Source organism: Pseudomonas sp. B6001 (genome assembly GCF_013386015.1).
GTDB lineage: Bacteria > Pseudomonadota > Gammaproteobacteria > Pseudomonadales > Pseudomonadaceae > Aquipseudomonas.
In genome coordinates this window covers 1-114,227 of the sequence record NZ_JACAOX010000018.1, presented here as the reverse complement: position 1 = coordinate 114,227, position 114,227 = coordinate 1, and the positions used below count along the sequence as shown (strand labels likewise).

Here is a 114,227-nt window from a genome sequence, read left to right as displayed (position 1 = left end):
CTTGATCGGCTTTGCTGCAGCGGTGCTGTACACCGATACGCTGAGCATTCCGCAGACCCCCGACGTATTGATCTCCATCGTTTGGCTGACGGTGTTCTCTACCTTCGTGGCTTACCTGAGCCTGTGGATGTTGTTGCGCGTAATGACGGCTACCCATGTGGCGACATTGGTGTACCTGGAGCCTCCCGTGACACTGGTGTGGGCGGCACTGATGTTTGGCGATGAGATTCATGCGTCGACGTATGCAGGGATCTCCGTGGTGGTGGCCGGGCTGATTCTGGTGCGACTGAAACAGCCGGTCGCAGTCTGTGCCTCTTGAAAAGGTCAGTTTTTCTTTACCTGCTGTCTGCCCGTGGGTTCAGCAAGCTGACAGTTGGCACCTGTTAAAAAGTCTTATAGCCAAGCAGGAGCGCGGCTGGAACAAGGGGGCACTTTTTTACCGGTATAAACGCTGGGCGGTCACGCCCGAGGATTCTGTATGTTGTTACGTTATGCGGCATTGGCGGCTCTGGTCGTCGCGGCTTCTGGGTGTGTAGAGGAGCGGGTCGTGCATGATCGACGACCGGTGCAGCGTGAATATGTAGAAGTCGTCGCGCCGCAACCGCCGCCGGTGCAGGTCATCGAGGTCGAGCCCGAAGGGCGGCCAGGTTACCTGTGGTCGCGTGGCTACTGGCGTTGGGAAGGCGGGCGCTATGTGGCGGTTCACGGCCACTGGGAGCCTGTACGGCCAGGTTATCGTTATGTTCACCCGCATTGGGAGCAGCGTAACGACGGCTATCACTGGCAGGGCGGCGGTTGGGTTCGCTGACCGTTTTCCGATGGCTTAAATCGGCTTCTTCGTACCCAGAAGCCGAACCTCCCTGAGCAGCGCCGCGCCCAACTGACCGGTGCCAAGCTCCTTGTAACCTACCGCTTTAACATCGCCATTCTCTTCCGCCTGGATGAGGATCACCGGTGTTTCCTTGCCGGTGCCTTCGTCGACATGCATGGCGTACTGCGGGATATCCAGCTTGATCGGCGTGCCTGCCGCCTTGCCCTTCACATTGATCAGAAACGCCGCACAACCGGTGTCCACATCCTGACTGGTAGCGGAGCGACCGCTGACGAAGCAGGTGTCGGGCAGGTCGGGCCAGGCGATGGCTTCGGCGAGGGTCAATGGGGACGTTAATGCCAGGCCGGCGAGAAAAAGCGTGCGCACGTTGGTCTTGTCTCTGGATAAAGTCAGTAAGGGCATTTTCTACCAAAGCCTTGACGCTTCTGCAACGCGACGCCTCAGGTCAGCCGCCGCATACCTGTAGCCTTGGCCGCGCTGACATCAAATGTCGCCGTATATTCACAGCCTGCTGCGTGGGCGCAGCGTTCAATCAGGCAGTCGGCGAAATCGGCCCTGGTGCTTGTAAATCGCCGGAGTGCCTGCCAGATAACGTCGGCGTGCTCTACGGTCAGTTCGCGGGTACGCAGCAGCGTCTCCAGGACCGCAACCACTTCACTCTTGGCTGACTGGTAACTGGACTGCAGGACCCACACCAATTCCACTACTGAAACCAGGCTGACAAAACCCGGCGAGGCAGTGGTGAGCGACTCGATCAGTCTGGATGCCTTTGGCGATTGGACGGGATCATCCTGGGTGACGTAACGCACCAGCACATTGGTATCCAGTCCAATCATCGTGCTTTGGCTCCCTGTGCAGCGATGGCCAGGTTCATTTCTTCGATGCTGACGGGCTTGGCGGGTTTGCGGATCAGCCCTTTGAGGTCCAACACAGTCTTGCTGGCCGCGATGATCGCAAACTTGCCCTCTTCCATTTCGACGAATTCGACCCGGTCGCCAGTGTTCAGCCCAAGTGCGGCCCTGACTTGAACGGGAATGGTTATTTGGCCTTTTGAAGTGAGTGTGGCGGTAGCCATGTTGAAAGCCTCTCTCGTGATACTCCTTACCTTAGGGTAAGGAATAGTGGAGGGCAAGATCCATTGGTCCATAGGTTACTCATCTGGCGTGGGTGGGTCGGAACAGGTAAAACGATAGTCCGAACGTTTCCCGTCGACACGCCTGAAACCAGCCTTAAGAGATACAACATATGACCGACCGCCACCTCATCATCCCCACCTCCATGCACCCCATCGTCGAGCGCGCCGGCTACGTCCCGGCGGTAAAAGTCGGCAAGACCCTGTACTGCGCAGGACAGGTCGGTCGCACGGAACACCTGGAAGTCATCACCGATCCCGAGGCACAGTTCGTCGCCGCCTGGGAGAGCCTGCGCCTGGTATTGGAGGAGGGGGGCTGTACGTTTGAAGACGTGGTCGACATGACCACCTACCACGTGAACATGAGCGAGCACATGGCGGTTTTCCGTGAAGTGAAAAACCGCCTGTTCCCTCGCGGGTTGTGCGCCTGGACGGTCATTGGCGTATCAGAACTGGCCAACCCGGGCTTGCTGCTGGAGATCAAGTGCGTAGCGGTTCAGCGCTGACTCACTGCACCACGCGGTAGCACGGCACGTAGGCGGCGCCGCCTGGCAGTTTCATCCGGTGCTGCTCTACGAACGCCTTCAGCAACTCATCCAGCGGTTTCATGATCGCCGGGTCGCCATGAATCTCATACGGCCCGTTCTGCTCGATCAGGCGGATGCCCTTGTCCTTGACGTTGCCCGCCACAATCCCCGAGAACGCCCGGCGCAGGTTGGCCGCCAGTTCATGGGGCGGCAGCGCGTGGCTCAGTTGCAGGCTGGCCATGTTGGCGTGGGTCGGGTCGAACGGGCGCTGGAAGCCTTCGTCGATCTTCAGCAGCCAGTTGAAGTGGAACGCGTCGTTGCGCTCGCGGCGGAACTGTTTGACCGCTTTCAAGCCGACGGTCATCTGCCGTGCCACCTCAGCCGGGTCGTCAATGATGATCTGGTAATGAGCCTGGGCCGCTTCGCCCAGGGTCGCGCCGACGAACGCGTGCAACTGTTGCAGGTACGGCGCGGCGTGTTTCGGCCCGGTGAGGATCACCGGGAACGGCACGTCGCGGTTGTCCGGGTGCATCAGGATGCCCAGCAGGTACAGGAACTCTTCGGCGGTGCCGGCGCCGCCCGGGAAGATGATGATGCCGTGGCCGACGCGCACGAAGGCTTCCAGGCGCTTTTCGATGTCCGGCAAAATCACCAGCTCATTGACGATCGGGTTCGGCGCCTCGGCGGCGATGATCCCCGGTTCGGTCAGGCCCAGGTAGCGCCCGCCGGTAATGCGTTGCTTGGCGTGGGAAATGGTTGCGCCCTTCATCGGGCCTTTCATCACGCCGGGGCCGCAGCCGGTGCACACGTCGAGGCTGCGCAGGCCGAGTTCGTGGCCGACTTTCTTGGTGTATTTGTATTCTTCGGTATTGATCGAGTGCCCGCCCCAGCACACCACGATCTTCGGCTCGACGCCCGGGCGCAGGGTGCGGGCGTTGCGCAGCAGGTGGAACACGTAGTCGGTGATGCCCTGGGAGCTGCTCAGGTCGATGCGCTGGCTGTCCAGTTCGTTTTCGGTGTAGACGATGTCACGCAGGGCGCTGAACAGCATCTCCCGGGTACTGGCGATCATTTCACCATCGACGAACGCGTCAGCCGGTGCATTCAACAGTTCCAGGCGCACGCCACGGTCCTGCTGGTGGATGCGCACTTCGAAATCTTTATAGGCGTCGAGGATGGTCTTGGCGTTGTCGATGTGCGCGCCGGTGTTGAGGATGGCCAGGGCGCATTGACGGAAGAGGGTGTAGATGCTGCCGGTACCGGCTTCGCTCAGTTGCTGGACTTCACGTTGCGACAGCGTTTCAAGACTGCCTTTAGGGCTTACGGAGGCATTGATGACTTGTCTTTGGGGCATTCTGATTCCCTGAAAGCACAGCCACCGGACCAGGCATGGCCAGTGGCTTGAGGATAGTGCGCGCCGTTTTCGGTCGCATTGGACTGGCATTTTCCCCGGCACTGGAGCCGAGCGCAAACACCGTCGCGCACCATCATGCCGCAGAAGTTACTGAATCAGCTTCCAGTTTTTGTAGAAAAACCGACGCAGGGTAAAGACTGCTCCGGCAAAGCCCGCGATCAGGCCGTTGAGCACCGACGGCACCAGGGTTGGCCGCACGATGTCGATGAACAGGCAGTAGCGCTTGGCGTCGTTCTTGTTGAAGGAGGCATGCATCAGCGTGTCATCGAAGATAAACAGCGGATCATCGTGCCAGTAGTGTTTGTGCTTGCCGACCTGGATGTAGACGCCATCGTGATGGGGCGCCGGTGCCATGTTGTAGAGCACGCGGAACATCATGCGCAGCGGGCCGAAGTGAAACGAGGTGGAACGGTTTTCGTTGAATACCGACACGCCGATGGTTTTCACGTAGGGCAGTTTTTCCCGCAGTTGCGGGATATCCAGGGTGGTCTCGATCGGGCGGCCGTACCATTGGAAAAACAGCATGCCGCGTTTTTTCTCGGCCATGCGCTCATCCAGGTACTGGATGATCTCGTCTTTGTTGGCCATGGCGTCGTCGATCACCTTTTGCAGGTCTTCGCGCCAGGCGGGCGGCAGGTCGTTCATTTTATAAACGTGGCGATTGCGCTGGCTCAACAGGTCAAACAGCGTGTTGAACGGCGCCAGCAACCAGGTATTGCGGCCGTTGCCGATGAAATACTTCTTGATGGTCGCGCCGTCGTACAGGCCATTGCGCAGGAAATCGTACAGGCCGCAGAACACCACCAGCATCAGAAACACCAGGGTGGTCTTGGGGAAGCAATAAATGAACAGCAAGACGCCAAGGACCCATGCGGCGGACGCCAGGCGTTTGCGGATGACACTCTTACTCATGAAACTGGGCTCCATCAGACGGTTTTCGATTGCTTCAAAACCGTCCGCGGTTGACTGGCAGGCCAGGCAAAGGAGTCAGTCAACCCGTGGGCATCATGCCCGAGCCGAAACATATCGAAATAATATGGTCATGATAGGGTGTTATCGCCCTCACGTGGCGTTTTAAATGCTGGAAATTTGTGAAGTCACTGCACAGATTTTTACCGCTGTCCCCCTAAAATGCCTCGGCGGATGGCCAGGCTGGCGGTGTTGCGGATAGCATTTTGTGAACAGAAGATTTGCGACTATCGTGACGCTTCGGTTTTCCGGGCGTCATAGACCCGTACGATTGACGCTGTAATGGCCACCATTGGCCTTCGGCACCTTGGAAGAGGCAGAAATTTTATGATCATCAAACCGCGGGTTCGTGGCTTTATCTGTGTGACCGCTCACCCGGTTGGCTGTGAAGCGAATGTCAAAGAGCAGATCGACTACGTGACCGAACACGGTGCCATTGAAGGCGGCCCGAAAAAGGTGCTGGTCCTCGGGGCTTCCACCGGCTACGGCCTGGCCGCGCGCATCAGCGCTGCCTTTGGCTGCGGCGCCGACACCCTGGGCGTGTTTTTTGAGAAAGAAGGCGAAGAAGGCAAGCTCAGCTCTGCCGGCTGGTACAACAGCGCCGCCTTCGAGAAGTTTGCGCTGGAAAAAGGCCTGTACGCCAAGAGCATCAACGGCGATGCGTTCTCTGACGAGATCAAGCGCCTGACCATCGAAACCATCAAGAAAGACCTCGGCAAGATCGACCTGGTGGTCTACAGCCTGGCCGCGCCACGCCGTACCGACCCGCAAGGCGTGGTGCACAACTCCACCCTGAAGCCGATCGGCAAGGCTGTGACCCTGCGCGGCATCAACACCGACAAGGGCGTCGTGGTCGACACCACCCTCGAACCGGCCACCCAGGAAGAAATCGACGGCACCGTGAAAGTCATGGGCGGCGAAGACTGGCAGCTGTGGATCGACGCCCTGCGTGACGCCGACGTGTTGGCCGAAGGCGCCAAGACCACTGCGTTCACCTACCTCGGCGAGAAGCTGACCCAGGATATCTACTGGAACGGCTCCATCGGCGAAGCCAAGAAAGACCTGGACAAGAAAGTCCTGACCCTGCGCGAAAACCTCGCGGCGCTGAAAGGCGACGCCCGTGTGTCGGTACTCAAGGCAGTAGTGACCCAGGCCAGCTCGGCGATCCCGATCATGCCGCTGTACCTGTCGTTGCTGTTTAAAGTGATGAAAGAGCAGGGCACCCACGAAGGTTGCATCGAGCAGGTCTACGGCTTGTTCAAGGACAGCCTGTATGGCAAAGAGCCCAAGCTCGACGCCGACGGTCGCCTGCGTGCCGACCTCGCGGAACTTGAGCCTAAGGTTCAGGACGCGGTAGCGGCCCTGTGGGATCAGGTCTCCGATGACAACGTCAACGAGATCAGCGATTTTGCCGGCTACAAGGCGGAATTCCTGCGCCTGTTCGGTTTCGAGATCGACGGCGTGGACTACGACGCTGACGTGAATCCGACCGTGAAGATCAAGGGCCTGATTCAGGCTTAAGCGCTTGCGGTAACGAAGAAGCGGCCTCCAGGGGCCGCTTTTTTGTGCGCGTCATGCCAGACTGCGGCCGTTATCACACCCACGCTAACGGAGGATCTACATGACGATTCGTGCAGTCGTTTTTGATTTCGGCGGTGTCCTGTTCGACTGGAACCCGCACCATCTCTACCGCCAGCTGATTACCGACGACCGGGAGCGCCAACGGTTCCTGGACACCGTCTGCACCCAGGCCTGGAACACCGAGCAGGACGCCGGGCGCAGTCTGGCTGAGGGCACCCGCGCGCTGATCGCCGAACATCCGCAGCATGCACCACTGATCCAGGCGTACTACGACCGCTGGCACGAGATGCTGCGTGGTTCATTGCCGGAGGGCGTGGCGATCCTCGAAGCGTTGCATGAGGCGAAGATGCCGCTGTTCGGCCTGACCAACTGGTCCGCCGAGACCTTTCCCTATGCCCGCGCCCACTATCCCTTCCTGCAGTATTTTCGCGACATCGTGGTGTCCGGCGAAATCAAGCTGATCAAGCCCGATCCTGCGATTTACCACGCCAGCCTGGCGCAGGTGCGCGCCCATTTGCCGGATATCCAGCCGGGTGAAGTGGTGTTTATTGACGATGTAGCCGGCAATATCGAGGCGGCCACTGCGCTGGGTTGGCAGGGGATTCACCACGTGTCTGCCGCGCAGACCCGTGAGCGCTTGATCGAGCTGGGGGTGAGCCTCTAGCGCGCCCATTTCTCCATGACGAAGTCCACGAACGCCCGCAGCTTGGGCAGGCGATAGCGGTCCTGGGCGTACAGCAAATGCATGGGCCGGCTGGGCAGTTGGTAGTCCGTCAGTAATGCCACCAGTTTACCGGCCCGCAGGTCTGGCTCGACCAGGGCGTCAGGCAGCATCACGATGCCCATGCCTTCCAGGGCAGCCTGGCGCAAGGCCTGCGAACTGTTGATGGTCAATGAGCCGGAAACCGGAATTTCCACGTCGCCCTCTGCGCCGCGCATTCGCCACAACTTGTCGGCGTTGCGCCAATCGTCGGTCGCCGGGTAAGCGAACGCCAGGCAGTCATGTTGCTGCAGATCATCGGGGCGTTGAGGTGTGCCACGGCGCGCCAGGTACTCCGCAGAGGCGCAGAGGGTGATGGTGTAATCCTGCATGGGGCGGGCAATCAGGCTTGGCGCGTCCAGGTCGCCCAAGCGGATGGCCACGTCGAACCCGCTGTCGACCATGTCCATCCGCTGGTTGCTCAGCACCACGTACAGCTTGATCTGTGGGTAGCGCTGGGAAAATTCGCTGAGCGCCGGTGCCAGGCGTTCGGTGCCAAAGGCCGGTGGTGCGGTGATCCGCAGCAGGCCCTTGGGCACGTCACTGTTGGCTTGTTCGGCCATCTGCTCGGAGTCGGCCACCAGGCCCAGCACCTCCAGGCAACGCTGGTAATAAATCCCGCCAAACTCGGTCAGGCTTTGCTTGCGCGTGGTGCGCTTGAGCAGGCTGACGCCCAGGCGTTGTTCCAGCGCGCGCAGGTGATTGCCGACCATGGTGGTGGACATGCCGCACGCCTGCGCTGCCGCCGTCATGCTGCCGGCTTCCACCACTTTTACGTACACCGTCATCGCCTGGAACAGATCCATTATCAAGCCCTGGTTTAAAGTGATCGCAGTGTTGTGCAGTTTATCCAGCTCGGGTGGCTAACGATACTGGTGCCATCACTACGATGCACTGGAGCCTGATGCCATGACCGCCGCCTGCCTGATGACCACTTATCAACCGTCGCCCCTGAGCTTTACCCGAGGCCTTGGCACGCGCCTGTGGGACCAGCAGGGCCGTGAATACCTGGATGCGGTGGCAGGTGTGGCGGTGACCAACGTCGGTCATTCCCATCCGCGGCTGGTAGCGGCCATCAGTGAGCAGGCCGGTTTGCTGCTGCACACCTCCAACCTCTACAGCATCGACTGGCAGCAGCGCCTGGCCCAGCGCCTCACCCGGCTCTCCGGGCTGGACCAGGCGTTCTTCAACAACTCCGGTGCCGAAGCCAACGAAACGGCGCTGAAGCTGGCCCGGCTGCATGGCTGGAAAAAGGGTATCGAACAGCCGCTGGTGGTGGTGATGGAGAATGCCTTTCACGGGCGCACCCTGGGCACCCTGTCCGCCAGCGACGGGCCTTCCGTGCGGTTGGGATTTCAAAAACTGCCGGGGGACTTTATCAAGGTCGGCTTCGGTGACTTGAAGGCACTGGAGGCCGTGACCCGGGAGTTTGGCCCGCGCATTGTTGCGGTGCTGCTTGAGCCGATCCAGGGCGAAAGCGGCGTGCAAGTCGCGCCGCCGGGCTATCTGAAAGCCTTGCGCGAGCACTGCACCCGGCAAGGCTGGTTGTTGATGCTCGATGAGATCCAGACCGGGATCGGCCGTACAGGTCGCTGGTTTGCCTTCCAGCATGAAGGCATCGTGCCGGACGTGATGACTTTGGCCAAAGGCCTCGGCAACGGTGTGCCGATTGGCGCGTGCCTGGCCCGGGCCGCTGTTGCGCAACTGTTTACCCCCGGCAGCCACGGCAGCACCTTCGGCGGCAACCCGCTGGCCTGCCGTGTCGGTTGTACGGTGCTGGAGATCATCGAAGAACAAGGCCTGCTGGACAACGCGGCGCAACAGGGTGAGCGGCTGCTGGCGCGCCTGCGGGTGGAATTGAACGAGCATCCCCAGGTGCTGGCGATTCGCGGGCAAGGGCTGATGATCGGCATCGAACTGGCAACGCCTCAGCGCGACCTGGCCCACCGTGCGGCGCAAGAGCATGGCCTGCTGATCAACGTCACGCGGGGCAAGATCATCCGCCTGCTGCCGCCGCTGACCATCGATGCCAAGGAAGTGGAGATGATCGTACGCGCACTTTCCCGGCTTCTGAACTAAACACGGATGAGGCTGACGCGGAGCGTCACTGGCTGCATTCCCACGCAGAGCGTGGGAACGATCAGTCAAACGGGGTAGCCGGAGCCCACCTGCACCCCGTTCAGCCATTCCTGGTTCAGGGTCTCGGTATCCCCCAGGTAATCCAGCAACCAGGCCATGGCCGGCGACAGTTTGTTCTGTGCCCAGGCCACGCACGACGGGCTGGCAGGGAAGGGCCGGGACAGTTGCAGGGCGCTCAGCTCGCCGCGCTCGATCCACGGCTGCACCAGGTGCGCCGGAGCCATGCCGACGCACAAGCCGTCCCGCAGGCAATCAATCGCCGAAGCCCAGTGCGGCACCACCAAACGACGCTGGTTATCCAGGGTCCAGGTGTCGCGCTTGGGCAGGTTGCGCGAGGTGTCGGTCATGCACAGGGAGGCGAAGGGCCGCAATTGGTCATCGCTGAGCAGGCCTTCGACCGCTGCCAGCGGATGCCGGCTGCTGACCACGCACAGCCAGTTCAGCAGGCCCATGTCACGAAATGTGAATTGACTGGCCACCGGCACCGCGCTGGTGGCGCCGATCACGATATCGGTGCGGTCATCGGCCAGGGCATCCCACACCCCGTTGTACACCTCGTAATCCAACAGCAATTCCACCTCCGGGAACTGCCGATAGAAATCCAGTACCAACTGCCGGCAGCGCTGCTGTTTAACGATGGAGTCCACCGCGACTTTCAACTGGCCACTCCAGCCATTTGCCACTTGCTGGCACAGCCGGCGGGTGCCGAGCATTTTTTTCATGACGCCGCGGGCTTCGTCGATGAACAATTTACCCGCGGGTGTCAGCTCCACATCCCGATGCCGTCGGACGAACAGCGGCACCGCCAGCCATTCTTCGAGTTGCCGCACGGTGTAGCTGATGGCTGACGGCACGCGGTGCAGTTCCTGGGCGGCGGCGCTGAAGCTGCCGTGGCGGGCCACTGCATCCACCACATCCAGGGAGTATTCAGACCACATGGAGTTTGCCTTCAAAATTATTGATAAGAGTGTCCAATTATTATCGCTTCACAGGGATTTGCTCAGCTTCATAATAGACGCCAGTCAGCAAATAGTTTGATGGCAGGTTATACAAGGCTTCAATGAAAAATTCTTTTGGATTCACCTGGTACCTGGCGGGGCTGAGCATGCTCGGCTATCTGGCCATGGATATGTACTTGCCGGCGTTTGGCGCCATGGGCGAGCAACTGCAGATTTCCCCCGGCGCGGTGGGCGCGAGCCTGAGCATTTTCCTCGCCGGCTTTGCCGTCGGGCAGTTGCTGTGGGGGCCGCTATCCGACCGGCTCGGGCGCAAGCCGGTGCTGCTTACGGGCCTTTCCCTGTTTGTGCTCGGCTGCCTGGGGATGTTCTGGGTCGAGACCGCACCGCAGCTGTTGGCCTTGCGTTTTGTCCAGGCGATTGGCGTGTGTTCCGCCGCCGTCAGTTGGCAGGCGCTGGTGATCGACCGCTACCCGGCGGACAAGGCCCATCGGGTGTTCGCCGGCATTATGCCGCTGATGTCACTGTCTCCGGCCCTGGCGCCATTGCTGGGAGCGCTGATGCTGAATCACTGGGGCTGGCAGGCGATCTTCGGTGTGTTGTTGGTGGTTTCGCTGCTCCTGCTGCTGCCTACGTTGTTTCTCAGGCCGCTGCCGAAACGCCTGACAACCGACGGCGAACCGTCCCGACTCGGCTATGGGCAATTGCTCAAGTCGCGGGTGTTCACCGGCAACGTGATGATCTTTGCCGCATGCTCGGCCAGTTTCTTCGCCTGGCTTACCGCCTCGCCGTTCATCCTTGGCGGGATGGGCTACAGCCCGAATGACATCGGCTTGAGCTACGTATTGCCAACGCTGTCGTTCCTGATCGGTGGCTACAGTTGCCGCAGTGCGTTGCAGCGGTTCCAGGGCAAGACTTTGTTGCCGTGGCTGCTGCTGGCGTACTGCATCAGCATGGTCGCGCTGTACCTCGTCGCGACCTTGACCGTGCCGACGCTCGCCACCTTGCTGATTCCGTTCTGCCTGATGGCCCTGGTCAATGGCGCCAGCTACCCGATCGTGGTGGCGAATGCACTGATGCCGTTTGCGGAAAATTCCGGCAAGGCGGCGGCATTGCAGAACACCTTGCAGTTGGGGTTGTGCTTCCTGGCGAGCCTGATCGTGTCGTCGATGATCGACCAGCCGCTGTTGATCACTGCGATCGTGATGCTGGCGACCGCGCCATTGGCCGTGTTGGGCTACTGGCTGGCGCGACCGAAGGTCGACGATGGCGATGCCGACCTGGTGCGCGCCCGCTAGAACGTCACTTCCATGTTCACCGTCGGTGTTGACGTGCGGCTACCCCGGCCGCCGTCCACGCCGAACTTGTTATGCCAATACTCATAGCCGACGCCCAGGTAGAGATTGGGCTTGACGCCTTTGCCCGGACGCACCGCCACCATCAGCGCGGTGCGCATCAGGGTTTCCGGCGCGGTGTCGCGGCCATGGAAGTCTTCGCCCTTTTCCCCGACGTGATTGATAAACCCCTGAAACTTCGCCCCGTGGTTGCCGATCTCGAAAGGCCGCATCCAGGTCAGGTTGAGCATGTAGGTATCGTCGAAGGTGTGATCGGGTTCTTTCGCGCCAGGGATGCCGGAATGGTTTCTTTCCTTGTAGTACATCAGGCTCAGGTCCAGCACGCCGACGGTGTTGAACTTCAAGGTCGGGCCAATCACCAGCGCGCGTTTTTTCGCCGACGCCAGGTTGTTGTTGCGGTTAGCATCAAAGCCGAAGGTCAGTGCGTAATCCTTGATCACCCCGGTGCCCAGCGGCACATCGAATACCCGTGAGGCGTACAGCTGGTGCCGGTACACCGCATACACTTCGCTGCCGCCGTGGTCGGTGCCCTTGCGTGGGTCGCGGCTGTCGGACAGGAACACATCGAGGTTCAGGTAGTTGCTGCCGTACTGGTAGCCGCTGGCGTGGGTGAAGCTGTAGATGCGCTTGCTGAATTCATCCGGGTTGTTCGGGTTGGTGAACTGCTGGCCGTAGCGAAATCCCAGGCTGTTGTTCATCCATTCCAGCGCGACAGCCTCCCCGCCGCCGAACAGGGTGAGTAATACGGTTGCGCCGTGCAGTGCCTTTTTCATTGTTTTAATTCCTTTGGCGTTTTGGCTCATGGCGACCGCGCAAGGGTCGCCGGGCGCAGTATCGGCACATCCTTTGTGGGTTCCAAAGAACAGAATCTCGCCTGGGCCGATGCCGAAACGGCAGCACTGAAGCTGGCCTGAGAGTCAGGAAATACGTGGCGCCGAGGGCGTTTCCTGATGTTCGCGCAAACTGATTTCTTCACTGAGCAGATGGGCCATGGCTTGCACCGCCATCGGCAAGTCTCGGTCTTTGCGGGCGTACAAGCCCAGGTCGCTGAAGATCCCGCCCTGGTCGCTGAGCGGAATGTGCAGCAGTTCGCCGCGGGCTAAATCCACCTCCACGCCAATGCGCGTCTGGAACGCGATGCCCAGTTGCTGGCGCGCCAGTTGCCGGGCCAGCTCCATCGAGTTGCTGTGCAGCAGTGGCTTGTTCGTCGCCGCCGAACGCTTGTGCAGCGGTGCGATCAGGTGGTGAACCGAGAGCTCGCTCTTGGCCTGGATCACCCCGTGTTCACAGCAGCGCGCGTAACTCACGCTGGTTTCACCGGCCAACGGATGCCCCGGTGCCATCAACGCCCCCAGGCGGAAATGGCCGACACACACCTGGATGGTTTCGCTGCTGCGCGGTAAAGCAAAGGCCAGCCCCAGGTCAGCCTGGCCGTTGACCACCGCACCGGGAATCGATTGCGAACCTTGTACCGTGACGCCAATGGTCACTTTCGGATAACGCTCACGCATGCGCTTGAGGGCGGCGGGCAGCAGCTCCACAGTGGCGCCTTCCACCGTGGCGATTTCCACGTGGCCGGTCTGCACACCGTTCAAGCCATCCAGTTCACCGCGCACGCGCTCCACGTCCTGCAACAGGAAACTCACGTGGCGGGTCAGGATTTCCCCGGCCGCCGTCAGGCGCAGGCCGCCGGGCAGGCGCTCGAACAGCGCCGCGCCCACCTCGTCTTCCAGCTTGAGGATCTGCCGGTTCACCGCCGAAGACGCCACGTTCAGGCGGCGCGCGGCTTCGCGGATCGAGTGGCAGCGGCGAACCATGTCGAAGTAGTAAATCGCCGGGGCGTGGATGCGCAGCTTGCGGTTGAGCATTTTTTTCAAGTCCTTGTGCGCAGCGCTTCGAGCCACGGGGCAGGGCGGCTGAATGGATTTTTGTAACGGCATTCAGGGTGTTCTTGTGAAAATGATTGTATACAACTCTATGGACATCCAATCTTTCTATTGCATACAGTGAGTGCACAACAAAAACAGAGAACCCCTCACCATGACTATCCCGAAGGCGTCACCGCAGCGGCCAGAAGATGAGAATCTCGGCGTCGCGGCCAACATGGCTTACGGCCTGCAGCATGTGCTCACCATGTACGGCGGCATCGTGGCTGTACCGTTGATCGTCGGCCAGGCGGCCGGGTTGTCGCCGGCCGATATTGGCCTGCTGATCGCTGCCTCGCTGTTTGCCGGAGGCCTGGCTACGCTGTTGCAAACCCTGGGCCTGCCGTTTTTCGGCTGCGAGTTGCCGCTGGTGCAAGGGGTGTCCTTTGCCGGGGTGGCGACTATGGTGGCGATTGTTGGCAGCGACGGTGCGGGTGGCATCCCGGCGATTCTCGGGGCGGTGATGGCCGCCTCCCTGATAGGCCTGCTGATCACCCCGGTGTTCTCGCGAATCACCAAATTCTTCCCGCCGCTAGTCACCGGGATTGTGATCACTACCATCGGCCTGACGTTGATGCCCGTCGCCGCCCGCTGGGCCATGGGCGGCAACAGCCGCGCCGCAGATTTCGGCAGCATGCCGAACATCGGCCTGGCGGCGCTGACCCTGGTGCTGGTATTGCTGCTGAGCAAGATCGGTAGCGCGACCATCTCGCGACTGTCGATCCTGCTGGCGATGGTGATCGGCACGGTTATCGCGGTGTTCCTCGGCATGGCTGACTTCTCCAGCGTGACCCAGGGCCCGATGTTCGGCTTTCCCACACCCTTCCATTTCGGCATGCCAACCTTCCATCTCGCGGCGATCATTTCCATGTGCATCGTGGTGATGGTGACGCTGGTGGAAACCTCGGCGGACATTCTGGCAGTGGGTGAAATCATCGACACCAAGGTCGACTCCAAGCGCCTCGGCAATGGCCTGCGTGCGGATATGCTGTCGAGCATGTTTGCGCCGATCTTCGGCTCGTTCACCCAGAGTGCGTTTGCACAGAACGTCGGGCTGGTGGCGGTTACCGGGGTCAAGAGCCGTTATGTGGTCGCCACCGGTGGGATATTCCTGGTGATCCTCGGCCTGCTGCCGTTCATGGGGCGGGTGATTGCGGCAGTGCCGACTTCGGTGCTGGGCGGGGCCGGGATCGTGCTGTTCGGCACCGTGGCTGCCAGTGGTATTCGGACCTTGTCCAAGGTTGATTACCGCAACAACATGAACCTGATCATCGTCGCCACTTCCATCGGTTTTGGCATGATCCCGATTGCGGCCCCGAGTTTCTACGATCACTTCCCGAGCTGGTTCGCGACCATTTTCCACTCGGGGATCAGTTCGTCGGCGATCATGGCGATCCTGTTGAACCTGGCGTTCAACCACTTCACCGCGGGCAACTCGGACCAGCAGTCGGTATTCGTTGCCGGGACGGAACGCAGCCTGTGCTTCCAGGACGTGGCGGCGTTGCGGGACGGGGATTACTTCAGCGGCGGCAAGCTGTTTGATGCCGAGGGCAAGGAGATTCCGTTGCTGGAGGAAGTGCCGAAGAAAGCGGCGGTGCACGGCAGGGCGCAGACCAGCGAGGTGTAACAGCCACAAAGAGTCCAATGTGGGAGCGGGCTTGCTCGCGAAGGCGGTGTGTCAGTCGCTAAATATGCTGACTGATCCACCGCCTTCGCGAGCAAGCCCGCTCCCACATTTTGATCTCAGCCAGTCTTGAGCGTTCTGTGGGGCACCGAACAAGCCTCATCCAGAAACTGCACCACCGTCCCCATGCACGCCTGTCGCTCTTCAACATGCGGCATGTGGCTGGAGTCTTCGAACAGCGCCCAGCGCACATCGGCGATCTCATCCAGGAACGGCTTGACCACCAGCGGCGTGGCCTCGTCATGGCGACCGGAAATCACCAGGGTCGGCACATTGACCTTCGACAGCCGGCCGATCACGTTCCAGTCTTTCAAGCTGCCAATCACATGGAATTCCGTCGGGCCGCTCATGGCGTGATACACCGTCGGGTCCGAATCCACCTGGGCGAATGTGCGGGCGACTTCTTCCGGCCACGGATTGACCCGGCACACGTGCTGGTCATAGAAAATCCGCGAGGCGGCCAGGTACTCAGGGTCCTGGTAGGTGCCGGCCTGTTCATGCTTGAGCAAGGTCTCGTGCACGCCTTCAGGCAGTAGCTTGCGCAGGCGGTTGGCCTCGGCAACCCAGGTACGCATGCAGGTCGGCGAGTTGGCCGGAATAAATGCACGCAGGCCCTTGGGTTGCAGGATGGCGTGTTCGCTGCCGAGCATGCCGCCCCAGGATTGACCCAGGATCGCGTAGTTGTTGCTGATCTGCAGATGGTCCAGCAGGTTGTCCAGTTCTTCGAGGAACAAGCCGACGGTCCAGAATGAAGGGTCTTTGTCAGGCAGGTGGGTGGAGCGGCCGTTGCCCAGTTGGTCGTAGTGAATGACCGCGTGGCCACTGGCGGCTACGTCCTTGTAGGCATCGACATAATCATGGGTACAACCCGGGCCACCATGGAGGATGACCAGCGGCGTGAGGCCGCTGTCCAGGTCGCCGGTTACCCGATACCAGGTCTGGTAGTCGCGAAAGGCCGCATAGCCTTCGCGGATTGTTTCGATGAATTCCATTTCGTGCCCTGCCCTGAGAAAAAGTGATCAGGTACACGATAGTCGGCACAGAAAGTTTAAGTAACTAGCAAAACAGCTAGGTTTTTCCTTCGGATCAGTCTTCCAGCAGCCGGTAATGAGTGGCCCGTACCACCGCTTGCACCCGGTTCTTGGCCCCCAGTTTGTGCATGGCCGACGCCAGGTGCAGGGTAACCACTGCCAGGGAGCGGCTCAATTGCGTTGCGATTTCGGCGGCGGTCAGGCCGTCGGCGGCCCATTTCAGGCATTCGCGCTCACGCTTGGTCAGGCGGATATGCGGGTAGGAGCGCAGTTCCTTGCTGAAAAGCGGGTAGGCCGCTTCCTGCAAGGCGTGGGTAATCAGGCTGAATTCCGACAGCGTCTGGCGGGCGTCCTGCAACACGGCGCTGGCCTTGCCGGTGCGCAGGCCGGTCAGCGAGGCGAAGCCGCCACGGGGCAAATGGATCGGCACGCTGACGCCGCAGGTCATCTGGCGGTCGTGCAAGTAGCTGGAAACCGGGGCGTGGCAAGGGTCGATGATTTTTTGCAGCGCGGTATCGGCCTTGGCCTCGTAGGACCACACAAACGGTGAAACCGTCGACAGCGCGAGGTGTTGCACCGGATCGATCTGATAAAAACCGGAGCTGCACCACAGGTTGTACCAGTCGGGCGGGGTATTGCGCAGTTGCAGCACAGAAGGGGTGATCAGTGCACCATTATGGTCAATGGGCACGGGGGTGTAGTCGTAGACCAACGCATCAAAACCCAGGTCCTGGGCCAATACGAGGGTGTTGTCCATCTGTTCATCCAGGCTCCTGCCGGGGATGAGACGGTCATTAAACGCAGTTAGCCTGGCCAGCATCCGTTCTGCTCCCGATTTCATTTGAATCTCGTCTTGCTGCAAGTAGAATGCCACGCCCCGGCGAAGGACTGCCAGACCAAACCTATAAGAATTACCAGGTTATGGACACGCGGCATCCTCGGTAGTGTTGGCCTCTAAACGGCCACTCTCCACAGGGCCGACACACAACAAGGAATGTATGCATGTGGCGTGAAATTGCCCCCGACCAGCGGTACAACGTGCAGGTCGATGGCCACAACCTCGTGGCCTATAGCTTTGGCGAAGGCGATGAAGTGTTGCTGTGCCTCAATGGCGGCCCCGGGCTGCCTTGCGACTACTTGCGCGACGCCCATGGCTGGCTCAAGGACAACGGCCTGCGAGTGGTTGCATTCGACCAGCTTGGCACGGGCGCTTCAGCCAGACCGACCGATGTTTCGCTGTGGGAAATCAGCCGTTATGTCGAAGAAGTCGAAACCGTGCGCCAGGCCCTTGGCCTTGGCCGCGTGCACTTGCTGGGGCATTCCTGGGGCGGATGGTTGGGCATCGAGTACGCCATTCACTACCCCGATGCGCTGAAAAGCCTGATTCTGGAAAACACCGTCGGCGACATTCCGCACCTGTCCCTCGAGCTGGAACGCCTGCGCGGCGCACTCGGTAGCGAAACCGTGGCGATGATGCAACGCCATGAAGCCATGGGCACCCTCGATCACCCGCAGTACCAGGCCGCCATCACCTTGCTCAACTACCGCCACGTCTGCCGCCTGGACGAATGGCCGGCGCCGGTCCAGCGTTCCCTCGGCGACTGGAACATGGGCCCCTACGAAACCATGCAGGGCCCCAACGAATTTCTCTACATCGGCAACCTCAAGGACTGGAACCGCATCCCCGAGATGGCCGAGTTCAAGATGCCGATACTGATCACCACCGGGCAGCACGACGAACTGACCCCGGCCTGCGCCATGCGCATGAAAAGCGCCGCCCGGCACGCCGAGCTGCACGTGTTCCCCAACAGCAGCCATATGCCGTTTTACGAAGAGCCCCAGGCATACTTCCCGGTGCTGCTGGACTTCCTCGCTCGTCATCGAGGCTGACGGATGAACCTGGCGCGTTACCGTTTTGTGCTGTCCCGGCCGCTGCAATTGCTGCCGGTGCTGTTTGGCATCAGCCTGATCACCTTTGTGCTGGTGCGCTCGATTCCCGGCGACCCGGCGCGGGCCCTGCTGGGTTCGCGCAGCACCCCGGACGCGTTGCTGAAGATCCGCGCCCAGTACGGCCTCGACCAGCCGCTGTGGCTGCAATATTTCTACTTCCTGAAAAACCTGCTCAAGGGCGACCTCGGCCAGTCACTGCTGTACAAGGTCGACGCGCTGAAACTGATCGTCACCCGCATCGAGCCGACCCTGTTCCTGGTGCTCGGCAGTGTGCTGCTGGCGCTGTTGATCGCCGTGCCGCTGGCTACCGTGGCTGCGCGTAATAAAGGTGGCTGGGCGGATAACCTGATCCGGCTGTTCACTACGGTGGGCCTGGGCATGCCGGCGTTCTGGCTGGGCTTGATGTTGATCCTGTTGCTCAGCGTGCAATGGGGCCTGTTCCCGGTCTCCGGGTATGGGCGCACCTGGCTGGACAAGGCGCACCACATGGTTCTGCCGTGCCTGACCATCGCCCTGGCGCTGTCGGCGGTGCTGGTGCGCAACCTGCGGGCGAGCATGTTGATGGAGTTGCAGGCTGACCACGTTACCGCCGCCCGGGCGCGCGGGTTGTCGGAGGCGGCGGTGTTTCGTCGTCATGTGCTGCCCAATTCCCTGGTGCCGGCGGTGAACCTGCTGGCGGTGAACATTGGCTGGCTGATCAGCGGCACGGTGGTGATCGAAAGCCTGTTTGCGATTCCCGGCATCGGCCAATTGCTGGTGCGCGGCATCTTCACCCGCGACTACATGGTGGTGCAGGGCGTGGCGATGGTGCTGGCCTGTGCCACCGTGCTGGTCAACTTTGTTGCCGATGTGGTGACGGTCACGCTGGACCCGCGAGTGAAGATGCAATGAGCAGCCGCCCATTGATCGCCCCGTGGCGCCTGCGCCTGCGCTTCGGTTTTCGCAATGGCCGGCTGACGGCGGCCTGGGGCCTGTTGATTCTGCTGACATGGCTGGCGCTGGCCGTGTTCGCCCCCTGGATCGCACCCTTTGACCCGATTGCGCAAAACACCGACATCAGTTTGCTGGGTCCCAGCCAGGCCCATCCATTTGGCACGGACAACTACGGGCGAGACATCCTTTCGAGGGTGATCTGGGGCGCACGCATCGACCTGCAACTGGCGGTGGTCGGGGTGATCTTTCCGTTCCTGATCGGCACCTTCGTCGGTGCGGTGTCCGGCTACATCGGCGGGCGTTTCGACAGCTTCTGCATGCGGGTGATCGACGTGATCCTCGCGTTCCCTTTCCTGGTGCTGATGCTGGCGATCATGGCCATTCTCGGCCCGGGTTTGAAAAGCTTTTACATCGCCATGGCGCTGGTGGGCTGGGTGTCCTACGCGCGGCTGATCCGCTCGCAGATCCTGGTGCTCAAGGAAAGCGACTTCGCCCTGGCCGCCAAAAGCCTGGGCTTTGGCCATGGGCGCATTCTGTTCCGGCATTTGTTGCCCAACGCGATGTTCGGCTCGATTGTGTTCTCGATGTCTGACGCAGTGCTGGTGCTGCTCAACGGCGCAGCGGTCAGCTACCTCGGCCTGGGCGTACAACCGCCGACCGCCGAGTGGGGCACCATGGTTGCCGAAGGCCAGGCGTTCATCACCACCGCCTGGTGGATTTGCACCTTCCCGGGCCTGGCCATCGTGACCCTGGCCATGGGCTTCAGCCTGCTGGCCGATGGTGTGGCGCAAGTGCTGGGGGATCGCTCATGAGCCTGTTGCAGGTGCAGGACCTGAGCGTCATCGCCAATAACACCGGGCGCGACGTAACGTTGGTGGACCGGGTGTCGTTCGACCTGGCCGAAGGTGAAATCCTCGGTCTGGTGGGCGAAAGCGGTTCGGGCAAGACCATGGCCTGTCGCGGGCTGATGCGCTTGCTGCCGTCCCCGAGCCTGCGGGTGCAGGGCGGTTCGGTGCGCCTGGCGGGCCAGGACCTTCTGCAGCTGGATGACGTCGGCATGCGCGCGGTACGCGGTGGGCAGTTGGGGATGATCTTCCAGAACCCCAGTAGCCACCTCGACCCGTTGATGCGCATCGGCGAGCAGATCGCCGAAGGCATCCGACTGCACCAGGGCGCGTCGAAAAAGGAGGCGCGCTTGCAGGCTATCGAAGTGCTGCGCCAGGTCGGCATTCCCGATCCCCAGGCGCGGATCGACAATTACCCCCACGAGTTTTCCGGCGGCATGCGCCAGCGGGCAATGATCGCGGTGGCCCTTGGCTGCAATCCCAAGGTGCTGATTGCCGACGAACCGACCACCGCCCTCGACGTGACCGTGCAAGCCCAGATTCTGCGGCTGTTGCTGGACCTGCGGGACCAGCGTGGCCTGTCGATCATCATGATCACTCACGACCTGGGCGTGGTGGCGCAAACCTGCGACTCCATCGCCGTGATGTACGCCGGGCGCCTGTGCGAACACGGCAGCAAATACGAGCTGCTGGCACACCCGCAACACCCTTACACCGCCGGCCTGATCGAGTGCCAGCCCGCCACCAGCAGCGGCCACGCCCTGTTGCGCACCATCGCCGGCCAACCGCCATTGCTCGACGCATTGCCCAAGGGCTGCCGGTTCAACCCGCGCTGCCCGCAAGTCGGCAGCTTGTGCACCGAGCTGCTGCCGGAAGGCGCGCGGGTGGCCTGTCACTATCCCCTGGGAGTTCGCCCATGACGTTGTTGCAGGTGAATGACCTTGAGGTGCGTTTTGCCGCCGCTGGCAGCGGCCTGTTCGGCCTGAATAAACAGTGGGTGAGGGCGGTCAACGGGGTGTCGTTGACCCTGGCCGCCGGTGAAACACTGGGTTTGGTGGGCGAGTCCGGCAGCGGCAAAAGCACATTGGGGAGGGCGATCCTGCACCTCAACCCCATCAGCGCCGGGCAGGTGGTGTTTGACGGCATCGACATGGCCCACGCCGGGCCGGTCGATATCGCCCGTTTGCGGCACGAGACGGCGATGATCTTCCAGGATCCCTACGCGGCCCTGAACCCGCGGCTGACCATCGGCGAAACCATTGCCGAAGTCCTGCGGGTGCAGCGCAAGGTGGCGCCAGAAAACATCCCACGCCGGGTCGACGAATTACTCGACCTCGTAGGCCTGCGCCCCGAACTCGCCAGCCGCAAGCCCGGCTCTCTCAGCGGCGGCCAGTGCCAGCGCGTCGGCATCGCCCGGGCGCTGGCAGTGGAGCCACGGCTGATCATCGCGGACGAATGCGTGGCCGCCCTGGATGTGTCGATTCAGGGCCAGATCATCAACCTGCTGCTGGAGCTGCAACAGCGCATGAACCTGGCGATCCTGTTTATCGCCCACGACCTGGCCATCGTCCGCCGCCTGTGTGATCGGGTGGCGGTGATGTACCTGGGGAAAATCGTCGAGGAAGGCCCGGTGGAGGCCGTGTTCACCACGCCCCGTCACCCCTACACGGCGGCGTTGATCCAGGCGATCCCGGAGATTGATCCGTACCGCCCGCTGCCCAGCGAACCGTTGCCGGGCGAGCCGCCGAGCCCGCTGAAGCTGCCTAATGGTTGCGCCTTTCACCCGCGTTGCCGACATGCACGAGCCGTGTGTGCCGAGGTATTGCCGCCGACTCACGTTGTGCAAACGCATCGGTACAGTTGCGTGCTTGAAGAACCTTTGCTTTGAACCCTTCCTGCCGATCATGAACAACCGCCGTTATAGACAAGGAGTTATGACATGCAATCCCGTCACTTGAAGTTGCTCGCCGCCGCCACACTCACCGCCTGGTCGCTGACCGCCGGTATTGCCCACGCCGCAGGTGTGCTGACCATCGGCTGCCGCGAAGACAGCACCACGTTTGACCCGATCAAAAGCGCGCAGAACCGCGATACCTGGGTGTTCGCCAACGTCTACGACACCCTGGTGCGCGTGGACAACCTGGGCACCAAGATGGAACCGGGGCTGGCCGAAAGCTGGGACATTTCCAAGGACGGCCTGACGTACACCTTCAAACTGCGTGCCGCGAAGTTCTCGGATGGCTCGCCGATCACCGCCGACGACGCTGCCTTCAGCCTGTTGCGCATCCGCGACAACAAGGCCTCGCTGTGGAGCGACCCGTTCAGCCTGATCAACACCGCCAAGGCAGCTGATCCGCAGACGCTGGTCGTGACCTTGAAAACCCCGGCGGTGGCCTTCCTCTCGCAACTGGCTTCGCCGACGGTGTCGATCCTGTCGGAAAAAGCCATGACCAAGATGGGCGAAGACGCCTACTCGGAAAACCCGGTGACCTCCGGCGCGTTTACCGTGGACGAGTGGCGCAAGGGCGATCGGGTGATCCTGAAGAAGAACCCGAACTTCTGGCAAGCCAGTAACGTGAGCCTGGATGGCGTGGAGTGGGTGTCGGTCACCGACGACAACACCCGCATGCGCATGGTGCAGAACAACGAGCTGGACACGGCAATCTTCGTCCCGTTTTCCCGGGTTGAAGAGCTGAAAAAAGACAAGAACGTGGTGGTCCACTCCGACCCGTCCACCCGTGAAGATCACCTGTTGATCAACCACGCCCACGGCCTGCTGGCCAAGCCGGAAGTGCGCCAGGCGCTGGACATGGCCATCGATAAACAATCGCTGGTGAAAACCGCCACCTTCGGCCAGGGCACCGTGGCCTATTCCTACATCCCAAAAGGCTCGCTGTACCACTACGCCAACAACCTGCAACGCCCGTATGACCCGACCGAAGCCAAGAAGCTGCTGGCGGCTGCCGGCGCTCAGGATTTGAAGCTCAACTACGTGGTCAACGCCGGCAACGAAGCCGACGAGCAGATTGCGGTGATGATCAAGGATCAACTGGCCAAGGTCGGTGTGACGGCCAACCTGCAAAAGGTCGACCCGACCCAAAGCTGGCAGATGCTGGTGGACGGCGATTACGATATTTCGGTGATGTACTGGACCAACGACATCCTCGACCCGGACCAGAAGACCACCTTCGTGCTGGGCCACGACACCAACCAGAACTACATGACCCGCTACAAGAACGACAAGGTCAAGGACCTGGTGGCCGCGGCGCGGATCGAGGCGGACCCGGTCAAGCGTGAGCAGATGTACGTCGACCTGCAGAAAATGGCGAAACAGGATGTGAACTGGATCGACTTGTACTACAGCCCGTACATCAACATCTCACGCAAGAACGTGAGCAACTTCCTGCAAAACCCGTTGGGGCGCTTCACGCTTGAGGAAGTGGTGAAGAACTAAGTTCTAGAGATCACCGCAATACAAATGTGGGAGCGGGCTTGCTCGCGAAGGCGGTGGATCAGTCGATATCTCTGTTGACTGACACTCCGCCTTCGCGAGCAAGCCCGCTCCCACATTAGGTTGTACTGTGTTCCAGATAGTTATTGCGCGTCAAACGCCTGCCCATTGATGCCGGTACTGTCCGGCCCCATCAGGTACAGGTACACCGGCATGATTTCCTCCGGTGTCGGGTTATCGGTCGGGTTCTCCCCTGGATACGCCTGGGCCCGCATGCTGGTGCGGGTGGCGCCTGGGTTGATGCTGTTGGCGCGCACCGGTGCGACGTTATCCAGCTCGTCCGCCAGGGTTTGCATCAGGCCTTCGGTGGCAAACTTCGACACCCCGTACGCGCCCCAATAGGCACGGCCCTTGCGGCCCACGCTGCTTGAGGTGAACACCACCGACGCATCCTGGGACAGCTTGAGCAGCGGCAACAGCGTGCTGGTCAGCATGAACATCGCGTTGACGTTCACATGCATCACCCGCATGAAGTTCTCGCCGGACAACTGCTCGATCGGTGTGCGCGGGCCGATGATCGAGGCGTTGTGCAGCAGGCCGTCAAGGTGGCCGAACTCCTTTTCGATCATCGCTGCCAGCTCATCGTATTGATGGGGCAGGGCGGTCTCCAGGTTGAACGGGATCACCACCGGCTGCGGTTGGCCGGCGGCTTCGATTTCGTCGTAGACCTGGGCCAGGTTGGCTTCGGTCTTGCCCAGCAGCAGCACGGTGGCGCCGTGGGCCGCATAGGTTTTGGCCGCCGCTGCGCCAATCCCGCGACCGGCGCCGGTGACCAGGATAACCCGGCCCTTGAGCAGTTCTGGACGTGCGGAGTAATCAAACATAAACAACCTCGACAAAGTTCACAGAAAATCCATGTGATTGATTGCGGCTAAGGCTGGCCAAGGCTTCTGTGGCGAGGGAGCTTGCTCCCGTTGGGTTGCGAAGCAGCCCCAGCTTTTCGCGACTGCTGCGCAGTCGAACGGGAGCAAGCTCCCTCGCCACAAAGTTGCAGCAACCTCAGGCAGTCCCGATCAGCAGCTGCACAGCGCGCTGTCCAGCACTTTGCGCAATTCCAGCGGGTGATCCACCACCACATCGGCACCCCAGTTGCGCGGGTTGTCGTCCGGGTGGATATAGCCGTAGGTGACCGCCGCAGTACGAGTGCCGGCGTCGCGGCCCGACTCGATGTCCCGCAGGTCATCCCCCACGAACAGCACGCTGGCCGGGTCCAGGTCGAGCATCTTGCACGCCAGGATCAACGGTTCCGGGTCCGGCTTGCTGTTCTTCACGTGGTCCGGGCAGATCAGCAGCGCCGAGCGCTCGGCCAGGCCCAGCTGCTGCATGATCGGTTCGGCAAAGCGCAGTGGCTTGTTGGTGACCACGCCCCAGATCAGCCTGGATTTCTCGATATCCACCAGCAGCTCCTCCATGCCCTCGAACAGCTTGCTGTGGATCGCGCAGCCCTTGAGGTAACGCTCGAGGAATTCCTGGCGCAGCTCTTCAAAGCCCGGGGACTCGGGGTCCATGGAAAAGGTCACGGCGACCATCGCCCGGGCGCCGCCGGAGATTTCATCGCGGATGTGCTGGTCGTTGATCGGTGCCAGGCCGCGGTCAGCGCGCATGGCCTGGCAGATGGCGATAAAGTCTGGCGCGGTGTCCAGCAGAGTACCGTCCATGTCGAAAAGAACCGCTCGCAACTTCACAGGCTTACTCCTCGCGCAGGGTCTGGATCATGTAGTTGACGTCAACGTCGCTGGCCAGCTTGTAGTGCTTGGTCAGCGGGTTGTAGGTCAAGCCGATGATGTCCTTGACGGTCAGCCCGGCCTGACGGCTCCAGGCGCCCAGCTCGGAAGGGCGGATGAATTTCTTGAAGTCATGGGTGCCGCGGGGCAGCAGCTTCATGATGTATTCGGCACCGATGATCGCGAACAGGTACGCCTTCGGATTGCGGTTGATGGTGGAGAAGAATACCTGGCCACCGGGCTTGACCATGCGGAAGCAGGCGCGGATCACCGAGGACGGGTCCGGCACGTGTTCGAGCATTTCCAGGCAAGTGACCACGTCGAACTGCCCGGGCATCTCTTCGGACAGCTCTTCGGCGGTGATCTGCCGGTATTCGACGTTCACGCCGGACTCCAGTTGGTGCAACTGGGCCACGGCCAATGGCGCTTCGCCCATGTCGATACCCATCACGGTGGCGCCGCGCTGAGCCATGGATTCACTGAGGATCCCGCCGCCGCAACCCACATCCAGTACCTTCTTGCCGGCCAGGTTGACGCGCTCGTCAATCCAGTTGACCCGCAGCGGGTTGATGTCGTGCAGGGGTTTGAACTCGCTTTCGCGGTCCCACCAGCGATGGGCGAGGGCTTCGAATTTGGCGATTTCAGCGTGGTCGACGTTGCTCATGGGGAATCCTCTAAATCTGATAAAACGTTTTGCCGGCCCTGGCATGCGTTGCCAGGGCGGGTGTTATTCGCTGTGTCCGCTGATGCGCTGGCCCCAGGCGATGGCCGTGGCGCACAACTGTTGTTCATCCAGGCGGGTCAGTTGCCGGTCGTCGAGCAATTGCTTGCCGCCGACCCAAAGGTGTTTCACACAATCGCGTCCGGTGGCATATATAAGCTGTGAGACCGGATCGTAGATCGGTTGTTGCGCCAGGCCCGACAGGTCGAAGGCCACGATGTCAGCGGCCTTGCCGACTTCCAGCGAGCCGATTTGACTTTCCAGGCCCATGGCCCGGGCGCCGTTGAGGGTGGCCATGCGCAGTGCGCGGTGGGCATCCAGGGCGGTGGCCGAGCCGGCAACGGCCTTGGCCAGCAGCGCGGCGGTGCGGGTTTCGCCCAGCAGGTCGAGGTCATTGTTGCTGGCCGCGCCGTCGGTGCCTACTGCCACATTGACGCCGGCTTGCCACAGGCGTTCCACCGGGCAGAAGCCGCTGGCCAGTTTCAGGTTGGATTCCGGGCAATGGATCACGCTGGTGTTGCTTTCTACCAGCAAAGTCAGGTCGTCATCGCTGATTTGGGTCATGTGAACGGCCTGGAAGCGCGGCCCCAGCAAACCCAGGCGGCCAAGCCGTGCCAGCGGGCGTTCACCACGCTGTTCAACGGACTGCTGCACTTCGAAGGCGGTTTCATGCACGTGCATGTGGATCGAGGCGTCCAGTTCCTCGGCGATCACCCGGATTTTTTCCAGGTTTTCATCGCAGACGGTGTACGGCGCGTGCGGGCCGAAGGTGATTTTGATCCGTGGGTGATGCTTGAGGTCGCCGAACAGCTCGACGCCCTGGCGAATCGCCTCGTCGGCGTCAGCAGCGCCGGGAATCGGGAAATCCAGGATCGGGATGGCGATTTGCGCGCGCATGCCGCTGTTGTGCACCCGTTCGCTGGCGACTTTCGGGAAGAAGTACATGTCCGAGAAACATGTGATGCCGCCCTTGATCTGCTCGGCGATGGCCAGGTCAGTGCCGTCGCGGACGAAGGCTTCGTCGACCCACTTGGCCTCGGCGGGCCAGATGTGGTTTTCCAGCCAGGTCATCAGCGGCAGGTCGTCGGCCAGGCCGCGAAACAGCGTCATGGCCGCGTGGCCGTGGGCGTTGATCAGGCCGGGGCTGAGCAGCATGCCCGGCAGTTCACGCACTTCGCTCGCTGCGAGCTTCAAGGCCGCGGCGCGTGGGCCGATAAACGCAATGCACCCGTCACGAATGCCCAGGGCGTGCTCCTTGAGCACTACGCCGGCAGGCTCGACAGGTACCAGCCAGGTGGGCAGCAGCAATAAGTCGAGCGGGGCGGCAGGCGGTGTCATCGAGGGCAGTTTCCCAGGCATCTATAAAGAACGGCGAAGTATACCCGAGCGTCCTGGCTGGCGGATCGCTATAATCGGCGGCTTTTGTTCATGAGTGCGGGGTGAGGGATGCGCGATCGACTGTTGGCTGCGGAGAAAGTGAAGGCCATCGACTGGCGTGATGGCGCACTGTACCTGCTCGATCAGCGTATTTTGCCGTCTGCAGAAACCTGGGTCGCCTGCACCAGTGCTGCCGAGGTGGCCGAGGCCATTCGCACAATGGTGGTGCGCGGTGCGCCGGCCATTGGCATCAGTGCGGCGTATGGCCTGGTGCTGGCCGCTCGTGCCCACATCGCCGAGGGCGATGACTGGCAGGCCGCCTGGGAAGAGGACTACGCGCTGCTGGCGGATACCCGCCCGACCGCGTCGAATCTTTTCTGGGCCATGAAGCGCATGCGCGATTGCCTCGACCGCCTCAAGAAACACGCCGACCCGCTGGCGGTACTGGAAGCCGAGGCGGTGGCCATTCACCAAAGTGATCGCGAAGCCAACCTGACCATGGCGCAGTTGGGTGTAGAGCTGATCCGCAAGCATCAGGGCAATGTCCAGGCGATCCTGACCCATGGCAATGCGGGTGCGTTGGCTACCGGCGGCGTCGGTACCGCGCTCGGGGTGATTCGCGGGGCGTTCCTGGAAGGCATGGTGGAGCGCGTCTACGCCAACGAAACCCGGCCCTGGCTGCAAGGCTCGCGGCTGACGGCCTGGGAATTGGCCAATGAAGGCATTCCGGTCACCGTGAATGCCGATTCGGCTGGCGCGCATATTCTCAAGACCAAGGGCGTGACCTGGGTGATCGTCGGTGCCGACTGCATTGCGGCCAACGGTGACGTGGTCAGCAAGATCGGTACCTATCAGTTGGCAGTGTGCGCCATGCATCACGGCGTGCGTTTCATGGTGGTGGCGCCCAGCTCAACCATCGACCTGATGGCGGCCAGCGGTGATGACGTGCCGCTTGAAGAGCGCGACGCCCGTGAACTGCTGGAAGTCGGCGGCACCCGCGTAGCCGCTGATGTAGACGCCTTCAACCCGGTGTTTGACGTGACGCCGGCGGACCTGATTGATGTGATCGTCACTGAAAAAGGCATCGTCGAACGCCCCGACACGGCGAAGTTGGCGCAACTGATGTGTCGTAAACGCCTCCATTGAGGCAATTTGCCCGCAAAAATCCCCTTGGATCCAGCTCTAAGGCCCTCTCGTCGCCGTCAAGCCTGTCATCCGTCAACTTACTATGCTCCATGCGCATCAGGGGGATAGGTGCGTGGCGGCGATTGTGATAACATCCGGCGGTTTCCAGGGTCACCCCAAGGGGTAACCTTTAATGCGCAGATCCGTGTCATAACTCGTTGATTTGTCGTAAGTCGTTGCCAGGCATCATGCCGGCAGCGGCGAGCTTCGTTCGTCCCATAGGATGTGACGAGGTTTCACCCGAAAAAGGAATCAGGCTTCTCATGGGCGAACTGGCCAAAGAAATCCTCCCGGTCAATATCGAAGACGAGCTGAAACAGTCCTACCTCGACTACGCGATGAGCGTAATTGTCGGTCGGGCACTGCCTGATGCGCGCGATGGCTTGAAGCCCGTGCACAGGCGTGTGCTGTTCGCGATGAGCGAGCTGGGTAACGACTGGAACAAGCCGTACAAGAAATCTGCCCGTGTTGTCGGTGACGTGATCGGTAAGTATCACCCTCACGGCGACACTGCGGTGTACGACACCATCGTTCGGATGGCCCAGCCGTTTTCCCTGCGCTACCTGCTGGTAGACGGCCAGGGCAACTTCGGTTCGGTCGACGGCGACAACGCTGCGGCCATGCGATACACCGAAGTGCGCATGACCAAGCTGGCGCACGAGCTGCTGGCTGACCTGCACAAGGAAACCGTGGACTGGGTGCCGAACTACGACGGCACCGAAATGATCCCGGCGGTCATGCCGACCCGTATTCCCAACCTGTTGGTCAACGGCTCCAGCGGTATCGCCGTGGGCATGGCCACCAACATCCCGCCACACAACCTCGGTGAAGTCATCGACGGTTGCCTGGCCCTCATCGACAACCCCGAGCTGACCGTCGATGAGCTGATGCAGTACATCCCGGGTCCGGACTTCCCGACCGCCGCGATCATCAACGGTCGCGCCGGCATCATCGAAGCCTACCGTACCGGTCGCGGCCGCATTTACATGCGTGCCCGCTCGATCATCGAAGACATCGACAAGGTCGGTGGCCGCCAGCAGATCGTCATCACCGAACTCCCTTACCAGTTGAACAAGGCGCGTCTGATCGAGAAGATCGCCGAGCTGGTTAAAGAGAAGAAGCTGGAAGGCATCACCGAGCTGCGCGACGAGTCTGACAAGGACGGTATGCGCGTGGTGATCGAGCTGCGTCGTGGCGAAGTGCCTGAGGTGATCCTCAACAACCTCTACGCCCAGACCCAGCTGCAAAGCGTATTCGGTATCAACGTGGTAGCGCTGATCGACGGCCGCCCGCGCATCCTGAACCTCAAGGATCTGCTGGAAGCCTTCGTGCGTCACCGCCGCGAAGTGGTAACCCGCCGTACCGTATTCGAACTGCGCAAGGCCCGTGAACGCGGCCACATCCTGGAAGGCCAGGCTGTTGCGCTGTCGAACATCGACCCGGTCATCGCCCTGATCAAGGCTTCGCCGACGCCGTCGGAAGCCAAGGAAGCGCTGATCAAGATGCCGTGGGAATCCAGCGCCGTAGTAGCGATGGTGGAACGTGCCGGTGCCGATTCGTGCCGTCCGGAGACCCTGGACCCACAATACGGCCTGCGCGACGGCAAGTATTTCCTGTCCCCGGAACAGGCCCAGGCCATTCTGGAACTGCGTCTGCACCGTCTGACCGGCCTGGAACACGAGAAACTGCTGGCCGAGTACCAGGAGATCCTCAACCAGATCGGCGAGCTGATCCGCATCCTCAACAGCGCCGTGCGCCTGATGGAAGTGATCCGCGAAGAACTGGAAGTGATCCGCGCCGAATACGGCGATGTGCGCCGCACCGAGATTCTCGACGCCCGTCTCGACCTGACCCTGGGTGACATGATCCCGGAAGAAGATCGCGTCGTGACCATTTCCCACGGTGGCTATGCCAAGACCCAGCCTCTGGCTGCGTACCAGGCCCAGCGTCGTGGCGGTAAAGGCAAATCGGCTACCGGCGTCAAGGATGAGGACTACATCGCTCACCTGCTGGTTGCCAACAGCCACACCACGCTGCTGCTGTTCTCCAGCAAGGGCAAGGTGTACTGGCTGAAAACCTACGAAATCCCGGAAGCGTCCCGCGCTGCCCGTGGTCGTCCGCTGGTCAACCTGCTGCCGCTGGACAGTGATGAATACATCACCACCATGCTGCCGGTAGACGAGTACACCGAAGGTCACTTCATCTTCATGGCCACTGCGAAAGGCACCGTGAAGAAGACCCCGCTGGAATCCTTCAGCCGTCAACGCAGCGTGGGCCTGATCGCCCTCGAACTGGACGAAGGCGACGTATTGATCAGCGCGGCCATCACCGACGGCGAGCGTGAAGTCATGCTGTTCTCCGACGGCGGCAAGGTTACGCGCTTCAAGGAATCCGACGTTCGTGCCATGGGCCGTACCGCCCGCGGTGTGCGCGGCATGCGCCTGCCGGAAGGGCAGAAGCTGATTTCGATGCTGATCCCGGAAGAAGGCAGCGAGATCCTCACGGCATCGGCCCGCGGCTACGGCAAGCGTACGGCCATCAGCGAGTTCCCCGAGTACAAGCGTGGCGGCCAGGGCGTTATCGCCATGGTCAGCAACGATCGCAACGGCCGCCTGGTCGGCGCGGTCCAGGTGCTGGATGGTGAGGAAATCATGCTGATTTCCGACCAGGGCACCCTGGTACGTACCCGGGTTGATGAAGTGTCGAGCCTGGGGCGTAACACCCAGGGCGTGACCTTGATCAAGCTGGCCAGCGACGAAACCCTGGTAGGCCTGGAGCGTGTCCAGGAGCCATCGGAAGTCGAAGGCGAGGAGCTGGAAGGTGAAGAGGGGATTGCACTCGAGGGGCAAGTGATCGGCGATGCCGATGACGGCGTCGACGAGCCAACACTCGACGCTGCCGCAGACGAAGAAGAACCGCAGGAATAAGCGGACACACAGGGGGCGGATGAAGATTCGCCCCCTTGTTGTTTGTCCCGTTTGAAATACGACGCCGCGCCGCTCTTGTAGGAGCCGGCTTGCCGGCGATGGCATCAACTCGATTCAAGTGAAGCGCCGAGTCGTTTGCATCGCTGGCAAGCCAGCTCCTACAGGGTTCCGCGTTGCGGGATGTTGATTGCAGTCCCACCAGATCAGAGAGATTGGATGTGAGCAAGAGAGCCTATAACTTCTGTGCCGGTCCCGCGGCGCTTCCTGAAGCAGTCCTGCAGCGCGCGCAGGGTGAACTCCTCGACTGGCATGGAAAAGGCCTCTCCGTGATGGAAATGAGCCATCGCAGCGATGAGTTCGTGTCCATTGCCACCAAGGCCGAGCAGGATATGCGCGACTTGCTGGACATCCCGTCCGATTACAAAGTGCTGTTCCTGCAGGGTGGTGCGAGCCAGCAGTTCGCCCAGATCCCGCTGAACCTGCTGCCGGAAGATGGCACTGCGGACTATATCGACACCGGTATCTGGGGGCAGAAGGCCATTGAAGAGGCCTCCCGTTACGGTCACGTCAATGTGGCAGGCACGGCCAAGCCCTACGACTACTTCGCCATCCCCGGTCAGAACGAGTGGAAACTGTCGAAAGACGCGGCCTACGTTCACTACGTGGCGAACGAAACCATCGGCGGCCTGGAGTTCGATTGGGTGCCGGAAGTGGGTGATGTCCCGCTGGTCTGCGACATGTCCTCGGACATCCTCTCGCGCCCGATCGATGTGTCCAAGTACGGCATGATCTACGCCGGTGCACAGAAGAACATCGGCCCGAGCGGCATCCTGGTCAACATCGTCCGTGAAGACCTGTTGGGTCGTGCGCGTTCGCTGTGCCCGACCATGCTCAACTACAAGGTCGCGGCCGATAACGGCTCGATGTACAACACCCCGCCGGCCTTTGCCTGGTACCTGTCGGGCCTGGTGTTCGAATGGCTGAAAGAGCAGGGCGGCGTGGCTGCCATGGGCAAGCTCAACGAAGAGAAGAAACGTACCCTGTACGACTTCATCGACGCCAGCGGCCTGTACAGCAACCCGATCAACCTGACCGACCGTTCGTGGATGAACGTGCCGTTCCGCCTGGCGGATGATCGCCTGGACAAGCCTTTCCTCGCCGGCGCCGACGAGCGCGGCCTGTTGAACCTCAAGGGCCACCGTTCGGTAGGTGGCATGCGCGCCTCCATCTATAACGCTGTCGATATCCACGCCGTCAAGGCGCTGGTGGCTTACATGGCAGAGTTCGAAAAGGAACACGGCTAATGTCTGAGCAAGAACTCAAGGCCCTGCGCGTACGCATTGACAGCCTGGACGAGAAAGTCCTGGAGCTGATCAGTGAGCGCGCGCGGTGCGCCCAGGAAGTTGCACGGGTGAAGATGGCTTCCCTGGCTGAAGGCGAAGTGCCGGTGTTCTACCGTCCGGAGCGTGAAGCCCAGGTGCTCAAGCGCGTGATGGAACGCAACAAAGGCCCGTTGGGCAACGAAGAGATGGCGCGGTTGTTCCGTGAAATCATGTCTTCGTGCCTGGCACTGGAGCAGCCGCTGAAAGTGGCTTACCTGGGCCCGGAAGGCACCTTCACTCAGGCCGCGGCCATGAAGCACTTCGGTCACGCGGTGATCAGCAAGCCGATGGCTGCGATCGACGAAGTGTTCCGTGAAGTGGCCGCCGGGGCGGTGAATTTTGGCGTGGTGCCGGTGGAAAACTCCACCGAAGGTGCCGTCAACCACACCCTCGACAGTTTTCTTGAGCACGACATGGTGATCTGCGGCGAAGTCGAGCTGCGTATTCACCACCACTTGCTGGTGGGCGAAAACACCAAGACCGACAGCATCAGCCGCATCTACTCCCACGCCCAGTCCCTGGCCCAGTGCCGCAAGTGGCTGGACGCGCACTACCCGAATGTGGAGCGCGTGGCGGTGTCCAGCAACGCCGAAGCGGCGAAGCGGGTCAAGGGTGAGTGGAACTCGGCGGCGATTGCCGGCGACATGGCTGCCGGCCTGTATGGGCTGACGCGCCTGGCCGAGAAAATCGAGGATCGCCCGGATAACTCCACGCGCTTCCTGATGATCGGCAGCCAGGAAGTGCCGCCGACCGGCGACGACAAGACATCGATCATCGTCTCCATGAGCAACAAGCCCGGCGCGCTGCATGAGCTGCTGGTGCCGTTCCACGACAACGGGATTGACCTGACGCGAATCGAGACTCGTCCTTCGCGCAGCGGTAAATGGACTTATGTGTTCTTTATCGACTTCGTCGGCCATCACCGCGACCCACTGGTCAAGGGTGTGCTCGAGAAAATCAGTCAGGAAGCCGTGGCACTCAAGGTGCTGGGCTCTTACCCGAAAGCGGTTTTGTGAGGCTTTAACATGAGTGGCAACTTCCTCGCCCTGGCGCAGCCGGGCGTGCAACAACTGTCGCCTTACGTTCCGGGCAAGCCTGTGGACGAGCTGGCGCGTGAGTTGAATCTGGATCCGTCGAAGATCGTAAAGCTGGCCAGTAACGAAAACCCGATGGGCCCAAGCCCCAAGGTACTGGCCGCGATTCGTGAGGCGCTGGCCGAACTGACCCGTTATCCTGATGGTAACGGCTTTGAACTCAAGTCGCTGCTGGCGAAAAACTGCCGCGTTGATATCAACCAGGTAACCCTGGGTAACGGCTCCAACGATATTCTGGAGCTGGTCGGCCGTGCCTATCTGGCGCCGGGCTTGAACGCGGTGTTCAGCGAGCATGCATTTGCGGTCTATCCGATCGTCACTCAGGCCGTTGGCGCCGAGGCGCGTGTGATTCCTGCGAGAGACTGGGGTCATGACCTGCCAGCCATGCTGGCGGCCATCGATGACAATACTCGTGTCGTGTTTATCGCCAACCCGAACAACCCGACCGGCACCTGGTTCAGCGCCGAGGTGCTGGATAACTTCCTGCAGGACGTGCCGGAGCATGTACTGGTGGTGCTGGACGAGGCATACATCGAGTACGCCGAAGGCAGCGACTTGCCGGACGGCCTGGACTTCCTCGCGGCTTATCCGAACCTGCTGGTCTCGCGCACCTTCTCCAAGGCTTATGGCCTGGCGTCGCTGCGGGTCGGTTACGGCTTGTCCACTGCGGTGGTGGCCGATGTGTTGAACCGTGTGCGCCAGCCATTCAACGTCAACAGCCTCGCGCTGGCGGCGGCTTGCGCTGCGGTGCAGGACACCGAGTACCTGGAAGAAGGCCGTCGCCTCAACGAAAGCGGCATGCTGCAATTGCAGGAAGGCTTCCGTGAGCTGGGCCTGGGCTGGATTCCGTCCAAGGGCAACTTCATCTGCGTCGACCTCGGCCAAGTGGCGGCTCCTGTGTTCCAGGGCTTGCTGCGCGAGGGTGTGATCGTGCGTCCGGTGGCCAATTACGGCATGCCGAACCACCTGCGCATCACCATCGGTCTGCCTGCTGAAAACAGCCGCTTCCTCGAAGCGCTGGCCAAGGTTCTGGCTCGTGGTTGATGTCACTGCATTGCAACCTGCTGTACCTATGATCGGTCGCCTGGTGGTGGTCGGTCTGGGATTGATCGGCGGCTCCTTTGCGAAGGGCCTGCGGGAAAGCGGCCTGTGTGGCGAAGTGGTCGGTGTGGACCTGGACCCGCAATCGCGCAAGTTGGCGGTGGAGTTGGGTGTGGTGGACCGTTGCGAGGCTGACCTCGCTGTAGCCTGCCAGGGCGCGGATGTCATTCAGCTGGCGGTGCCGATCCTGGCCATGGAGAAGTTGCTGGCGCTGTTGGCCGGCATGGATCTGGGCCAGGCAATCCTGACCGATGTCGGCAGTGCCAAGGGCAATGTGGTGCGTGCGGCGCGGCTGGCCTTTGGTGGCATGCCTGCGCGGTTTGTGCCCGGGCATCCGATTGCCGGGTCCGAGCAGAGCGGGGTGGAGGCGTCCAATGCGCAGCTGTTCCGTCGCCATAAAGTGATTCTGACACCACTGGATGAAACCGATCCTGCGGCACTGGCCGTGGTGGATCGGCTCTGGCGCGAGCTGGGGGCGGATGTCGAGCATATGCAGGTCGAGCGCCACGATGAAGTGCTGGCAGCGACCAGCCATCTGCCGCATTTGCTCGCATTTGGCCTGGTGGATTCGCTGGCCAAGCGCAACGAGAACCTCGAGATTTTCCGCTACGCCGCCGGTGGTTTCCGCGACTTTACCCGGATCGCCGGTAGTGATCCGGTGATGTGGCACGACATCTTCCTTGCCAACCGCGATGCGGTGTTGCGCACCCTGGACACGTTCCGCAGCGACCTCGACGCCTTGCGCGACGCGGTCGATGCTGGCGACGGGCACCAGTTGTTGGGCGTGTTCACCCGTGCGCGGGTGGCACGGGAGCATTTCAGCAAGATTCTGGCGCGTCGGGCCTATATGGATGCTGCAGTAAACGCGGATGACCTGGTGTTTCTCGCCAGTCCCGGTGGCCGCTTGAGCGGGCAGATCCGCGTGCCTGGGGATAAGTCGATCTCCCATCGCTCGATCATGCTCGGTTCTCTGGCGGACGGTGTCACTGAAGTCGAAGGTTTTCTGGAGGGTGAGGACGCCCTGGCGACTTTGCAGGCGTTCCGCGACATGGGCGTGGTGATTGAAGGCCCGCACCATGGGCGCGTCACCATCCACGGGGTTGGCCTGCATGGCTTGAAGCCGGCGCCAGGTCCGATCTATCTGGGTAACTCCGGCACCTCCATGCGGTTGTTGTCCGGTTTGCTGGCGGCCCAGCGCTTCGACAGTGTGTTGACGGGGGACGCCTCGCTGTCCAAGCGCCCGATGAATCGCGTGGCCAAGCCATTGCGCGCAATGGGTGCGGTGATCGAGACCGGGCCGGAAGGGCGTCCGCCGCTGACCATTCGCGGTGGCCAGGCACTTAAAGGGCTGACCTACGCATTGCCGATGGCCAGCGCTCAGGTCAAGTCCTGCCTGTTGTTGGCCGGGTTGTATGCCGAGGGTAAAACCTCGATTACCGAACCGGCGCCGACCCGTGACCATACCGAGCGGATGTTGCGTGGTTTTGGGTATCCGGTGGACGTGGCGGGCGCTACGGCGTCGGTTGAGTCAGGTCACTCACTGACCGCGACGCATATTGAGGTCCCGGGGGATATTTCCTCCTCGGCGTTCTTTCTGGTGGCGGCTTCAATCGCCGAAGGCTCCGAGCTGTTGCTTGAGCATGTGGGTATCAATCCGACCCGTACCGGCGTGATCGATATCCTGCGACTGATGGGCGCGGACATCACCCTGGAAAACCAACGCGAAGTGGGTGGTGAGCCGGTCGCTGATTTGCGTGTTCGTGCGGCGCCGTTGAAGGGGATCGAGATTCCTGAAGCCCTGGTCCCGCTGGCTATCGATGAGTTCCCGGTGTTGTTCGTGGCTGCGGCGTGCGCCGAAGGCCGGACGGTATTGCGTGGGGCAGAGGAGCTGCGGGTCAAGGAGTCCGACCGGATCCAGGTCATGGCCGACGGTCTGCTTGCGCTGGGCGTGAAGTGTGAACCGACACCTGATGGGATTATTATCGATGGTGGCGTGATCGGCGGTGGTGAAGTCCACGCCCATGGCGATCACCGGATTGCCATGGCCTTCAGCGTGGCTTCCCTGCGAGCGGCTGCGCCGATTCGTATCCATGACTGTGCCAACGTGGCTACGTCTTTTCCGAATTTTCTTACACTGTGTGCCCAAGTCGGCATCCGTGTTGCCCAAGAGGCTCAATTGTGAATATCAAAGCACCGGTGATTACCATCGACGGGCCAAGTGGCTCGGGCAAGGGCACGATCGCCGGCATCCTGGCCAAGCGCCTGGGCTGGTGCCTGCTGGATTCCGGGGCGCTGTACCGCTTGCTGGCCTTTGCCGCCCGCAACCATGGCGTCGACCTGACCAACGAAGAATCGCTGAAGCTGCTGGCTGCGCATCTTGACGTGCAGTTCGTCGGGGCGACCGAAGGTCATCCCCAGCGCATCATCCTGGAAGGGGACGATGTGACCGACGACCTGCGCAACGAGCAGGTCGGCTCCTGGGCTTCCCAGGTCGCCGCATTGCCGGCGGTGCGCGATGCTTTGCTGCAGCGCCAGCGGGCTTTCCAGGAACCGCCGGGTCTGGTGGCCGATGGCCGCGACATGGGCACGGTGGTCTTCCCCGAGGCGCCGCTGAAGATTTTCCTCACGGCCAGCGCCGAGGAGCGGGCCCGTCGCCGTTACTTGCAGTTGAAGGGCAAAGTCGATGGTGTTAGTCTGTCGAGTCTGCTAGATGAGATCCGTGCACGCGATGAGCGTGATACCCAGCGTGCGGTAGCCCCGCTCAAGCCGGCGGCTGACGCCATACAGCTGGATTCCACGGAGTTGTCCATCGAGCAGGTGCTGGAACGCATCTTGAGTGAAATCGCCATTCGCGATATCGCCGGGTGACCAAGAAGGCCGCAGGGGACCAGTCATAGTCCTGTGGTGCTTCTTTTAATTGAAACTGACCCACACCGTCTGGGGTGTGGAGATGGGCGTATTCTTCGCCCTTATCAACAGGAATTAAAATGAGCGAAAGCTTTGCGGAACTCTTTGAAGAAAGCCTAAAAACCCTGAACCTTCAGGCAGGCTCCATCATCACCGGTGTTATCGTTGATATCGATTACCAAGCTCGCTGGGTAACCGTTCACGCTGGTCTGAAGTCTGAAGCTCTGATCCCGCTGGAACAGTTCTACAACGATGCTGGTGACCTGACTATCAATGTCGGTGACGAAGTTCACGTTGCTCTGGACTCGGTTGAAGACGGTTTCGGTGAAACCAAGCTGTCCCGTGAAAAAGCCAAGCGCGCTGAATGCTGGATTGTTCTCGAAGCAGCCTTCGCAGCTGAAGAAGTGGTCAAGGGCGTTATCAACGGTAAGGTTAAAGGCGGCTTCACTGTCGACGTTAACGGCATCCGTGCGTTCCTGCCAGGTTCTTTGGTCGACGTTCGTCCTGTGCGCGACACCACGCACCTGGAAGGCAAGGAACTCGAATTCAAGGTCATCAAGCTCGACCAGAAGCGCAACAACGTTGTCGTTTCCCGTCGCAGCGTCCTGGAAGCAGAGAACTCCGCCGAGCGTGAAGCTCTGCTGGAATCCCTGCAGGAAGGCCAACAAGTCAAAGGTATCGTCAAAAACCTCACCGATTACGGCGCATTCGTCGATCTGGGTGGCGTCGATGGCCTGCTGCACATTACCGACATGGCTTGGAAGCGTATCAAGCATCCATCGGAAATCGTCAACGTTGGCGACGAGATCGATGTCAAGGTTCTGAAGTACGATCGTGAGCGCAACCGTGTTTCCCTGGGCTTGAAGCAGCTGGGCGAAGATCCATGGGTCGCTATCAAGGCTCGTTACCCAGAAAGCACTCGCGTCACCGCGCGTGTTACCAACCTGACCGACTACGGCTGCTTCGCAGAGCTGGAAGAAGGCGTGGAAGGCCTGGTACACGTTTCCGAAATGGACTGGACCAACAAGAACATCCACCCTTCGAAAGTCGTACAAGTCGGCGACGAAGTGGAAGTTATGGTTCTGGACATCGACGAAGAGCGTCGTCGTATCTCCCTCGGCATCAAGCAGTGCAAATCTAACCCATGGGAAGATTTCTCTGGCCAGTTCAACAAGGGCGATAAAATCTCCGGCACCATCAAGTCGATCACCGATTTCGGTATCTTCATTGGTCTGGACGGCGGCATCGACGGTCTGGTTCACCTGTCCGACATCTCCTGGAACGAAGTTGGCGAAGAAGCTGTTCGTCGTTTCAAGAAGGGCGACGAGCTGGACACCGTTATCCTGTCGGTTGACCCAGAGCGCGAGCGCATCTCCCTGGGTATCAAGCAACTGGAAAGCGATCCGTTCTCCGAGTACGTTCAAGAGAACGACAAAGGCGCAATCGTTAAAGGCATCGTGAAGGAAGTTGACGCTAAAGGCGCCATCATCACTCTGGCCGACGATATCGAAGCGACTCTGAAAGCCTCCGAAATCAGCCGTGACCGCGTTGAAGACGCGCGCAACGTTCTGAAAGAAGGCGAAGAAGTAGAAGCCAAGATCATCAGCGTTGACCGCAAGAGCCGCGTAATCCAGCTCTCCATCAAGTCGAAAGACGATGCTGAAGAGAAAGAAGCCATCCAGAGCCTGCGCGACAAGCCAGCTACCTCTGAGCCTTCTGCTGGTCCTACCACTCTGGGCGACCTGCTGCGTGCACAAATGGAAAAGCAGAACTAAGTTCTGTCAGACCATAGAAAAAGGGCGACTTCGGTCGCCCTTTTTTGTGCCTGGGATTTAGTGTTGTGCGCAACGTCGCCTTGGTGTTGTGCAGGTGGAACGCTGTGGTCGCGCTGGCAGCGCATCGGCTCCTGCAGGCTCTATCTGGCAGTGATCGCCGTGGAGTGGCTTCAGTGAAGCTGAGCGGCGGCTAGCGGCCGTGCGGAGCAATGCCAACTCTCATCGAGTTACGCCCCAACTCTTTGAATATAAGTCAATACTTGGGCTGTTCAAATTCCTCCGGTCATGCTAAAACCTTCGAAGCGCTTTTCCTAGCTGCTTGAAAAAGAAGGGAAAAATATGACGAAGTCGGAGTTGATCGAACGAATTGTCACCCATCAAGGGCTGCTCTCATCCAAGGATGTGGAGCTGGCCATCAAGACCATGCTTGAGCAGATGTCCCAATGTCTGGCTACCGGCGATCGGATTGAAATTCGTGGGTTTGGTAGCTTCTCGCTGCACTATCGTGCGCCTCGTGTGGGTCGCAACCCAAAAACCGGGCAGTCCGTCAGCCTTGACGGCAAGTTCGTGCCTCATTTCAAGCCGGGCAAGGAATTGCGCGATCGGGTGAACGAAGACGAAGAAGAAAGCGTCTGATTGTTTTTGGGGTAGGAGAAGGTTATGCGTGGGGTTAAGCGCGTTGTTCTGGTGCTGGCTATGCTAATTGTCGTGCTGGCAGTGTTGGGGTTCGTGCTGGAAAACCAGCAGGGCGCGTCTCTTTCATTCCTGGGCTGGGTGACCGGGCAGATGCCGGTGTCGGTGTTTGTGGTCGTGGCCTTGATAATTGGAATGCTGCTGGGACCGCTGTTTAGTGTCATCGTTGGGTGGGGCCGACGTCAAAAGTCCATGCCCGCAAGGCGTGGGTAGAGCTTCCATGGTTATTGTGTCACTCGCGAGCCGTTCGTCGGATTTTTTTGGTGCGGTGCGCACCAGTTACGTCGAGTGAACGGCATGTGGTAAGTCCGGCGATACCACTGACTATTGTCTCGCGGCTACGAAATTTGCTTTTCTGTCCTTCTCGGGCGGCCTATATAAGGGTTGCCCCTATCTGTGTAGGAAGACTCCTACAGATATGTCAAGACTTGTAATATGTCAGTGAGATGGCAAAATGGAATCTGTTCTCGATAACAGGCATTTTGTGCGCTAAAGTCCGGCAGCGACGCTGGGTTTTTTCGGCCATATAACTAAAATAAAAATACACAATCTTGTCTGCATAACGAGCCCGCAGTTTCTCTTTGAAGGCAGGTTTTTGTTGTGAGTAGTAGCTTCCGTGCTCCCCCGGTTCGATCGTCCGACGAAATTGATTTTGTGCGACTTTTCGCGTCTGTCTGGCAACAAAAAAAACTTCTGCTTTTCGTCACTCTCGGGGCGGGATTGATTGCGGCGTCCTACGCATTTTTAGCTGCCCCTGTATATAAGGTCAGCACGGTTTTGCGGCCTGCGGCGATTAATGATTTGGATGCGCTAAATCGATCAGAGATATATCAGCTTCCTCCGGCTGACGCGCTCCTCAAAGTGGGCGCAGCGCTCGACTCTTATGATACGCGCCTGAGCTATTTCAAGAAAAATCAGAAGCTTTTCGAGAAATTTGTTCGTCCTGGGCAGACTCTGGAGCAGAGTTTTCAGGAGTTCAATCATGACTCTATTCGTTTGATTCTTCCTGATGCAGATAAGAAAAATTCGCTGAGTTCCTACATCAAGCTCGAGATGATGTATCCGAAAGGCGTCGACGGCGTCTCTATTCTTAATGGCTTTGTCGACTACGCTATCGAAAGTGAGCGCGAACGCGTCACGGCTGATTTGAATGTGATCGTTAAAAACCGTTTGAGGGAGCTTAAAGGCAAGCTCGATTCGGCTCGTTCAAACTACGATATTGAAAAAGAAGCCAAAATAGCGTCATTGCGAGAAGCTGACTCGTTGAAACGCGCGCAATTGCAGGATGAGTTGAAGGCGCTGCGTTCGCAGTTGAAAACCTTGCGTAGCGACCGTATTGCTCAGCTGAATGAGGCTATAGGGATTGCCCGTTCCCTGGGCATTCAAAAGCCGGCTACGCCTTCTTCACTTGGTGAATCGGCCGTGACGAACGCTGGTAGCGTGATGCGTACTGAGGTGAACAACCAGCAGATCCCACTTTATTTTATGGGGGTAGATGCGCTTAAGGCTGAGCTTGCTGCATTGCAGTCACGCAAGTCGGATGATTTTACCGAGTCGCGCATCGCTCAAATCGCCAGGGAGCTTCAGTTGCTCGCATCCAACCGAGAGATTGAGGTCCTGGATGCTCGAAAAAATGAAGATATCTTTCTTGCGGGCGTTCAACCGTTGAGAACAGAGATTTTCCGTTTGAGTAGTCTGAATATCGACCTGGCGAAGCTGCGGCTGGTGAGTATTGACCAGCAGGCCCTTGAGCCGTTGGTTCCGTCGAGCCCGAATCGTCCATTGATCATTTTTCTTGGCCTGCTCCTGGGGGCGATTGTCGCGATTGGTATTGCGTTGGTCAGGCAGGCGTTACGTGCTGCTCGCGACAATGCAGAGCGCGATGGGCGCGAGCCGGCAGGCTCACTTCTCCATTCGGTCGCTCAGTTGGATCGGCAACAAGAGCCTGGCAATAAGTTAAACCGAAAATAACTCCAAGGCCGTGAAGCTTTTGGCTTCACGCGTTTTCCCCTCGGGGCCGTATTTCTTGCTTTCATACGGAACCTGCATTACGTGCTTGCGCAACTGTGAACCGCCGAGGGGCATTCCTGGGTGGTTTCTCGGCTATCAAAAGTTACTAAGACTTTGCGTCGAGTCTTCATGGCGTTTCGGCATTTGATCTTTGTTTACTTGTGCGGGCGTCAAGCGTCCTGCACAGGTTTGTATTGTTGGTTTAATAGTTGATGGTGCACCGCCTAATACGGTTTGATGTGGATTTTTATGTGCGGTCTCCAGGTTAATGGCTTATGGCTAGTATTGGTTCGGAATTTGATAAGGGCGTACTGTTCGGCCAGGTCGGTCGTGCAGGGTGCGCCGGCGATTAGCAACGAGCTGCATGGCACAGTCGAGCGTGGGCCCAATAGCGATCTCGGATAGGTCGGGTTCCTGTGGGGCAATAACCAAAAGCCCAATTTCAATGAGAGGTTGCGACGCATCATTGCGGTGAAGCGGCTCACCGCAAATGTTGCGGTAAAACGTTGTCCTGTCCTGAACTGAGGGGGGGATGATGGGGTCTCATGGGGCGTGTGGTTGAGCCAGCCAGGCGTTATGTTGGCACGCTTGTTGATGATATGCTGCGCTGCAAAGCAGAGGCGGTTGCAGTTGGAGCGGCGAAAACTCGCTTGCGCGTAATCGGTAGGTCAGGCAGGGGCATGGCAGCGTTGCTGGTTTCCAGACTGATTCTCTGACTAAATAATGATATGGAATCGTTGGTAATCTAATGACTTTAAAGATCTTGAGTGTTTTCGGTACGCGACCGGAAGCTATAAAAATGGCTCCATTAGCTTTAGCGTTGAATGCAGATGAGCGTTTTGAGGCCAAAATCTGCGTCACGGGTCAACACCGTGAAATGCTGGATCAAGTGTTAGAGTTATTTAAACTTGAACCTGACTTTGATCTTAATATCATGAAGTCGGGTCAAGACCTTACCGACGTGACAACTGGTATTCTTCAGGGAATGAAAGAGGTCTTCCGGACTTATCGGCCGGATATCGTCTTGGTGCATGGTGATACCGCTACGACCTTTGCAACTACATTGGCGGCGTACTATCAGCAAATTCCTGTGGCTCATATCGAAGCTGGGCTTCGCACCGGAAATTTATATTCTCCCTGGCCGGAAGAGGCCAATCGAAAGTTGACGGGAGCACTCGCGCTTCTTCACTTCGCTCCTACTGAACGATCGCAACAGAATTTACTGCGTGAAGGGGTGTCACCTGACGCGATTCATGTGACTGGGAATACTGTAATCGACGCTCTGCTTGAGGTCGTACAGAAGCTCGAAACCAATGACCAGTTAAAACAGAAGTTCTCCGAGCAGTTCGCATTTTTACCTGCTCAACGCCGCGTCATCCTTGTGACAGGGCATCGGCGTGAAAGCTTCGGCGATGGATTCGAAAGGATCTGCAGTTCGTTGGCTTCGATTGCCCATGAGTTTGATGATGTGGAGATCGTGTACCCCGTTCATTTGAATCCAAATGTCCGTGAACCGGTCAACCGTTTGTTGGCTGGTATAAAAAATATTCACCTCATCGAACCATTGGATTATCTACCTTTTGTCTATTTGATGAATCGGTCGTACTTGATTCTGACGGACTCCGGTGGTGTGCAGGAAGAGGCACCTTCTTTGGGCAAGCCCGTGCTGGTCATGCGGGACACTACCGAGCGGCCTGAGGCGATTGAGGCAGGTACCGTCAGATTGGTCGGTACAGAGAAGGACAAGATAGTTCACCACTTGCGTGAGCTTTTACTTGATCAAAAGGCTTACGAGGAGATGAGCGTTGCTCATAATCCTTATGGTGACGGTCACGCCTGCATGCGTATTGTTAATGCTCTAGCCACTTTCAAAAATTAAGGTTTGGTCATGGATTTTTCCACTATTTCTGTAATTGGTTTGGGCTATATCGGTTTGCCAACCGCAGCCGTTTTTGCTGCGCGAAAGTTAAAGGTCATTGGTGTCGACGTTAATCAAAAGGCCGTCGATACGATCAACGGCGGACAGATTCATATCGTTGAGCCTGATTTGGACATAGTCGTGCACGCGGCCGTGACCGAGGGGTATCTGCGCGCCAGTACACGACCTGAGCCGGCGGACGCCTTCTTGATTGCGGTGCCCACTCCTTTCAAGGACGGTCATGCTCCGGACCTTTCTTACATTGAGTCCGCAAGCAAATCCATTGCGCCAGTATTGAAAAAGGGTGATCTGGTCATTCTCGAGTCCACTTCTCCCGTGGGTGCGACTGAAAAGATGTCGGCATGGCTGGCTGAAGCACGCCCTGACCTGACGTTCCCGCAGACCCATGGCGAGGCGTCGGACATTCGCGTGGCTCACTGCCCTGAGCGCGTGCTTCCCGGCCACGTGTTGCGTGAGTTGGTACAGAATGATCGCGTCATCGGCGGGATGACCCCCAAGTGCTCAGAAGCCGCGACACGTCTGTATAAATTGTTTGTAGAGGGCGAGTGCATTATCACCAACGCCCGAACAGCAGAAATGTGCAAGTTGACCGAGAACAGCTTTCGCGATGTGAATATTGCCTTCGCGAACGAATTGTCGATGATATGCGATAAGTTCGATGTCGATGTGTGGGAGCTTATCAAGCTCGCCAACCGGCACCCTCGCGTCAATATCCTCCAACCAGGACCTGGCGTGGGTGGGCATTGCATCGCCGTCGACCCTTGGTTCATCGTGAGTCAGGCTGAAGGCCAGGCGAAACTGATCCAAACTGCACGCGAAGTCAATGACTCAAAACCGTCGTGGGTTATGGAGAAAGTTGATGCTGCTGTGGCCGATCATCTGTCGAGTCACCCCGGGAAGTCGGAAAAAGACATTGTTATCGCGTGCTTCGGCCTGGCATTCAAACCTGATATTGATGACCTGCGGGAAAGTCCATCTCTGGAAATTACGAAAAATATCTCAAGCCGGCACGCCGGGAAGGTTATTGTCGTAGAACCTAATATTGATTCTCTGCCTGCGACGTTGCCGAACGCTGAGTTGTGCACAATAGAAGAAGCGTTTGAGCGCGCGGATGTCTTGTTGTTACTGGTGGATCACAAGCCATTCAAAAGTGTTTCTTCTTCACTTCTCGAGGGTCGCCGGATTGTTGATACCCGGGGAATCTGGCTTGTATGAAAATTCTTCCGGTTATTATGTCTGGAGGCTCGGGAACGAGACTCTGGCCGCTTAGCAGAACTCTTTACCCGAAGCAGTTTCTGGCAATTTCGGGGCGGGAGACGTTGTTTCAGCAGGCGATTGCCCGACTGTTGAAGATTGACGGTCAAGGCTCGGATTTATTGGCTCCATGCATCGTTGCCAACGATGAGCATCGTTTCCTGTGTCTCGACCAGATCCGGGAAATGAACGTTTCTAAAGCTGTTGTCATTCTTGAACCGGTAGGACGCAATACGGCCCCTGCGCTTACGTTGGCGGCGCTTTATGCGCGCGATGAGGTGGGAGAGGAGATTGACCCGGTTCTGGTCGTTGTCCCGGCCGACCAGATGATTCTCGATATTCAAGCTTTTACTGACACGGTCAGTAAAGCGGTCGATGTTGCGAAAGACGGCAGCATTGTGATCTTGGGGATTACGCCTGATCGCCCTGAGACGGGTTATGGTTATATCCACTCGGCAGATCCCTCTACCGTCAAGAGGGTGGATGCGTTTGTTGAAAAGCCTGAGCGGACAACCGCAGAAAAATACCTGGAAGATGGAAGCTATTTCTGGAATAGCGGTATTTTTGTGCTGCGCGCGTCAGTATGGTTGAAAGCACTGGGCGCGTTCAGAAGTGACATCTTCGATGCCACTGAGGCCGCGTGGAAGGGCCGAGTTGAAGATAATGGGTTTATTCGACCACAACTTGACGCGTTTTCCCTGATACCGCCTGAGTCGATTGACTATGCCGTGATCGAGCATTGCGCGAAAACGCCTTCAGCTGGCCTGACGTTGAAAATGCTCACGATGGATGCCGGTTGGTCTGATCTTGGAGCATGGGATGCTGTTTGGCGTTCGAGTGAAAAGGACGAAAAACAAAACGCTACCCATGGCGACGTAATAATAGACTCCAGCTCCAATACATTGGTTTACGCCTCTCACCGTTTGGTAACGGCCGTGGGGCTTGAAAATATTGTTATCGTCGAGACGCCTGATGCCGTATTGGTTGCGGATAAAGATCGTAGCCAGGGTGTGAAGGCTATTGTCGAAGCGTTGAATATCAAGGCCAGGCCAGAATCAAAGCTTCATCGTCGTGTTCATCGCCCATGGGGCTGGTACGACAGCATAGATTCGGGCTCGCGCTTTCAGGTGAAGCGGATATTGGTGAAGCCGAAAGCAACCTTGAGTTTGCAGAAGCATTACCATCGGGCGGAGCATTGGATTGTTGTGTCTGGCACCGCTGAAGTCACCTGTGAAGATCGTGTTTTTCAGCTGAACGAAAACCAGAGTACTTATATCCCTATTGGCCATGTTCATCGCCTTTCCAATCCTGGCACCATTCCTCTTGAGATCATAGAGGTGCAGTCGGGAACGTACTTGGGTGAGGATGATATTGTTCGATTTGACGATACCTATGGACGTGTTTAAGGCTTAAATTTTTAGGAGTTGTACAGATGCAGAAGCATGCGCTGGTTACTGGTGTTACAGGTCAGGATGGGGCTTACCTTGTCGAACTGCTGCTGTCCAAGGGTTATAAGGTCTATGGCGCCTATCGCCGCACAAGTTCTGTAAGTTTCTGGCGATTAGAGGAACTTGGTGTTTTTGGGCATGATGATCTTCATCTTGTCGAATTTGATTTGACTGATCTCTCCGGAACTATTCGTTTAATTCAGAATTGCGCCCCGGACGAGGTTTATAACCTGGCGGCTCAAAGCTTCGTAGGCGTTTCCTTCGATCAGCCAATTACAACCGCGCAGATTACCGGAGTCGGTGCGCTTAATTTGCTCGAAGCGATCCGAATAGTAAATCCGAAGATTCGTTTCTATCAAGCTTCGACATCTGAAATGTTCGGGCTGGTACAGGCTGTTCCTCAATCTGAAAGCACGCCTTTCTACCCACGCAGCCCTTACGGTGTTGCGAAGTTGTTTGCGCATTGGACAACCATCAACTATCGCGAATCATATGATATTTTTGCCACCAGCGGCATTCTGTTCAATCATGAGTCTCCGCTGCGAGGAAAAGAGTTTGTTACTCGTAAAATTACCGATGCTGTCGCCAGTATCGAAATGGGCGAGCAGCAAGTGCTGGAACTCGGAAACATGGATGCCAAGCGCGACTGGGGTTTCGCTAAAGAGTATGTAGATGGCATGCACCGGATGTTGCAGATCGACACACCGGAAACATTTGTGCTTGCTACCAACCGCACTGAAACCGTTCGTGATTTTGTTGCCATGAGCTTCAAGGCCGTAGGGGTTGATATCGATTGGTCTGGAAGTGGCGAGAACGAATTCGGCGTTGACCGTCGTACCGGCATCACCCGGGTAAAAGTTAACCCACGCTTCTATCGACCCGCGGAAGTCGAGTTGTTGATTGGCGACGCTTCGTTTGCAAAAGAGCGGTTAGGCTGGAAACCAGAAACGACGCTGGAGCAACTGTGCCAGCTGATGGTTGAAGCTGACTTGAGAAGGGTTCGCAATGGCACTTCAAAGTAAAGATCGGACAGTACTGATTACAGGGCTCTCGGGTTTTACTGGAAAGCATTTGGCGCAAAGCCTCACCAAGGCCGGCTGGCGGGTTGCCGGCCTTGGTGGGGAGCGCCTGGCCTGTGAGTTTGACCACTTGGATGCGGACCTGAATGACACGGCGCGACTCAGTGGTTGGATAAAGCAGGTTCAGCCCACCCATGTCATTCACTTGGCCGCGCTGGCGCATGTCACCAGCAGCGATGCCTTGTCATATTACCGAGTCAATGTATTGGGTACAGAAAGCCTTCTTAATGCGATTAAGGAGGCTGAGGTGGTCGTTGAAAAAATCATCATTGCGAGCAGTGCAAACATTTACGGGAACGCTATTTCATCGCCCATTTCAGAAAGCAGTGAACCGCAGCCCGTTAATCATTACGCACTGAGCAAGCTGACGATGGAGGCCCTTGTCCGCAAGTGGTTTTCTCGTATGCCTATATTGGTGGTACGGCCATTCAATTACACTGGACCCGGCCAATCGGAGTCATTCGTTTTCTCCAAGATCGTGGGCGCATTTGCCCGTGGAGAAAAGGAGCTCAGATTGGGCAATCTGGATGTATCCCGCGACTTGTCTGATGTCGGTTTTGTGGTGGAGGCCTATTCAAGGCTGTTGACGTCCAATCAACGTGGTGAGTTTATAAATATCTGCTCGGGGCGCAGCATTTCCTTACTGAGCGTGATTGATGAAATGGAACAGATTGCAGGTTATCGGCCAACGATAACAGTTGATCCTGCCTTTGTCAGGGAAGATGAAGTTAAAGAGCTTTATGGTAGTCCGGCCAAGCTCTTTGATGTGGTAGGTGAAATTAATGTGCCTAGTTTGCACGATACATTGCTGTCAATGTATCAGCAGAAGGCACGTGTTTAATACGGTTGGCAAGTAACGGGTTGGTGCACTGTGCGTATATGTTTTTTTGCTAATATGTCCGCTCACGCTAATTGGCGCGAGATGTTTGATAAAGTTGAGTTTTATCGGGTTGATATTCGAATTCTCAAGGAGCTCGGACACGAAGTCGTTCTGTCCGGGACGCCGGGCACATTAGATTGGAAAGCGGATCTCTATTTTTGTTGGTGGTGGGGGCATTCGCCGCTTCCGTTGCTCGCCGGAAAACTCCGTCGTCGGCCGGTAATTGTAACTGGGGCCTTTGACTACTCCACCTGCCGGAAAGAAATCCCGGGTCTGTGTTATCTGGACCGTCCGCTATGGCAGAAGGCAGTACTGCGTACCTCGCTGTTATTAGCCGATCGAAACCTGTTCATCTCAAGATCGGAGTGTGAGGAAGTCACAACCAACCTGCCGGTGAGAAACCCCGTGTACGCAACGCTGGCGATTGATACAGATTACTATTCTCCTGGCGAGCTTCCGGCGGTTGGATCGAATTACTTTTTTACGGTGACCTGGACCAGTCGTACGAACGCCATTCGTAAAGGGCTGATTCCGACGATTGAGGCGTTTGCAAAGGTTTCGGCTAACGCAAGTCATCTTCGCCTGGTTGTTGCTGGCAAACATGGTGACTACCTGCAGGAACTAAAAGACCTGGCGCAGCGCCTGGGTGTGGCAGACAAGGTGGAGTTTGTCGGGATGATTTCCGATGAAGAAAAGCTGCACCACTACCGCAATTGCCTGGCCTATGTTCAACCAACGCTCTATGAAGGTTTCGGGCATGCGATCGGCGAAGCGCTGGCGTGTGGCGCGCGAGTGATCACGTCGCCTCGGGGCGCGGTGCCTGAGGTCGCGGGTAACTTCGCTTACTGGGTTCAACCAGATAGCCAGGAAGAAATTGCTGCGGCCATGGAGACGGTTGTCGCCACGCCGACTTGCGCTGAAGATGCCAAAGCCAGGCATCAGTGGATTTCTTCCAATTATTCCATCGCAGCTCGTCGTGTGGCGCTTAAAAATGTCCTGGATTCCTTGTCGCTGGTGAAATAAAGGAGAGCTTCGTTGATAGTGTTTATAAAGATTCATGGTGGTAGCGTGTGTTGAATCGTCTGATCAGCATGTTTGAAAGTTCGAAGCTGTTACAGCTGATCGTTATTACTGCCTGTATTCAAGGTGGGGTAATAATAAGTCAGTTTTTGATCACGCCTTGGGTTGATCCGTCGGTCGTCGGCGTGGTGCGCTCGCTGGAAACAATTATTGCTCTTGTCGTACTGGCAGGAAGTTTGGGCATGCAAAGCATCGCGATTCGCGATACGGCGGCGAGTCATGGTACTTCTCGTCAAAGTGAAGTGCTTCGGCAAGTGTTTTTGTTGGTCGGGATCGCTTCAGGTGTCGTGATTGCTGGTATATACGTCGCGCATGAGTTTGTGCTGACCTCTGCGATTAGTTCTTATGTTTTTACAACCTGTGGCTTGGTGCTGTTGACTAATTTGCTTCGTGTAACGACTGGCTTTGCTCAGGGGGCGAAGGCGATACGCGAGATCTACTTCGTTCTGATGCTGGTTGCCGGGGCGGGCGTTATTCTGCATGTTGTGTTGACGAAGTTGTATGGTATCCAGGGCTGGATGGCCGCTCGTTATCTTGGTGAGTTCTTTTGTCTCGCTGCCGTTTGGTGGAAACTGCGAGCGCATATCTTTCTGGCGCTTGATTTTCGCCAGGTGAACGGGCGCGAATTAATGACAACGGCCAAGTCCGGTGTCATTGTCAATGCCAGCCTGTTTGTTCGTCTGTTGGTGGATAGTCTGCCTGTCCTGATGTTGACTGCTTATCATGTGAAAACCGACGAGATCGGTTTTTTTGGTATTGCTATATTGAGCCTTATTCTTGGCTTGCTGCCATTGGCAATCATTGCACAAAGGGCCCTTCCTGAGTTGGTCGAGGTCATCCATGATAAAAGCGAGTTGCGCGAAAGGTATCATGCATTCTCAAAAAGCATGTTAAAGATCTCATCCACGGTTGCTTTGCTGTTGATCCTTTGCTCTTGTATATGGTTGGTGTGTGTGGGCGGTGTTTATAAGCAGACGGCCATGTATATCATTGTGTTGGCGTTGACGTTGCCCCTGAAGGCTATGGCTCTTGCTTGCGGTACAATACTGGTCGCATTGCGTGTTTTTAGTTTAAGCCTTAAAACCAATATTGTAGAGGGCTTGCTTGTTCTTTTAATTCTATACGTCGGTATCCCTGTTTTGGATGCTTGGGCTGGCGTTTTGGGGTATGTGGTTGGTGCTGTTTTGTCCGCCGTGCTGCTTCTGATTGCGGTGAGAGTCCGCCTCGCTGATTTATGACCCAAGAGGTTGATACCTTGGAAGAAAAATATTTAGGGCCTGAGCACTTGCGAGTCCCGCTTGAAAAAAAAGCGTTTGATTGTTTTGGCGTTGGCTTTTTCTTTTTGGTGATCTGGTTTGCAGGCGTTATTGTCCCATTATATCCCTTTATCATGGGGTTTGATGGGTTTAGTCAGTTTTGGGAGTTTGCCTTTTTCGATAAGCAGAGTTCTATTGACTATGCCATTTTGCTGTATGCCGGGGCTTTGATTTTTGTTTTGATGGGGTGTTGGTTAGGACGGAAAACGCATTTTAATTTTCCCGTCGGGATACGCTACATAGTAGGTCCAAGGATTTTTTCGCAACGGGCCTTAGGTTTTTCGTTAGTGGCGCTGCTGGCGTTTACAACTATTCTTGTAATCCTAGGCGGGGTCTCGGGGTTGCTTCAAGGTGCCAGTGACAGGATAAGGGCGTTTGCAGGTTTGAACGGCTTGTTCCTCTTGGAGAACTTGCTGCTCTCTGTCTCGCTGGCCTGGTATATACGGTTGACCCGTGCCGGGAAGAAGTCACTTTCCGAGCGGTTTTGCTTCTGGTTATATTTTTTGGGCGGTTTGTTTATTTGCGCTCTCCAGGGTCAGAAATCGACAATTTTTATTATCGTATTGTCGCTGATTATAGTTCGGCATTACCGCGTTAAGCGTGTCAGTCTTGTAAAAGGAGCGGTGCTTGGGGTGGTGATGTTTGTTTCGCTGATGACCTATCACCTGTTTAAGCAGGAGTTTCTCGCGACAGGTAGATTCTTTTTCATTAACGAAGATCAAGGTGTTTTCCTGTCGTTCATTCATTTTTTGGCGACTCAGTTTACGGGTAATCTAATGCAGTTGCAGACCATGACTGTGCTCATAGATGCTATGCCCGAGAGGCTGGAATGGCAGAATGGCACGACGCTGCTGATGGTTGTATTGATTTTAATACCTTCGGGTCTTTTCCCGAATAAGCCACTTACCGCAGCCGGGGTGTTTACAGGTGCCTTTTGGCCAGATAAATGGCTCATGGAAGGTACGACATTGCCGCCAGGTATTTTTGGTGAGCTTTATATGAACTTTGGCACGCTGGGCGTACTATTCGGCGGTTTTCTTCTTGGCGTTATAGGTGGGCGGCTTTATGGCGCAGTTGTCTATAACCCCCAAAGCGACCGAGCGTTAGGTCTTTATGCATTGGCGATCGCCTCCCTGCTTCACCTTTTTCGAGGGGAATTGGCGTCGGTCGCTCTTCTCATAGCGTCTATATGGCTTCCTTTTTTATTCTTGAGCTCAAAGCGCGAAGAGCCAGTCAATAACCCAATCTAGAGAAACTGATATGTGCGGAATTTTGGGCTACATTCACAACGGAACGCGGGAATCTATTGACTTCTCTTCAGCGCTTTCGTTTATTCGACGTCGTGGGCCTGATGATCAAGGCGTCTGGGCCGATACCGACGTTGGTGTATGGTTGGGCCAGGTGCGCCTTTCCATTCTCGATACCACTTCCGCCGGTCACCAACCCATGGTCTCTGCCGATGGGCGAGTGGTCATGGTGTTTAACGGTGAAATCTATAACTTTCGGGAGTTAAGGGCTCATCTCGAAGCGGCGGGGGATCATTTTTCCAGCCAGTCCGACTCCGAAGTATTGCTCGCACTGTTCTGTCGTTATGGGATTGAGTGTTTAAACCGTTTGAACGGGATTTTCGCGGTCGTATTCTGGGAACGCGACACCGAAACGCTTTGGGTGGCTCGAGATCAGATGGGCGTCAAACCCCTCTATATCCATTCCAGTGATGGTTGTTTTGCATTTTCAAGTGAAATGAAGGGCTTGATCCGAGGCGGCTTCAGTAAAACTGAAATCGACCCGCAAGCCGTACTCGCGCACCTTGGTTTTCTCTGGTCGCCGGGTGATCGGACGATCGTGCGGGATATCAAAAAGGTTTTACCTGGCCAAGCGTTATGCGTCCGTAATGGGCATATCGAGAAGAGCTGGTTTTACTACGAACTGCCGATTTCCGAGAAACCCCTGACAAAAACGGTTGCTGATGTCGCTGTTGATGTCGCCGATGCCGTCAGGACTGCCGTCCAGCGTCAGTTGGTGTCCGACGTACCCTTGGGTTCATTCTTGTCAGGCGGCTTGGACTCCAGTGCCATCGTCGCGTTCGCAGCGCAGGAAATGCGCGATAAGGGGCGGTTGCAGTGCTTCAGTATCCGTGTAGACAACGGCTCCACTGCGAACGAGGGGTTCGCCGATGACCTTCCGTACGCACAGCGCGTTGCCAAGCATCTGGATGTCGACCTGCATGTCGTAGGCGTCGGCGATGAGATGATGGATCGTCTGCCTGAAATGGTTTATCTGCTCGATGAACCTACGCCGGATCCGGCGGCGCTGAATGCGTTGTTCATCTCGGAACTGGCAAGCCAGAACGGCATCAAGGTTCTGCTGTCGGGTGCCGGGGGAGATGATATTTTCACGGGCTATCGTCGTCATTTCGCGTTGGCGCAAGAGCGTTGGTGGGGCGGAATGCCTCGACCGCTGCGTTCGGTTTTGGCCAGCAGTTCAAACCTGCTTCCTGCATCCTCTCCGCTGTCTCGTCGTCTCGGGAAGGCTTTTCGCTATGCGGACTTGCCTGCTGATGATCGCTTGATCAGTTATTTCCTCTGGCTTGAACCTGAACAGGCGTATGGCCTGTTGGCGCCAGACTTGCGACGCCAGCTGGCGGCCGATGATCTGTTTGCGCCGATGCGAGAAACACTTTCGCGGCTGCCTTCGGATGCCACGCCCCTTGATAAAATGCTCACCCTGGAGTGCAAGCATTTTCTCACCGATCACAATCTCAACTACACCGACAAGATGGGTATGGCGACGGGCGTCGAAGTGCGTGTGCCGCTGCTGGATCTTGACCTGGTCCGCCTGGCTGGCTCACTGCCATCGGATATCAAGCAAAAAGGCCGGGAAGGGAAATGGATTTTCAAGAAGGCCATGGAACCCTATCTGCCTCACGACGTCATCTACCGGCCCAAGACGGGCTTCGGCGTACCGCTTCGCAACTGGTTGCAAGGACGCCTGAAGCCTTTGGTCGATGAGGTGCTTTCTCCTGCATCCCTGCTGAAAAGGGGGATATTCGATCCCAAGGCGGTGGCGCATCTGATCGAAGCAGATCGTTCAGGCCGGATAGACGCTGCTTATACGTTGTTCGGCATCGTTTGCATGGAACTCTGGTGCAAACAGTATCTGGACGGCGATTTCGCCCTCGACGGTTGAGTGGGCGGCGACGCCACGGCCTTATCCGATGGTAGGATACATAGCTCTATACAAGTTTCTCAGTGATGAGTGAATTTTTAACTTTATTGGTGTGAATGCATGAAGCAGGTTGTTCAGAACATGGCTAGCGGTGAGACGTCATTGGTTAATGCACCCGCTCCCGCCGTTCGTAGTGGCACGCTAAAGATCCATACAACCAATACGCTGATTTCTGCCGGCACGGAACGCATGCTGGTAGGGTTTGGCCGTGCCAACTGGTTGGAAAAAGCTCGCCAGCAACCTGACAAGGTCCGCATGGTTCTGCAAAAGGTCCAGACCGATGGCTTGGCGACAACGGTGGAAGCCGTTCGCTCGAAGCTTGCGCAGCCGTTGCCGCTTGGATACTGCAACGTGGGTGTTGTGGGTGCCGTGGGCAATGATGTGTCCGGGTTCAAGCCGGGCGACCGTGTGGTTTCCAATGGTCCTCATGCCGATATCGTTGTTGTTCCCAAGAATCTGTGTGCCTTGATTCCGGACTCGGTCAGCGACGAAGCCGCTTCGTTTACCGTGCTTGCCAGCATCGGCTTGCAGGGCATTCGTCTGGCTCAGCCGACATTGGGTGAAACCTTTGTAGTCACCGGCGTAGGCCTGATCGGACTGATGACGGTCCAGCTCCTGCGGGCTCAAGGCTGCCGGGTACTTGCCGTTGACTTCGATGAGCAAAAGCTGGCATTGGCTCGCAGTTATGGCGCCGAAACCTGCAACCCCGGCAAGGGCGAAGATGTTGTTTCGGCGGGAATGACATTCAGCCGCGGAAGAGGGGTGGATGGCGTCATCATTACGGCGTCGACCAAGTCGTCCGACCCGGTCACCCAGGCGGCACACATGTGCCGTAAGCGTGGGCGCATTGTTCTGGTGGGGGTAACCGGGCTTGAGTTGAGTCGAGCCGACTTCTATGAGAAGGAACTGACATTCCAGGTTTCATGTTCTTACGGGCCTGGGCGCTACGATCCGAGTTACGAAGATCAAGGCAACGACTTCCCGATAGGTTTCGTTCGCTGGACTGAGCAGCGCAACTTCGAAGCCGTCCTGGACATGCTCGCCAGCGGCCAATTGGAGGTCAACTCGTTGATCTCCCATCGGGTTGCATTCGAAGACGCCGCGGATGCCTATCAGACGCTTACGACGGATAATTCGGCGCTGGGCATCATTCTTCAGTACACCTCGGAAGAGACCGAGCGAAACATCAAGGAGGTGGTGCTGGCACCTGGTGCGGTAGCCAGTTTCGACCCGGTCAAACCCGTGGTGGGCTTCATCGGTGCAGGAAACTATGCATCAAGAATGCTGATACCGGCATTCAAGGCCGCAGGGGCTCAGTTCCATACGATTGTGACTGCCGGTGGCATCAACGGTGTAATACACGGCAGCAAGGCCGGATTTGCACAAGCCTCGACTGATATCAGTGCGATGCTTGGCGAGAGCACGATCAACACTGTTGCAATTGTCACCCGGCACGACAGCCATGCCCGTTTTGTCGCGCAAGCGCTGGAGGCGGGTAAACATGTGTTCGTCGAAAAACCATTGGCAATTGAAGCCCAGGATCTGGCAACGGTTGAAGAGGCCTATCGAAAGGCTGTCGAACACGGGCTCAAGCCACATTTGATGGTGGGGTTCAATCGACGCTTTTCGCCGCAGGTGCAAAAGATGAAGGCGTTGCTCTCGGCTGTAAAAGAGCCCAAGTCTTTCATCATGACGATGAATGCCGGAGCGATTCCCGCAAATCACTGGACCCAGGACCCGTCAGTCGGCGGTGGGCGCATTATTGGCGAAGCGTGTCATTTCATCGACCTGATGCGTTTTCTCGCGGGCAGCAAAATTGTTTCGATCCAGGCCCGCAGAATGGGCGATACGCCTGCTGTTGCCATTACGGAAGATAAAGCGGCGATCACCCTGGGGTTTGAGGATGGCTCTTTCGGCACCATCCTCTATCTGGCCAATGGCGCTTCAAGCTTTCCAAAAGAGCGAGTTGAAGTTTTCGCTGCCGGACGCGTCCTGCAACTGGATAACTTCCGCAAGTTGAAGGGTTTCGGCTGGCCGGGCTTCAGCAAGCTGAATCTCTGGAAACAGAACAAGGGGCAAAGCGAGTGCGCTGCAGCTTTCCTGGCAGCGGTGCAAAACGGGGCGGTCACGCCGATCACTTCCGATGAGATTTTCGAAGTGGCGCGCGTGAGCATTGAAGTTGCCCGGATTCTGCGCGAGCAATGAGCCTTCTTCTTGTTAAAGCCAAAACTGCGATAGCTCTCGGTTTTGGCAATCTGGCGCGTGCATTGACGTATCGGCTCGGGGTCAAGACTGGCTTGAACCCGGTCCGACGCCTTCGGGCTGAAATTCCTCAAGGCCCGTTTTTTGCGGAAAGTGCGAGGCAGGCCGGCTCGTTGCCATGTGCGTCCCAATGGGATTCCCAGGTCCGGTATTTCGGGTTCTGGGAGTGCCCGGTATCGGACGCACCCCCTGACTGGCATTTGAATCCGCTGAATGGAGTTCGAGTGCCTGATCCCGGCAGGGAATGGTGGCGGATTCCTGATTTTGATGCCGCTGTCGGTGATATCAAGAATATCTGGGAAGCTTCGCGATTTGACTGGACGTTGGTCTTTGCCCAGAAGTCCTGTGTTGGCGGGTCTTCAGGGACGGCGCAGTTAAACGGTTGGTTGACGGATTGGTGTGTCAACAATCCTCCCTATTGCGGTCCGAACTGGAAGTGCGGTCAGGAGGCGTCCATTCGTGTCCTGCACCTGGCGATGAGTTCGGTCATTGTCGAACAGTTTGCCAACCCGTTGCCGGGGCTTGTGGATCTGGTCCGACTGCACCTCAAGCGTATCGAGCCGACGCTGAGCTATGCGATGGCTCAGGACAATAACCACGGGACTTCCGAGGCGGCTGCACTTTTTGTCGGCGGCAGTTGGTTGACCTCAAGCGGTTGCCCCGAGGGCGAACGCTGGCAGCGATTGGGGCGCAAATGGCTCGAAAACCGGGCCGCTCGGCTGATCGAGCAAGATGGCAGTTTCAGCCAGTACTCCGTCAATTATCATCGGGTGATGCTCGACACATTTTCCATGGTTGAAATCTGGAGAAACAAGCTGGGGCTCCCGGCGTTCTCCGCCACGTTCCAACTCAGGGCTCGCACAGCCGCGCATTGGTTATTTTCGTTGGTCGACGAGCACACTGGAGATGCTCCGAACATTGGCGCAAATGATGGTGCCCGGCTGCTGCCACTGACGGATACGGACTATCGCGACTTCAGGCCTTCGGTCCAGTTGTCCATGGCGTTGTTTGCCGGAAAGAGAGCCTATGAGGCGGCAGGTGAATGGGATTTGCCACTGCAATGGCTGCTGCTGCCCGGCCCATCGGCGGTAGCGGAGCGTCCAGGTAGCCAGCTGTATGATCAGGGTGGTTATGCATTGTTGCGGCGTGAACAAACCTTCGCTGTATTGCGCTACCCGCGCTTCCGGTTTCGCCCCAGCCAGGCCGATGCCCTGCATGTGGATCTATGGCGTGCAGGCATTAACCTGCTCCGGGATGCAGGTACCTTCAGCTACAACACCTCTGCCCAGTGGCTGAGTTATTTTCCGGGTACCGCCAGCCACAACACCCTTCAATTTGATGGGCGAGACCAGATGCCGAGGCTCAGCCGGTTTCTGTTCGGGGAGTGGTTGCGTACGCGCCAGGTCGAAAGCCTGGTTGAGCAGGCTGGAACAAGCGCCTGCGGCGCCACGTATATCGACGGTAACGGCGTCCGTCATAAGCGGCATGTGAGCCTGAGCGACACCGGCATGCTGGTCAGGGATGAATTTAGCGGATTCAAGGATCGTGCAGTTCTACGCTGGCGTTTGCAGCCGGGGGACTGGCGGCTTGAGGGCGACGTCCTGACCAACGGCTCCCATCGATTGTCGGTTGCAGGCAGCATGCCTATCGTGCGACGAGCGCTCGTCCAGGGTTGGGAGTCTCGTTACTACTTACAAAAAACTGAAGTGCCGGTGCTTGAGGTTGAGGTGACTTCGGCGGGCGTTTTGACTACGGAGTATCACTGGTAGACATGAAAGTCCTTTATTTTCATCAGCATTTTTCTACTCCGAAAGGAGCGACCGGTATCCGGTCCTATGAGATGGCCCGCCGCCTGGTTGCCAGGGGGCATCAGGTGACGATGGTCTGCGGCAGCTACGGTGGTGGCCAAACGGGGCTGGAAAGCCCTTTCGTTGGTGGAAAACGCAAAGGTACCGTCGACGGTATCGAGATCATCGAATTTGACCTGGCGTACTCCAACAGCGATGGCCTGTTCGTTCGAGCGCTCAGCTTTTTAAAGTTTGCAGTGCGCAGTATCGGTATTGCGCTAACCGAGCGTTACGACCTGGTCTTTGCGACCACGACGCCATTGACAGCCGGTATCCCCGGGATATTCGCCCGGTGGTTTCGCAATAAGCCGTTTGTATTTGAGGTCCGGGATCTCTGGCCCGAGCTGCCGAAAGCGATGGGCGTCATTCGTAATCCGGTAATCCTTGCCGCCATGTCTTTTCTTGAGTGGGCAAGTTATCGCTCGGCTCACCGGGTCATTGGATTGTCTCCAGGTATTGTGGATGGCATTGCGCACCGCGGTGTGGCGCGTGATCGAATCGAAATGATCCCAAACGGTTGTGACCTTGATATTTTCAACACGCCTGCTGAGCCATGGTTGCCGGCTGGAGTGGATAAAAGCCATCTGGTAGCGGTCTTCGCGGGTACTCATGGAGTGGCCAACAAGCTGGACGCGGTGCTCGATGCGGCTCGAGAGCTTAAACTGCGAAAGCGCGATGATATCCGGCTGGTTTTGATCGGGCAGGGCAAGCTCAAGCCCGCGCTTCAGAAGCGTGCAGCGGAAGAGCAGCTGGACAATGTGATATTTCATGACCCGGTGAACAAGGCCCGGTTGTCCGGTTTGATGGCCAGCGCGGACCTGGGGCTGCAGATATTGGCAAACGTACCGGCCTTTTACTACGGAACGTCGCCTAACAAGTTTTTCGACTATATCGCGTCAGGGTTGCCTGTTTTAAATAACTACCCGGGCTGGCTCGCCGAGATGATTTCCACCGAGAACTGCGGTTTTGTCGTACCTCCAGATGATGCTGCGCTTTTCGCAGATGCGTTGATACAGGCGGCAGATGATCGTGACGAGCTGCGGGCGAAGGGCGCACGAGGCAGAGAATTGGCGGTCAGAGAGTTTGACCGACGTAAATTGGCTGACCGGTTTGTGGATTGGCTGGAGGGTGTTGCCAGATGATCAAGCGTGGTTTTGATTTATTTGCGTCGTTGCTTGGACTAATTCTGCTTTCTCCGGTCATAGCAGTAATTGCCTGGAACATTCGCAAGAAATTGGGATCTCCCGTTCTGTTTCGTCAGGTTCGACCAGGTCGGAATGGCAAACCGTTCGAAATGATCAAGTTCCGTACGATGCGTGATGCTCATGACGCAAACGGTGAGCCTTTGCCAGACTCCCAGCGCATGACAGCCTTTGGCAGTTTTCTGCGATCCAGCAGCCTGGATGAATTGCCCGAGTTGTGGAATGTGGTCAAGGGCGATATGAGCCTGGTGGGCCCGCGACCGTTGCTGATGGAATACCTGCCTCTCTACAGCGCCGAACAATATCGTCGCCATGAGGTTCGCCCTGGCGTCAGCGGCTGGGCACAGGTCAACGGGCGCAACGCAATAGGCTGGGAAGAAAAGTTCAAGCTGGACACCTGGTATGTCGATAATCAGTCTTTTTGGCTGGATATGAAGGTGATTTTCCTGACGATCAAGAAAGTTCTGGTGCGTGACGGTATCAGTGCCGAAGGCGAAGCTACAGCATCGAAGTTCACGGGCTCCAAGCCATGAGCCGCCTTGCGGTGCTGGGTGCAAGCGGCCATGGCAAAGTCGTCGCGGATACGGCCGAATGCTGCGGTTGGGACACGATTGAATTCTTTGATGACGCCTGGCCCGGTTTGCTTCGAAATGGTGCCTGGAGCGTCGTAGGCAACACCGAGAGACTGTTGGCGGCTGTGCATGAATATGACGGTGTGTTGGTGGCGATCGGCAATAATCGGGTTCGCCAGGCAAAACTGGACCAGCTGAAGGCGGCAGGCGCTACGCTGGTAACGCTGCGCCATCCGGATTCAACCGTCAGCCGGTATGCCACGCTTGGTGAGGGGTCGGTGGTGTTTGCTGGCGCGGTGGTAAACGCCGATGCCAAAGTTGGCAGGGGCGCTATTCTCAATACGGGCAGCAGTGTCGACCACGATTGTCTATTGGGATCGTGTGTGCACATCAGCCCCGGCGCCCGGCTTGCAGGGGGCGTCTGCGTACAGGATCTGAGCTGGATTGGCATAGGTGCCTGCATACGACAACTTGTGAGCATCGGTTCACAGGTCATGGTTGGTGCGGGTGCCGTAGTTGTCAGAGACGTGCCAGACAAGGTTACGGTCGCCGGAGTGCCGGCCAGGTTATTGGACGGCTCTTGAAAAGTCGTCGCCGCGCGAACAGCGGATTGAGCGAATTGCAACGGGGCTCGTAGTGACGAGTCTTTCATATTTTCGAATGAAAACTGACGGGTACTGGTTGTGTTGAATTCACCATTTTCTCCTTGGCCTTCTTTTACTGAAGAGGAAGCTGACGCCGTACGTGATGTGATTCTGTCCAATAAGGTCAACTACTGGACTGGTACACAGGGGCGTGAGTTTGAGAAGGAGTTCGCTGCATGGGCGGGCACCGAATACGCCATCGGCCTGGCTAACGGAACGGTTGCCCTAGACCTTGCCTTGAAGGCGTTGGGTATCGGTGCTGGCGATGAAGTGATTGTCACCTCACGCACGTTTCTTGCTTCCGTCTCGAGCATTGTGAATGCCGGGGCTGTTCCGGTTTTTGCCGATGTGGATCGCGATTCGCAAAACTTCAACGCGCAGACTATCCGCGCTGTACTGACTCCTCGCACCCGGGCCGTAATCTGTGTGCATTTGGCTGGCTGGCCTTGCGATATGGATCCGATCATGGCCCTGGCCGAGGAATTCGACCTTAAAGTGATCGAAGATTGTGCCCAGGCCCATGGCGCCCGTTACAAGGGGCGCCCGGTGGGGTCAATTGGCCATATCTCTGCCTGGTCCTTTTGTCAGGACAAGATCATGACCACAGGTGGCGAGGGCGGAATGGTCACAACCAACGATCGTAAGTTGTGGTCGGACATGTGGTCGTTCAAGGATCATGGCAAAAGCTGGGAAGCTGTCTACGAACGTAACCATCCTCCTGGTTTTCGCTGGTTGCATGAAAGCTTCGGTACGAACTGGAGAATGCTCGAGGTTCAGGCCGTCATCGGTCGGATTCAGCTCAAGCGCATGACCGACTGGCAGGCCAGCCGGCTGGCGAATGCCGGGCAGATATGGGAGTGCGCCAGCCAACTCAAAGGCTTGCGTGTGCCAATCATGCCTGAGGGCAGTGTTCACGCGGCGTATAAGTGCTACGTGTTTGTCGAGCCTCAGGCTCTCAAGGCCGGATGGGATCGTGATCGTATTCTGGCGGAGATTTCGGCACGAGACGTTCCGGTATTTTCCGGTTCCTGCTCCGAGGTCTATCTGGAGAAGGCGTTTGACAATACTGGCTGGCGTCCGGCGAGCCGGTTGCCGGTAGCACGGGAGCTCGGCGAAACAAGTGTAATGTTTCTCGTGCACCCGACGTTGACGCAGCATGAGATCGACAAGACATGCTCGGTGCTCAAGACCGTTATGCAGTTGGCTACCGAAGAGTAATCAGTTAGACAGTCAGGAATGCCCGTCTTTGTTTGCAACGCAGAAGGATTTGAGCTGCGGGCCAGTCAAATGGAATTTTCCATCATCATGGTATGAGGTCCCTTGGAATCATCCATGGTGGTGGCGGATGTACTTTAGGAGTAACAGAGGTGTTTCAAGGCGTTATGGATAAGTTGAGAACCTTATTACTGGGTTTAACGCGGCGGCAGAAACGTGCCTTCCAGGTAGTGACCGACGTTTTTCTTGTCTGGTTTGCCCTTTGGATGGCCTTTGTCGTTCGTTTGGGGATTGATGAGCTGATCAATCCTTTCACTGAATACCTATGGCTATTCCTGAGCGCCACGGTCATCGCTATTCCGCTGTTTGTACGGTTTGGTATGTACCGTGCAGTCATGCGCTATTTTGGAAACGATGCGCTGATCGCAATTATCAAGGCCGTCAGCCTGTCATCGTTGATTCTCGCGCTGGTTGTTTACTGGAGCGGCAACCATCAGTTGTTTGTTCCACGCTCGGTCATCTTCAATTACTGGTGGTTGAGCATGGTCATGATCGGGGGGCTACGCCTCGCGATGCGCCAGTATTTCCTGGGAGACTGGTTCGCGGCTGCGCAACATGTTCCTTTTACCAATCGAGATGATGGACTGCCGAAGGTGGCCATCTATGGTGCGGGGGCAGCCGGTAATCAATTGGTTGCTGCATTGCGCATGGGGAGGCTGTTGCGTCCTGTCGCCTTTATTGATGATGACAGCAGCATTGCCGATCGTGTGATTTCAGGCTTGCATGTCTATAAGCCAAAGCATATCCAGCAGATGGTTGACGTCACCGGTGCCCAGCAGATTCTTCTCGCCATTCCGTCTGCCAATCGTGGGCGCCGCCGGGAGATATTGACCTTCCTGGAGGGGTTCGCACTCCATGTGCAAAGCGTGCCCGGTTTTATGGATTTGGCCAGCGGGCGAGTGAAAGTCGATGATATCCAGGAAGTTGATATTGCTGACTTGTTGGGCCGTGACTCTGTCCCTCCTCAGGACGAGCTGCTTGAACATTGCATCAAGGAGCAGTCGGTTCTTATAACCGGGGCGGGCGGTTCAATCGGGTCTGAGCTTTGCCGGCAGATTCTCACGCTGCAACCCACGACACTGCTGTTGTATGAGCATAGCGAGTTCAATCTCTACAGCATCCTGCAAGAGCTTGAGCAGCGAATCGTGCGTGAGTCGCTTTCAGTTAAGTTATTGCCAATCCTGGGTTCTGTGCGCAATCAGGAAAAGCTCTTTGACGTCATGAAAACCTGGCGCGTGAACACGGTCTACCATGCGGCGGCTTACAAGCATGTACCGATGGTCGAGCATAATATTGCTGAAGGCGTGCTGAATAATGTGATGGGCACGCTGAGCGCCGCGCAAGCCTCTTTACGCGCCAATGTGGCGAACTTCGTGCTGATTTCTACTGATAAGGCAGTGCGTCCCACCAATGTAATGGGAAGCACCAAGCGTCTCGCAGAAATGACACTGCAGGCGCTCAGCAGTGAAATTGCTCCGGTGCTTTTCGGTGAGACTTCGAATGTTTCCCGTGTGAACAAGACCCGCTTTACCATGGTGCGGTTCGGCAATGTGCTGGGCTCATCAGGATCAGTGATCCCGTTGTTCCACAAGCAAATCAAATCCGGTGGCCCGCTGACGGTTACGCACCCCAAGATTACCCGGTATTTCATGAGCATCCCTGAAGCCGCTCAATTGGTTATCCAGGCGGGCTCCATGGGGCTGGGCGGTGACGTATTTGTTCTGGATATGGGCGAGCCGGTGAAAATCGTCGAGCTGGCCGAGAAGATGGTGCACCTTTCCGGCTTGAGTATTCGCTCTGATAAAAATCTTCAAGGTGACATCTCCATTGAGTTTACGGGGCTGCGTCCCGGCGAAAAACTTTATGAGGAACTGTTGATCGGCGACAACGTAGTCACGACGCCGCACCCGATGATTATGAGTGCCAATGAAGACTACTTGCCCTGGGAGGTGTTGAAGGGCCGATTAACGGAGCTGCTCAGCGCCGTTGAACAGGATGACTACACGCGTGTGCGTCAGTTGCTGCGCGAAACGGTCAGCGGCTATTCCCCGGACGGTGAAATCGTCGACTGGATCTACCAGCAGCGTCGTCTTGAGCCCTGAGCTCACACCCTGTAACTCACCCATTTTTGACTCTCCCCAAACATCGCCTAAGTTTGAAAAGCAGCTTCGGAAAAGCTGCTTTTCCCTTATCGATGTCATGGAGTGTCACCTATGCGTAAAGCTTATTTCTCATCCTTTGTCTTTGCCTTTCTTGCCAGCCTCTCCCTAGCCACTACTGCCGCACCTTCCACCAAATCCGAAACGCCAACCTCCATTTCCACACAAATGACCAAGGTCGACCACACCACCAAGGTCAGCCTCAACTCCGCAGACGCCGAAACCCTGCGCCGGGACCTCTTCGGCATTGGCGCAGCCAAAGCCAAAGCCATCGTCGCTTACCGCGAAACCAACGGGCCCTTCACTGCGATAGATGAGTTGCTGGAAGTAAAAGGTATCGGCAAGGCATTGCTGGAGAAGAACCGCGACAGGCTTGAGGTCAATTGAACATCTGAAAAGCAGGCGAGGAGGCCGGTCATTGACCGGCTTTCTTCTGGCCGCAGAACCCCGCTTTCAAGCTCCCCCGCACCACATCAAGAATCCGCGTGGCCAATTCGGCGCTCTCCACACTTCTTGCCAACACCAACGCTCCCACCAGCGTCGACATCAGCACAAGGCCCTGTTCGCGGGCATTCGGGCTCTCGAGGGCGGCTTCGACTTGCTTGAGCCGGGCGTTAAGCACCTCATCCGTCGTCCTGCTGTTCTGCCCGCGCAACCCCAGCTCGGAAGACATCGTGGGCAGCGGGCACCCCTCATGGGGTGATGTCTGATGCCATTGCGACAGGTAGCTATCAATGAACGCCTCCAACGGTCGCTGTTGGCTGAACAGCTTTTTGCAATGTTCATCCAGTTGAGCTGCAGCCTCTTGCAACGCCTTTTCCACCAACTCGTCCTTTGACCTGAAGTGCGCGTAAAACCCGCCATGCGTCAGGTTCAGCGACTTCATCAGCGGCTGCAGGCCGGTAGCGCCAATGCCGTCACGGCGAAAGCGTACCGAGGCCTCCTTGATGATGCGCCGGTGGGTTTGGGCTTTGTGGTCTTGTGAATAGCGCATGGGAAGGCCTCCGAAACATCAGGCCATATTAACCAAGCTTGGCGGGGCATACGCGGGTGTTTACAAAATTGTGCGGCTCAACGGGGAGCCGCTTCAGCCTCAACGATTCTGCGCATCCTTGGCGTCCGCCTGGGCATTGCGTTCTGCCACGCGCTTACGTTGTTCATCAGTCAATTCAACCTTGTTGGCGCTGTCTCGCAGCATCAACAAACCACCGACGATCGAACCGATCGCGACCACTAAAATCAACCAGGCATACCACGGCATAGGGCTCTCCTTGAGGCAGCAAACCGTGGGGAAATTTCCCACGGTAATGACTGCTTTGAGTAACGGGCTTTCTTAGTAGTTCATTGTAGGCCCGTTCTGCCCCGGTAGCCTTACAGCCCGGTCAACATAGCGTCCGCCGGTGCATCGGCGCGGTCTTGCGCGGTCAGTTGGAAGTACACAAAACCCACCACCATGAAGCCCAGGAAGATCAGCCCGATCAGCGCGTTGAACCACGCCATGGCCACCAGGCAGACCACGGCCAGTACCAGCGCAATCCCCGGCACGATTGGATAGCCCGGGGCGCGGAAGGTCCGCTCCAGCAGTGGCTCGGTCTTGCGCAGTTTGAACAGGCTGAGCATGCTCATGATGTACATGACGATGGCACCGAACACCGCCATGGTGATCATCGCGGCGGTCAGGGTCATGCCGCCCAGGTTGATCAGCCCGTCGCTGTAGATGGCGGCGATGCCGACGATGCCGCCGGCGATGATTGCCCGGTGCGGCGTCTGGAAGCGCGACAGTTTGGCGAGGAAGGAGGGCAGGTAGCCCGCGCGCGCCAGGGCGAAGAATTGGCGGGAGTAACCCAGGATGATCCCGTGGAAGCTGGCCACCAGGCCGAACAGGCCGATCCACACCAGCATGTGCAGCCAGCCCGAGCTGTCGCCGACCACGGTTTTCATCGCCTGGGGCAGCGGGTCGTTGATGTTCGACAGGGTGCGCCAGTCACCCACGCCACCGGCAAAGAACATCACGCCCATGGCCAGAATCACCAGGGTGAGGATGCCGCTGATGTAGGCCTTTGGAATAGTGCGCTTGGGATCTTTCGCCTCTTCGGCCGCCATGGCGGCGCCTTCGATGGCGAGGAAGAACCAGATGGCAAAGGGTATGGCCGCAAACATTCCGGCGATCGCCGGTGCGCCGAAGGTGTCGGAGCCGGCCCAGCCGTTGAGGGCGAAGTTGCTGAAGCTGAAGGCGGGAGCGACCACGCCCATGAACACCAGCAACTCGGCCACGGCAAGCACGCAGACCACCAATTCAAAGGTGGCGGCGAGCTTCACCCCGAGGATGTTCAGGCCCATGAACACAATGTAGGCGCCGACGGCCGCATGTTTCGGATCGAGGGCCGGAAACTGCACGTTCAGGTACGCGCCGATGGCCAGGGCGATCGCGGGCGGGGCGAAGACGAACTCGATCAGCGTCGCCAGCCCGGCAATCAAGCCACCTTTCTCGCCGAACGCCCGGCGGCTGTAGGCAAACGGGCCCCCAGCATGAGGAATCGCGGTGGTCAGCTCGGTGAAACTGAATATAAAGCAGGTGTACATGGCGGCGACCATCAACGAGGTCACCAGGAAGCCCAATGTTCCCGCCACGCCCCAGCCATAGCTCCAGCCGAAATACTCTCCGGAAATCACCAGCCCGACTGCGATGCCCCACAAATGCAGAGTGCCCAAGGTGGGTTTGAGTTGTGTGTTCATCGTGTAGCGCTCCCTGAACGGTTTGGAATGTTTCAGGGCATTGCAGCGGACATGCCATTAGCCAATGCGGTGTCGTAAAGGCGCCGAACTGTCGCCAAGGGAACGGTTTGGCGTTTGAATCATTTCAAGCGCTGCACCAGATGAGGGCGTTGGTGTCTGGTCTGACGCTATCGCGGGCAAGCCCGGCTCCCACATTTGAAGTGCATACCCCCCGTAAACCCCGCATAAACCCACTCTTTACGCCGTCTTTACGCCCCACCCATACCGTCGCTCTCGTTCCTTTACGCCACTCCTGCGGACAATCCTCCTACACGCGGCAGTCGCCGCACGACGGAGAAACTTCCATGAGCGTTCTGGACGGGGTGTCACTGCTGTTGGCTGTGGCGCTGTTCATTTATCTGCTGGTTGCGCTGTTACGCGCGGATCGGAACTAGGAGCAGGCTATGCACAGTTATGACTATTGGCTGATCATCGCCTTCTTTGCCTTGGTGCTGATTCCGGCACCGGCCCTGGGGCGGTTCTACTACAAGGTAATGGAAGGGCAGCGAACCTGGCTCACGCCGGTGTTCGGCCCGGTCGAGCGCGTGTGCTATCGCCTTTCGGGTGTCGATGCAGACCAGGAACAGAGCTGGCAGAAATACGCGCTGGCGTTGCTGGCGTTCAACCTTGCCGGTTTCGTGCTGCTGTTCGCGATCCTGCTGTTCCAGGAATACCTGCCGCTGAACCCGCAGAAATTGCCGGGTCAGGAATGGACCCTGGCGTTCAACACCGCCATCAGTTTCATGACCAACACCAACTGGCAGAACTACAGCGGTGAAGCGTCCCTGAGCTACCTCAGTCAGATGGTCGGCCTCACCGTGCAGAACTTCGTCAGTGCCGCCACCGGCCTCGCCGTACTGGTCGCGTTGTGCCGTGGCATCGGTCGCAAGTCCACCAAGACCCTGGGCAATTTCTGGGTCGACATGACCCGCGCCACTCTCTACGGCCTGTTGCCGATGTGCCTGGTGTTCGCGTTGTTCCTGGTCTGGCAGGGCGTGCCACAAACTTTCGCTCACTATGTGAACGCGGTCACCATGCAGGGCGTTGACCAGGTCATCCCACTGGGCCCGGCTGCCAGCCAGATTGCGATCAAGCAACTGGGCACCAACGGTGGTGGCTTCTTCGGCGTCAACTCGGCGCATCCGTTCGAAGACCCGACTGCCTGGGCCAACCTGTTTGAGCTGGGCGCGATCATCCTGATTCCGGTGGCGCTGGTGTTCACCTTTGGCCACTACGTGAAAGACCTGCGTCAGAGCCGGGCGATCCTCGGTTGCATGCTGGCCCTGTTCATCATCGGCGGTGCTACCGCGATGTGGGCCGAGTACCAACCCAACCCGGCGCTGAACAACCCGGCGGTTGAGCAGGCGGCACCGCAGGAAGGTAAAGAAGCGCGCTTCGGCACCACTGGCACCGTGTTGTGGTCGGTGGCGACCACCGCCGCGTCCAACGGTTCGGTCAACGGTATGCAAGACAGCCTCAACCCCCTGAGCGGGATGGTGTCGCTGGTCAACATGATGGTCGGCGAAGTGATCTTTGGCGGCGTCGGCGCCGGCATGTACGGCATGTTGCTCAACGTGTTGATTGCGGTGTTCCTCGCCGGTTTGATGATTGGCCGTACACCGGAATACCTCGGCAAGAAACTCCAGGCCAAGGAAGTGCAGTTGCTGGTCGTGACCTTGCTGGTGATGCCGGTCGGCACCCTGGTACTCGGTGCCATCGCCGCCAGCCTGCCTGGCCCGGCCGGTGCCATCAGTAACCCTGGCCCCCACGGTTTCAGCCAGTTGCTGTACGCCTACACCTCGGCCAGTGCCAACAACGGTTCGGCGTTCGGCGGCTTCAGTGCCAACACCGCGTTCCACAACCTGATGTTGAGCCTGTCGATGTTGCTTGGTCGCTTCGGTTACATCCTCCCGGTACTGGCCCTGGCCGGCAGCCTGGCGATGAAGAAGACCGCACCGATTGGCCAGAACAGCTTCCCGACCCACGGCCCGCTGTTCGTGACCCTGTTGACCGTGACCATTTTGCTGGTGGGCGGCCTGACCTTCCTGCCGACGCTGGCACTTGGGCCTATCGCTGAACATCTGAGCATGGGCTTCTAAGGGGATATGAAAATGAATATGCCTGCAAAAAACGCGGCTCCGGTGAAAACCCAGGAGCCGGCCAAGACCGCAATGTCGGCCCTGTGGCGCCCGGCGCTGGTCCAGGCGTTCGTCAAGCTGGACCCGCGCCAGTTGCAACGCTCGCCGGTGATGCTGGTGGTCGAACTGACCGCGATCCTCACCACCATCCTGTGCTTCGTGCCGGAGGTGGCCGTACCGACCTACGTCTCCGTGCAAATCGCCGTGTGGCTGTGGTTCACCGTGCTGTTTGCCAACTTCGCCGAAGCCTTGGCTGAAGGCCGCGGCAAGGCCCGCGCCGACAGCCTCAAGGCCGGCAGCGAGGGCCTCAGCGCCCGCCGCAAGGAAGCCGACGGCAGCTTCAAGGTCGTGCCGGCCACCAGCCTGCGCAAAGGTGATGTGGTACGCGTGGTCGCCGGGGAAATGATCCCGGGTGACGGCGAAGTCATCGAAGGGATTGCCGCGGTCAACGAAGCGGCCATCACCGGTGAATCGGCCCCGGTTATCCGTGAATCCGGCGGCGACCGCTCGGCCGTCACCGGCAACACCCGCCTGGTCTCGGACTGGTTGATGATTCGCATCACCGCCAACCCGGGCGAGTCGACCCTGGACCGCATGATCGCCCTGGTGGAAGGCGCCAAGCGCCAGAAAACCCCCAACGAAATCGCGCTGGACATCCTGCTGATCGGACTGACGCTGATCTTCCTGCTGGTGGTGGTGACCCTGCAGCCGTTCGCCCACTTCGCCAATGGCAACCTGCCGCTGGTGTTCCTGGTGGCGCTGCTGGTCACGCTGATCCCGACCACCATCGGCGGCCTGTTGTCGGCCATCGGTATTGCCGGCATGGACCGCCTGGTGCGCCTCAACGTGATCGCCAAATCCGGTCGCGCGGTGGAGGCGGCGGGGGACGTGCACGTGCTGTTGCTGGACAAGACCGGCACCATCACTTTCGGTAACCGTCGTTGCACCAACGTGATCGCCGCGCCGGGTGTCAGCGGCAAGGAATTGGCCGAGGGCGCGCTGCTGGCATCCCTGGCGGACGACACGGCCGAAGGTAAGTCCATCGTCGAATACCTGCGCGGCCAGCACCCGCAAGCCGAGCCGTCGACGGATGAGCTGACCTCGGTACCGTTCAGCGCGGAAACCCGCCTGTCCGGCGTCGACTACCAGGGCCGTGTGTTCCGTAAGGGTGCCGTGGATTCGCTGCTGGCGTTCATTGGCCTGCAACGCCGCGACCTGCAACCGGCGCTGTCGCGGGAAATCGACAAGATCGCCCAGAGCGGCGGCACACCATTGCTGGTGTGTGCCGACGGCAAATTGCTCGGCGCGATTCACCTCAAGGACGTGGTCAAGCCCGGCATCCGCGAACGGTTTGCCGAGCTGCGCAAGCTGGGGATCCGCACCGTGATGGTGACCGGCGACAACCCGCTGACCGCTGCTGCGATTGCCGCTGAAGCCGGTGTGGATGACGTGCTCGCCGAAGCCACCCCAGAGAAAAAACTCGCGCGCATTCGTCACGAACAGAACGATGGTCGCCTGGTTGCGATGTGCGGCGACGGCGCCAACGACGCCCCGGCGCTGGCCCAGGCTGACGTCGGCATGGCAATGAACGACGGCACGCAAGCCGCCCGTGAAGCGGCCAACATGGTCGACCTCGACAGCGACCCGACCAAGCTGCTGGACGTGGTGCAGATCGGCAAGGAATTGCTGGTGACCCGTGGTGCGCTGACCACCTTTTCCATCGCCAACGACGTGGCCAAGTACTTCGCGATCCTGCCGGCGCTGTTCGCCTCGATCTACCCGCAACTGGGTGTGCTCAACGTGATGCACCTGCAAAGCCCGCAGAGCGCGATCCTCTCGGCCATCGTGTTCAACGCGCTGATCATCGTGGTGCTGATCCCCCTGGCGCTGCGCGGTGTGCGTGTACAGGCGGCGAGTGCGGCGGCGTTGCTGCGTCGCAACCTGCTGATCTACGGCCTGGGCGGGATCGTGGTGCCGTTCGTGGGCATCAAGGCGATCGACATGCTGTTGACCGCGCTGCACCTGGTTTGACTCGATGCCCGCAGGTACCGGCAAACCGGTGCCTGCAGGTTGCAATGACCGAATTGAGGAATTTGAAATGTCCAACATTATCCGCCCGGCCCTGAGCCTGCTGGTGTTGATGAGCCTGATCACCGGCGTGGCCTATCCCCTGGTTGTTACCGGCGTGGCGCAAGTCGCGTTCCCTGACCAGGCCAACGGCAGCGTGGTGCACGATGCCAGCGGCAAGGTTCGCGGTTCGAGCCTGATTGCCCAGGATTTCACCGGTGACGGCTGGTTCCACCCACGGCCATCTGCCGGTGCGTTTGCTACGGTTTCCAGCAGCGCCAGCAACCTCGGCCCAAGCAACCCAGCACTGGCCACTCGTGTATTTGACGATGCCAAGAAAATGCTGGTGCCAGACCAGGGACCGGTGCCGATGGCGTTGCTGACTACCTCCGGCAGCGGTCTTGATCCACACTTGCCACCGCAGGCAATTGCCTATCAACTGGCCCGGGTAGCCGCCGCACGTAATCTGCCGGTGGCGACCCTGCAGCGCTTGATGGACGAGCACATCGAAAGCCCGCTGGTGGGGCCGCCGGTGGTGAACGTGCTGGCACTGAATATGGCCTTGGAAAAACTGTAAGCCGTGGCGCCGCTTTCGCGAGCAAGCCCGCTCCCACATTCGACTGAGTTTCACCTTTGGAATGCGGTCAAATGTGGGAGCGGGCTTGCTCGCGAAGGCGGACTCAAGAAACCCACATCAACACCTGAAGGAAGACCGCCCGCATGAGCGACTCCGGCCGCGCCGATGCCCTGTTAGCCGATCTACCCCGGGACGGCCGTGGCCGGCTCAAAGTCTTCCTCGGCGCCGCCCCGGGCGTGGGCAAGACCTACGCCATGCTCCAGGCTGCCCACACCCAACTGCGCCAGGGTGTGCGGCTGATCGCCGGCGTAGTGGAAACCCACGGTCGCGCCGAGACCGAAGCCTTGCTCAGCGGCTTGCCACAACAGCCGCTGCTGCGTTCCGAATACCGCGGCGTGATGCTGGAGGAAATGGACCTCGACGGCCTGCTCGCCGCCAAGCCCAAACTGGTGCTGGTGGACGAACTGGCCCACAGCAACGCCCCCGGCAGCCGCCACGAAAAACGCTGGCAAGACATTCAGGAATTGCTCTCGGCGGGCATCAACGTCTTCACCACGGTCAACGTCCAGCACCTGGAAAGCCTCAACGACCAGGTGCGCGGCATTACCGGCGTGCAAGTGCGCGAGACCTTGCCCGACTGGGTCTTGCAGGAAGCCGATGAACTGCTGCTGATCGACCTGCCATCCCGGGAACTGCTGGAGCGCCTGCGGGACGGCAAGGTGTACGTGCCGGAACAGGCCCGTGCTGCCATCGATGCCTTCTTCACCCAGACCAACCTCATGGCCCTGCGCGAGCTGGCGATGCAAACCGCGGCGGCCCATGTCGACGATGACCTGGCCCAGGGTTATCGCCAATTGGGCCAGGCCGCACCGGCTGTGCGTGGCCGCTTGCTGGTGGGCGTGGATGGCGATGCCCAGGCCGAACGCCTGGTTCGTCACGCCAGCCGGGTGGCCCAGCGTCGGCATTTGCCGTGGAGCCTGGTGCATGTGGATAACGGCCGGGTGCGGGATGAACAATCGCGCCTGCGCCTGCAAAACGCCCAGCAACTGGCCGAGCGTCTTGGCGGTGAAGTGGTGTTGCTGCGAGCGGGGGAGGTGGCCAAGACCCTGATCCAGCACGCCGCCGAGCGTCGCGCCAGCTTGATTCTGGTGGGGCAGTCCCGGCCGCGCTGGCATCGCACCGTGTTTGGTGGTGGCCTGGCGTCGCGTTTGTTGCGCAATGCCAGGGGCCTGGAAATCAACGTCCTCGACAGCGACGAAGTTCCGGCCCCTCCGCGCCTGCCGGATGTGCGTGGGCTGGTGTGGTTTGACTATGCCCTGGCGGTGGTGGCGACCGTGATCGCGGCCGCAGTCGCATGGGGTGTCGCCAGTGCCTTGCCGTTGCCGAATATCTCGCTGGTGTTCCTCGCCGCCGTATTGCTGGTGGCGGTGCGCAGTAGCCTGGGGCCGGCGCTGGCGTGTGCGGCGCTGTCATTCCTGAGCTACGACTTCCTGTTCATCCCGCCGAATTTCTCCTTCGCGATCCAGCGTGAAGAAGACGTGCTGACGCTGTTGTTCTTCCTGCTGATGGCGGCGCTCACCGGTAATCTCGCTGCACGCCAGCGCCGGCAGTTGCAGGCGCTGCGCGATACCCAGGAAGAAACCACCGAGCTGCTCGACCTGTCCCGCAAACTCACCGCCGCCACCGATCGCCAGGCAGTGATCAGTGCCGCCGCGCATCATCTGGAAGGCTGGAGCGACCTGCAATTGTGCCTGCTCAACCGCGACGGGCAGGGCGACTGGAAGGTCGAGACCGGAGGCCCGATCACCTTTACCGAAGCCGAACGCGCCGCCGCCGACTGGGCCTGGCAGCACGATCAGCCGGCCGGCATGGGCACCGGCACCTTGCCGTTCGGGCGCTGGTGGTGGTGGCCGTTGTCGAGCGAAGAAGGCCCGTTGGGTCTGCTGGGGGTCAGCCCGAAGGCCGGGCTTGAACTGAGCGGCCAGCGCCGTCGCCTGCTCACGGCCTTGAGCCAGCCCTTGGCCCAGGCCCTGGCCCGTGCACAACTTGGCCAGGAGCTGGAAGCCGCGCGCCTGCACGGCGAAACCGAGCAATTGCGCAGCGCCTTGCTGGCTTCGGTGTCTCACGATTTGCGCACACCGCTGACCTCCATGCGTGGCAGCATCGACAGCCTGCTGGCCCTCGGCGAGGCGATTCCCCTGGAAGATCGCCGGGAGTTGCTGGAAGGCACCCGCGATGAGGCTGAGCGCCTGGATCGCTACATCCAGAACCTGCTGGACATGACTCGCCTGGGTCACGGTGCGCTGAAGCTGGCGCGGGACTGGGTGTCACCCGGCGATATCGTCGGCAGCTCCCTGGGCCGCTTGCGTGCGGTATTGGCGCCGCTGCAGGTGATCACCGACGTGCCGCCCGAGCTGCCGCTGCTCTACGTGCATGCCGCGTTGATCGAGCAAGCACTGGTCAACGTACTGGAAAATGCCGCACGCTTCTCGCCGCCACAAGGCCGGCTGAAACTCAGCGCGGGCGTGCAGGATAGCCAGTTGTTTTTTGCTGTTGCCGATGAGGGACCGGGGATTCCCGAGGAGGAGCGGGCGAAGATTTTCGATATGTTCTACACCGCCGCCAGGGGGGATCGCGGCGGGCAGGGCACCGGGCTCGGCCTGGCGATCTGCCAGGGCATGGTCGGCGCCCACGGCGGGCATATCAGCGTGGCCGACGGCATTGAGGGCCGTGGCACCTGCATCACTTTATTCCTGCCATTGCAGGCCCAGCCTGGCCTGGAAAGCGAACCTTGAGCTACCCTCTTTTCTTCACGGATTTTGATTGGACACCATGAGCCAGACTGCGACGATTTTGGTCATTGACGACGAACCGCAGATCCGCAAGTTCTTGCGTATCAGCCTGGCCTCCCAGGGCTACAAAGTGATCGAGGCCGGCACCGGCAACGAAGGCCTGGCGCAGGCCGCCTTGAGTAAACCGGACCTGCTGGTGCTCGACCTCGGCCTGCCGGACATGGACGGCCAGCAGGTGCTGCGCGAGTTTCGTGAGTGGTCCACGGTACCGGTACTGGTGTTGTCGGTGCGAGCCAGTGAAGTGCAAAAAGTCGAGGCGCTGGACAACGGCGCCAATGACTATGTGACCAAGCCATTTGGCATCCAGGAGTTTCTTGCACGGGTGCGGGCGTTGTTGCGCCAGGCGCCGGCGGGGGAGGCCCAGGAAGCGGCACTACGTTTTGGCCCGCTGACGGTAGACCTGGCTTATCGGCGGGTGCTGCTGGACGGTGTCGAAGTGGCGCTGACCCGCAAGGAATACGCGGTGCTGGCGCAACTGGCGCGGCATCCCGGGCGGGTGATCACCCAGCAGCAACTGCTCAAGGATATCTGGGGGCCGACCCATACCGAAGACAGCCATTACCTGCGGATTGTGGTGGGGCATCTGCGCCAGAAACTGGCGGATGATCCGACCCAGCCACGGTTTATCGTGACTGAGGCCGGTGTTGGGTATCGGCTATTGAACACCGAAGCCTGAAGCGTTAGCTCACCTGTGGCGAGGGAGCTTGCTCCCGCTGGGCTGCGCAGCAGCCCCAGAATCCTGGGAGCGCTTCGCACTCCAGCGGGAGCAAGCTCCCTCGCCACACAAGCCCTGCTTATCAAACCTCAGTGTTGCTCGCTCTCGTAACGATCCAGCGTATCGCTCGCGATCTCCCGCCCCAGCGCGATCAACTCCGGCGCTTTGTAAAACTCGAAAAACCGGCACACGCGCTTCGGCACGTTGATCAGAATATCCGGCGGATACCCGGCGATCTTGTACTGTGCCAATGACGTCTGCATCACCTCGAAGCTCTGGTTGATCAAATCCAGCAGCGATGCAGGCCCCACGTTATCGATGATGAACGAGCCGGTCGCCGACTTTGGCGCCCCGGCCTTTTCCGGTGCCGCCGCCGGTTGTTGCGCCTCGGGTTCGGCAGAGTCCAGCCACGGGTTGATATCGGCAGCCTGGGCCAGCAGCGCTTCCTGTTCCAGCATCAATAACTGCTCGGCCTGCTTGCGCCGAAACGGCAAGTGCGAACCCAGTGAACGCACCAGGTTGTCGAAGCGGCTCCTGAACGCCGGCGGACGCTGGATCACCGGAAGCTTGTAGTGCTTCTGGTTGGTGGAGTTGAGGTTGACCGCAATGATCAGGTCGCAGTGGCTCGACACCACCGGCACGATCGGCAGAGGGTTCAGCAAGCCGCCGTCCACCAGCATGCGATTGCCCTGCATCACCGGGGTGAACAGGCTGGGAATCGCCGCCGAGGCCCGCATGGCCTGGTGCAGGCAGCCTTCCTGGAACCAGATTTCCTGCTGGTTGGTCAGGTCCGTGGCCACGGCGGTGTAGGGAATGCGCAGGTCTTCGATATTGATCTCGCCGACGATCTTGCGGATCTGCCCGAACACCTTCTCGCCACGGATCGCCCCCAGGCGAAAGCTCACGTCTACCAGGCGCAGTACGTCCAGGTAGTCGAGGCTTTCGATCCAGTTTCGGTACTCTTCCAGCTTGCCCGCGGCATAGATCCCACCCACCACGGCGCCCATGGAGCAACCGGCAATGCAGGCGATGTCGTAGCCGCGTTTTTCGATTTCCTCGATCACGCCGATATGGGCGTAGCCCCGGGCGCCGCCGGAGCCCAGCACCAATGCAACACGTTTCTTCATGACCTGATCCTTCGCAAAACAGGTGACCACAATGCACCCATCGAGGGGCGCGCTTCAATCATCACTGTCACAACCGATTATTTTCGCGAGCGGGCCACCACGCTCGGGTATGCTCTGGCAATCGGGACTGCGGATTCAGGCAGTCGGATAAGGCACTTTTCGGTGTAGGCAACGTCTACACCTGTGACTGTTTTTTCTTTTCTTGAGGTGTCATTTGATGAAAGCCTGGATGTGTGTGCCTGTGATCGTGTTGGCCCTGGCCGGTTGTGCCGGGAAAACCGCTTATCGCGACAGCTGCGGCACGCAACTGGATGCTGCGTGGCACGAGCTGGACCTGGCCAAGGCCGAAGGTTTCGCCGGCACCGTGAGTTACTCCAAGGCTCTGTCGTTGTTGACTGGCGCCAAGACCCAGCAGCAGTTCGAAGCCTTCGAAGGCTGCTCGACCAAGGCCGAGAAAGCCCGCTTCTATATTCGTGAGTCGCGCGCCGGGCGCTAACCCCGCGTAGCAGTTGTCGAGTGCAACGAGGTTGCGTCGGCGGCCTCAAGCCCGAAGGTTTAATCATTGAGGAGGAAAGGATGTCAGCCTTGGTCGATCAGCTAGTCGCTCAGGTCATCGGCCTGGAAGTTGGGTTACTGAGCTGCCAGGCGCGCCTCGCCGCCGTCACGGACGACGAGGCCCTGCATGATCTGCGTACCACGGTGCGGCGCTTGCGCAGCCTGTTGCGGCCATTGCGTGGGTTGCCCGGTGTCGAGCAGCTCGAGGCGGCCGCCAGTGCCGTCGGCCAACTGACCACGCCATTTCGCGACCGCGAAGTGCTGGCGGCGTACCTCCACCAACACGGCCATCATGAGGCGGCCGAGCGGCGTATCCGGCAACAGCCGGCCACCTACCGCTCGGTTGCACAAGGGCCTGAGCTGGCGCAACTGCTGTTGATCCTCGAAGCATTCCCCCGCTTTATCCGCGCCTCCCAACGGCAGAAATTGCTCAATGGCCTGCGCACGCGCATTGAAAAACGCCTGGCCAAGCAATGGAAGAAGCTCGGCGAAGCGCTGCACGACCCCAACCACGACCGTCATCGCCTGCGCCTGTTGATCAAGCGCGTGCGTTATGCGGCCGAGGCTTATCCCGAGCTGAACAAGCTACCGCCCAAAGCCATATCGCGTCTCAAGGCGGCCCAGGGCGCCCTGGGTGATTGGCACGATTGCTGGCAATGGCTGGCGCAAGCCGGGCACGAGCCCGATTTGCAGCCGTGCGTGCCTGGTTGGCACCGCACCATGGCCGAGGCGGAAGGGCAGGCGGATCGGGTTTTGGATAAGTTGAACGCCGACTGCTTCGCTTGACCCTGCGACCTATCTGTCCGGGATTTTGGCCGGAATAGGCGCTGCGTGGTGTAGGCCGGCTGGTTAAGATCCCTCAACTCCTTTTTCAAGTTGAGACCGCCATGCGCTTTAGTGATTTGCTCGACGCTGCCCGCAGCCACCCGTTGGACGTTTCGATCCCGGCCGAATGGGCCCAGGGCCGCGCCAGCTTTGGCGGGCTGGTTGCGGCGTTGGAGTACGAGGCCTTGCGGGCGAAGGTCCCGGCGGATCGCCCGTTGCGCTCACTGGCGATCACCTTTGTGGGCCCGGTGGCGCCGGACGTGCCGGCCCGCTACGAAGTTGAAGTGCTGCGCGAAGGCAAGGCCGTCAGCCAAGTGCTGGGACGTGTGGTGCAGAACGGTGAAACGATGACCCTGGTGCAGGCCAGTTTTGGCGCATCACGGCCTTCGCAGATTGACGTCGCCGCCGAACCGGCGCCCACCTTCAAGCATTGGGATGAATGCCAGGAGTTGCCCTACATCAAAGGCGTGACGCCGGAGTTCATGCGCCACCTGGCGATGCGCTGGAGCGTCGGTGGCCTGCCGTTCACCGGCAATACATCCCGGGAGATGGGCGGCTGGGTGCGCTTGCGTGGCGATGTAAAAGAAGAGCCGCTGACCGAAGCGCACATCCTCGCGCTGGTGGATGCGTGGCCACCGTCGGTGTTGCCGCACCTGAAACAACCGGCGGCCGGCAGCACCCTGACTTGGACCATCGAATTTGTCCAACCGCTGCAAAACCTGAGCACCCTGGACTGGTGCCAATACCTGGTCCACATCGAGCACGCCCGCGATGGCTATGGCCATGCGGCTGCGCAGTTGTGGAGCCCCGACGGCCAGTTGATCGCTATCAGCCGCCAGTCGGTGGTGGTGTTCGCCTGAGTCCTCAGACCAGCAAGTGTTGATCGCTGGAGGCGTCGCTGCCGCGTGCCTCCAGGCGACGACCGTGATGCTGCAATCCAAGGGCTGCCAGAATGCCGACGATACCGATGGCGGCACTCGCCAGGTTCTCGCTGAACACGCCCGATGCCATCAACAGAAAACCGATGACCAGGAGTGGCAGCGCAATCAGCTGCAACACTTGATTGGTCCCGTGCTGGTGATTTTGCGGGTGGGTGCGCCATTGCCAGGCGGGGATATTCGGATGACGTTTGCCCATGATCGTGATTCCTCTGTCCGTTGAAACATCTTGAGCAGAGTTTAGGTCGGGCAGGGTGGGGCCGCGAATCAAGGATGGCTATGGGGGCCATAGCCACCCCTTTAGGGTTTAGAGCCGCAACTGGCCGATGGCTTTGCTCAGTTCCCCGGCCAGGGTCGCCAGCTCATTGCTGGTGGTCGCCGAGTCTACTGTCTGCTGCACGGTGTTTTCGGTGACGTCCCGAATGCTCACCACCGCTCGGTTCATTTCCTCGGCCACATGGCTTTGCTGCTCGGCAGCCACGGCAATCTGCGTGTTGCTCTCGCGCATCTGCGCCACCGCGCCGGTGATCTCGGCGAGGGCAATCCCGGCTTCTTGAGCCTGTTGCACACAGTCGTCGGCCTTGAACGAGCTTTCCTGCATGAAGTCCACCGCGTCCCGGGTGCCGGCTTGCAGGGCGGACACCATGCGGGTGATTTCATCGGTGGAACTTTGCACCCGCTTGGCCAGGTTGCGCACTTCGTCGGCGACCACGGCAAAACCCCGGCCCATTTCGCCGGCGCGGGCGGCTTCGATGGCGGCGTTGAGGGCCAGCAGGTTGGTCTGTTCGGCGATGCTGTGAATCACCCCGACCACGCCATTGATTTTCTGGCTGTCCTCGGCCAGCTTCTGGATCATTTCGGCGGTCTGCTGCACGCCGGTGGACAGCCCGGCAATCGAGCGCTGTACCCGGCTGACCACTTCCTGGCCGCTGCCGGCGAGAGTGTCGGCCGTCTGGGACAGGTCGCGGGTGGCGCCGGCGTGCTGGGCGATGTGGTAGACGGTGGCGGTCATCTCGTTGATCGCCGTGGCGGCCTGGTCGGTTTCGCTTTGCTGGCCGAGCATGCCGTGCTGCACCTCGTTCATGCTGCTGGCCAGGCGTGCGGCGCCGTCGTCCAGTTGCCTGGCGGTGCGCGCAACCGTGTTGACCACCCGTTGATAACCCGCCTGCATCGCGTTGAAGGCGCTGGCCATCTGCCCGACTTCATCCTTGCAGGCCAGGGGGACGCGGGCCGAGAGGTCGCCGGTTTTCTCGACGTGCAGCATCACGTCTTTCAAGGTGTTGAGCTGGCTGAGGAGAAAGCGGATCAGCAGCTGTGAGGCGCCGAGCATGGCCAGCATCAGAATCATCACCGCTACGGCGTAGTTGGCGAAGCGTTCTTCGAACACTTGGCTCAAGCTGGGCCCGTAGGCCAGCACGGCGACCTGTTGACCGTCGGCACGGCTGATTACTTCGGCGCCCATCAGCGGGTTTTCGCCGAGCAGTGGCATGTGATTGAAATCCACCCAGCCACTGGCGTTGGCCAGGGCTGACAGATCTTCGTCGCCCAGTTGTGGGACTTTGCCCCTGGCAAACGTCAGCCAGTGCTCGCCCTTGGGCAGTGGCTGGCCGGCGGGCCAGGCACCGAGCAAGCGCCCCTGGGCTTGCGCCGACGCCTGCGCGGCCTGGCTGCGGGCCTGTTGTTCGAGCTGCACGGCGTACAACACCAGCAGCAGGGTAGTGATGAAGGCGACCGCGTTCACGGCCCAGAATTTGTACTTCAGCGAGATGTTGCTAAGCCAGGCACCCATGGAAGGTTTTCTCTGATAGCGGAAACAGCATTGGCAAGGTGCCATTATTGTGCCGCTATCGGGATGCCGGGTTTTGATATGGGTCAATGCGCCGCGTCAATCCGGCACAGGCAATCCAAAAAAGGCGCGGGCACAGGCGGTGCTGTGTTGCGCCAGGTCTTCCACGGTTTCTTCGCGGTGCAACGCGACCTCCCGTAGGACTTCCGGTAAATAGGCGGGTTCGTTGCGACCGTTTTTCGGCTTGGGCCGCAGGGTGCGAGGCAGCAGGTAGGGCGCGTCGCTTTCCAGCATCAGGCGGCCCCGGGGGATTTCCCTGACCAGCGGATGCAGGTGCGTCCCACGGCGCTCGTCACAGATCCAGCCGGTGATACCGATATGCAGGTCCAGGTCGAGGTAGCTGAACAGCGCCCGCTGCTCGCCGGTGAAGCAGTGCACCACGGCGGCTGACAGGTGATCGCGGTAGTCCCGCAGGATTTCCAGCAGGCGCTGGTTGGCGTCACGTTCGTGGAGGAATACCGGGAGCTTCAACTCCACGGCCAGGGCCAGGTGTTCTTCGAGGACTTTTTCCTGCTGGGGGCGCGGTGAGAAATCCCGGTTGAAATCCAGCCCGCATTCACCCACCGCACGCACGCGACTTTCCTTGAGCAGGCCGCGCAGGCGCCTGGCGCTTTCGGCGTTCCAGTCACTGGCAGAGTGGGGGTGAATGCCGGCGGTGGCGAACAGGCGTTGGCCACTTTCGTCCAGTTGCTGGCACAGCTCCAGGGCCTGTTCGCTGCCGTCGACACTGGTACCGGTGAGCACCAATTGGCTCACCCCGGCGGCGTAGGCACGGTCGAGAACGGCCTGGTGCTTTTCGTCGAAACTTGGGTTGGTCAGGTTGACGCCGATATCAATGAGTTGCATGGTGCTACCTCCGCCTGCGGTCGGAAAGCATATCAGAGCTGTAGATTTATAAGAAAAGCCAAGAACTACAACGAGTTAAAGCTGTCTTTGAAAGTCGCAAGTAACACCGTGTTTGGTTTGTCGCCATCTGCCGTGCCACCCTTGCGCCCAAAGCCTGCGCTCATGGCGCTCTGTTTCTGTCCCCCAACGCCTCGTTTTTCGCGAAGCAATGGGCAGTATTCTTTCTTCCGGAGAGCGGATGATCCGACCCTCGGCGTTGCTTGTGTTGTGCCTGACGTTACTGTTGCCCATGGCGGCGGTTGCGCGTCTGGACGGGCCGCTGGAAGTGACCCGGCCCGGCAAGGTCCGCGACCTTGCGGAAATCCGCAGCAGCCGCACCTTGCGGGTATTGGTCAACCAGAGCCGCAACAGTTCCGGCGAAGTCCAGGGCCAGGCCATCGGTGTTGAATACCATCGCCTGCGCGCTTTCGAGCAATACCTCAACGGTCACGCCCGTGACGGCGAGGAAATCAACCTCAAGATTATTCCCAAGGCCAAGGATCAGCTGATTGGCGCATTGGCCCGTGGCGAGGGCGACCTGGTGGCACCCGGCGAATTGCTGGATGTGAAGGCCGCCCACAAGATTGCCACCAGCGACCCGATCGCCAGCGACGTGCCGTTATGGCTGGTGGGGCTGAAGGGCGAGCGGCGGTTTACCCGGCTGGAGCAACTGTCCGGGCGCACGCTGGCCTTGACCACGGGCAGTGCCGCGTCGGATGCGATCAGCCAGGTCAACCAAAAGCTGGCGCTGCACAAATTGCCGCCGGTGAAGGTGGAATGGGTGGATCCGAGCCTCGCGGTAGAGGACGTGCTGGAGATGGTCCAGGCCGGGATTTTCCACCTGACCATTGTCGAGCGGCCGATTGCCGAACGCTGGGCGAAGATCCTGCCCAAGCTGCGTTTCGACCGGCAAGTGACCATCAGCGAGCCGGGCGAAGAGTATTGGTTTGTGCGCCAGGATGCCTCGATGCTGCGGGCCAGTATTGATCGCTTCCTCAAGACCTACCGCACGCCGTCCGATCAGGATGTGGCGTTCCAGCGCATCTACCGCCGCCTCTACCAGGTACGTTATCCACTGGCTCGCGTCGACCGCCAGCGCCTGGAAAAGCTGCGCCCGGTGCTGCAAAAGCATGCCCGCGAGCAGGGCATGGACTGGCTGAACCTGGCCGCGCTGGCGTTCAAGGAGTCTGCCCTGGACCCTGGCGCTCGCAGCAGCGGCGGCCCCACCGGGCTGATGCAGATCACGCCATCGGCGGCGCAGCGGGTCGGGGTGAACAACATCGAAAGCCTGGACAGCAATGTGCAGGCGGGCGCGCGGTACCTGGCGATGATCCGGCGCAAGTTCTTCTCAAGCCCCAAGCTCAACGAGCGCGAGCGCATGGCGTTTGTGCTGGCGGCCTACAACATGGGGCCCGAGCGGGTCCAGGGAATGCGTGCCGAGGCGCGGCGGCGGGGGCTTAACCCAAACCAATGGTTTTTCCAGGTCGAGCGCATTGCCATGGAGCAGGTGGGAATGAGCGGCGTCAGCTATGTTAATAGCGTGAACAAGTATTACCTGGCGTTTGATCGTGAGCGGGAGTCGTTGGAGCCGGCAGCGCCACGGGTTGCCTCACGTAAATGATCTATTAATTCGATCATAATGAGCCGCTTTATCGGCTTTTATCATTGTTTAAACTGATTAATATAGCGGCCAACCCAACCCCTACCTTGAAAAGGATTATCAGCATGAGCCCATTGATCACCCGCATCCTCTCCACCCGCGCCGGCTACGGCCTGACTGTCCTGCGGATTTTTGTCGGGATCATCTTCGCCGCCCACGGTTCGCAAAAACTCTTTGGCTGGTTTGGCGGCGGCGGCCTGGCGGGCACTGCCCAGTGGATGGAAAGTATCGGCCTGGCCCCAGGTACCCTGATGGCGGTGCTGTCCGGTGGTACCGAGTTCTTCGCCGGGCTGGCGCTGATCATTGGCTTGCTGGCACGGCCGGCGGCACTCGGCCTGTCGATCATTTCCCTGGTGGCGATTTTCTCGGTGCATATCCATAACGGTTTGTTCATGGCCAACAACGGCTACGAGTTCGCCCTGGCGCTGCTGGGCGGTACGCTTGCCGTGTTGTTGGAAGGTGCGGGCAAATTGTCCGCAGACCGCGCCATCACTCACTGATACCGCGACCCCCCCTTAAAAGGCCCGCCCAGTGCGGGCCTTTTCGTTGCTCGGGATTCTTGACACCGCCCTACAGGCTTCTCTAGGATGTTGCCCATGCGCCGATTTAAACAGCTAATTGCGGGGCGCCACCGGTGACTGATCACAGTCCCGACAGAAGCCAGAGCCATAGGCCAGCTTCGAAATTCCGCTAAAGCGCTGGTTCGGTGTTGCCTCTCACCTGCCCGCAGACTTTTGAGGCAGAGACACGACACAATGAATGCACTACGCCCCCTCATACGCCTGGCCCCGATCACCGCGGACCTGACCCAACGCAATCCTAAAATCCTCTTGGGCGGCAAGCATCAGCCGACGTTGCTGCGCTATCTGGATGGCTGGCCGCGCCGCACGGGGCGGCCTTCGGCCTTTCTGATCCAGTTTGTCGAAGACGGCGACTCCCTTGCGCGCTTTGCGTCCAACAGCTTCGACCTGGCCGTCATTCAGGCGCCCAGTGCCAGCGACGCGGGCGAAGTGATACGCCAACTGACCCGCATTGCCCGGCAAGGGCTGATCGCCCGGCGTTGAGCCCTCAGTAGAACGCTGCTGAAGGCAGGTGCCGGCGACGGCGACGCGACAGGAAAATACCCCCCGCAATCAGGCACAGTATCAGCGGTACAGGCACGATATTGAGCAGCTTCACTTTGCGTTCCAGGGCGTGAACCTCGGCGTATGACTGGACCTTCAGCGCGTGAATTTCCATGGGGATTCGCAACCGCTCCTTGTTGAGCGCTTGCAGCAGTGTGTTGGAGGTTGCAGCCTGAGGGCCCGGGGAAATTGTCGGGGGGTTGAGCAGTTGCCATTCCTTTTCCGTTTGTTCCAGGCGTTGCGCCAGTTCGGCGGACTTCTCACCGTAGGCCAGTGCCGCGTCTTCGCGCATTGCCTGCAGCACCTGCAGTGATCGAGCACCGCCTGCGCGGGGGCGAATGTTCATCAGTGCATCGGGCGCCGCCAGGTTGTCCAGGGTGTTCAATACAAACATCGCGTTATCTGACAACGGGCTACCCGCCGCGCCATGCTTCTGGAGCATTCCAGACACACGATCGCTGAGCAGGTCAGTGTCGGCGACCACAACCACATGGATGTTCGCAGCCTTTTGCAAGCCGGTGTTACGCCCACTGATGCCGTCAGGAAAGGCGGAATAGGCGGGCCCTTCGACGCGGGCGGCGATCACCTGTTGTTGAGCGCGAGTGGCTGTTTCATTGATCAGTGAATTGAGCTGCGCTGGCAGGGCGAAGCGCTCTGCCTCAAACAGCGCGGCGTGCGCGGAGCTTTGCAGCAACGGGGTGAAGGTCATGCGGCTTCTCTTGGCAGGGGCCAGGGCGCCGCTGCTCAAGACGTTGACGTTGTGAAGTTTCCAGGCGCTGATGTCATCCTGTGCCATCGCCTGGCGGGGCAAGGTCAGTGCCGCGGGATGGCGCACAGGCGGCTGGCCTGTGGTCAGGATCACCGAAGTGGCATAGTCGCGATCGGCAATCACCTTGTTCGCGGGCATCTGGATGCCCCAGGCGGACAGCAATGCCTCCAGCCTGGGGTTTTCCGGGGCCGTGACGCTGGTGTCCAGCCCGACAAGCGGGTCGATAAACATCATCAACTTGCCTGCGCCCAATACAAACTGGTCTATTGCGTAGAGGGTTTGGTCAGGCAGGTTGCCGGGATGAATCACCATCAGGGTTTTGACGTGTTCAGGAATTTGCGCGATACCCGGCTCCAGGCTCACCACGTTGAACTGGCGACGGATCTCCTGCAACACCTGCCAAGGAGGCGTATTAACGCCGTTGCGTTCATCTCGCTCACCGTTTATTGGCAGCCGGGAGATCACGCCCACAATGGGTTGCTCGGGGTGGATCACCTTATGAATCAAATGGCTGATTTCATACTCCAGCAGTGACTCCCGGTCCGGGCTGAATGACGGGATGCTATGGGGCGCATGGCCCGCGCTGGTACCCACCAGGCCGAAGAATCCGTGTTGTTCGTCAAGTCCCAGTAACCTGGCTTTGTATTCATCTTCAGAAAAAGGGGTGGGGTCGATGAGGTGCAGGTTGATTTTGCCCTTTGCCGCTTTTTCATATTCCTTGAGCAACAGCTCTACCCGTTTAGCGTAGCTTTCAACGGCGTTGGCTTTGTGTGCACGGTTGCTTGAATTGAAGAAGTACAGATCCACCGGTCTTTCCAGTGAACCGAGCATAGTCTGTACAGGATCGGAAAGTGTATGGATGTTCTGTTCCGAAAAATCCAGCCGTGGATTTGGAAGTTTCAGTGCCCAGACCAGGTTAAAAGCGAGAAACAGTAACAGGAGCGTGATAATTGTGAGGCTGGCACTTAGTCGCGTTTTCATCGTGATGTGTCCTTCTCAACCGTTTCTTACATTCAGGACAATGACCGTCGCGCCAAGAAAGGCGATGATCATACTGATGAAGTACAAACTGTCTTGAAGAGCCAGTACCCCTTGGTCAATGGCGTCAAAACGCGCAGACGGGCTCAGGGAAAGAAGGCGGTCAATCAGCCATACCGGAACTTGATGTTCAATCGCATCAAGAATGGATGACAGGCCACTGGCGGTCAGCAGCAAGCACAGGGTTACGGTGAATATAATCGCGCGATGGTGTGTCAGTGCGCAGATAAAACAACCCACGGATAGATAACATCCGGCCAATACCCAACTTCCCAGGTATTGTGACGCAATGACTGTATTGTCCGGATTGCCAAAATAGTTGACGGTGATGACTATCGGGAAGGTCAACAGCAGGGCCACGCCGGAAACAATCCAGGCCGCCAGAAACTTTCCGACCACTATCTCGAAACGTGTGACGGGCAGGGTTTTCAGCAACTCCATGGAACCGGTGGTGGGCTCGTCGGCCCAAAGCCGAGTGCATAGAACAGGTGTCAACAGTAAGTAGAGCCAGGGGTGCAACTGGAAGAAGCCCTGCAAGTCGGCACTGCCGACTTCCAGTAACCGGGTTGAGTGGAAGCCAAATACAGCAGCGGCGGTCAGGAAAACCGCAGTGCTCAGGTAAGTGACGGGAGCCGAAAAATAACTGACCAGTTGACGCTTGAATATGACCGGGAGAAGTTTCAAATCGATGCCTCCTGGCTCATATGGTGCACAACGTCATCCAGGCGCCCGGCTTCCAGGTTCAGGGCATTGAGCTTCCAGCGGCGCTGGGTGACCAGTGCATTGATGTGGGGGTAGATGATTTGCCCCGGCAGGGCGAGTACGGTCACTGTGCCGGGAGTCTCGCGGTCTTCCTCGATGCCGGCGACCCCGGGCAATACCGCCAGGGCCAACAGGTCCAGCGGTGTGTCGGCTGCAAGGGTGACCGCCTGGTGATGACGGGAGCTGCGCTGCAGTTCGGGCACCGAAGCGTCTGCCACCAATCGGCCGTCGGCTATCACCAGTGCGCGGGTACAAATACCGGTCAGTTCTTCCGGCGCACGGGACGCGACAATGATCGTCATCTCGTCGCTGAGCGACTTGATGAGCATTCTGACTTTGTGTTTCTGGTCGGCACTCAGACCTTCTGTTGGCTCGTCGAGCAACAGCAGGCCGGGGTCATGCAGGATTGCCTGGGCGATGGCTACCTTGCGTTTCAACCCGTCCGTGAGGGTTTCCACCGGGCTTTTGAGTATCCGCCACAACTCAAGCCGTGCAACTGCCCGGTCAATCATCTTGCGTTTTTCCGCGCCGCGGAATCCGCGTATTTCGGCAATGAAACCGAGAAAGGCCTTTACACTCATTGCACCATGGCTCAAGAGTCGCTCTGGCTGGTAGCCGGTGACTTTCTTTGCCTGGAATGCGTTCAGGGCGATATCGTTACCGAATATTTTTATATGACCTGAAGAGGGTGTAGTCGAGCCTGAGATCATTTTGATAATAGTTGTTTTTCCCGCACCATCATTTCCAAACAGCCCGAGGCATTCCTGGGGTTGGGCGTTGAATGAGAAGTCATGAATAATGTTTTTTTCGCCCATGGTTTTTGTCAGGCTCGTTATCTCGATCATTATGCTTTTCTACTGAATGGATATGGCAAGGCTGGATTAACCTGGGTGAACAGCAGGTTGTGAATGTTCGAAATTCAATGCTTGAAATCTTTTTATGTTGAAGCTTTTCCGACGTCGCACTGTTAAAAAATGGTACGTTCAATAAACGCTCTTGGAAATGCTGAGGGGGCTGAATAAGATAAGTCCTACATGCCAGACTATGACTCGCTGAAACAATTGTTTTGCTTTTGATGATTTAATTACAGTCGTTGTTTATTTGGTGTTTATTTAAAGTTTATGCCAATTTGAAATGGAGCCTGATGTCATGCTGCTTCTACGTACCCTTGTTCTTGAACAGTCCGGGCATGATGCACCGGTCAATGGTGCACTGCTTTGTGGTTTTGCGGTGGCGCAGATCTCTTCAAACTTTCTTGCCTACAGTCTGGATGAAGAAACAGAGCCCGGTAGTTCACGGGTGTACATCGCAGCGTTGCGCAAAAAGTCCGAACGTTACTTTCTGGGGGCGATAGACTCCAAGGAAGACCTGCAAATAGCGACCCATGTCTTCAAGCAAATCCTGACGCTCGCGGCTGCTCCCGGGGCAAAATCTGCAAGCAGCGGCGAAACTCAGATTCCCTTTCATTTTGTTGATTTGAAAGGCTGCAAATTGCCCCCGGCCAGGCCTGAAGATCATCACTCGTTGACGATCAAGAAATCCCTGGTGATGAAGGTGATTACCCTGGGAACGTCGGCGCCCGGTTTGCCCGCCATTGAAAGCAATACGTTGATCGTGCCGTCGATTCGTTTCTCCTCAAGAATGGTGTCTGCTCCCAGGTCCCCCGATCCTTCAGAGCCTGCGCGGTCATTGCCCGAGCCGGTGACGCAGTCGCCCGAGGCTGAGCTCGAGATATCCGAGCCGCTCGTTGAGGCGCCACTACAGGCACCGATTGAGGCGCCTGCTGTCGCTGCGCCACTGCCGGCGCCCATAGTCCAACAACCTGAAACGGTCCCCCAGGCGCCGCCGCCCATGCCTGCCCGGAATGAGTCAGCCTCGTTGTTTGAAGTGGACGATACGCTGGCCAATCTTTCCCGATTGTCACAGGAGCTGACGCAGCAAAAGCTCAGCGTGCTCAAGCAGGAAGAAGCGCTTGATCAGTTGCGTCTCGAACTGCGCCAGGAAAAGGCTGACCTTGAGCAGGAGAGTCAGCGGAGTGCCGATAGGATTGCCGAAAAGGAAACGTCCCTGGAACAGTTGGCCCGCACGCTGGCCCTCCGGGAGGAGCATCTGGCTGGCAGCTCGGCGCTGAACCAGACAGAGCAGCGTCGAATGGACGAGCGTGCGCGCTACCTGGAGAGCCAGGAAGCCCAGTTGCATGACCGTGACCTTGCGGTGCGCCTCAAGGAGCAACAGCTGACAGCTGCGCTGTTCCAGTTGCCTGTCCTGCGGGACAACCTGAGGGTTACGCTTCAATCCCTGGATGAGTCACTTGCATGGCTTGGCGAGAACGGGCGCGGCCAGCCTGAATGCGGCCCGACCCAGCCGGAGGCTGACTGATACGCGTCGTTGCCGGAATCCGCCGGTGGGTCTGGCTACTTTCCCGAGTTCATTTATCATCGACCCCCACAGCCGACATCGGGCGTTAAATGCGTTGTGCCTGATGCGGCAGCGGGTCTGAAAAATGCAAACTTCCAGGGGATGTAGAGCTTTTGAGCACCAAGCTGATTACCAAAGAAGGTCATGAAGCCCTGAAAAAGGAGCTTGATTACCTGTGGCGAGAAAAGCGCCCTGATACCACCCGCAAAGTGACGTGGGCGGCCTCCCTGGGGGACAGGAGCGAAAACGCCGACTACCAGTACAACAAGAAGCTGCTGCGGGAAATTGATCGTCGGGTGCGTTATTTACGCAAGCGCCTGGAAGACATGCGCGTGGTCGAGTACATGCCCGAGCAGGAAGGGAAGGTGTTTTTCGGCGCCTGGGTGGAGATTGAAAACGAACAGGGCGAGACCAAGCGGTTTCGCATCGTGGGGTACGACGAGATCTATGAGCGTATGGACTACATCTCCATCGACTCACCCATGGCCCGGGCACTGTTGCGCAAGGAAGTGGATGACGAGGCGCTCGTGCAGACCCCGAGTGGCGAAGTGTGCTGGTGGATCACCGCTATCGAATATGTGAAGTGACAACGGATGGCCCGTACGCATGAACGCGTGCGGGCCATTTGCGTTTTCAGCCCTCGCGCAGCACCGTCAACGGGCTGGCATTCAGTGCGCGGCGGGTGCCGAACACGCCGGCACCGCCGATCAGCACGGCGCCGATCACCGGCAGCAGCAATAGCCACGGATGCGGGTGCCAGGTCAGGTCGAACGCGTAGCGGTACAGCACCAGTGTCACCAGTTCGGTGCCCAGCGCTGCCAACAGCCCGCTGACTGCGCCCAACAACCCGAACTCGATACGCCGGGCCTTGACCAGCAACTTGCGCTCAGCCCCCAGCGCCCGCAGCAGGGCGCCCTGGCGAATCCGCTCATCGAGGGTTGCCTGGAGCCCGGAGAACAACACGGCCATCCCCGCCGCCAGGACAAACAACAGCACGTACTCCACCGCCAGGGTGACCTGGGCCAGGATGCTGCGCAGTTGTTCCAGCAGTGCCTCCACCTGCAGGATGGTCACCGCCGGGAAGGCCCGGGACAGGTCGACGATCTGTTGGTCATGGCCGGGTGCGAGGTAGAAGCTGGTCAGGTAGGTGGCCGGCAGGTCCTTCAGGGTGCCGGGCTGGAAGATCATGAAGAAGTTGGGCTGGAAGTTGTCCCAGTTGATTTCCCGCAGGCTGGTGACCCGCGCTTCGCGGTTTTCCCCGCCGACGGTAAACACCAGGTGATCGTTGAGCTTGAGTTTCAGGCTGTCGGCGACCTTGGCCTCCACCGAGACGCCTGGAATCTCGTCGGTCGGTTGCGCCGTCCACCAGGAGCCCGCCGTCAGCTTGTTGCCCGGTGGCAGGTCGGCGGCCCAGGTCAGGCTCAAGTCTCGCTGTACTGCACGATCGCCGCTGGAGTCCTTGCTGACAATCTCCTGCACTGGCGAGCCATTGATGCTGATCAGTCGTCCCGGTACCACCGGATACAGCGGAGCCGATTGCGCCTGTAATTCCAGCAGGCGTGCGCCGAAGGTGTCTTTGTCGGCGGGCAGGATGTTCAGGGCGAAATAGTTGGGGGCGTCCTTGGGCAACTGGTTCTGCCAGGTGTCCAGCAATTCGCCGCGCAACAACGCGATCAAGCCCATGGATAACAGGATCAGCCCGAACGCCAGTGACTGCCCCGCGGCCGCCAGGGGATGACGCAGCAACTGGCCCAGCCCCAGGCGCCAGGGCAGGGAGGCCCGGGCCAGCAGGCGTCGCAGGCTTTGCAGCAACAGGAGCAGCAGGCCGCCGAGAACCAGCGCGGCAATCACGCCGCCGCCCAGCAGGGCGAAGGTCAGCACCAGGTCGAGGCTCAAGCGCCACATGATCAGGCCCAGGGCGAAGAGTGCGGCGCCGTAGACCATCCAGGTGCTGGAAGGGATTGGCAGCAAGTCGCGGCGCAATACCCGCAGTGGCGGCACCCGCCCCAGGGCGGCCAGCGGCGGCAGGGCGAAACCGGCGAGGGCTACCAGCCCGGTGCCAATCCCGGCAACGGCCGGCAGCAGCCCGCCGGGTGGAACGTCCGCCGGCAGCAGGTCATGCAACAGCGCAAACAGGCCCAATTGCGCCAGCCAGCCGAGCAGGGCGCCGGTCAGGCTGGCCAGCAACCCCAGCACGGCCAATTGCAGGCTGAACAGCAACATGGTTTCGCGTCGCGACAACCCGAGGCAGCGCAGCAGGGCGCTGGCATCAAAGCGTCGGCTGGCGAAGCGATTGGCCGAGAGCGCCACGGCCACGCCGGAGAGCAGCACCGCCACCAGGCTGGCCATGTTCAAGTAACGTTCGGCCTTGCCCAGCGCGCCGCCGATCTGCTGGTTGCCGTCGCGCGCATCCTGCAGCCGCTGGTTGGCAGCCAGGCCGGGCTTGACCAGGTCGCGATAGGTTTGCAGCACGGTGCCGCCTTGTGGCGCGCGCCACAGGTCGCGATAACTCACGCGACTGCCGGGCTGCACCACGCCGGTGGCGTCAAGGTCGGCCAGGTTGATCATCACCCTGGGCGTCAGGCTATAGAAGTTGCCGGCGCGATCCGGCTCATAGGTCAGCACGCGCGAAAGGCGCAGGGTCTTCATGCCGACGTCGATGCTGTCGCCGATTTTCAGGTTCAGTGCCGTCAACAGCCGTGCTTCCACCCAGGCTTCACCGGGTTTGGGGCCACCTCCGGCAGTTTCTTCGGCGAAGGGTTCGGCGGCGCTCTTCAGCTCGCCGCGCAACGGATACGCCTCGTTGACCGCCTTGATGCTGGACAGCTGGATGCCAGCGTCAGTGGCAATCACGCTGGAGAATTCCACCACCCTGGCGTGCTGCAGGCCCAGCTCGGTGCCACTCTGGATTTGCTCGGTGCGGGCGGGTGAACTGCCTTCCAGCACCAGGTCGGCCGCCAGGAACTCGGTGGCGCGCAACATCATCGCGCCGTTCAGGCGGGCACCGAAGTAACCGATGGCGGTGCTGGCGGCCACGGCCACCAGCAGGGCGAAGAACAGCACACGCAGTTCGCCGGCGCGGGCATCGCGCAGCAACTGGCGAAGGGCAAGGCTGAACAGGCGCAACAAGGGCAAGCGTGCCATCAAGGCTCCAGGGGCGCGACCATCAGGCCGGCTTCAAGACGGATCAGGCGACGGCAACGGTGGGCCAGGCGCTCGTCATGGGTCACCAGCACCAGGGTCGTGCCGCTCTCTTTGTTGAGTTCGAACAGCAGGTCGCTGATGCGCTCGCCGGTATGGCTGTCGAGGTTGCCGGTGGGTTCATCGGCAAACAGCACGTCCGGTTCGGCAGCAAACGCCCGGGCAATCGCTACCCGTTGCTGCTCACCCCCCGAGAGTTGGCGCGGCGAGTGGGTGAGACGCTGGCCCAGGCCGACACGCTCCAGCAGGTGTTTGGCGCGCTCGCGGGCGTCCTTGCGACCGTCCAGCTCCAGGGGCAGCATCACGTTTTCCAGCGCGTTGAGGCTGTCGAGCAACTGGAAGGACTGGAACACAAACCCCACGTGCTCGGCGCGGATGCGTGCACGCTGGTCTTCGTCGAGGGTACTCAGGGCCTGGCCGGCGAGGGTGACTTCGCCACTGCTGGGCAGGTCGAGGCCGGCCAGCAGGCCGAGGAGGGTGGATTTGCCGGAACCGGAGGCGCCGACGATAGCCAGGCTATCGCCCTTGTTCAGTTCCAGGCTCAGTTCGTGCAGGATAGTCAGTTCACCTTCCGCGCTGGGAACCACTTTGCTAAGGTTTCGCGCGGTGAGAATGCTTGCGCCCATGGAGAATCCAATGCGAATGTGGTTTTTGAGTGCTGGCCTGGCCTTGATGTGCATGGCCCAGAACGCAGCGGCGGGTACAGTCCTGATCGTTGGCGATAGTATCAGTGCCGGTTTCGGGCTGGATACCAGCAAAGGGTGGGTAGCGTTGTTGGGACAACGGCTCAAGAGCGAAGGTTTCGACGATAAAGTGGTCAACGCCTCTATCAGCGGCGACACCAGTGCCGGAGGCCGGGCGCGGCTGCCGGCGGCGCTTGCAGAGCATAAGCCGGACCTGGTGATCATTGAGCTGGGCGGCAATGACGGCCTGCGTGGGCAGCCACCCGAGCAATTGAAACAAAATCTTGCATCGATGATTGAACAGTCCAAGGCCAGCGGTGCCAAGGTGCTGCTGCTGGGCATGCAGTTGCCGCCTAATTACGGGCCGAAATACACCACCGCGTTTGCTAATGTCTACCCGGCCCTGGCCAAGGAAAAAAGCGTCCCGCTGGTGCCGTTTTTCCTTGAAGGCGTCGGTGGTCATCCGGACCTGATGCAGGCTGACCAATTGCACCCGGCGGTTGGCGCGCAGGGCAAGTTGCTGGAAAATGTCTGGCCAACGCTAAAACCACTGCTATGACGCTTTTCTAGCAGCGGTCTTTCGGCTAAGGTGGCGCCCCCCCGATTTGGAGCCCCCGATGTCGCGTCCTGCCTGGTCACTGTTTGCCTACCAACTGATCGAGCCTGACGAACAGCTGGATCTGTTCGCCTGCCAGGAAGTCCGGGTGCATCTGGTGACGCGTCAATTGGAGTTGGGCGGGTCCATCGACCGCACCCTCTGCGGCACGTTGTTGCCTGCCCAGCCGCGCTGGTCATCGGTGGATCGCTCGATCTTCCAGGACCAGCGTTTGTGCCCCCTGTGCCGGGCGATCCTCGAGTCGCAAAAACGCGGCACACCGCCGATCTGGCCGGAGCTGCGCTTCGAGCTTTGAATATGGGTGCCCGCCGGGCAGCCGTGTACAATCCATTTTCTACTACCCGTCGATCTGCGAAGGAATTCCCGGATGTTGTCGCGCCTTTCCGCCGTCACCTGCTGCCTGTCTCTCGCTGCGCTCTGCGCGGCCGGTCCTGCTGCAGCCTTGCAGTTGCCTTTGCCGCCACCGGGTGAAGATATCGTTGGCCAGGTCCAGGTGATCAAGGCCAAGTACGAAGATACCTTCGCGGACCTCGGCACCACCTACGACCTGGGTTATTCGGAGATGGTCGCGGCCAACCCGGGCGTGGATGCCTGGCTGCCGGGAGCGGGTACCGAGATCGTGTTGCCGACGCGCTTCATCCTGCCGCCCGGCCCGCGTGAAGGCATCGTGATCAACCTGGCGGAGTACCGGCTCTACTACTACCCCAAGGGCCAGAACGTGGTGTACACGTTCCCGTTGGGGATTGGCCGTGAAGGCTGGGGCTCGCCAGTGGCCCACACCACCATCACGGGCAAGATCCCAAACCCGACCTGGACCCCGCCAGCCTCGATCAAGGCAGAACACGCCGCCAATGGCGACCCGTTGCCCAACGTCGTGCCGGCGGGCCCGGACAACCCGCTGGGGCCGTTCAAGTTCACCCTCGGCACGCCGGGCTACCTGATCCACGGTTCCAACATGAAGTTCGGCATCGGTACCCGTACCAGCCACGGTTGCTTCCGCATGTTCAACAACAACGTGCTGGAAATGGCCGACATGGTGCCGGTGGGCACGTCGGTGCGGATTATCAACGACGCCTACAAGTTCGGCGCGGCCGGGGGCAAGGTCTACCTGGAAGCCCATACGCCGCTGAACGACGATGGCACCCCATCGGTCGTCGACAAGCACACCGCCGTCATCAACGCCTTGCTCAAGCGTGAAGACCTGTCCAGCAACCTGCGGGTCAACTGGGACCAGGTGCGTGACGTGGTTGCGGCTGAAGACGGTTTGCCGACGGAAATCGGTGTACCCGGCGGGGCGCCGATGGTATCGAGTACGCCGGTCGATCTGCAGCAGTAAGCCTGCACGATCCATAACCCGTTATCGCCTCGCGCGGTGACGGGTTTTTTATTGTCTGGAATCCAGCCAAATCACAGGCAAAAAAAAGCCGATCCAAGAATGGATCGGCTTGATAACAACCCCGGAGGATTATTACTTGCGGCTTGCTTTTTCAAGCATGCGCAGAGCGCGCTCGTTAGCTTCGTCAGCAGTCTGTTGTGCTTTTTGAGCAGCAGCCAGAGCTTCATCAGCTTTACGGTAGGCTTCGTCTGCACGAGCCTGGGAGCGTGCTGCTGCGTCTTCAGTTGCAGTCAGACGAGCTTCGGTTTCTTTGGAGACGCTGCTGCAACCGGTAGCCAGAACTGCGGCCAGAGCCAGAGCAGAGAATTTCAGAACGTTGTTCATCGTGTTCCCCTTCAAGGACTTTCTATTAAATGGCTACTTTCTCAGAGTGAGCTAATAGCCGGCGTACATACTACCCATTACTTGTAGTAAGTAAACTGACGTAGCGCAAGAAGCAAAAAAAATTCTCGCGTCCAATCTATTTTGGCTAATCTTTCGAGAGTCTGTATAAAAAATATGCAGATTTTTGCACTCGGCCGAGGATTGGATCCAGCCTGAAAGGGCCGGCTGGCATGTGTTAAGCCATGTAAACATAAGTCATTTTATATATCGTCCCTGACACTATTGTTCAGATTGTCTTTTCGCCATTCGGTATCTTTTGTGCATGTTGAGGTGACTTTAAGAGCGCGTGTTCGTCTCAAGCTTCAACTGCCGGCAATGTTCAGGCCATCGACGTAAGGAATCTCGATTGGCCCTTTCTATGTCCGCCAGCGCAACGGAAGACGAGCGCGTCTTGAGCAATTGTGCGATTGGCGCCTACTATTTCCCTGTGCTGGTTGTGAGCGCTAGTGCAAGGCACTGGCCGCTTTTCTCGTTGTCGAAACCGGCACCGGGTGGCGTAGATGTTCCTTCGCCGGAAAAACATCGGTAAGGTAGGGGTCAGAAACCAAGACCCGCGAGGAGTAGTGATGAGCGAGGCGTTGTCCATCCACCATGACCAGGCTGGTCATCAGTTCGAGACCAATGTGGACGGTCATCGTGCCTATCTGACCTATATGGATCTCGGGAAGCAGACCCTGGATATCTATCGCACCTTCGTGCCCAACGCATTGCGCGGCCGTGGCATTGCTGCCGCGCTGACCGAGGAAGCGTTGAAGTTCGCCGAAGAGGCAGGTTATACGGTGATCCCGTCCTGCTCCTACGTTGAGCGCTACATGGAGCGCCACCAGCGCCATGCCGCGAAGCTTTGAGCATTGAGTAGGGCGGTACGCAGAGCATCCCAGGATGCATTCCCACGCAGGGCGGGGGAACGATCAAAAAAAACGCCGGGTTTAGCCCGGCGTTTTTGTGTCCGCAGTCTGTGCTCAGCCGCGCTGGCGCTTGGGCAACACGTCCTTGAGCTTGGCGTGCATGCTGCGCAAGGTGGTCTCGGTGGCAGACCAGTCGATGCACGCATCGGTGATCGACACGCCGTATTGCAGGTCGGCCAGGTCCTTTGGAATCGCCTGGCAGCCCCAGTTCAGGTGGCTTTCGACCATCAGGCCGATGATCGACTGGTTGCCTTCCAGAATCTGGTTGGCCACGTTCTCCATCACCAGCGGTTGCAGGGCCGGGTCCTTGTTGGAGTTGGCGTGGCTGCAATCGACCATGATGTTCGGCTTGATCTTCGCCTTGTTCAGCGCCTGTTCGCACAAGGCCACGCTGACCGAATCATAGTTGGGCTTGCCATTGCCGCCACGCAGTACCACGTGACCGTAGGCGTTGCCCTTGGTGGTGACGATGGACACGCCACCTTCCTGGTTGATGCCCAGGAAGCGGTGCGGGCTGGAGACCGACTGCAGGGCGTTGATCGCCACGGTCAGGCCGCCATCGGTACCGTTCTTGAAACCCACGGCCGAGGACAGGCCGGAAGCCATTTCGCGGTGAGTCTGGGATTCGGTGGTGCGTGCACCAATTGCCGACCAGCTGATCAGGTCTTGCAGGTACTGCGGGGAAATCGGGTCCAGGGCTTCGGTTGCCGTCGGCAGGCCCATTTCCGCCAGGTCCAGCAGCAATTGACGACCGATGTGCAGGCCGTCCTGGATCTTGAACGAGTCGTCCAGGTACGGGTCGTTGATCAAGCCTTTCCAGCCGACGGTGGTACGCGGCTTCTCGAAATAGACACGCATCACCAGGTACAAGGTGTCGGACACTTCCGCCGCCAGCACCTTCAGGCGCTCGGCGTATTCGTGGGCAGCCTTGAGGTCATGGATCGAGCACGGCCCGATGACCACGAACAGGCGGTGGTCGGTGCCGTCGAGAATCTCACGGATGACTTCGCGGCCCTTGGTGACGGTCTGCAGGGCAGCGTCGCTCAGGGGGATTTCGCGCTTGAGCTGATCGGGCGTGATCAGGGTCTCGTTGGATTCGACGTTAAGGTCGTTGATCGGTAAATCAGCCATCGTGTTACTCGTCAGGGTCACGGGTGCCGGCCGCCAGCGATCCCCGTGCGGCGGAGCACAGCATGATTTAAGTGCAGCGGGGAGCGGAACCTTAGCGCGTTACAAGGCTGCGAGACAATGGGCAACGTCCGCTTTAATCCAGCGCTGGCAGCACAAAAGCCTCATGGGAGAACTCGCCGGCATGGCGCGTGACCCATTCCCGGGCCAGCGCTTCGCTCTGCCCGAGTGTGGGCTCGGCGCCTTCGTGGAGGCGGCAGTACCGTTCGATCTGGCACACTTGCTCACCCATTCGCGCACCGAACAAGGCCTGCTCATCGGTAAAGGCAATGTCGACGCGGTAGCCGTTTTCGGCCTTGCGGCACCATGCCACATAGCCCGGATAGCGGGCCGTCTGGCCCAGTGAGGGGATGTGCAACTCGATGGCCGCGCCCTGGCGCCAGGCGCGCGGGCAATTGCATGCGACGCCGCCCAGGCCGATAGTGTGCAGCCGTTGGCGGGAAATGCCGGAAATGGGGCGTTGGGTTATTTCGACAGCGACATCATCAGGGTGAGGAAAGAAACGACCCATGCACACGGACTCCGAGCACCGTCCAGTTGACGGCGGTGGCAGCAGTATAGTGAAAGAACTGCAACTTACCGACCTGGATATCGACCAGCAATTATTGGGGCTTCGCGGCACGTCCCTGGTGGTGTTTACCGGTGACGGCTGCTCGCGTTGCCGCTTCCTGCACCAGCAACTGCCGGGGTGGGACTTGCCGGTGGACCGGGTGTGCTGGGTAGATGCGGGTCACAATGGCGGGGCAGTGGAGCGCTACGAGATCTTTCACCTGCCAGCGTTGTTTGTGGTGTGTAACGGGAAATTCCATGGAATATTAGCGTCACTGACGCGTCTGACCGCCAGCGACCTGACTCAAGGTGTGCAGCAGGCGCTCAAACGAATGCCAGAGGAGTTGCCATGACCGAAGTAACAAAACAGTCGCCACGGATCGGGATCATCGGCACCGGGGCCATTGGTGGCTACTACGGTGTGATGCTCGCGCGCGCCGGCTTCGATGTGCATTTCCTGCTGCGCAGCGAGTACGCGGCGGTCAGCGAGCGCGGCCTGCAACTCAACAGCACGATCCACGGAACCGTGCACCTTCACCCGGTACAGGCTTATGCCCGCGCCGCCGACATGCCGCCGTGCGACTGGCTGCTGGTGGGCACCAAATCGACCGGGAATGTCGAACTGGCCCCGACCATCGCTCAAGTTGCCGCCCCGGACGCCAGGATAATCCTGTTGCAAAATGGCCTCGACGTAGAGGACAGCCTGCGTGAACACCTGCCGCCGTCGCTGCACCTGCTGGGTGGCCTGTGCTACATCGGCGTGCACCGTTCCGGTCCCGGGATCGTCGAGCATCAGGCGCTGGGCCGGGTCAACCTGGGTTACCACAGTGGCCCCGCGGCCAACGATGACAACGGTCGGCAAGCCATCGTCGAAGAAGGCGCCGCGCTGTTTCACCAGGCCGGTATCGATTCCCAGGCCATGGCCAATGTGCACCAGGCGCGCTGGCATAAACTGGTGTGGAACGTGCCTTACAACGGTCTCTCGGTAGTGTTCGGCACGGGCACCACGGCGATGATGGCGGATGAGTCCAGCCGCGAACTGATCCAGGCGCTGATGGCCGAAGTGGTGCAGGGCGCCCACGCCTGCGGGCATGAGATTCCCGCCAGTTACGCCGGGCAGATGTTCACCATGACCGAGAGCATGGATGACTACTTGCCCAGCATGTATCACGATTACGTGCACAAGCGCCCGCTGGAACTGGCGGCGATCTACGCGCGCCCCTTGGCCGCGGCCAACGCGGCGGGTTGTGAATTGCCACGCATGCAGGCGCTGTATCAGGCCTTGAGTTTTATGGATCGGCATAACCGCTGATTGGGGGGAACACCATGGCGAAGGGATTGGGCGACAAACTGGTGCTGGCGATTTCCTCGCGAGCGCTGTTCGACCTGAGCGAGAGCCACAAGGTCTACCTGGCCCAAGGCGTCGAGGCGTACCGCAAGTACCAGATCGACCACGAGGAAGAAACCCTCGAGCCCGGTGACGCCTACCCGCTGGTGAAGAAACTCCTGAGCCTCAACGCCAGCCTCGGCCGCGCCCGGGTCGAGGTGGTGCTGGTGTCGCGCAACAGTGCCGACACCGGCTTGCGTGTATTCAATTCGATCCAGCATTACGGGCTCGACATCTCCCGCGCGGCGTTTGTCGGCGGGCGCAGCCCTTATCCTTATCTGGCGGCGTTTGGCTGCCACCTGTTTCTGTCCACCCATGCCGAGGATGTGCGCAGCGCCCTGGATGCCGGGTTTGCCGCAGCGACGATTCTGTCGGGCGGCGCAGGTCGGGCCTCCAGTGCCGAATTGCGGATCGCCTTCGATGGCGACGCGGTGCTGTTTTCCGACGAGTCCGAGCGCGTTTATCAGTCGGGCGGCCTTGAAGCCTTCCAGGCCAGCGAGCGCGAATCCGCCCGCGAGCCGTTGCGCGGCGGCCCATTCAAGGGCTTCCTGGCGGCACTCAACCTGTTGCAGCGCGAGTTCCCCGACGAGTCCTGCCCCATCCGCACTGCGCTGGTGACCGCCCGTTCGGCGCCTTCCCACGAGCGGGTGATTCGCACGCTGCGCGAGTGGGATATCCGTCTCGACGAGTCGCTGTTTCTTGGTGGCCTGGAGAAGTCGGCGTTCCTCGAAGCCTTCGCCGCCGATGTGTTTTTCGATGACCAGGAAGGGCATTGCGAGAAGGCCCGGGAGTTCGTGGCCACCGGTCACGTCCCCCATGGCATCAGTAACGAGTTGAAAATTCAGACCGAGGGCTGAGCACTGCCAAAGGCGCTGCTAAGCTGAATCAATCCCCGCCATCCTGGCTGCCCAGGAGGTTCTATGATTCGTTCGATGCTGTACGCCACTGACCTCGGTCTGTATGCCCCCTATGTGATGCAACATGCCCTGGCGCTGGCGCGAACGTTCAAGGCTGATCTGTATGTGATTCACGTGGTCGAGCCCATCGGGCTGTTCGCCGAATCGGTGTTGCAGAGCTACCTTGATGAGAAGGCCTTGAGTGAATGGCAAAGCCAGGGCCTGACGACGGTGATGGCGACCATCGAGCAACGGGTGCTCGACAGTTTTCGCGAGGAGCTGGGGGACGGGGAGCAGGACCTCAAGTTGATCCGTTCGGTGCGGGTGATCCAGGGTGATCCTTGTGAAGTGATTCTCGACCAGTCGCAGAAACTCTCTGTGGATTTGTTGATCGTAGGTAGTCACAGCCAGGCGGTCGGGGTGGCAACACCCCTGGGGAGAACCGCAGCACGGGTGCTGCAGCTGTCCCAGGTGCCGGTGTACCTGGTGCCGCTGTTGCAGCGTCGACGCAGTGACGACGTGTGATTGGTAGAAAACGATAAAAAGTTCTAGATTTATCCGTCTAACCTTTAATATAGTTATATACCGTCGCTGATACCCGTGGCGTCTATCCGCTTTGAGGGACACATATGAAGCTTCAACAACTGCGCTACATCTGGGAAGTGGCGCACCACGACCTCAACGTTTCCGCTACTGCTCAAAGCCTTTACACCTCGCAACCCGGTATCAGCAAGCAGATCCGCCTGCTCGAAGATGAGTTGGGCGTTGAAGTGTTCGCACGCAGCGGCAAGCACCTGACCCGTGTCACCCCGGCCGGTGAGCGCATCATCACCACCGCCGGCGAGATCCTGCGCAAGGTCGAAAGCATCAAGCAGATCGCCCAGGAATTCTCCAACGAGAAAAAGGGCACCCTGTCGATCGCCACCACCCACACCCAGGCGCGTTATGCGCTGCCGCCGGTGATCAGCAGCTTTATCAAGCAGTACCCGGACGTGGCCTTGCACATGCACCAGGGCTCGCCGATGCAGATCGCCGAGATGGCCGCCGACGGCACCGTCGATTTCGCGATTGCCACCGAAGCGCTGGAATTGTTCGGCGACCTGGTGATGATGCCGTGCTACCGCTGGAACCGTTGCGTCGTGGTCCCACAAGGTCACCCATTGGCCAAGCTGCCGAAGCTGACCCTGGAAGCCCTGGCTGAATACCCGATCGTGACTTACGTGTTCGGTTTCACCGGCCGTTCGAAACTCGACGAAGCCTTCAGCCATCGCGGCCTGACGCCGAAAGTGGTGTTCACCGCGGCTGACGCCGACGTCATCAAGACTTATGTGCGCCTGGGCCTGGGTGTCGGTATCGTCGCCAAGATGGCGGTCGACACCAAGCTCGACAACGACCTGGTGGTGCTCGATGCCAGCGAGCTGTTCGAGTCCAGCGTGACCAAGATCGGCTTCCGTCGTGGCACCTTCCTGCGTGGTTTCATGTGCGACTTCATTGAAAAATTCGCGCCGCACCTGACGCGCGAAGTGATGGCCAAGGCCATCCAGTGCCACAACAAGCAGGAACTGGAAGAGCTGTTCGACGGCGTTGAACTACCGGTTCACTGATCGGCTTACTTGACCTCGGTAACAGCAAACTGTTGCCGAGCGCCCCCCACCAGAATCTCCACCTCATCCCCTTCGAACTTGCCCAACAGGCTTTTGCCCAGGGGCGAGCGTGGGGTGATGACGGTCACCGGTTGCCCCACCACATCGACCTTCAAGCCTGCGCCGTCCGGCGCCAGGAATAGCCACTGCTGGCGATCGTTTTCATCTGCCAACCCCAGTAATGCGCCCACTTCGATGCCGCGCTGGTCATTGTAGGCCCGCAGTTGCATGTTCTGGCAGAGCGTCAGCGCCTGCCGGATCTCCTCGACGCGTCGGGCCTGGCCGGCTGCCAGGTAAGAAGCCTCCAGGCCCAGGGTGTCGTACTTGTTCTCGGCGATGTTTTCTTCGTGGGTCGCGGTTTCGTACGCGGTTTGCGCAGCGCGCTGGGCGATATCGAGATCGACCGCGAGTTTGTCCAAAACCAACTGGTGAACGGCGTGTTTATTCATGGGCGGCTTTCGTGATCAATCGCAAAATTGCAGGACGTTGGCCCGGCTCTTGTCGTTGGGGGCGTTCTGGTCCTGTTGCAGCCAGAACTGGCATTTGGGGTTGGACAGGTTACGCGGGTTGTTGCGGGCCTGGTCCAGGGTTTGCTGTTGCTCCTGCTTGCGCAGGTTCTCCTGGTACTGCTCGAACATCCGGTTCGGTGGCTCCGGTGCAACCACCTCCGGCTTGCCCAGTTGCTGCACCACTCGGGCCACCGGCGCCACGGTTTGCTCGGGCAGGTAGCGGGAAGCCAGCCACACGCTCAGCACAATGGCGATAAACCCCAGCCACAGGCCGAAGGCCACAGCGATACTGAGCTTGAACAGCGAGAACGAACGATCAGACATGGTGGCCTCCTGGCAGGCACGTGCGGCATGGCGCCGATTGTCCCACAGCCGCGCGCAGAATAATCGCGATCAACCCTTCTGTATCGAGGCATTTATACGGACAATCGAGCCTTTGAGCGTTGGAGCCCGGAATGAAAGCCCGCTGGGATATTTTTTGCAGCGTCGTCGATAACTACGGCGACATCGGCGTGACCTGGCGCCTGGCCCGGCAATTGGTGGCGGAACAAGGGTGTGCGGTGCGCTTGTGGGTCGATGACCTGCGGGCGTTCGAACGCATGTGCCCCGAGATTGATGTGCAGGTGCACCAGCAATGGCAAGAGGGCGTCGACGTGCGCTACTGGCCCTCCGACTGGCCGGCGACCGACGCGGCAGACGTGGTGATCGCTGCGTTCGCCTGTCAATTGCCGCCTGGCTACATGGACGCGATGGCCGCACGCGACCGCACGCCGCTGTGGATGAACCTGGATTACCTGAGCGCCGAAGACTGGGTGGTCGGCTGCCACGGTTTGCCCTCGGTGAAATTCAAGGGCGTGCAAAAGTACTTCTTCTTTCCCGGATTCCGTCCCGGCACCGGCGGCTTATTGCGTGAGGCGGGGCTGCTGGAACAGCGCGATGCCTTCCAGCAAGACGCCGCCGCCCGGCAGCAGTTTCTGCAGGCGCTTGGGGTTTTCCCGGTGGACGGTGCGCGGATGATGTCGTTGTTCGCCTATGAAAACGCCGGGCTGGCCAGTTGGCTCGACGTGCTGGCGGCCGATGGGCGCGCCACTCATCTGCTGGTGCCGGAAGGGCGGATCCTCGGAGATGTGCAGGGCTGGCTGGGGGTCGAGTCATTGGAAGTAGGTGATGTGCACCGGCGCGACGGGTTGACCGTGCAAGTGCTGCCGTTTGTGCGCCAGGAGCAATACGACCGGCTGTTGTGGTGCTGCGACTTCAACGCCGTGCGCGGCGAAGACTCGTTCGTGCGGGCGCAATGGGCCGGGCGGCCACTGTTGTGGCATATCTATCGCCAGGACGAAGACATTCACCTGGACAAGCTCGATGCGTTCCTTGAGTTGTATACCGAAGGTCTGTCTCCGGCTGCGAAAGTCGCGTTGGTCGGCCTTTGGCAGGCCTGGAACGCTGATGGCGATATGGCACTTTGCTGGAAAATGCTGCTGGAACACTGGCCGGAAGTGACCGCGAACGCCGAGAAATGGGCTCTGGAACAAGCCTCGCGGACCGATCTTGCGACGGCGCTGGTACAGTTTTATGTAAATTGGATATGATACGCGACCTTGATTTTTGTAAATCCCATCCAAATTTCGGATATTCGCAATGAAAACTGGTAAAGAACTGAAACCCGGTACAGTGATCCGTCTCGAAAACGACCCTTGGCTGGTTCAGAAAGCTGAGTTCACCAAGTCTGGTCGTAACAGCGCAATCATGAAGACCAAGCTGAAGAACCTGCTGACCGGTTACAAGACCGAGATCGTCTACAGCGCCGATGACAAACTGGACGACGTGATCCTCGACCGCAAAGAAGCGACCCTGTCCTTCATCAGCGGCGACACCTACACGTTCATGGACACCACCGACTACACCATGTACGAGCTGAACGCTGAAGACATCGAAGCCGTTCTGCCGTTCGTGGAAGAAGGCATGGAAGACGTCTGCGAAGCTATCTTCTTCGAAGACCGTCTGGTTTCCGTAGAGCTGCCGACCACTATCGTGCGTAAGGTTGCCTACACCGAAGGTTCCGCTCGCGGCGACACTTCGGGCAAGGTGATGAAGCCTGCCAAGCTGGCTAACGGTACCGAACTGCAAGTAGCCGATTTCATCGAAATCGACGACCTGATCGAGATCGACACCCGTGAAGGTGGTTCGTACAAAGGTCGCGCCAAGAAGTAACTCCTGCGCCACCGGTACGATAAAAAAAGCCCGACCATGCGTCGGGCTTTTTTGTGGGTGCCGGTTTTTACTTCAGGTGTTGCTTCAGCTCCTCGGACGCCTGCAGCAGCGCCGAACGAACCTCCGGTACCTGGCTGACGACATTCAGCAAACCGTAGTCATGGATCATGCCGTTGTAGCGCACGGCGGTCACCGGTACACCGGCTTCATCCAGCTTGCGGGCATAGGCTTCGCCTTCGTCACGCAGCACGTCCGAGCCTGCGGTCTGAATCAACGCAGGTGGCAAACCCTTGAGCTGCGCGGTGCTTGCCCGCAGGGGCGACGCATAGATCTCGGCGCGCTGGTTGGTGTCGGTGGTGTAGTTGTCCCAGAACCACTTCATCATGTTGCGGGTCAGGAAGTGGCCTTCGGCAAACTGGTTGTAGGACCCGGTGTCGAAGTTGGCGTCGGTCACCGGCCACAACAGCAGTTGGAACTTGATTGACGGAGTGCCCCTGTCCTTGGCCATCAGGCTGACCACCGCCGCCATGTTGCCGCCGACGCTGTTGCCGGCGACGGCCAGGCGTTTGCCATCGACGTTGATCTCGCTGCCGTGTTCGGCCACCCACTTGGTTGCCCCGTACGCCTGGTTGATCGCCACAGGGTAGTGCGCTTCAGGTGATGGCGTGTAGTTGACGAACACCGCCGCCGCTCCCGACCCCACCACCAGGTCACGCACCAGGCGCTCGTGGGTCGGGAAATCCCCGAGTACCCAGCCACCGCCGTGGAAGAACATGAACACCGGCAATGTGCCCTTGACCCCGGCCGGACGCACGATGGTCAGGCTCAGCGGCTGGCCATCGACCTGAATGGTCTTCTGGTTCACGTCGGCCTTGGGCAGCGTCAGTTTCACGCCTGACTGTGCACCTGTCAGCACCGCACGGGCTTCCCTGGGCGTCAGTTGCTCCATCGGTTTGCCGGTGCCGGCGTTCAGTACATCGAGAAACGCCTGGGTGTTGTGTTCCACGTCACCGCTGGCCGCAAAGGCATTGGTGATCGAGAAGGCGAGCAGGGTGCCGGTGAGTACTTTGCCAAATGTGTTCATGTTCTTCTCCAAAAAACCGCGTGGGTCAGACGGTTACGTGCAGGCGTACATCGACGTTGCCACGGGTGGCGTTGGAGTAAGGGCAGACCTGGTGCGCAGCGTCGACCAGGCTTTGCGCGTCGTCCTGGGCCAGGCCGGGCAAGCTGACGTGCAGGTCGATGTCCAGGCCGAAACCGCCGGGGATTTGACCGATGCCGACGTGGGCAGTGATCGAAGCGTCATCCGGGATTTTGCGTTTGGTCTGGCTGGCGACGAATTTCAGGGCACCGATGAAGCAGGCGGAGTAACCGGCGGCGAACAGTTGTTCCGGGTTGGTGGCCTGGCCACCCGCGCCGCCCAGTTCTTTTGGCGTGGAGAGTTTTACATCGAGGATGTTGTCGCTGGAAACAGCACGACCATCACGGCCGCCGGTGGCGGTGGCTACTGCGGTGTAGAGAGCTTGCATGGTGATTTCCTCGTCAGTATCTGCGCTAAATGTTTGCGCGCTAAGTAAGTGGCGAGGTGAATGTATCGCGCTAATAGTTAGTGTGCAAGATATATTTGGAAAATATTTTGCGTGCTTTGATAGCCAGGCATTGCACAAACAAATGTGGGAGCGGGCTTGCTCGCGAATGCGGTGTGACAGTCACTAGATGCATTGACTGATCCACCGCATTCGCGAGCAAGCCCGCTCCCACATTTTTTGATGCGTGGTGCCTTTAGAGGGAGACTTGCAGGTTTTTTCGCAGTGCCAGTAAATCGCCCTGCAGCTTGCGCAACTGCTCGATGTCCAGCCCGCTGGCGCCCAGGATGCACTGTGGAATATCCATGGCTTTGTCCCGCAGGGCGCGCCCGGCCTCGGTCAATTCAACCACCACCACGCGCTCGTCTTCGCGGCTGCGGGTGCGGCTGAGCAGGCCTTCGGCTTCCAGGCGCTTGAGCAGCGGCGTCAGGGAGCCGGGATCCGTCAGCAGGCGATTGCTGATTTCGCCTACGGTCAAGCCATCCTCTTCCCACAGCACCATCATGGCCAGGTACTGCGGATAGGTCAGGCCAAGGGCTTGCAGCAGCGGTTTGTAGACCTTGGTCATCAACAACGAGGTGGAATGCAGGGCAAAACACAGCTGGTTGTCGAGCAACAAGGATTCGCAGGTATCGAGGGGCTTGGTCATGGCAGTGCCTTAAAACGTGTCTGGTTTCGAATCTAGCGGGCAAATCTTTAACGCGCCAGACAATTCTGTCCGGGCGGTCAACCCAGGCCGCTTTGCAGTGCCAGGTCCCAGGGCGGCACAGGGCTGAAGCGCGCCTTGAGGTATTCCAGCAACAAGCGGCTGCGGGCGTTGGCGTGTTGCTCCAGGCGGAGCGCATAGATGCCCGCGGTTTCAGGCGTCGGCAGGCCGTTCTCGCAGAACAGCGGGACCAGTTCACCGCGCACCAGGTATTCACTGGCGAGCCAGGTGGGCAGATGCGCAACACCCAGTCCGGCCAGCGCGCCTGAAAGCAGGGCTTCGGCGTTATTGGCGCTCATGCGAATGCGCTGCGGGCGGTAGGTGGATTTGCGCCCATCGAGCTCAAAACGCCAGGCGAACATCGGTGCCAGGCCTTCCCAATCCAGGCCGTCATGCTCGCTTAACTGGCTGGGATGGGTCGGCGTGCCACGGCTTTTCAGGTAGGCCGGGCTTGCGCAAGCGATACGCACGATGCTGGCCAGTGGCGTGGCAATCAGCCGGGTGTCGACGATATGCCCGGCCCGCAGCACCAGGTCGACCTTGCCCAGATGCTCGCCCTGCATGTCGACAAAGCTGTCGATCAAGTGCAGGTGCACGTCCAGTCCCGGATAGACGTTGAGAAAGTCAGCGATGGCAGGCGCCAAATGCCGCCTGCCGAAAGCCGCCGGTGCGTCCACGCGGATTAACCCTTCAGGCGCATGACTCAGCGACACCGCTTCGGCCCGCGCCAGTTGCAGCTCGCTGACAATCCGCCGGGCGCGCTCGGCAAACGCCAGGCCGGCGGGCGTCGGCACCACCGCATGGGTGCTGCGTTGAAACAGCCGGCTACCCACCGAGCTTTCCAGGCTGTCGATGCGCCGCGCCACGGCCGAGGGCGTGAGCGGGTGACGGCGCGCGGCTGCAGAAAAGCTGCCGGCTTCCAGTACGTCGAGAAACAGGCTCAGTTGATCGGTCAATGTATTGGGGTTCATCAGCGTCTGCTTGTGCGAGATTGGCACAGCCATTGTGCGTTGCTGTGCGTTTCCGCACCAGAGCGGACTGCGTAGCATGCAAAGCCTGGGAACAGCAGGAGCGAGCGGGTGGCAGATTTAGCGTTGTATTTAATGCTGGGCGTAGCGTTGGGCACGGTCGGTGGCTTGTTCGGCATCGGTGGCGGGCTGATTGCCATTCCCGTGCTGGGGGTATTTTTCGGCCTCGACCAGCAGATCGCCCAAGGCACGGCCCTGGTGATGGTGGTGCCGAATGTGATGCTGGCGTTGTGGCGTTATCACCAGCGCAACCGGATTGAATTGCGTCATGCACTGCCGTTGGGCGTGATGGGTTTTTCCTTCGCCTGGCTGGGCTCGATCTGGGCGGTGGGGATCGATGCTGACGTGATGCGGGTGGGTTTTATCGCGTTTCTGCTGGTATTGGCGTCCTACAACCTGCTGCGAATGTTTACCCACAATGCACCGCCGTCAGCGCAGATGCGTTATTCCTGGCCGTGGCTTGGGGTGTTGGGCGCGGCGTCGGGCTCCATGGGTGGCTTGTTCGGGGTGGGCGGTGCAGTGGTTGCCACGCCGGTGCTGACCAGCATCTTCGGCACCAGCCAGGTGGTGGCCCAAGGGCTGTCGCTGGCCCTGGCGCTGCCGAGCACCAGCGTGACCCTGGTGACCTACGCCTGGCACCACGAAGTGGACTGGATGATCGGCGTGCCTTTGGCCGTCGGCGGTTTGCTCAGTATCAGTTGGGGCGTGAAAGTCGCCCACGCCATGCCTGAGCGCATGTTACGCGGGCTGTTCTGCGGGTTCCTGGCGGTGTGTGCGGTGATGCTGACGTTTAAAGTTTGAAGCCTTCGAGGATGTATTCGGCGAGGCATTCGGTAATCGGCGAGGTGGTGCGCGGGTTGCGCAACAGCCGCAGGTTGACCGACGGCAGCGGCGGAAAACCGTCCGCTGTGCCCAATATGCGCAGGTCTTCGGTCACCAGGCTTTCCATATTGATCGTGACGGCCAGGCCGGCACCCACCACTGCGAGGATCGCGGCCCCGTTGGAGCTGTGATACGCCAGTCGGTACTCCTGCCCCTGGGCGTCCAGCGCGGCGCGTGCCCACTGCGTGCAAAAACTGTCGAGGCCGGAAATGGCCAGGGGCAGGGCGCTGTGCTCATCCATACAGAAGCAGGGCGCCGCCACCCACACCATGCGTTCATGGCGCAGCAGTTCGCCGATTTCATTTCCCGGTTCGCGGCTGATAACGGTCAGGTCGAGGTCCCGGCGCTGCATCAGCACCGGCGACGACTCGCAGTGCATTTCAATCTGGATCAGCGGGTAAGCCTTGGAGAAGCGCTTGAGAATCCCCGGCAAGTAGCGCATCACGTAATCGTCCGGGGTGCCGATGCGCACCAACCCGACCATGTGCGGCTCGCGCAGGGTGTTGAACACCTCGCTGTGCAGCTTCAGGATCCTGCGGGCATAGCCCAATAGCACCTGGCCTTCCGGAGTCAGCCGCACCTGGCGGCCATCGCGCTCGAACAACTTGCGCTGCAACACATCTTCTTCCAGGCGCTTCATCTGCATGCTTACCGCCGACTGGGTGCGGTTGACCTGCTCGCCGGCGCGGGTAAAGCCCCCTTGATCAGCGATGGCGACGAAGGTGCGCAGCACCTCGGTGTCGATACTCGGGTAGCTGGACAATTGATCAATCTCCGAGATGTATTGCATAAGAAACATTCGTTGGATTGATCATAGCGCCAGGCACAGACTTCAGTCATCCCCACTGGAGGGCGAGATGATGAAAGGTCAAAGAGGCTTTGTACTGATGGCGAAGCGGCCGTTTTCCGGGCTGCTTCAACTGGGTTCCCGGTGGATGGCCGTGCACCGTGAGCGTCAGCTGTTGATGAGCATGAGCGATGAGGCGCTCAAGGACATCGGGCTCAACCGTGGCGATGTCGAGCAGGAAAGCCGCCGGCATTTTTGGGAAGACCCGCTGCGAAAATGACTCGGGATGCAGTAGGGTGGTTCGCGAGCACACAAGGAGATGCCCATGCCCGCAGAACTGTCCTTTTCCCTCAAGCAGGCGCGACGCCTGGCGCTGGCCGCCCAGGGTTTTTCCGGGCGCCAGCCGCCGGCGTTGATCAAGGCGGCGCAGGTCAATCGCCTGGTTGAGCGTTTGGGCGTGTTGCAGATTGATTCGGTAAATGCGGTGGTGCGTTCGCACTACCTGCCGCTGTTTTCCCGTCTGGGGCATTACTCTCCGTTGATTCTAGAACAAGCCGCCTGGAGTTCGGGGCGGCGCCGCTCGCTGTTCGAATATTGGGGCCATGAGGCGTCGTTGTTGCCAATGGCGCTGTACCCATTGATGCGCTGGCGCATGGAACGGGCGGCCCGGGGGCAGGGGATCTATCAGCAAATGGCGCGTTTTGGTCGCGAGCAGCAGGCCACCATCGCCCGGGTGCTGGGCATCGTCGAACAACAAGGCGCCCTGGGTGCGGGCAGTTTGTCGACCCGCGAGGAGCGCGCCGGCCCGTGGTGGGACTGGAGCGATGAAAAGCATGCGCTGGAATGGTTGTTCGCCGCCGGCCAGGTGACCGTCGCCGGGCGGCGGGGTTTTGAGCGTTTGTATGACCTGCCGGAGCGTGTGATCCCGGCCGACATTCTCCAGCAAGCCCCGTTGGACGAGGCTGAGGCGCAACGCGGTTTGCTGCTGCACAGCGCCACGGCGCTGGGGGTGGGCACTGAAAAAGACCTGCGCGACTACTTCCGTCTGGACCCGGCCGACAGCCGTGGGCGCCTGGCGGAGCTGGTCGAGGATGGGCAATTGATCACCTGCGAGGTCCAGGGCTGGAAACAGCCGGCTTATTGCCTGCCCGAGCCAAAAGTCCCGCGCAAGGTGCCTGCCAGCGCACTGTTATCGCCTTTTGATTCGCTGATCTGGGAGCGCAGCCGTACCGAGCGGTTGTTCGATTTCCGCTATCGGCTGGAGATCTACACGCCCCAGGACAAGCGGGTATATGGCTACTACGTGCTGCCGTTCCTGCACAACGAGCGGATTGCCGCGCGCGTGGATCTGCGGGCGGAACGGGCGGCCGGACGCCTGGCGGTGCACGCCGTTCACGAGGAAGAGCCGGGGCTGGACGAGGAGGGCATGCGCGCGCTGGCCCTGAATCTGCGGCAGATGGCCGACTGGCTCGGGCTTGAGCAGATACAGCTCAATTGCCAGCGGGCCAGTGCGGCACGGTTGCGGGTAGAGCTTTTAACGCTTGACCTGTTTTAGCGTCTCGGCAATCAGGAATGCCAATTCCAGCGACTGATCGGCATTCATCCGTGGGTCGCAGTGGGTGTGGTAGCGGTCCGACAACCCGTCTTCGGTAATCGGCCGTGCGCCACCGATGCACTCGGTGACGTTCTGCCCGGTCATCTCGATATGAATCCCGCCGGCGTAAGTGCCTTCGGCTTCATGCACCTGGAAGAACTCCTTCACCTCACTGAGAATCTGCGCGAAGTCCCGAGTCTTGTAGCCGCTGCTGGCCTTGATGGTGTTGCCGTGCATCGGGTCGGAACTCCACAGCACCTGTTTGCCCTCGCGCTGTACCGCGCGGATAAGGTTGGGCAGATGGTCGCCGACCTTGTTGGCACCCATGCGCGCAATCAGGTTCAGGCGGCCCGGGTCGTTGTCCGGGTTGAGGATGTCGATCAGGCGGATCAGGTCGTCGGGGTTCATGCTCGGGCCGACCTTGACCCCGATCGGGTTGTTCACCCCGCGCAGGAATTCGACGTGGGCACCGTCCAGTTGGCGGGTGCGATCACCGATCCAGAGCATGTGTGCCGAGCAGTCGTAATAGTCGTTGGTCAGGCTGTCGCGGCGCACGAAGGCTTGTTCGTAGTTGAGCAGCAGCGCTTCGTGGGCGGTGAAGAAACTGGTCTCGCGCAGTTGCGGCGAGCTGTCCATGCCACAGGCACGCATGAAGGCCAGGGTTTCGTCGATGCGGTCGGCCAGTTGGCTGTACTTCTCGGCCAGGGCGGAGTTGGCGATGAAGTCCAGGTTCCACTTGTGCACCTGGTGCAGGTCGGCAAAACCGCCCTGGGCAAACGCCCGCAGCAGGTTCAGGGTGGCGGTGGACTGGTGGTAGGACTGCAGCAGGCGGTCCGGATCGGGCACGCGGCTTTTTTCGTCGAAGCCGATACCGTTGACGATATCGCCGCGGTAGGCGGGCAGGGTGATGCCGTCGATGGTTTCATCGTTGGAAGAGCGCGGCTTGGCGAACTGGCCCGCCATACGCCCGACCTTGACCACCGGGCAGCCGGCAGCGAAGGTCATCACAATCGCCATCTGCAGCAGCACCTTGAAGGTGTCGCGGATTTTTGCCGCCGAGAACTCGGCAAAACTCTCGGCGCAATCGCCGCCTTGCAACAGGAAGGCGCGACCCTGGGTCACCTCGGCAAACTGACGGCGCAACTCACGGGCTTCACCGGCAAACACCAGCGGCGGATAGCTCGCCAGGTTTTGCTCGACCTGCGACAAATGCGCGGCGTCAGGGTACTGGGGTTGTTGCTGGATCGGCAGGGCGCGCCAGCTGTCGGGGCTCCAGGGTTGGCTCATCATGAACTCGAGTGATTTGCGGTCGGGCCGTCATGTTATCAGCAATTAGTACGTGACCTGCTGCCGCCGGTTCGCCCACAATCCCGGCTTTCCCGTTGGCACGCCGTTAGGAGTTGCAATGTCTGAGGAGCGCGTCGAGCGCCTGCTGGCCGAGGTCCATGATGACTTCGGCATGATCCGCGTGCTGGAAGTGGCCGATTACCGCTTTCTCGAGTTTGGCGATGCCATCGAGCAGAGTTGTGTGTTTACTGCTGACCCGAGCTGGTTGGAGTATGACTACACCCGCGCGATGCTGATTGGTGCGTTGTGCCATGAGCAGCCGGAGAGTGCGTTGTTTCTTGGGTTGGGGGCTGGGACGTTGACCCAGGCTTGCCTGAAGTTTCTGCCTTTGGATGATGTGGAAGCCATCGAACTGCGGCCTGATGTGCCGCGTCTGGCCATTGAGTACTTGGGGCTGGATGATGATCCTCGGCTGTATATCCGCGTTGGGGATGCGTTGGAATTGCTGCCTTCGGCTGAGTCGGCGGACCTGATTTTTGTCGACCTGTATACGGATGTTGGCCCTGGGGTTGGGCACCTGGCCTGGACGTTTCTGGAGAATTGCCAGAAGAAGCTGAACCCGGGGGGGTGGTTGGTGATTAATCAGTGGGCTACGGATGATGGGAAGCCTTTGGGGGCGGCGTTGTTGCGTGGGTTGTATCACCGGCATTATTGGGAGTTGCCGGTGAAGGAGGGGAATGTGATTTTGCTGGTGCCGGCGGATCTGGATCAGGTGCTTGATGTGGCGGCGTTGTCTGCGCGGGCTGAGGGGTTGGCGTCGCGGTTGGGGTATTCGTTGCAGTCGCTGATCAAGGCGATTCGGCCGGCTACGTAGGGTTTTGATTGTGTACATATCCGTTGCTGCGGTAACGGCCGCTTATGGTTCCGCTCTTACAGCGGGTCACTTTTGGCAAACGCCCCAAAAGTAACCAAAAGGTCTTTGCCCCACCACTCGGTGCCTCGCCTAGGCTCGGCATGCCCGCACTCCGGCCCGGTTCCGCGGGCCGCCGCGACGGGCCATCCATGGCCCGGCGCGGCTAAATCGGCATCC

The 114,227-nt window shown here is 59.3% G+C and carries 108 protein-coding genes and 1 pseudogene (1 of these 109 running past the window's edge); 71 read left to right on the top strand and 38 right to left on the bottom strand.

The genetic code is table 11. The features are described from left to right. Together HX821_RS20230 and HX821_RS20225 are read left to right on the top strand one after the other, a co-directional pair. A protein-coding gene (locus HX821_RS20230) for a DMT family transporter (RefSeq protein WP_177036278.1) crosses the window boundary here: on the top strand, positions 1–319 show its final stretch. 581 nt of this gene lie to the left of the window's left edge; 319 of the gene's 900 nt are visible here — the last part of the coding sequence; its start codon lies off the left edge, out of view; its stop codon occupies positions 317–319. 159 nt (positions 320–478) lie between these two features. Then, positions 479–808 carry a YXWGXW repeat-containing protein gene (locus HX821_RS20225; protein ID WP_023659079.1) on the top strand — a complete coding sequence of 110 codons (330 nt, stop codon included), beginning with the start codon at positions 479–481 and terminating at the stop codon, positions 806–808. 15 nt (positions 809–823) lie between these two features. Here the strand turns inward: HX821_RS20225 and HX821_RS20220 are convergent, their stop codons facing one another. The 3 genes from HX821_RS20220 to HX821_RS20210 form a co-directional block, all read right to left on the bottom strand. Then, on the bottom strand, positions 824–1,198 hold the full coding sequence (locus HX821_RS20220; RefSeq protein ID WP_032899669.1) for a hypothetical protein: 375 nt from the start codon (positions 1,196–1,198) through the stop codon (positions 824–826). A 74-nt stretch (positions 1,199–1,272) separates the two neighbouring features. Beyond that, complete coding sequence (locus HX821_RS20215; RefSeq protein ID WP_003218874.1) at positions 1,273–1,668, bottom strand: PIN domain-containing protein; 396 nt, start codon at positions 1,666–1,668, stop codon at positions 1,273–1,275. Beyond that, positions 1,665–1,979 (bottom strand): AbrB/MazE/SpoVT family DNA-binding domain-containing protein, encoded by a 315-nt coding sequence (locus HX821_RS20210; RefSeq protein ID WP_003218872.1) that lies wholly within the window; start codon positions 1,977–1,979, stop codon positions 1,665–1,667. The genes HX821_RS20215 and HX821_RS20210 overlap by 4 nt, the downstream gene beginning before the upstream one ends. 98 nt (positions 1,980–2,077) lie before the next feature. Between HX821_RS20210 and HX821_RS20205 the strand changes: the two genes are divergently transcribed. Then, positions 2,078–2,470, top strand: a complete 393-nt coding sequence (locus HX821_RS20205) for a RidA family protein (RefSeq protein WP_003218870.1) — start codon at positions 2,078–2,080, stop codon at positions 2,468–2,470. Between the two features lies 1 nt (position 2,471). Here the strand turns inward: HX821_RS20205 and ppnN are convergent, their stop codons facing one another. Together ppnN and HX821_RS20195 are read right to left on the bottom strand one after the other, a co-directional pair. After that, a complete protein-coding gene (gene ppnN, locus HX821_RS20200; RefSeq protein ID WP_003218868.1) occupies positions 2,472–3,845 on the bottom strand; it encodes a nucleotide 5'-monophosphate nucleosidase PpnN in 1,374 nt (457 codons plus the stop codon). A gap of 147 nt (positions 3,846–3,992) precedes the next feature. Then, positions 3,993–4,817 (bottom strand): aspartyl/asparaginyl beta-hydroxylase domain-containing protein, encoded by an 825-nt coding sequence (locus tag HX821_RS20195; RefSeq protein ID WP_003218865.1) that lies wholly within the window; start codon positions 4,815–4,817, stop codon positions 3,993–3,995. Positions 4,818–5,201: 384 nt separating this feature from the next. Between HX821_RS20195 and fabV the strand changes: the two genes are divergently transcribed. After that, the gene (gene fabV / locus HX821_RS20190) at positions 5,202–6,395 is read left to right on the top strand and encodes an enoyl-ACP reductase FabV (RefSeq protein ID WP_008437660.1); all 1,194 of its coding nucleotides are present in this window, start codon (positions 5,202–5,204) and stop codon (positions 6,393–6,395) included. 100 nt (positions 6,396–6,495) lie between these two features. Next, positions 6,496–7,119 carry an HAD family phosphatase gene (locus HX821_RS20185; protein WP_134325975.1) on the top strand — a complete coding sequence of 208 codons (624 nt, stop codon included), beginning with the start codon at positions 6,496–6,498 and terminating at the stop codon, positions 7,117–7,119. On the opposite strand, the gene HX821_RS20180 is transcribed toward HX821_RS20185, so the two are convergent. After that, complete coding sequence (locus tag HX821_RS20180) at positions 7,116–8,021, bottom strand: LysR family transcriptional regulator (RefSeq protein WP_003218860.1); 906 nt, start codon at positions 8,019–8,021, stop codon at positions 7,116–7,118. The genes HX821_RS20185 and HX821_RS20180 overlap by 4 nt on opposite strands. Positions 8,022–8,124: 103 nt before the next feature. Between HX821_RS20180 and HX821_RS20175 the strand changes: the two genes are divergently transcribed. After that, positions 8,125–9,294, top strand: coding sequence for an aspartate aminotransferase family protein (locus HX821_RS20175; protein ID WP_177022875.1), 1,170 nt, complete (start codon positions 8,125–8,127; stop codon positions 9,292–9,294). Positions 9,295–9,359: 65 nt separating this feature from the next. On the opposite strand, the gene punR is transcribed toward HX821_RS20175, so the two are convergent. Beyond that, positions 9,360–10,292, bottom strand: a complete 933-nt coding sequence (gene punR, locus HX821_RS20170; protein ID WP_003218855.1) for a DNA-binding transcriptional activator PunR — start codon at positions 10,290–10,292, stop codon at positions 9,360–9,362. A gap of 122 nt (positions 10,293–10,414) precedes the next feature. Here punR and punC point away from each other — a divergent pair, with 122 nt between their 5' ends. Then, the gene (punC, locus tag HX821_RS20165; RefSeq protein ID WP_008437667.1) at positions 10,415–11,608 is read left to right on the top strand and encodes a purine nucleoside transporter PunC; all 1,194 of its coding nucleotides are present in this window, start codon (positions 10,415–10,417) and stop codon (positions 11,606–11,608) included. On the opposite strand, the gene HX821_RS20160 is transcribed toward punC, so the two are convergent. Further along, entirely contained in the window at positions 11,605–12,438 is an 834-nt protein-coding gene (locus HX821_RS20160; RefSeq protein ID WP_177028733.1) for a nucleoside-binding protein, read from the bottom strand. The two genes, punC and HX821_RS20160, sit on opposite strands and share 4 nt — an antisense overlap. A 144-nt stretch (positions 12,439–12,582) precedes the next feature. After that, a complete protein-coding gene (locus tag HX821_RS20155) occupies positions 12,583–13,533 on the bottom strand; it encodes a LysR family transcriptional regulator (RefSeq protein WP_177036277.1) in 951 nt (316 codons plus the stop codon). Positions 13,534–13,705: 172 nt separating this feature from the next. Here HX821_RS20155 and HX821_RS20150 point away from each other — a divergent pair, with 172 nt between their 5' ends. Continuing rightward, positions 13,706–15,217: a nucleobase:cation symporter-2 family protein gene (locus HX821_RS20150; RefSeq protein WP_177036276.1), complete on the top strand. Its 1,512-nt coding sequence runs from the start codon at positions 13,706–13,708 to the stop codon at positions 15,215–15,217. A gap of 116 nt (positions 15,218–15,333) precedes the next feature. Here HX821_RS20150 and HX821_RS20145 read toward each other — a convergent pair whose 3' ends face one another. Further along, positions 15,334–16,266, bottom strand: a complete 933-nt coding sequence (locus tag HX821_RS20145) for a proline iminopeptidase-family hydrolase (protein WP_003218843.1) — start codon at positions 16,264–16,266, stop codon at positions 15,334–15,336. Positions 16,267–16,360: 94 nt separating this feature from the next. After that, a complete protein-coding gene (locus HX821_RS20140; RefSeq protein WP_008437673.1) occupies positions 16,361–17,125 on the bottom strand; it encodes a LuxR family transcriptional regulator in 765 nt (254 codons plus the stop codon). A gap of 182 nt (positions 17,126–17,307) precedes the next feature. Between HX821_RS20140 and HX821_RS20135 the strand changes: the two genes are divergently transcribed. The 6 genes from HX821_RS20135 to HX821_RS20110 are packed head-to-tail and all read left to right on the top strand — an operon-like array spanning position 17,308 to position 23,487. After that, positions 17,308–18,195 carry a proline iminopeptidase-family hydrolase gene (locus tag HX821_RS20135; protein ID WP_008437674.1) on the top strand — a complete coding sequence of 296 codons (888 nt, stop codon included), beginning with the start codon at positions 17,308–17,310 and terminating at the stop codon, positions 18,193–18,195. Between the two features lie 3 nt (positions 18,196–18,198). Next, a complete protein-coding gene (locus HX821_RS20130; protein ID WP_003218838.1) occupies positions 18,199–19,146 on the top strand; it encodes an ABC transporter permease in 948 nt (315 codons plus the stop codon). Then, entirely contained in the window at positions 19,143–20,000 is an 858-nt protein-coding gene (locus HX821_RS20125) for an ABC transporter permease (RefSeq protein ID WP_003218837.1), read from the top strand. Before HX821_RS20130 ends, HX821_RS20125 begins: the two co-directional genes overlap by 4 nt. Beyond that, entirely contained in the window at positions 19,997–20,953 is a 957-nt protein-coding gene (locus HX821_RS20120) for an ABC transporter ATP-binding protein (RefSeq protein ID WP_177036275.1), read from the top strand. The genes HX821_RS20125 and HX821_RS20120 overlap by 4 nt, the downstream gene beginning before the upstream one ends. Beyond that, a complete protein-coding gene (locus tag HX821_RS20115) occupies positions 20,950–21,921 on the top strand; it encodes an ABC transporter ATP-binding protein (RefSeq protein ID WP_177036274.1) in 972 nt (323 codons plus the stop codon). The genes HX821_RS20120 and HX821_RS20115 overlap by 4 nt, the downstream gene beginning before the upstream one ends. 51 nt (positions 21,922–21,972) lie before the next feature. Next, positions 21,973–23,487 carry an ABC transporter substrate-binding protein gene (locus HX821_RS20110; RefSeq protein ID WP_008437683.1) on the top strand — a complete coding sequence of 505 codons (1,515 nt, stop codon included), beginning with the start codon at positions 21,973–21,975 and terminating at the stop codon, positions 23,485–23,487. 140 nt (positions 23,488–23,627) lie between these two features. Here HX821_RS20110 and HX821_RS20105 read toward each other — a convergent pair whose 3' ends face one another. From HX821_RS20105 to HX821_RS20090, 4 genes are all read right to left on the bottom strand, one after another. Next, positions 23,628–24,368 (bottom strand): YciK family oxidoreductase, encoded by a 741-nt coding sequence (locus HX821_RS20105; protein ID WP_003218829.1) that lies wholly within the window; start codon positions 24,366–24,368, stop codon positions 23,628–23,630. A gap of 189 nt (positions 24,369–24,557) precedes the next feature. Continuing rightward, positions 24,558–25,229 (bottom strand): N-acetylmuramic acid 6-phosphate phosphatase MupP, encoded by a 672-nt coding sequence (gene mupP, locus HX821_RS20100; protein WP_003218827.1) that lies wholly within the window; start codon positions 25,227–25,229, stop codon positions 24,558–24,560. A gap of 4 nt (positions 25,230–25,233) precedes the next feature. Next, entirely contained in the window at positions 25,234–25,932 is a 699-nt protein-coding gene (gene ubiG / locus HX821_RS20095; RefSeq protein WP_177036273.1) for a bifunctional 2-polyprenyl-6-hydroxyphenol methylase/3-demethylubiquinol 3-O-methyltransferase UbiG, read from the bottom strand. Positions 25,933–25,995: 63 nt separating this feature from the next. Continuing rightward, a complete protein-coding gene (locus tag HX821_RS20090; RefSeq protein WP_177036272.1) occupies positions 25,996–27,327 on the bottom strand; it encodes a TRZ/ATZ family hydrolase in 1,332 nt (443 codons plus the stop codon). 108 nt (positions 27,328–27,435) lie between these two features. Here HX821_RS20090 and mtnA point away from each other — a divergent pair, with 108 nt between their 5' ends. From mtnA to HX821_RS19950, 28 genes are all read left to right on the top strand, one after another. Next, a complete protein-coding gene (gene mtnA / locus HX821_RS20085) occupies positions 27,436–28,512 on the top strand; it encodes an S-methyl-5-thioribose-1-phosphate isomerase (protein ID WP_087693679.1) in 1,077 nt (358 codons plus the stop codon). Positions 28,513–28,814: 302 nt separating this feature from the next. Next, entirely contained in the window at positions 28,815–31,478 is a 2,664-nt protein-coding gene (gene gyrA, locus HX821_RS20080) for a DNA gyrase subunit A (RefSeq protein WP_003218817.1), read from the top strand. A 218-nt stretch (positions 31,479–31,696) separates the two neighbouring features. Then, positions 31,697–32,782 carry a 3-phosphoserine/phosphohydroxythreonine transaminase gene (gene serC, locus HX821_RS20075; protein WP_003218814.1) on the top strand — a complete coding sequence of 362 codons (1,086 nt, stop codon included), beginning with the start codon at positions 31,697–31,699 and terminating at the stop codon, positions 32,780–32,782. After that, positions 32,782–33,876: a prephenate dehydratase gene (pheA, locus tag HX821_RS20070; RefSeq protein ID WP_003218812.1), complete on the top strand. Its 1,095-nt coding sequence runs from the start codon at positions 32,782–32,784 to the stop codon at positions 33,874–33,876. The genes serC and pheA overlap by 1 nt, the downstream gene beginning before the upstream one ends. A gap of 9 nt (positions 33,877–33,885) precedes the next feature. Next, the gene (gene hisC / locus HX821_RS20065) at positions 33,886–34,998 is read left to right on the top strand and encodes a histidinol-phosphate transaminase (protein ID WP_008437685.1); all 1,113 of its coding nucleotides are present in this window, start codon (positions 33,886–33,888) and stop codon (positions 34,996–34,998) included. A gap of 28 nt (positions 34,999–35,026) precedes the next feature. Beyond that, on the top strand, positions 35,027–37,237 hold the full coding sequence (locus tag HX821_RS20060) for a bifunctional prephenate dehydrogenase/3-phosphoshikimate 1-carboxyvinyltransferase (protein ID WP_256344320.1): 2,211 nt from the start codon (positions 35,027–35,029) through the stop codon (positions 37,235–37,237). After that, entirely contained in the window at positions 37,234–37,923 is a 690-nt protein-coding gene (gene cmk / locus HX821_RS20055) for a (d)CMP kinase (protein WP_003172653.1), read from the top strand. Before HX821_RS20060 ends, cmk begins: the two co-directional genes overlap by 4 nt. A 119-nt stretch (positions 37,924–38,042) precedes the next feature. Next, complete coding sequence (gene rpsA / locus HX821_RS20050) at positions 38,043–39,737, top strand: 30S ribosomal protein S1 (RefSeq protein WP_003218806.1); 1,695 nt, start codon at positions 38,043–38,045, stop codon at positions 39,735–39,737. Positions 39,738–40,076: 339 nt separating this feature from the next. Continuing rightward, positions 40,077–40,373 (top strand): integration host factor subunit beta, encoded by a 297-nt coding sequence (gene ihfB, locus HX821_RS20045; RefSeq protein WP_008437689.1) that lies wholly within the window; start codon positions 40,077–40,079, stop codon positions 40,371–40,373. 24 nt (positions 40,374–40,397) lie between these two features. Beyond that, positions 40,398–40,643: a lipopolysaccharide assembly protein LapA domain-containing protein gene (locus HX821_RS20040; RefSeq protein WP_008437692.1), complete on the top strand. Its 246-nt coding sequence runs from the start codon at positions 40,398–40,400 to the stop codon at positions 40,641–40,643. Between the two features lie 387 nt (positions 40,644–41,030). Then, entirely contained in the window at positions 41,031–42,401 is a 1,371-nt protein-coding gene (locus HX821_RS20035) for a Wzz/FepE/Etk N-terminal domain-containing protein (RefSeq protein ID WP_177036270.1), read from the top strand. A gap of 787 nt (positions 42,402–43,188) precedes the next feature. Continuing rightward, complete coding sequence (wecB, locus tag HX821_RS20030) at positions 43,189–44,319, top strand: non-hydrolyzing UDP-N-acetylglucosamine 2-epimerase (protein WP_008437695.1); 1,131 nt, start codon at positions 43,189–43,191, stop codon at positions 44,317–44,319. Positions 44,320–44,328: 9 nt separating this feature from the next. After that, positions 44,329–45,594: a UDP-N-acetyl-D-mannosamine dehydrogenase gene (gene wecC, locus HX821_RS20025; protein ID WP_008437696.1), complete on the top strand. Its 1,266-nt coding sequence runs from the start codon at positions 44,329–44,331 to the stop codon at positions 45,592–45,594. Further along, positions 45,591–47,039, top strand: coding sequence for a mannose-1-phosphate guanylyltransferase/mannose-6-phosphate isomerase (locus HX821_RS20020; protein ID WP_008437697.1), 1,449 nt, complete (start codon positions 45,591–45,593; stop codon positions 47,037–47,039). Before wecC ends, HX821_RS20020 begins: the two co-directional genes overlap by 4 nt. A gap of 26 nt (positions 47,040–47,065) precedes the next feature. Further along, positions 47,066–48,103, top strand: coding sequence for a GDP-mannose 4,6-dehydratase (gmd, locus tag HX821_RS20015; RefSeq protein ID WP_008437698.1), 1,038 nt, complete (start codon positions 47,066–47,068; stop codon positions 48,101–48,103). Then, positions 48,087–49,001 carry a GDP-mannose 4,6-dehydratase gene (locus tag HX821_RS20010; protein ID WP_008437699.1) on the top strand — a complete coding sequence of 305 codons (915 nt, stop codon included), beginning with the start codon at positions 48,087–48,089 and terminating at the stop codon, positions 48,999–49,001. Before gmd ends, HX821_RS20010 begins: the two co-directional genes overlap by 17 nt. A gap of 81 nt (positions 49,002–49,082) precedes the next feature. Further along, the gene (locus tag HX821_RS31855; RefSeq protein ID WP_250884715.1) at positions 49,083–50,063 is read left to right on the top strand and encodes a glycosyltransferase; all 981 of its coding nucleotides are present in this window, start codon (positions 49,083–49,085) and stop codon (positions 50,061–50,063) included. A gap of 47 nt (positions 50,064–50,110) precedes the next feature. Further along, a complete protein-coding gene (locus tag HX821_RS20000) occupies positions 50,111–51,358 on the top strand; it encodes a hypothetical protein (protein WP_177036269.1) in 1,248 nt (415 codons plus the stop codon). Beyond that, entirely contained in the window at positions 51,355–52,686 is a 1,332-nt protein-coding gene (locus HX821_RS19995; protein WP_177008092.1) for an O-antigen polymerase, read from the top strand. Before HX821_RS20000 ends, HX821_RS19995 begins: the two co-directional genes overlap by 4 nt. Positions 52,687–52,696: 10 nt before the next feature. After that, on the top strand, positions 52,697–54,625 hold the full coding sequence (gene asnB / locus HX821_RS19990; RefSeq protein ID WP_177008091.1) for an asparagine synthase (glutamine-hydrolyzing): 1,929 nt from the start codon (positions 52,697–52,699) through the stop codon (positions 54,623–54,625). Positions 54,626–54,724: 99 nt separating this feature from the next. Then, entirely contained in the window at positions 54,725–56,869 is a 2,145-nt protein-coding gene (locus HX821_RS19985; RefSeq protein WP_177036268.1) for a bi-domain-containing oxidoreductase, read from the top strand. Positions 56,870–57,150: 281 nt separating this feature from the next. Continuing rightward, on the top strand, positions 57,151–58,695 hold the full coding sequence (locus HX821_RS19980; protein ID WP_371316171.1) for a heparinase II/III-family protein: 1,545 nt from the start codon (positions 57,151–57,153) through the stop codon (positions 58,693–58,695). A gap of 2 nt (positions 58,696–58,697) precedes the next feature. Then, positions 58,698–59,915 (top strand): glycosyltransferase family 4 protein, encoded by a 1,218-nt coding sequence (locus HX821_RS19975; RefSeq protein ID WP_177008088.1) that lies wholly within the window; start codon positions 58,698–58,700, stop codon positions 59,913–59,915. After that, entirely contained in the window at positions 59,912–60,508 is a 597-nt protein-coding gene (locus HX821_RS19970; RefSeq protein WP_177008087.1) for a sugar transferase, read from the top strand. The genes HX821_RS19975 and HX821_RS19970 overlap by 4 nt, the downstream gene beginning before the upstream one ends. Beyond that, complete coding sequence (locus HX821_RS19965; RefSeq protein ID WP_177008086.1) at positions 60,505–61,131, top strand: acetyltransferase; 627 nt, start codon at positions 60,505–60,507, stop codon at positions 61,129–61,131. Before HX821_RS19970 ends, HX821_RS19965 begins: the two co-directional genes overlap by 4 nt. 99 nt (positions 61,132–61,230) lie before the next feature. Next, on the top strand, positions 61,231–62,409 hold the full coding sequence (locus tag HX821_RS19960) for a DegT/DnrJ/EryC1/StrS aminotransferase family protein (protein WP_102368428.1): 1,179 nt from the start codon (positions 61,231–61,233) through the stop codon (positions 62,407–62,409). A gap of 164 nt (positions 62,410–62,573) precedes the next feature. Continuing rightward, positions 62,574–64,568 carry a nucleoside-diphosphate sugar epimerase/dehydratase gene (locus HX821_RS19955; protein ID WP_008437723.1) on the top strand — a complete coding sequence of 665 codons (1,995 nt, stop codon included), beginning with the start codon at positions 62,574–62,576 and terminating at the stop codon, positions 64,566–64,568. Between the two features lie 111 nt (positions 64,569–64,679). Next, positions 64,680–65,012: a ComEA family DNA-binding protein gene (locus HX821_RS19950; protein ID WP_177036266.1), complete on the top strand. Its 333-nt coding sequence runs from the start codon at positions 64,680–64,682 to the stop codon at positions 65,010–65,012. Positions 65,013–65,040: 28 nt separating this feature from the next. Here HX821_RS19950 and HX821_RS19945 read toward each other — a convergent pair whose 3' ends face one another. The 3 genes from HX821_RS19945 to eat all read right to left on the bottom strand — a co-directional run bounded on the left by HX821_RS19945 (position 65,041) and on the right by eat (position 67,361). After that, a complete protein-coding gene (locus tag HX821_RS19945; RefSeq protein WP_177036265.1) occupies positions 65,041–65,619 on the bottom strand; it encodes a TetR/AcrR family transcriptional regulator in 579 nt (192 codons plus the stop codon). Between the two features lie 99 nt (positions 65,620–65,718). Further along, positions 65,719–65,886 (bottom strand): DUF2897 family protein, encoded by a 168-nt coding sequence (locus HX821_RS19940; protein WP_177036264.1) that lies wholly within the window; start codon positions 65,884–65,886, stop codon positions 65,719–65,721. Positions 65,887–65,996: 110 nt separating this feature from the next. Continuing rightward, the gene (gene eat / locus HX821_RS19935; protein WP_003218757.1) at positions 65,997–67,361 is read right to left on the bottom strand and encodes an ethanolamine permease; all 1,365 of its coding nucleotides are present in this window, start codon (positions 67,359–67,361) and stop codon (positions 65,997–65,999) included. Positions 67,362–67,705: 344 nt separating this feature from the next. Here eat and kdpF point away from each other — a divergent pair, with 344 nt between their 5' ends. The 6 genes from kdpF (at position 67,706) to HX821_RS19905 (ending at position 75,710) form a co-directional block, all read left to right on the top strand. Beyond that, entirely contained in the window at positions 67,706–67,795 is a 90-nt protein-coding gene (gene kdpF, locus HX821_RS19930; RefSeq protein ID WP_003218754.1) for a K(+)-transporting ATPase subunit F, read from the top strand. Between the two features lie 9 nt (positions 67,796–67,804). After that, complete coding sequence (gene kdpA / locus HX821_RS19925) at positions 67,805–69,499, top strand: potassium-transporting ATPase subunit KdpA (protein WP_177019482.1); 1,695 nt, start codon at positions 67,805–67,807, stop codon at positions 69,497–69,499. Positions 69,500–69,511: 12 nt separating this feature from the next. Next, positions 69,512–71,569: a potassium-transporting ATPase subunit KdpB gene (gene kdpB, locus HX821_RS19920; RefSeq protein ID WP_003218752.1), complete on the top strand. Its 2,058-nt coding sequence runs from the start codon at positions 69,512–69,514 to the stop codon at positions 71,567–71,569. Positions 71,570–71,636: 67 nt separating this feature from the next. Continuing rightward, positions 71,637–72,182 (top strand): potassium-transporting ATPase subunit KdpC, encoded by a 546-nt coding sequence (gene kdpC / locus HX821_RS19915; RefSeq protein WP_177036263.1) that lies wholly within the window; start codon positions 71,637–71,639, stop codon positions 72,180–72,182. 143 nt (positions 72,183–72,325) lie between these two features. Then, a complete protein-coding gene (locus HX821_RS19910) occupies positions 72,326–74,977 on the top strand; it encodes a sensor histidine kinase KdpD (protein ID WP_177036262.1) in 2,652 nt (883 codons plus the stop codon). Between the two features lie 37 nt (positions 74,978–75,014). Further along, entirely contained in the window at positions 75,015–75,710 is a 696-nt protein-coding gene (locus HX821_RS19905; RefSeq protein ID WP_003218747.1) for a response regulator, read from the top strand. Between the two features lie 128 nt (positions 75,711–75,838). Here the strand turns inward: HX821_RS19905 and HX821_RS19900 are convergent, their stop codons facing one another. Then, positions 75,839–76,876, bottom strand: coding sequence for a patatin-like phospholipase family protein (locus HX821_RS19900; protein ID WP_087693690.1), 1,038 nt, complete (start codon positions 76,874–76,876; stop codon positions 75,839–75,841). A gap of 217 nt (positions 76,877–77,093) precedes the next feature. Between HX821_RS19900 and HX821_RS19895 the strand changes: the two genes are divergently transcribed. The 3 genes from HX821_RS19895 (at position 77,094) to HX821_RS19885 (ending at position 79,116) form a co-directional block, all read left to right on the top strand. Further along, a complete protein-coding gene (locus tag HX821_RS19895; RefSeq protein ID WP_003218744.1) occupies positions 77,094–77,372 on the top strand; it encodes a hypothetical protein in 279 nt (92 codons plus the stop codon). Positions 77,373–77,452: 80 nt separating this feature from the next. Then, positions 77,453–78,217 (top strand): CHAD domain-containing protein, encoded by a 765-nt coding sequence (locus HX821_RS19890; RefSeq protein WP_177036261.1) that lies wholly within the window; start codon positions 77,453–77,455, stop codon positions 78,215–78,217. A gap of 101 nt (positions 78,218–78,318) precedes the next feature. Beyond that, positions 78,319–79,116, top strand: coding sequence for an acyl-CoA thioesterase II (locus HX821_RS19885; protein WP_008437738.1), 798 nt, complete (start codon positions 78,319–78,321; stop codon positions 79,114–79,116). 19 nt (positions 79,117–79,135) lie between these two features. Here the strand turns inward: HX821_RS19885 and HX821_RS19880 are convergent. The 3 genes and pseudogenes from HX821_RS19880 to HX821_RS19870 all read right to left on the bottom strand — a co-directional run. Further along, positions 79,136–79,393, bottom strand: a pseudogene (locus tag HX821_RS19880) (terminase); the annotation flags it as partial. 108 nt (positions 79,394–79,501) lie between these two features. Next, complete coding sequence (locus HX821_RS19875) at positions 79,502–80,983, bottom strand: methyl-accepting chemotaxis protein (protein ID WP_003218740.1); 1,482 nt, start codon at positions 80,981–80,983, stop codon at positions 79,502–79,504. 96 nt (positions 80,984–81,079) lie between these two features. Then, positions 81,080–81,886 carry a TatD family hydrolase gene (locus HX821_RS19870; protein WP_003218739.1) on the bottom strand — a complete coding sequence of 269 codons (807 nt, stop codon included), beginning with the start codon at positions 81,884–81,886 and terminating at the stop codon, positions 81,080–81,082. 238 nt (positions 81,887–82,124) lie between these two features. On the opposite strand from HX821_RS19870, the gene HX821_RS19865 reads away from it, so the two are divergent. The 3 genes from HX821_RS19865 to HX821_RS19855 all read left to right on the top strand — a co-directional run bounded on the left by HX821_RS19865 (position 82,125) and on the right by HX821_RS19855 (position 84,649). Continuing rightward, positions 82,125–83,546: a transglycosylase SLT domain-containing protein gene (locus tag HX821_RS19865; RefSeq protein ID WP_003218738.1), complete on the top strand. Its 1,422-nt coding sequence runs from the start codon at positions 82,125–82,127 to the stop codon at positions 83,544–83,546. A gap of 104 nt (positions 83,547–83,650) precedes the next feature. Next, on the top strand, positions 83,651–84,085 hold the full coding sequence (locus HX821_RS19860) for a DoxX family protein (RefSeq protein ID WP_003218737.1): 435 nt from the start codon (positions 83,651–83,653) through the stop codon (positions 84,083–84,085). Between the two features lie 255 nt (positions 84,086–84,340). Further along, positions 84,341–84,649, top strand: a complete 309-nt coding sequence (locus HX821_RS19855) for a hypothetical protein (RefSeq protein WP_003218736.1) — start codon at positions 84,341–84,343, stop codon at positions 84,647–84,649. A 4-nt stretch (positions 84,650–84,653) separates the two neighbouring features. Here HX821_RS19855 and HX821_RS19850 read toward each other — a convergent pair whose 3' ends face one another. Genes HX821_RS19850 through HX821_RS19840 form a run of 3 tightly spaced genes read right to left on the bottom strand, consistent with a single transcriptional unit; the run spans position 84,654 to position 88,123 of the window. Then, positions 84,654–86,459, bottom strand: coding sequence for a Gldg family protein (locus HX821_RS19850; protein ID WP_177036260.1), 1,806 nt, complete (start codon positions 86,457–86,459; stop codon positions 84,654–84,656). Between the two features lie 15 nt (positions 86,460–86,474). Further along, the gene (locus HX821_RS19845) at positions 86,475–87,200 is read right to left on the bottom strand and encodes an ABC transporter permease (RefSeq protein ID WP_177036259.1); all 726 of its coding nucleotides are present in this window, start codon (positions 87,198–87,200) and stop codon (positions 86,475–86,477) included. Further along, positions 87,197–88,123, bottom strand: a complete 927-nt coding sequence (locus HX821_RS19840; protein ID WP_177036258.1) for an ABC transporter ATP-binding protein — start codon at positions 88,121–88,123, stop codon at positions 87,197–87,199. The genes HX821_RS19845 and HX821_RS19840 overlap by 4 nt, the downstream gene beginning before the upstream one ends. A 304-nt stretch (positions 88,124–88,427) precedes the next feature. Between HX821_RS19840 and HX821_RS19835 the strand changes: the two genes are divergently transcribed. Both HX821_RS19835 and greB read left to right on the top strand, forming a co-directional pair. Continuing rightward, a complete protein-coding gene (locus HX821_RS19835) occupies positions 88,428–89,657 on the top strand; it encodes a hypothetical protein (RefSeq protein WP_177036257.1) in 1,230 nt (409 codons plus the stop codon). Positions 89,658–89,809: 152 nt separating this feature from the next. Then, entirely contained in the window at positions 89,810–90,283 is a 474-nt protein-coding gene (gene greB, locus HX821_RS19830; protein WP_008437752.1) for a transcription elongation factor GreB, read from the top strand. A 46-nt stretch (positions 90,284–90,329) separates the two neighbouring features. Here the strand turns inward: greB and HX821_RS19825 are convergent, their stop codons facing one another. Next, positions 90,330–92,840, bottom strand: coding sequence for an ABC transporter permease (locus HX821_RS19825; RefSeq protein ID WP_003218728.1), 2,511 nt, complete (start codon positions 92,838–92,840; stop codon positions 90,330–90,332). Then, positions 92,840–93,523: an ABC transporter ATP-binding protein gene (locus HX821_RS19820; RefSeq protein WP_003218726.1), complete on the bottom strand. Its 684-nt coding sequence runs from the start codon at positions 93,521–93,523 to the stop codon at positions 92,840–92,842. Before HX821_RS19820 ends, HX821_RS19825 begins: the two co-directional genes overlap by 1 nt. Positions 93,524–93,533: 10 nt before the next feature. On the opposite strand from HX821_RS19820, the gene HX821_RS19815 reads away from it, so the two are divergent. From HX821_RS19815 to HX821_RS19805, 3 genes are all read left to right on the top strand, one after another. Further along, positions 93,534–94,139: an arylesterase gene (locus HX821_RS19815; RefSeq protein ID WP_003218725.1), complete on the top strand. Its 606-nt coding sequence runs from the start codon at positions 93,534–93,536 to the stop codon at positions 94,137–94,139. Positions 94,140–94,197: 58 nt separating this feature from the next. Further along, complete coding sequence (locus tag HX821_RS19810) at positions 94,198–94,491, top strand: hypothetical protein (RefSeq protein WP_003218723.1); 294 nt, start codon at positions 94,198–94,200, stop codon at positions 94,489–94,491. Between the two features lie 72 nt (positions 94,492–94,563). After that, positions 94,564–95,532: a L,D-transpeptidase family protein gene (locus HX821_RS19805; protein ID WP_008437756.1), complete on the top strand. Its 969-nt coding sequence runs from the start codon at positions 94,564–94,566 to the stop codon at positions 95,530–95,532. A 132-nt stretch (positions 95,533–95,664) separates the two neighbouring features. Here HX821_RS19805 and oprI read toward each other — a convergent pair whose 3' ends face one another. Further along, positions 95,665–95,916, bottom strand: a complete 252-nt coding sequence (oprI, locus tag HX821_RS19800) for an outer membrane lipoprotei OprI (protein WP_003172710.1) — start codon at positions 95,914–95,916, stop codon at positions 95,665–95,667. Positions 95,917–96,542: 626 nt separating this feature from the next. Here oprI and HX821_RS19795 point away from each other — a divergent pair. Beyond that, on the top strand, positions 96,543–96,824 hold the full coding sequence (locus HX821_RS19795) for a GNAT family N-acetyltransferase (RefSeq protein ID WP_003189869.1): 282 nt from the start codon (positions 96,543–96,545) through the stop codon (positions 96,822–96,824). 114 nt (positions 96,825–96,938) lie between these two features. On the opposite strand, the gene HX821_RS19790 is transcribed toward HX821_RS19795, so the two are convergent. Continuing rightward, positions 96,939–98,015: a 3-deoxy-7-phosphoheptulonate synthase gene (locus tag HX821_RS19790; protein ID WP_003218719.1), complete on the bottom strand. Its 1,077-nt coding sequence runs from the start codon at positions 98,013–98,015 to the stop codon at positions 96,939–96,941. A gap of 133 nt (positions 98,016–98,148) precedes the next feature. Beyond that, positions 98,149–98,583 carry a PilZ domain-containing protein gene (locus tag HX821_RS19785; RefSeq protein WP_008437761.1) on the bottom strand — a complete coding sequence of 145 codons (435 nt, stop codon included), beginning with the start codon at positions 98,581–98,583 and terminating at the stop codon, positions 98,149–98,151. On the opposite strand from HX821_RS19785, the gene HX821_RS19780 reads away from it, so the two are divergent. The 5 genes from HX821_RS19780 (at position 98,582) to cysB (ending at position 102,508) form a co-directional block, all read left to right on the top strand. After that, entirely contained in the window at positions 98,582–98,974 is a 393-nt protein-coding gene (locus tag HX821_RS19780) for a thioredoxin (protein WP_177036256.1), read from the top strand. The two genes, HX821_RS19785 and HX821_RS19780, sit on opposite strands and share 2 nt — an antisense overlap. Next, on the top strand, positions 98,971–99,933 hold the full coding sequence (locus tag HX821_RS19775) for a putative 2-dehydropantoate 2-reductase (RefSeq protein WP_102368441.1): 963 nt from the start codon (positions 98,971–98,973) through the stop codon (positions 99,931–99,933). The genes HX821_RS19780 and HX821_RS19775 overlap by 4 nt, the downstream gene beginning before the upstream one ends. Before the next feature lie 14 nt (positions 99,934–99,947). Then, entirely contained in the window at positions 99,948–100,865 is a 918-nt protein-coding gene (locus HX821_RS19770; RefSeq protein WP_177036255.1) for a 5'-nucleotidase, read from the top strand. A gap of 63 nt (positions 100,866–100,928) precedes the next feature. Then, on the top strand, positions 100,929–101,429 hold the full coding sequence (locus HX821_RS19765; protein WP_003218709.1) for a universal stress protein: 501 nt from the start codon (positions 100,929–100,931) through the stop codon (positions 101,427–101,429). 104 nt (positions 101,430–101,533) lie between these two features. Next, positions 101,534–102,508: an HTH-type transcriptional regulator CysB gene (gene cysB / locus HX821_RS19760; RefSeq protein ID WP_003218707.1), complete on the top strand. Its 975-nt coding sequence runs from the start codon at positions 101,534–101,536 to the stop codon at positions 102,506–102,508. Between the two features lie 5 nt (positions 102,509–102,513). Here the strand turns inward: cysB and HX821_RS19755 are convergent, their stop codons facing one another. Both HX821_RS19755 and HX821_RS19750 read right to left on the bottom strand, forming a co-directional pair. Then, positions 102,514–102,996, bottom strand: coding sequence for a GreA/GreB family elongation factor (locus tag HX821_RS19755; protein ID WP_177008074.1), 483 nt, complete (start codon positions 102,994–102,996; stop codon positions 102,514–102,516). Between the two features lie 15 nt (positions 102,997–103,011). Continuing rightward, complete coding sequence (locus HX821_RS19750) at positions 103,012–103,380, bottom strand: hypothetical protein (RefSeq protein ID WP_003218702.1); 369 nt, start codon at positions 103,378–103,380, stop codon at positions 103,012–103,014. 131 nt (positions 103,381–103,511) lie between these two features. Here HX821_RS19750 and earP point away from each other — a divergent pair, with 131 nt between their 5' ends. Next, positions 103,512–104,645, top strand: a complete 1,134-nt coding sequence (gene earP / locus HX821_RS19745) for an elongation factor P maturation arginine rhamnosyltransferase EarP (protein ID WP_177036254.1) — start codon at positions 103,512–103,514, stop codon at positions 104,643–104,645. Positions 104,646–104,694: 49 nt separating this feature from the next. After that, positions 104,695–105,267, top strand: a complete 573-nt coding sequence (locus HX821_RS19740; RefSeq protein ID WP_003218698.1) for an elongation factor P — start codon at positions 104,695–104,697, stop codon at positions 105,265–105,267. 67 nt (positions 105,268–105,334) lie between these two features. Here HX821_RS19740 and HX821_RS19735 read toward each other — a convergent pair whose 3' ends face one another. The 4 genes from HX821_RS19735 to HX821_RS19720 form a co-directional block, all read right to left on the bottom strand. Beyond that, positions 105,335–106,351: an alpha/beta hydrolase gene (locus tag HX821_RS19735; RefSeq protein ID WP_177036253.1), complete on the bottom strand. Its 1,017-nt coding sequence runs from the start codon at positions 106,349–106,351 to the stop codon at positions 105,335–105,337. 25 nt (positions 106,352–106,376) lie between these two features. Next, a complete protein-coding gene (locus HX821_RS19730; protein ID WP_003218695.1) occupies positions 106,377–106,796 on the bottom strand; it encodes an organic hydroperoxide resistance protein in 420 nt (139 codons plus the stop codon). Between the two features lie 253 nt (positions 106,797–107,049). Next, positions 107,050–107,502 carry a MarR family winged helix-turn-helix transcriptional regulator gene (locus tag HX821_RS19725; RefSeq protein WP_003218693.1) on the bottom strand — a complete coding sequence of 151 codons (453 nt, stop codon included), beginning with the start codon at positions 107,500–107,502 and terminating at the stop codon, positions 107,050–107,052. A 77-nt stretch (positions 107,503–107,579) separates the two neighbouring features. Next, positions 107,580–108,530, bottom strand: a complete 951-nt coding sequence (locus HX821_RS19720) for a LysR family transcriptional regulator (RefSeq protein WP_008437773.1) — start codon at positions 108,528–108,530, stop codon at positions 107,580–107,582. Between the two features lie 108 nt (positions 108,531–108,638). Between HX821_RS19720 and HX821_RS19715 the strand changes: the two genes are divergently transcribed. Beyond that, on the top strand, positions 108,639–109,388 hold the full coding sequence (locus tag HX821_RS19715; protein ID WP_177008070.1) for a sulfite exporter TauE/SafE family protein: 750 nt from the start codon (positions 108,639–108,641) through the stop codon (positions 109,386–109,388). On the opposite strand, the gene HX821_RS19710 is transcribed toward HX821_RS19715, so the two are convergent. Continuing rightward, the gene (locus tag HX821_RS19710) at positions 109,378–110,259 is read right to left on the bottom strand and encodes a LysR family transcriptional regulator (RefSeq protein WP_023659060.1); all 882 of its coding nucleotides are present in this window, start codon (positions 110,257–110,259) and stop codon (positions 109,378–109,380) included. The two genes, HX821_RS19715 and HX821_RS19710, sit on opposite strands and share 11 nt — an antisense overlap. A 70-nt stretch (positions 110,260–110,329) precedes the next feature. Between HX821_RS19710 and HX821_RS19705 the strand changes: the two genes are divergently transcribed. Both HX821_RS19705 and HX821_RS19700 read left to right on the top strand, forming a co-directional pair. Continuing rightward, entirely contained in the window at positions 110,330–110,536 is a 207-nt protein-coding gene (locus HX821_RS19705; RefSeq protein ID WP_003218685.1) for a DUF1127 domain-containing protein, read from the top strand. A 45-nt stretch (positions 110,537–110,581) separates the two neighbouring features. Continuing rightward, positions 110,582–111,811, top strand: a complete 1,230-nt coding sequence (locus tag HX821_RS19700; protein ID WP_177036252.1) for a winged helix-turn-helix domain-containing protein — start codon at positions 110,582–110,584, stop codon at positions 111,809–111,811. Here the strand turns inward: HX821_RS19700 and HX821_RS19695 are convergent. Beyond that, positions 111,791–113,137, bottom strand: coding sequence for a class II 3-deoxy-7-phosphoheptulonate synthase (locus tag HX821_RS19695; RefSeq protein ID WP_003218681.1), 1,347 nt, complete (start codon positions 113,135–113,137; stop codon positions 111,791–111,793). The genes HX821_RS19700 and HX821_RS19695 overlap by 21 nt on opposite strands. A gap of 118 nt (positions 113,138–113,255) precedes the next feature. Between HX821_RS19695 and HX821_RS19690 the strand changes: the two genes are divergently transcribed. Next, complete coding sequence (locus tag HX821_RS19690; RefSeq protein ID WP_008437778.1) at positions 113,256–114,011, top strand: spermidine synthase; 756 nt, start codon at positions 113,256–113,258, stop codon at positions 114,009–114,011. Positions 114,012–114,227 lie beyond the last annotated feature (216 nt).

Coding starts and splice junctions, on each gene's coding strand:
- HX821_RS20225 (WP_023659079.1), top strand. CDS start 479: ATGTTGTTACGTTATGCGGCATTGGCGGCTCTGGTCGTCGCGGCTTCT.
- HX821_RS20215 (WP_003218874.1), bottom strand. CDS start 1,668: ATGATTGGACTGGATACCAATGTGCTGGTGCGTTACGTCACCCAGGAT.
- HX821_RS20210 (WP_003218872.1), bottom strand. CDS start 1,979: ATGGACCAATGGATCTTGCCCTCCACTATTCCTTACCCTAAGGTAAGG.
- HX821_RS20205 (WP_003218870.1), top strand. CDS start 2,078: ATGACCGACCGCCACCTCATCATCCCCACCTCCATGCACCCCATCGTC.
- ppnN (WP_003218868.1), bottom strand. CDS start 3,845: ATGCCCCAAAGACAAGTCATCAATGCCTCCGTAAGCCCTAAAGGCAGT.
- HX821_RS20195 (WP_003218865.1), bottom strand. CDS start 4,817: ATGAGTAAGAGTGTCATCCGCAAACGCCTGGCGTCCGCCGCATGGGTC.
- fabV (WP_008437660.1), top strand. CDS start 5,202: ATGATCATCAAACCGCGGGTTCGTGGCTTTATCTGTGTGACCGCTCAC.
- HX821_RS20185 (WP_134325975.1), top strand. CDS start 6,496: ATGACGATTCGTGCAGTCGTTTTTGATTTCGGCGGTGTCCTGTTCGAC.
- HX821_RS20180 (WP_003218860.1), bottom strand. CDS start 8,021: ATGGATCTGTTCCAGGCGATGACGGTGTACGTAAAAGTGGTGGAAGCC.
- HX821_RS20175 (WP_177022875.1), top strand. CDS start 8,125: ATGACCGCCGCCTGCCTGATGACCACTTATCAACCGTCGCCCCTGAGC.
- punR (WP_003218855.1), bottom strand. CDS start 10,292: ATGTGGTCTGAATACTCCCTGGATGTGGTGGATGCAGTGGCCCGCCAC.
- punC (WP_008437667.1), top strand. CDS start 10,415: ATGAAAAATTCTTTTGGATTCACCTGGTACCTGGCGGGGCTGAGCATG.
- HX821_RS20160 (WP_177028733.1), bottom strand. CDS start 12,438: ATGAAAAAGGCACTGCACGGCGCAACCGTATTACTCACCCTGTTCGGC.
- HX821_RS20155 (WP_177036277.1), bottom strand. CDS start 13,533: ATGCTCAACCGCAAGCTGCGCATCCACGCCCCGGCGATTTACTACTTC.
- HX821_RS20150 (WP_177036276.1), top strand. CDS start 13,706: ATGACTATCCCGAAGGCGTCACCGCAGCGGCCAGAAGATGAGAATCTC.
- HX821_RS20145 (WP_003218843.1), bottom strand. CDS start 16,266: ATGGAATTCATCGAAACAATCCGCGAAGGCTATGCGGCCTTTCGCGAC.
- HX821_RS20140 (WP_008437673.1), bottom strand. CDS start 17,125: ATGCTGGCCAGGCTAACTGCGTTTAATGACCGTCTCATCCCCGGCAGG.
- HX821_RS20135 (WP_008437674.1), top strand. CDS start 17,308: ATGTGGCGTGAAATTGCCCCCGACCAGCGGTACAACGTGCAGGTCGAT.
- HX821_RS20130 (WP_003218838.1), top strand. CDS start 18,199: ATGAACCTGGCGCGTTACCGTTTTGTGCTGTCCCGGCCGCTGCAATTG.
- HX821_RS20125 (WP_003218837.1), top strand. CDS start 19,143: ATGAGCAGCCGCCCATTGATCGCCCCGTGGCGCCTGCGCCTGCGCTTC.
- HX821_RS20120 (WP_177036275.1), top strand. CDS start 19,997: ATGAGCCTGTTGCAGGTGCAGGACCTGAGCGTCATCGCCAATAACACC.
- HX821_RS20115 (WP_177036274.1), top strand. CDS start 20,950: ATGACGTTGTTGCAGGTGAATGACCTTGAGGTGCGTTTTGCCGCCGCT.
- HX821_RS20110 (WP_008437683.1), top strand. CDS start 21,973: ATGCAATCCCGTCACTTGAAGTTGCTCGCCGCCGCCACACTCACCGCC.
- HX821_RS20105 (WP_003218829.1), bottom strand. CDS start 24,368: ATGTTTGATTACTCCGCACGTCCAGAACTGCTCAAGGGCCGGGTTATC.
- ubiG (WP_177036273.1), bottom strand. CDS start 25,932: ATGAGCAACGTCGACCACGCTGAAATCGCCAAATTCGAAGCCCTCGCC.
- HX821_RS20090 (WP_177036272.1), bottom strand. CDS start 27,327: ATGACACCGCCTGCCGCCCCGCTCGACTTATTGCTGCTGCCCACCTGG.
- mtnA (WP_087693679.1), top strand. CDS start 27,436: ATGCGCGATCGACTGTTGGCTGCGGAGAAAGTGAAGGCCATCGACTGG.
- gyrA (WP_003218817.1), top strand. CDS start 28,815: ATGGGCGAACTGGCCAAAGAAATCCTCCCGGTCAATATCGAAGACGAG.
- pheA (WP_003218812.1), top strand. CDS start 32,782: ATGTCTGAGCAAGAACTCAAGGCCCTGCGCGTACGCATTGACAGCCTG.
- hisC (WP_008437685.1), top strand. CDS start 33,886: ATGAGTGGCAACTTCCTCGCCCTGGCGCAGCCGGGCGTGCAACAACTG.
- HX821_RS20060 (WP_256344320.1), top strand. CDS start 35,027: ATGATCGGTCGCCTGGTGGTGGTCGGTCTGGGATTGATCGGCGGCTCC.
- rpsA (WP_003218806.1), top strand. CDS start 38,043: ATGAGCGAAAGCTTTGCGGAACTCTTTGAAGAAAGCCTAAAAACCCTG.
- ihfB (WP_008437689.1), top strand. CDS start 40,077: ATGACGAAGTCGGAGTTGATCGAACGAATTGTCACCCATCAAGGGCTG.
- HX821_RS20040 (WP_008437692.1), top strand. CDS start 40,398: ATGCGTGGGGTTAAGCGCGTTGTTCTGGTGCTGGCTATGCTAATTGTC.
- wecB (WP_008437695.1), top strand. CDS start 43,189: ATGACTTTAAAGATCTTGAGTGTTTTCGGTACGCGACCGGAAGCTATA.
- wecC (WP_008437696.1), top strand. CDS start 44,329: ATGGATTTTTCCACTATTTCTGTAATTGGTTTGGGCTATATCGGTTTG.
- HX821_RS20020 (WP_008437697.1), top strand. CDS start 45,591: ATGAAAATTCTTCCGGTTATTATGTCTGGAGGCTCGGGAACGAGACTC.
- gmd (WP_008437698.1), top strand. CDS start 47,066: ATGCAGAAGCATGCGCTGGTTACTGGTGTTACAGGTCAGGATGGGGCT.
- HX821_RS20010 (WP_008437699.1), top strand. CDS start 48,087: ATGGCACTTCAAAGTAAAGATCGGACAGTACTGATTACAGGGCTCTCG.
- HX821_RS31855 (WP_250884715.1), top strand. CDS start 49,083: ATGTTTGATAAAGTTGAGTTTTATCGGGTTGATATTCGAATTCTCAAG.
- HX821_RS19995 (WP_177008092.1), top strand. CDS start 51,355: ATGACCCAAGAGGTTGATACCTTGGAAGAAAAATATTTAGGGCCTGAG.
- asnB (WP_177008091.1), top strand. CDS start 52,697: ATGTGCGGAATTTTGGGCTACATTCACAACGGAACGCGGGAATCTATT.
- HX821_RS19985 (WP_177036268.1), top strand. CDS start 54,725: ATGAAGCAGGTTGTTCAGAACATGGCTAGCGGTGAGACGTCATTGGTT.
- HX821_RS19975 (WP_177008088.1), top strand. CDS start 58,698: ATGAAAGTCCTTTATTTTCATCAGCATTTTTCTACTCCGAAAGGAGCG.
- HX821_RS19970 (WP_177008087.1), top strand. CDS start 59,912: ATGATCAAGCGTGGTTTTGATTTATTTGCGTCGTTGCTTGGACTAATT.
- HX821_RS19965 (WP_177008086.1), top strand. CDS start 60,505: ATGAGCCGCCTTGCGGTGCTGGGTGCAAGCGGCCATGGCAAAGTCGTC.
- HX821_RS19955 (WP_008437723.1), top strand. CDS start 62,574: ATGGATAAGTTGAGAACCTTATTACTGGGTTTAACGCGGCGGCAGAAA.
- HX821_RS19950 (WP_177036266.1), top strand. CDS start 64,680: ATGCGTAAAGCTTATTTCTCATCCTTTGTCTTTGCCTTTCTTGCCAGC.
- HX821_RS19945 (WP_177036265.1), bottom strand. CDS start 65,619: ATGCGCTATTCACAAGACCACAAAGCCCAAACCCACCGGCGCATCATC.
- HX821_RS19940 (WP_177036264.1), bottom strand. CDS start 65,886: ATGCCGTGGTATGCCTGGTTGATTTTAGTGGTCGCGATCGGTTCGATC.
- eat (WP_003218757.1), bottom strand. CDS start 67,361: ATGAACACACAACTCAAACCCACCTTGGGCACTCTGCATTTGTGGGGC.
- kdpF (WP_003218754.1), top strand. CDS start 67,706: ATGAGCGTTCTGGACGGGGTGTCACTGCTGTTGGCTGTGGCGCTGTTC.
- kdpA (WP_177019482.1), top strand. CDS start 67,805: ATGCACAGTTATGACTATTGGCTGATCATCGCCTTCTTTGCCTTGGTG.
- kdpB (WP_003218752.1), top strand. CDS start 69,512: ATGAATATGCCTGCAAAAAACGCGGCTCCGGTGAAAACCCAGGAGCCG.
- kdpC (WP_177036263.1), top strand. CDS start 71,637: ATGTCCAACATTATCCGCCCGGCCCTGAGCCTGCTGGTGTTGATGAGC.
- HX821_RS19910 (WP_177036262.1), top strand. CDS start 72,326: ATGAGCGACTCCGGCCGCGCCGATGCCCTGTTAGCCGATCTACCCCGG.
- HX821_RS19905 (WP_003218747.1), top strand. CDS start 75,015: ATGAGCCAGACTGCGACGATTTTGGTCATTGACGACGAACCGCAGATC.
- HX821_RS19900 (WP_087693690.1), bottom strand. CDS start 76,876: ATGAAGAAACGTGTTGCATTGGTGCTGGGCTCCGGCGGCGCCCGGGGC.
- HX821_RS19895 (WP_003218744.1), top strand. CDS start 77,094: ATGAAAGCCTGGATGTGTGTGCCTGTGATCGTGTTGGCCCTGGCCGGT.
- HX821_RS19890 (WP_177036261.1), top strand. CDS start 77,453: ATGTCAGCCTTGGTCGATCAGCTAGTCGCTCAGGTCATCGGCCTGGAA.
- HX821_RS19885 (WP_008437738.1), top strand. CDS start 78,319: ATGCGCTTTAGTGATTTGCTCGACGCTGCCCGCAGCCACCCGTTGGAC.
- HX821_RS19875 (WP_003218740.1), bottom strand. CDS start 80,983: ATGGGTGCCTGGCTTAGCAACATCTCGCTGAAGTACAAATTCTGGGCC.
- HX821_RS19870 (WP_003218739.1), bottom strand. CDS start 81,886: ATGCAACTCATTGATATCGGCGTCAACCTGACCAACCCAAGTTTCGAC.
- HX821_RS19865 (WP_003218738.1), top strand. CDS start 82,125: ATGATCCGACCCTCGGCGTTGCTTGTGTTGTGCCTGACGTTACTGTTG.
- HX821_RS19860 (WP_003218737.1), top strand. CDS start 83,651: ATGAGCCCATTGATCACCCGCATCCTCTCCACCCGCGCCGGCTACGGC.
- HX821_RS19855 (WP_003218736.1), top strand. CDS start 84,341: ATGAATGCACTACGCCCCCTCATACGCCTGGCCCCGATCACCGCGGAC.
- HX821_RS19850 (WP_177036260.1), bottom strand. CDS start 86,459: ATGAAAACGCGACTAAGTGCCAGCCTCACAATTATCACGCTCCTGTTA.
- HX821_RS19840 (WP_177036258.1), bottom strand. CDS start 88,123: ATGATCGAGATAACGAGCCTGACAAAAACCATGGGCGAAAAAAACATT.
- HX821_RS19835 (WP_177036257.1), top strand. CDS start 88,428: ATGCTGCTTCTACGTACCCTTGTTCTTGAACAGTCCGGGCATGATGCA.
- HX821_RS19825 (WP_003218728.1), bottom strand. CDS start 92,840: ATGGCACGCTTGCCCTTGTTGCGCCTGTTCAGCCTTGCCCTTCGCCAG.
- HX821_RS19820 (WP_003218726.1), bottom strand. CDS start 93,523: ATGGGCGCAAGCATTCTCACCGCGCGAAACCTTAGCAAAGTGGTTCCC.
- HX821_RS19815 (WP_003218725.1), top strand. CDS start 93,534: ATGCGAATGTGGTTTTTGAGTGCTGGCCTGGCCTTGATGTGCATGGCC.
- HX821_RS19810 (WP_003218723.1), top strand. CDS start 94,198: ATGTCGCGTCCTGCCTGGTCACTGTTTGCCTACCAACTGATCGAGCCT.
- HX821_RS19805 (WP_008437756.1), top strand. CDS start 94,564: ATGTTGTCGCGCCTTTCCGCCGTCACCTGCTGCCTGTCTCTCGCTGCG.
- oprI (WP_003172710.1), bottom strand. CDS start 95,916: ATGAACAACGTTCTGAAATTCTCTGCTCTGGCTCTGGCCGCAGTTCTG.
- HX821_RS19795 (WP_003189869.1), top strand. CDS start 96,543: ATGAGCGAGGCGTTGTCCATCCACCATGACCAGGCTGGTCATCAGTTC.
- HX821_RS19790 (WP_003218719.1), bottom strand. CDS start 98,015: ATGGCTGATTTACCGATCAACGACCTTAACGTCGAATCCAACGAGACC.
- HX821_RS19780 (WP_177036256.1), top strand. CDS start 98,582: ATGCACACGGACTCCGAGCACCGTCCAGTTGACGGCGGTGGCAGCAGT.
- HX821_RS19785 (WP_008437761.1), bottom strand. CDS start 98,583: ATGGGTCGTTTCTTTCCTCACCCTGATGATGTCGCTGTCGAAATAACC.
- HX821_RS19775 (WP_102368441.1), top strand. CDS start 98,971: ATGACCGAAGTAACAAAACAGTCGCCACGGATCGGGATCATCGGCACC.
- HX821_RS19770 (WP_177036255.1), top strand. CDS start 99,948: ATGGCGAAGGGATTGGGCGACAAACTGGTGCTGGCGATTTCCTCGCGA.
- HX821_RS19765 (WP_003218709.1), top strand. CDS start 100,929: ATGATTCGTTCGATGCTGTACGCCACTGACCTCGGTCTGTATGCCCCC.
- cysB (WP_003218707.1), top strand. CDS start 101,534: ATGAAGCTTCAACAACTGCGCTACATCTGGGAAGTGGCGCACCACGAC.
- HX821_RS19755 (WP_177008074.1), bottom strand. CDS start 102,996: ATGAATAAACACGCCGTTCACCAGTTGGTTTTGGACAAACTCGCGGTC.
- HX821_RS19750 (WP_003218702.1), bottom strand. CDS start 103,380: ATGTCTGATCGTTCGTTCTCGCTGTTCAAGCTCAGTATCGCTGTGGCC.
- earP (WP_177036254.1), top strand. CDS start 103,512: ATGAAAGCCCGCTGGGATATTTTTTGCAGCGTCGTCGATAACTACGGC.
- HX821_RS19740 (WP_003218698.1), top strand. CDS start 104,695: ATGAAAACTGGTAAAGAACTGAAACCCGGTACAGTGATCCGTCTCGAA.
- HX821_RS19735 (WP_177036253.1), bottom strand. CDS start 106,351: ATGAACACATTTGGCAAAGTACTCACCGGCACCCTGCTCGCCTTCTCG.
- HX821_RS19730 (WP_003218695.1), bottom strand. CDS start 106,796: ATGCAAGCTCTCTACACCGCAGTAGCCACCGCCACCGGCGGCCGTGAT.
- HX821_RS19725 (WP_003218693.1), bottom strand. CDS start 107,502: ATGACCAAGCCCCTCGATACCTGCGAATCCTTGTTGCTCGACAACCAG.
- HX821_RS19720 (WP_008437773.1), bottom strand. CDS start 108,530: ATGAACCCCAATACATTGACCGATCAACTGAGCCTGTTTCTCGACGTA.
- HX821_RS19710 (WP_023659060.1), bottom strand. CDS start 110,259: ATGCAATACATCTCGGAGATTGATCAATTGTCCAGCTACCCGAGTATC.
- HX821_RS19705 (WP_003218685.1), top strand. CDS start 110,330: ATGAAAGGTCAAAGAGGCTTTGTACTGATGGCGAAGCGGCCGTTTTCC.
- HX821_RS19700 (WP_177036252.1), top strand. CDS start 110,582: ATGCCCGCAGAACTGTCCTTTTCCCTCAAGCAGGCGCGACGCCTGGCG.
- HX821_RS19695 (WP_003218681.1), bottom strand. CDS start 113,137: ATGAGCCAACCCTGGAGCCCCGACAGCTGGCGCGCCCTGCCGATCCAG.
- HX821_RS19690 (WP_008437778.1), top strand. CDS start 113,256: ATGTCTGAGGAGCGCGTCGAGCGCCTGCTGGCCGAGGTCCATGATGAC.